Annotated in this window: 87 protein-coding genes (1 of these 87 only partly in view); 14 read left to right on the top strand and 73 right to left on the bottom strand. The window is 41.4% G+C overall.

Going from position 1 to position 115,343, the window contains the following annotated elements; translation table 11 throughout:
- Positions 1 to 250 precede the first annotated feature (250 nt).
- Together HX021_RS00590 and HX021_RS00585 are read left to right on the top strand one after the other, a co-directional pair.
- Positions 251 to 835 carry a DUF1572 family protein gene (locus HX021_RS00590; protein ID WP_286587493.1) on the top strand — a complete coding sequence of 195 codons (585 nt, stop codon included), beginning with the start codon at positions 251 to 253 and terminating at the stop codon, positions 833 to 835.
- Between the two features lie 196 nt (positions 836 to 1,031).
- Complete coding sequence (locus HX021_RS00585) at positions 1,032 to 1,919, top strand: helix-turn-helix domain-containing protein (RefSeq protein WP_286587492.1); 888 nt, start codon at positions 1,032 to 1,034, stop codon at positions 1,917 to 1,919.
- On the opposite strand, the gene HX021_RS00580 is transcribed toward HX021_RS00585, so the two are convergent.
- The 20 genes from HX021_RS00580 to katG form a co-directional block, all read right to left on the bottom strand.
- Complete coding sequence (locus tag HX021_RS00580; protein ID WP_286587490.1) at positions 1,916 to 2,728, bottom strand: porin family protein; 813 nt, start codon at positions 2,726 to 2,728, stop codon at positions 1,916 to 1,918. The genes HX021_RS00585 and HX021_RS00580 overlap by 4 nt on opposite strands.
- Before the next feature lie 23 nt (positions 2,729 to 2,751).
- Positions 2,752 to 3,642, bottom strand: a complete 891-nt coding sequence (locus HX021_RS00575) for an urea transporter (RefSeq protein ID WP_286587488.1) — start codon at positions 3,640 to 3,642, stop codon at positions 2,752 to 2,754.
- A 66-nt stretch (positions 3,643 to 3,708) separates the two neighbouring features.
- A complete protein-coding gene (locus HX021_RS00570) occupies positions 3,709 to 4,500 on the bottom strand; it encodes an urease accessory protein UreD (protein ID WP_286587487.1) in 792 nt (263 codons plus the stop codon).
- A 2-nt stretch (positions 4,501 to 4,502) separates the two neighbouring features.
- The gene (gene ureG, locus HX021_RS00565) at positions 4,503 to 5,141 is read right to left on the bottom strand and encodes an urease accessory protein UreG (protein ID WP_286587485.1); all 639 of its coding nucleotides are present in this window, start codon (positions 5,139 to 5,141) and stop codon (positions 4,503 to 4,505) included.
- An 11-nt stretch (positions 5,142 to 5,152) separates the two neighbouring features.
- Positions 5,153 to 5,842 carry an urease accessory protein UreF gene (locus HX021_RS00560; protein WP_286587484.1) on the bottom strand — a complete coding sequence of 230 codons (690 nt, stop codon included), beginning with the start codon at positions 5,840 to 5,842 and terminating at the stop codon, positions 5,153 to 5,155.
- Positions 5,843 to 5,987: 145 nt separating this feature from the next.
- Positions 5,988 to 6,488 (bottom strand): urease accessory protein UreE, encoded by a 501-nt coding sequence (locus HX021_RS00555; RefSeq protein WP_286587482.1) that lies wholly within the window; start codon positions 6,486 to 6,488, stop codon positions 5,988 to 5,990.
- Positions 6,489 to 6,497: 9 nt separating this feature from the next.
- Entirely contained in the window at positions 6,498 to 7,082 is a 585-nt protein-coding gene (locus HX021_RS00550) for a hypothetical protein (protein WP_286587481.1), read from the bottom strand.
- A gap of 357 nt (positions 7,083 to 7,439) precedes the next feature.
- Entirely contained in the window at positions 7,440 to 9,161 is a 1,722-nt protein-coding gene (gene ureC, locus HX021_RS00545; protein ID WP_286587479.1) for an urease subunit alpha, read from the bottom strand.
- Positions 9,158 to 9,532 carry an urease subunit beta gene (locus HX021_RS00540; protein WP_286587477.1) on the bottom strand — a complete coding sequence of 125 codons (375 nt, stop codon included), beginning with the start codon at positions 9,530 to 9,532 and terminating at the stop codon, positions 9,158 to 9,160. The genes ureC and HX021_RS00540 overlap by 4 nt, the downstream gene beginning before the upstream one ends.
- Before the next feature lie 18 nt (positions 9,533 to 9,550).
- Positions 9,551 to 9,853, bottom strand: coding sequence for an urease subunit gamma (gene ureA / locus HX021_RS00535; protein WP_286587475.1), 303 nt, complete (start codon positions 9,851 to 9,853; stop codon positions 9,551 to 9,553).
- Between the two features lie 700 nt (positions 9,854 to 10,553).
- Positions 10,554 to 12,992 carry a TonB-dependent receptor gene (locus tag HX021_RS00530; protein WP_286587474.1) on the bottom strand — a complete coding sequence of 813 codons (2,439 nt, stop codon included), beginning with the start codon at positions 12,990 to 12,992 and terminating at the stop codon, positions 10,554 to 10,556.
- Between the two features lie 211 nt (positions 12,993 to 13,203).
- Complete coding sequence (locus tag HX021_RS00525; RefSeq protein ID WP_286587473.1) at positions 13,204 to 13,764, bottom strand: GNAT family N-acetyltransferase; 561 nt, start codon at positions 13,762 to 13,764, stop codon at positions 13,204 to 13,206.
- 26 nt (positions 13,765 to 13,790) lie between these two features.
- Positions 13,791 to 14,645: an ABC transporter ATP-binding protein gene (locus HX021_RS00520; RefSeq protein WP_286587471.1), complete on the bottom strand. Its 855-nt coding sequence runs from the start codon at positions 14,643 to 14,645 to the stop codon at positions 13,791 to 13,793.
- Positions 14,642 to 15,658: a FecCD family ABC transporter permease gene (locus HX021_RS00515; RefSeq protein WP_286587461.1), complete on the bottom strand. Its 1,017-nt coding sequence runs from the start codon at positions 15,656 to 15,658 to the stop codon at positions 14,642 to 14,644. The genes HX021_RS00520 and HX021_RS00515 overlap by 4 nt, the downstream gene beginning before the upstream one ends.
- On the bottom strand, positions 15,655 to 16,656 hold the full coding sequence (locus HX021_RS00510; RefSeq protein WP_286587460.1) for an ABC transporter substrate-binding protein: 1,002 nt from the start codon (positions 16,654 to 16,656) through the stop codon (positions 15,655 to 15,657). The genes HX021_RS00515 and HX021_RS00510 overlap by 4 nt, the downstream gene beginning before the upstream one ends.
- Positions 16,657 to 16,727: 71 nt before the next feature.
- Complete coding sequence (locus HX021_RS00505) at positions 16,728 to 17,213, bottom strand: urease accessory protein UreE (RefSeq protein WP_286587458.1); 486 nt, start codon at positions 17,211 to 17,213, stop codon at positions 16,728 to 16,730.
- Positions 17,214 to 17,307: 94 nt separating this feature from the next.
- The gene (gene hypB / locus HX021_RS00500) at positions 17,308 to 18,036 is read right to left on the bottom strand and encodes a hydrogenase nickel incorporation protein HypB (protein ID WP_286587457.1); all 729 of its coding nucleotides are present in this window, start codon (positions 18,034 to 18,036) and stop codon (positions 17,308 to 17,310) included.
- 13 nt (positions 18,037 to 18,049) lie between these two features.
- Positions 18,050 to 18,394: a hydrogenase maturation nickel metallochaperone HypA/HybF gene (locus HX021_RS00495; RefSeq protein ID WP_286587455.1), complete on the bottom strand. Its 345-nt coding sequence runs from the start codon at positions 18,392 to 18,394 to the stop codon at positions 18,050 to 18,052.
- An 89-nt stretch (positions 18,395 to 18,483) separates the two neighbouring features.
- Positions 18,484 to 18,882, bottom strand: coding sequence for a hypothetical protein (locus tag HX021_RS00490; protein WP_286587453.1), 399 nt, complete (start codon positions 18,880 to 18,882; stop codon positions 18,484 to 18,486).
- 313 nt (positions 18,883 to 19,195) lie between these two features.
- On the bottom strand, positions 19,196 to 21,475 hold the full coding sequence (katG, locus tag HX021_RS00485; RefSeq protein WP_286587451.1) for a catalase/peroxidase HPI: 2,280 nt from the start codon (positions 21,473 to 21,475) through the stop codon (positions 19,196 to 19,198).
- Positions 21,476 to 21,744: 269 nt separating this feature from the next.
- Between katG and HX021_RS00480 the strand changes: the two genes are divergently transcribed.
- A complete protein-coding gene (locus tag HX021_RS00480; protein ID WP_286587450.1) occupies positions 21,745 to 22,353 on the top strand; it encodes a DUF4126 domain-containing protein in 609 nt (202 codons plus the stop codon).
- Positions 22,354 to 22,592: 239 nt separating this feature from the next.
- Here HX021_RS00480 and HX021_RS00475 read toward each other — a convergent pair whose 3' ends face one another.
- The 8 genes from HX021_RS00475 to HX021_RS00440 form a co-directional block, all read right to left on the bottom strand.
- Positions 22,593 to 23,048, bottom strand: a complete 456-nt coding sequence (locus HX021_RS00475; protein ID WP_286587449.1) for an Hsp20/alpha crystallin family protein — start codon at positions 23,046 to 23,048, stop codon at positions 22,593 to 22,595.
- A 70-nt stretch (positions 23,049 to 23,118) separates the two neighbouring features.
- On the bottom strand, positions 23,119 to 23,412 hold the full coding sequence (locus HX021_RS00470; RefSeq protein WP_286587447.1) for a hypothetical protein: 294 nt from the start codon (positions 23,410 to 23,412) through the stop codon (positions 23,119 to 23,121).
- A gap of 246 nt (positions 23,413 to 23,658) precedes the next feature.
- Complete coding sequence (locus HX021_RS00465) at positions 23,659 to 23,997, bottom strand: hypothetical protein (protein ID WP_286587443.1); 339 nt, start codon at positions 23,995 to 23,997, stop codon at positions 23,659 to 23,661.
- Positions 23,998 to 24,009: 12 nt separating this feature from the next.
- On the bottom strand, positions 24,010 to 24,567 hold the full coding sequence (locus HX021_RS00460) for an RNA polymerase sigma factor (RefSeq protein ID WP_286587442.1): 558 nt from the start codon (positions 24,565 to 24,567) through the stop codon (positions 24,010 to 24,012).
- A 144-nt stretch (positions 24,568 to 24,711) separates the two neighbouring features.
- Positions 24,712 to 25,692, bottom strand: a complete 981-nt coding sequence (locus HX021_RS00455; RefSeq protein WP_286587440.1) for an FAD:protein FMN transferase — start codon at positions 25,690 to 25,692, stop codon at positions 24,712 to 24,714.
- 80 nt (positions 25,693 to 25,772) lie between these two features.
- Entirely contained in the window at positions 25,773 to 27,971 is a 2,199-nt protein-coding gene (locus HX021_RS00450; protein WP_286587439.1) for a PepSY domain-containing protein, read from the bottom strand.
- Between the two features lie 6 nt (positions 27,972 to 27,977).
- Positions 27,978 to 28,466 (bottom strand): DUF2271 domain-containing protein, encoded by a 489-nt coding sequence (locus tag HX021_RS00445; protein ID WP_286587438.1) that lies wholly within the window; start codon positions 28,464 to 28,466, stop codon positions 27,978 to 27,980.
- Between the two features lies 1 nt (position 28,467).
- Positions 28,468 to 29,979, bottom strand: a complete 1,512-nt coding sequence (locus HX021_RS00440; protein ID WP_286587436.1) for an ankyrin repeat domain-containing protein — start codon at positions 29,977 to 29,979, stop codon at positions 28,468 to 28,470.
- 591 nt (positions 29,980 to 30,570) lie between these two features.
- On the opposite strand from HX021_RS00440, the gene HX021_RS00435 reads away from it, so the two are divergent.
- A complete protein-coding gene (locus HX021_RS00435) occupies positions 30,571 to 31,518 on the top strand; it encodes an alpha/beta hydrolase (RefSeq protein WP_286587434.1) in 948 nt (315 codons plus the stop codon).
- A gap of 113 nt (positions 31,519 to 31,631) precedes the next feature.
- Here the strand turns inward: HX021_RS00435 and HX021_RS00430 are convergent, their stop codons facing one another.
- The 7 genes from HX021_RS00430 to HX021_RS00400 all read right to left on the bottom strand — a co-directional run bounded on the left by HX021_RS00430 (position 31,632) and on the right by HX021_RS00400 (position 43,935).
- Positions 31,632 to 32,696 carry a family 43 glycosylhydrolase gene (locus HX021_RS00430; RefSeq protein ID WP_286587432.1) on the bottom strand — a complete coding sequence of 355 codons (1,065 nt, stop codon included), beginning with the start codon at positions 32,694 to 32,696 and terminating at the stop codon, positions 31,632 to 31,634.
- A gap of 244 nt (positions 32,697 to 32,940) precedes the next feature.
- On the bottom strand, positions 32,941 to 34,785 hold the full coding sequence (locus HX021_RS00425) for a glycoside hydrolase family 2 protein (RefSeq protein WP_286587430.1): 1,845 nt from the start codon (positions 34,783 to 34,785) through the stop codon (positions 32,941 to 32,943).
- Between the two features lie 36 nt (positions 34,786 to 34,821).
- Positions 34,822 to 36,870 (bottom strand): beta-L-arabinofuranosidase domain-containing protein, encoded by a 2,049-nt coding sequence (locus HX021_RS00420; protein WP_286587428.1) that lies wholly within the window; start codon positions 36,868 to 36,870, stop codon positions 34,822 to 34,824.
- 1 nt (position 36,871) lies between these two features.
- A complete protein-coding gene (locus HX021_RS00415) occupies positions 36,872 to 37,546 on the bottom strand; it encodes a DUF3823 domain-containing protein (RefSeq protein ID WP_286587426.1) in 675 nt (224 codons plus the stop codon).
- A 10-nt stretch (positions 37,547 to 37,556) separates the two neighbouring features.
- Positions 37,557 to 39,308 (bottom strand): RagB/SusD family nutrient uptake outer membrane protein, encoded by a 1,752-nt coding sequence (locus tag HX021_RS00410; protein ID WP_286587425.1) that lies wholly within the window; start codon positions 39,306 to 39,308, stop codon positions 37,557 to 37,559.
- A gap of 74 nt (positions 39,309 to 39,382) precedes the next feature.
- Positions 39,383 to 42,574 carry a SusC/RagA family TonB-linked outer membrane protein gene (locus HX021_RS00405; protein ID WP_286587423.1) on the bottom strand — a complete coding sequence of 1,064 codons (3,192 nt, stop codon included), beginning with the start codon at positions 42,572 to 42,574 and terminating at the stop codon, positions 39,383 to 39,385.
- A 200-nt stretch (positions 42,575 to 42,774) separates the two neighbouring features.
- Positions 42,775 to 43,935 (bottom strand): aldose epimerase family protein, encoded by a 1,161-nt coding sequence (locus HX021_RS00400; protein WP_286587422.1) that lies wholly within the window; start codon positions 43,933 to 43,935, stop codon positions 42,775 to 42,777.
- 173 nt (positions 43,936 to 44,108) lie between these two features.
- Here HX021_RS00400 and HX021_RS00395 point away from each other — a divergent pair, with 173 nt between their 5' ends.
- Positions 44,109 to 47,261, top strand: a complete 3,153-nt coding sequence (locus tag HX021_RS00395) for a ligand-binding sensor domain-containing protein (protein ID WP_286587420.1) — start codon at positions 44,109 to 44,111, stop codon at positions 47,259 to 47,261.
- A gap of 5 nt (positions 47,262 to 47,266) precedes the next feature.
- Positions 47,267 to 48,043, top strand: coding sequence for a response regulator transcription factor (locus HX021_RS00390; protein ID WP_286587418.1), 777 nt, complete (start codon positions 47,267 to 47,269; stop codon positions 48,041 to 48,043).
- 65 nt (positions 48,044 to 48,108) lie between these two features.
- Here HX021_RS00390 and HX021_RS00385 read toward each other — a convergent pair whose 3' ends face one another.
- From HX021_RS00385 to HX021_RS00345, 9 genes are all read right to left on the bottom strand, one after another.
- The gene (locus HX021_RS00385; protein ID WP_286587416.1) at positions 48,109 to 49,614 is read right to left on the bottom strand and encodes a glycoside hydrolase family 76 protein; all 1,506 of its coding nucleotides are present in this window, start codon (positions 49,612 to 49,614) and stop codon (positions 48,109 to 48,111) included.
- Positions 49,615 to 49,744: 130 nt separating this feature from the next.
- Positions 49,745 to 50,500 carry a YoaK family protein gene (locus tag HX021_RS00380; RefSeq protein ID WP_286587415.1) on the bottom strand — a complete coding sequence of 252 codons (756 nt, stop codon included), beginning with the start codon at positions 50,498 to 50,500 and terminating at the stop codon, positions 49,745 to 49,747.
- Positions 50,484 to 50,984: a hypothetical protein gene (locus HX021_RS00375; RefSeq protein WP_286587413.1), complete on the bottom strand. Its 501-nt coding sequence runs from the start codon at positions 50,982 to 50,984 to the stop codon at positions 50,484 to 50,486. Before HX021_RS00375 ends, HX021_RS00380 begins: the two co-directional genes overlap by 17 nt.
- Positions 50,971 to 51,489, bottom strand: a complete 519-nt coding sequence (locus HX021_RS00370; RefSeq protein ID WP_286587412.1) for a hypothetical protein — start codon at positions 51,487 to 51,489, stop codon at positions 50,971 to 50,973. The genes HX021_RS00375 and HX021_RS00370 overlap by 14 nt, the downstream gene beginning before the upstream one ends.
- Positions 51,490 to 51,618: 129 nt before the next feature.
- Positions 51,619 to 52,977: a HAMP domain-containing sensor histidine kinase gene (locus tag HX021_RS00365; protein ID WP_286587411.1), complete on the bottom strand. Its 1,359-nt coding sequence runs from the start codon at positions 52,975 to 52,977 to the stop codon at positions 51,619 to 51,621.
- Positions 52,978 to 52,987: 10 nt separating this feature from the next.
- On the bottom strand, positions 52,988 to 53,704 hold the full coding sequence (locus HX021_RS00360) for a response regulator transcription factor (RefSeq protein WP_286587409.1): 717 nt from the start codon (positions 53,702 to 53,704) through the stop codon (positions 52,988 to 52,990).
- A 267-nt stretch (positions 53,705 to 53,971) separates the two neighbouring features.
- Positions 53,972 to 55,150, bottom strand: a complete 1,179-nt coding sequence (locus HX021_RS00355) for a purple acid phosphatase family protein (protein WP_286587407.1) — start codon at positions 55,148 to 55,150, stop codon at positions 53,972 to 53,974.
- 75 nt (positions 55,151 to 55,225) lie between these two features.
- The gene (locus HX021_RS00350; RefSeq protein ID WP_286587405.1) at positions 55,226 to 56,971 is read right to left on the bottom strand and encodes a RagB/SusD family nutrient uptake outer membrane protein; all 1,746 of its coding nucleotides are present in this window, start codon (positions 56,969 to 56,971) and stop codon (positions 55,226 to 55,228) included.
- 4 nt (positions 56,972 to 56,975) lie between these two features.
- Positions 56,976 to 60,242: a SusC/RagA family TonB-linked outer membrane protein gene (locus tag HX021_RS00345; protein WP_286587403.1), complete on the bottom strand. Its 3,267-nt coding sequence runs from the start codon at positions 60,240 to 60,242 to the stop codon at positions 56,976 to 56,978.
- Positions 60,243 to 60,805: 563 nt separating this feature from the next.
- Between HX021_RS00345 and HX021_RS00340 the strand changes: the two genes are divergently transcribed.
- The gene (locus HX021_RS00340) at positions 60,806 to 61,642 is read left to right on the top strand and encodes a cold-shock protein (RefSeq protein WP_286587401.1); all 837 of its coding nucleotides are present in this window, start codon (positions 60,806 to 60,808) and stop codon (positions 61,640 to 61,642) included.
- 93 nt (positions 61,643 to 61,735) lie between these two features.
- On the opposite strand, the gene HX021_RS00335 is transcribed toward HX021_RS00340, so the two are convergent.
- Both HX021_RS00335 and HX021_RS00330 read right to left on the bottom strand, forming a co-directional pair.
- Positions 61,736 to 63,019, bottom strand: coding sequence for a Gfo/Idh/MocA family protein (locus HX021_RS00335; protein ID WP_286587400.1), 1,284 nt, complete (start codon positions 63,017 to 63,019; stop codon positions 61,736 to 61,738).
- Positions 63,020 to 63,279: 260 nt separating this feature from the next.
- A complete protein-coding gene (locus HX021_RS00330) occupies positions 63,280 to 64,944 on the bottom strand; it encodes an FAD-binding dehydrogenase (protein WP_286587397.1) in 1,665 nt (554 codons plus the stop codon).
- Positions 64,945 to 65,272: 328 nt separating this feature from the next.
- On the opposite strand from HX021_RS00330, the gene HX021_RS00325 reads away from it, so the two are divergent.
- Both HX021_RS00325 and HX021_RS00320 read left to right on the top strand, forming a co-directional pair.
- Positions 65,273 to 66,256 (top strand): aldo/keto reductase, encoded by a 984-nt coding sequence (locus HX021_RS00325; RefSeq protein ID WP_286587395.1) that lies wholly within the window; start codon positions 65,273 to 65,275, stop codon positions 66,254 to 66,256.
- A gap of 146 nt (positions 66,257 to 66,402) precedes the next feature.
- Positions 66,403 to 67,380, top strand: coding sequence for a cyclase family protein (locus HX021_RS00320; protein WP_286587394.1), 978 nt, complete (start codon positions 66,403 to 66,405; stop codon positions 67,378 to 67,380).
- A gap of 145 nt (positions 67,381 to 67,525) precedes the next feature.
- Here HX021_RS00320 and HX021_RS00315 read toward each other — a convergent pair whose 3' ends face one another.
- Genes HX021_RS00315 through HX021_RS00305 form a run of 3 tightly spaced genes read right to left on the bottom strand, consistent with a single transcriptional unit; the run spans position 67,526 to position 70,069 of the window.
- Complete coding sequence (locus HX021_RS00315) at positions 67,526 to 68,509, bottom strand: Gfo/Idh/MocA family protein (RefSeq protein WP_286587392.1); 984 nt, start codon at positions 68,507 to 68,509, stop codon at positions 67,526 to 67,528.
- A gap of 57 nt (positions 68,510 to 68,566) precedes the next feature.
- Positions 68,567 to 69,061 carry a YdeI/OmpD-associated family protein gene (locus tag HX021_RS00310; RefSeq protein WP_286587391.1) on the bottom strand — a complete coding sequence of 165 codons (495 nt, stop codon included), beginning with the start codon at positions 69,059 to 69,061 and terminating at the stop codon, positions 68,567 to 68,569.
- A 21-nt stretch (positions 69,062 to 69,082) separates the two neighbouring features.
- Entirely contained in the window at positions 69,083 to 70,069 is a 987-nt protein-coding gene (locus tag HX021_RS00305) for an aldo/keto reductase (protein WP_286587390.1), read from the bottom strand.
- A 132-nt stretch (positions 70,070 to 70,201) separates the two neighbouring features.
- On the opposite strand from HX021_RS00305, the gene HX021_RS00300 reads away from it, so the two are divergent.
- The 3 genes from HX021_RS00300 (at position 70,202) to HX021_RS00290 (ending at position 74,623) form a co-directional block, all read left to right on the top strand.
- Positions 70,202 to 71,242 (top strand): sensor histidine kinase, encoded by a 1,041-nt coding sequence (locus tag HX021_RS00300; RefSeq protein ID WP_286587389.1) that lies wholly within the window; start codon positions 70,202 to 70,204, stop codon positions 71,240 to 71,242.
- The gene (locus HX021_RS00295) at positions 71,232 to 71,942 is read left to right on the top strand and encodes a LytR/AlgR family response regulator transcription factor (RefSeq protein WP_286587387.1); all 711 of its coding nucleotides are present in this window, start codon (positions 71,232 to 71,234) and stop codon (positions 71,940 to 71,942) included. The genes HX021_RS00300 and HX021_RS00295 overlap by 11 nt, the downstream gene beginning before the upstream one ends.
- Positions 71,943 to 72,088: 146 nt before the next feature.
- A complete protein-coding gene (locus HX021_RS00290; protein WP_286587385.1) occupies positions 72,089 to 74,623 on the top strand; it encodes a TonB-dependent receptor in 2,535 nt (844 codons plus the stop codon).
- Positions 74,624 to 74,709: 86 nt separating this feature from the next.
- On the opposite strand, the gene HX021_RS00285 is transcribed toward HX021_RS00290, so the two are convergent.
- The 3 genes from HX021_RS00285 to HX021_RS00275 form a co-directional block, all read right to left on the bottom strand.
- Positions 74,710 to 75,420 carry an HAD family hydrolase gene (locus HX021_RS00285; protein WP_286587384.1) on the bottom strand — a complete coding sequence of 237 codons (711 nt, stop codon included), beginning with the start codon at positions 75,418 to 75,420 and terminating at the stop codon, positions 74,710 to 74,712.
- Between the two features lie 101 nt (positions 75,421 to 75,521).
- Positions 75,522 to 75,971: a DoxX family protein gene (locus tag HX021_RS00280; protein WP_286587383.1), complete on the bottom strand. Its 450-nt coding sequence runs from the start codon at positions 75,969 to 75,971 to the stop codon at positions 75,522 to 75,524.
- 52 nt (positions 75,972 to 76,023) lie between these two features.
- Positions 76,024 to 76,629: a Crp/Fnr family transcriptional regulator gene (locus HX021_RS00275; protein ID WP_286587382.1), complete on the bottom strand. Its 606-nt coding sequence runs from the start codon at positions 76,627 to 76,629 to the stop codon at positions 76,024 to 76,026.
- 106 nt (positions 76,630 to 76,735) lie between these two features.
- Here HX021_RS00275 and HX021_RS00270 point away from each other — a divergent pair, with 106 nt between their 5' ends.
- Positions 76,736 to 77,995 carry a hypothetical protein gene (locus HX021_RS00270; protein WP_286587380.1) on the top strand — a complete coding sequence of 420 codons (1,260 nt, stop codon included), beginning with the start codon at positions 76,736 to 76,738 and terminating at the stop codon, positions 77,993 to 77,995.
- A 146-nt stretch (positions 77,996 to 78,141) separates the two neighbouring features.
- On the opposite strand, the gene HX021_RS00265 is transcribed toward HX021_RS00270, so the two are convergent.
- The 3 genes from HX021_RS00265 to HX021_RS00255 form a co-directional block, all read right to left on the bottom strand.
- Positions 78,142 to 79,728 (bottom strand): glycoside hydrolase family 16 protein, encoded by a 1,587-nt coding sequence (locus HX021_RS00265; protein WP_286587379.1) that lies wholly within the window; start codon positions 79,726 to 79,728, stop codon positions 78,142 to 78,144.
- 77 nt (positions 79,729 to 79,805) lie between these two features.
- Positions 79,806 to 81,008 carry a transglutaminase-like domain-containing protein gene (locus HX021_RS00260; protein ID WP_286587377.1) on the bottom strand — a complete coding sequence of 401 codons (1,203 nt, stop codon included), beginning with the start codon at positions 81,006 to 81,008 and terminating at the stop codon, positions 79,806 to 79,808.
- A gap of 278 nt (positions 81,009 to 81,286) precedes the next feature.
- Positions 81,287 to 82,282: a hypothetical protein gene (locus HX021_RS00255; RefSeq protein ID WP_286587376.1), complete on the bottom strand. Its 996-nt coding sequence runs from the start codon at positions 82,280 to 82,282 to the stop codon at positions 81,287 to 81,289.
- Between the two features lie 496 nt (positions 82,283 to 82,778).
- Between HX021_RS00255 and HX021_RS00250 the strand changes: the two genes are divergently transcribed.
- Entirely contained in the window at positions 82,779 to 83,591 is an 813-nt protein-coding gene (locus tag HX021_RS00250) for a glycerophosphodiester phosphodiesterase (RefSeq protein WP_286587374.1), read from the top strand.
- 22 nt (positions 83,592 to 83,613) lie between these two features.
- Here the strand turns inward: HX021_RS00250 and HX021_RS00245 are convergent, their stop codons facing one another.
- The 18 genes from HX021_RS00245 to HX021_RS00160 all read right to left on the bottom strand — a co-directional run.
- Positions 83,614 to 84,084: a PA2169 family four-helix-bundle protein gene (locus tag HX021_RS00245; protein ID WP_286587373.1), complete on the bottom strand. Its 471-nt coding sequence runs from the start codon at positions 84,082 to 84,084 to the stop codon at positions 83,614 to 83,616.
- 267 nt (positions 84,085 to 84,351) lie between these two features.
- Entirely contained in the window at positions 84,352 to 85,608 is a 1,257-nt protein-coding gene (locus tag HX021_RS00240) for a DUF2264 domain-containing protein (protein ID WP_286587371.1), read from the bottom strand.
- Between the two features lie 609 nt (positions 85,609 to 86,217).
- Positions 86,218 to 88,956 carry a DNA ligase D gene (gene ligD, locus HX021_RS00235; RefSeq protein WP_286587369.1) on the bottom strand — a complete coding sequence of 913 codons (2,739 nt, stop codon included), beginning with the start codon at positions 88,954 to 88,956 and terminating at the stop codon, positions 86,218 to 86,220.
- A gap of 172 nt (positions 88,957 to 89,128) precedes the next feature.
- Positions 89,129 to 89,986 (bottom strand): helix-turn-helix domain-containing protein, encoded by an 858-nt coding sequence (locus HX021_RS00230; RefSeq protein WP_286587367.1) that lies wholly within the window; start codon positions 89,984 to 89,986, stop codon positions 89,129 to 89,131.
- A 590-nt stretch (positions 89,987 to 90,576) separates the two neighbouring features.
- On the bottom strand, positions 90,577 to 91,617 hold the full coding sequence (locus tag HX021_RS00225; RefSeq protein ID WP_286587365.1) for an alpha/beta hydrolase fold domain-containing protein: 1,041 nt from the start codon (positions 91,615 to 91,617) through the stop codon (positions 90,577 to 90,579).
- Entirely contained in the window at positions 91,601 to 92,635 is a 1,035-nt protein-coding gene (locus tag HX021_RS00220; RefSeq protein ID WP_286587363.1) for a pectinesterase family protein, read from the bottom strand. Before HX021_RS00220 ends, HX021_RS00225 begins: the two co-directional genes overlap by 17 nt.
- A 117-nt stretch (positions 92,636 to 92,752) precedes the next feature.
- On the bottom strand, positions 92,753 to 94,399 hold the full coding sequence (locus tag HX021_RS00215; RefSeq protein WP_286587362.1) for a glycoside hydrolase family 43 protein: 1,647 nt from the start codon (positions 94,397 to 94,399) through the stop codon (positions 92,753 to 92,755).
- A gap of 143 nt (positions 94,400 to 94,542) precedes the next feature.
- Positions 94,543 to 96,582, bottom strand: a complete 2,040-nt coding sequence (locus HX021_RS00210) for a RagB/SusD family nutrient uptake outer membrane protein (RefSeq protein ID WP_286587361.1) — start codon at positions 96,580 to 96,582, stop codon at positions 94,543 to 94,545.
- Positions 96,583 to 96,600: 18 nt separating this feature from the next.
- The gene (locus tag HX021_RS00205) at positions 96,601 to 99,939 is read right to left on the bottom strand and encodes a SusC/RagA family TonB-linked outer membrane protein (RefSeq protein WP_286587360.1); all 3,339 of its coding nucleotides are present in this window, start codon (positions 99,937 to 99,939) and stop codon (positions 96,601 to 96,603) included.
- 242 nt (positions 99,940 to 100,181) lie between these two features.
- The gene (locus tag HX021_RS00200; protein ID WP_286587359.1) at positions 100,182 to 100,919 is read right to left on the bottom strand and encodes a DKNYY domain-containing protein; all 738 of its coding nucleotides are present in this window, start codon (positions 100,917 to 100,919) and stop codon (positions 100,182 to 100,184) included.
- A 371-nt stretch (positions 100,920 to 101,290) separates the two neighbouring features.
- Positions 101,291 to 102,487: a GTP-binding protein gene (locus HX021_RS00195; RefSeq protein WP_286587357.1), complete on the bottom strand. Its 1,197-nt coding sequence runs from the start codon at positions 102,485 to 102,487 to the stop codon at positions 101,291 to 101,293.
- 217 nt (positions 102,488 to 102,704) lie between these two features.
- A complete protein-coding gene (locus HX021_RS00190; protein ID WP_286587355.1) occupies positions 102,705 to 105,167 on the bottom strand; it encodes a glycoside hydrolase family 95 protein in 2,463 nt (820 codons plus the stop codon).
- Between the two features lie 13 nt (positions 105,168 to 105,180).
- Entirely contained in the window at positions 105,181 to 106,086 is a 906-nt protein-coding gene (locus HX021_RS00185; protein ID WP_286587353.1) for an alpha/beta hydrolase, read from the bottom strand.
- Between the two features lie 77 nt (positions 106,087 to 106,163).
- A complete protein-coding gene (locus tag HX021_RS00180) occupies positions 106,164 to 107,825 on the bottom strand; it encodes a glycoside hydrolase family 28 protein (RefSeq protein ID WP_286587352.1) in 1,662 nt (553 codons plus the stop codon).
- A 47-nt stretch (positions 107,826 to 107,872) separates the two neighbouring features.
- The gene (locus tag HX021_RS00175) at positions 107,873 to 109,348 is read right to left on the bottom strand and encodes a pectate lyase family protein (protein ID WP_286587351.1); all 1,476 of its coding nucleotides are present in this window, start codon (positions 109,346 to 109,348) and stop codon (positions 107,873 to 107,875) included.
- Between the two features lie 84 nt (positions 109,349 to 109,432).
- Positions 109,433 to 111,052: a DUF5123 domain-containing protein gene (locus tag HX021_RS00170; RefSeq protein ID WP_286587350.1), complete on the bottom strand. Its 1,620-nt coding sequence runs from the start codon at positions 111,050 to 111,052 to the stop codon at positions 109,433 to 109,435.
- Positions 111,053 to 111,071: 19 nt separating this feature from the next.
- Positions 111,072 to 113,105 carry a RagB/SusD family nutrient uptake outer membrane protein gene (locus HX021_RS00165; RefSeq protein WP_286587348.1) on the bottom strand — a complete coding sequence of 678 codons (2,034 nt, stop codon included), beginning with the start codon at positions 113,103 to 113,105 and terminating at the stop codon, positions 111,072 to 111,074.
- Between the two features lie 10 nt (positions 113,106 to 113,115).
- On the bottom strand, positions 113,116 to 115,343 hold the 3' portion of the coding sequence (locus tag HX021_RS00160) for a SusC/RagA family TonB-linked outer membrane protein (RefSeq protein ID WP_286587346.1). The gene runs 1,186 nt beyond the window's last position; 2,228 of the gene's 3,414 nt are visible here — the last part of the coding sequence; its start codon lies beyond the right edge, outside the window — the gene reads right to left on this strand; the stop codon is at positions 113,116 to 113,118.

Genomic DNA, 115,343 nt, shown 5'->3' with positions numbered 1-115,343 from the left:
GTTTATTATTTATGTTTAATGTTAGTTCGCTCAGGATGGTATCCTCCCAGATACCATCTTGTTCGTTTTTATTTTGCTCATACCGTCCTTCACGAGATCAATCCTTTTTCTCCACTTATGCTAAATCATAATCAAGGAACCATCACGATGTGTAAGTGACTTCAAAGTAGAAAGCACAACAAGCTAAATGAGTGCATAACCTTAACTATTGACGGTTTCATTTGATTTTCGTATCTTGAAATCTACGTACATGAACTATAAAATACTTCCGGCAATGGATAATTTCTTAGCAAGCAGCATCAAACAATTTCATTACTACAAATCATTGGGCGATCAGACTTTCGATCAACTCCTTGATGAGCAGCTATTTTGGCAATTCAATGAATCCAGCAACAGTATCGCACTCATTGTCAAACATTTGAGCGGAAATATACTTTCCCGTTGGACTGATTTTCTAACGGCTGATGGGGAGAAAGCTGGAAGAAATCGGGATATGGAATTTGAAAATACATGGTCAACCCGGGCAGAACTGATAGCGCATTGGAATAAAGGCTGGAGCTGTCTTTTTGAAGCACTTGACTCCTTATCGGAAGAAGATCTACAACGTATCATTTATATCCGAAATCAGGGGCATACGGTTATGGAAGCAATTTTACGTCAACTAGCGCATTACCCCTATCACATTGGACAAATCGTTTATATCGGAAAAATGTGCATGGACCAAAAGTGGTCTTCGTTATCAATACCTAAAGGAAAGTCAGCAGTCTATAATCAAGCGAAATTTGATCAGACAAAGAAAAAGCAACATTTTACTGATGAATTCTTAAAAAAATGATAAACAGCCTATCTATCCTTTAGAGCGATAGTACCTGGCCAAAAGATTTGCTTTCAATCGATGTCCTAAATAGGAAAAAAATAGCCTGCAGAAGTCTGTATTTTCACTTATTTTCCGACAACTTTTAGTTATATTTGTCTAACCCTCCGCTACTATTTTTTCTAAGTTGCAGTAGGCGCTGGTTTGTTTTACGACTATGAAAAATTCGATCAAGATCATCAACAATTATGAATATAAAAAGCTATTCTTACCTGATGTTTCTGAACACAATTTATTCAATGAGAATAAGATCCAAGTCTACCGCATTGAAAACTATCTAAGAAGCATTGTCATGCCTGTCATCCCCTATAGGACGACATTCAATTTTCTTATTTTCGTTACTAAAGGTTCATTGACGCAGCACCTGGAAACTGCTTCCTACACCCTTAGTGAAAATCAGGTCATCAACATCAAACAGGGTAATATTACGGCTACCTTGGCAATTTCAGACGATGTAGAAGGCTTTTTTGTTGTTTATGAAAATGAAATCGTGACGGATATTGAATTAGGAATAAACGACATTAAATTTTTCAATTCCCATCCCTTCACTACCCTTAAACCGCATGTAGCCAACTGGATCCAGCAGATGCTTATCCTACTGGAAGAGGAACTTTTCACTGAAGGAAGGGTCATGGAGGTCTGTATCTCGATGATGCAGTGCATCTTATTGAAAGTTATTAAATCGGATATTGAGACCAAAGCTCCCATGAGCCGACAACTGGATATTGCTTTCCGTTTTCGGGAATATGTCCAAAAATTCCACATTGACCATAAAAATGTATTGTTTTATGCTAATCTATTGCATATTTCGGAGAATTACCTCAACAAATGTGTAAAGGAAGCAACCAATAAACCACCAAAACAATGGATCAGTGAAATTAGTATTTTACATAGCCAAATCTTATTGCAGGATGCTACCCGGGATATTGCCGGCATCGCATTTGAACTAAAATTCCAGTCACCCTCGTATTTCACAAGGCTATTTAAAAAAATCACCGGGTATTCACCCAGTGATTATCGAAAACATAAGTTTATGTCGGACTAATGTTTGGCTTTTTTATAGGGCAGATTCCAAATTAAATCTACCGCGAGATAATGCACGCCAAAATCCACTTTGTCATAACCTTTGATGAGGTCATTCATATACCCTAGATCTAGTCGCAAAGGAGTCTTTGGAATATCTGTCATATAATAAAATCCCAGACGTGTTTCTTTATACCCAAAGCTCGACCATGCACTATGTGGCTCATACATTTTACTAATTGCGAATAAACCTTCGGCACTCAACGCCAGTTCCTGTTTATTCTTATCCGAAATCTTAAAGTTTACCTGGGATTTTAGCCGTGTCCTGAGTTGAAAATTTTCTTCTGCTTTTTGAAAATCGGCGGTAAAAAACTTCCTGAACTCTTGTCGGAGTGTATTTTTCCATTTCCATCGGCTGCCAAAGGCAAATGTGTAGGCATAACGTCCATATAATCTGAATTCTTGCTCGACACCTTCATTATGATAGGGTGCAGCAGCATCGTATACATTCTGACGGCGATAGCTCAGGGCATAGCTATATTGTTGATTTTTGGCAAATTTGTGATAGATTTCATGGTTTACAACCCAAATTGCTTGTTTATGGAAAGGATTTGAGTCTTCAGGGGTACTTTTAGTTCCCAGGCCAATGTAGGTCAGTGCTTCTTTTGTACCGGCACTATCTAATTTGCGTCGAAGTCCCAAAACTGACCAAGAGGCTGTCTTTGCTTTACCCAAGCCTGGGGGACTCACTTGTCCATATACCATATTTATTTGAATTCCCAATAAGAGTATTATTGGGAATAGTTTTATTAGGCGAAATTTAAACATCATAAAATTTTAATTTAGCATAAGGACTACGGTGTTTCCGTTGTCCCGGAAAACTTGGTCACCAACCAGTTGTCCAGACGTTTGACAGGTTCCATAACCCACATGGCAACCACAAAAGGAAAAGTCAAAACAGTCCATCCATTATGGATCAAGAAGTGGTCTAGGTAGGTGGCAATGATGACAGCAATAAGTACATAAACGCCGTCCCGAACACGCTGACCACTCAATGCGATGCCACATAATACGGCATTGAAACTAAAGATCCCATTATTGGTCATATCATTGGATTCATGTCCGTGATGAGAAATGTAAACACTCACGATCACGGCAGCAAAAGCATAAAGTGCTCCTATCGGCTTGCTGATAAATACACCAATGAAAAAGACTAATCCCGCGATCAAACTTCCCTGAAATATAACCTGTCCGAATGCGTGACCTTCAATGAGGAAGTCATCCATTTCTTCGATATCGACGAAATGCTCAGGTACGGTGCGCAGGGCCAGTTCAGGAATGCTCAATACATATAAAGCGATCCACGTAATCATAATAAACGGGAAGGTAAATGCAGGAATATTTTTCTTTAGCGCCAATCCCATCAGTATTGTGGTCAAGGCAGATCCAATGACCAGTGCAACCCATACCCAAACATTGGTCTGAAAATAAAAGACCACAGCAATACCATATAATGCAGCATTAAACCCGAATAGTCCATCATTGATGTGATCTTCATCAAACTTCATCAATTTGGCCGTGATCATTCCAACAAGGTTGGCTAGTATCCCGGCAAATCCCATAAGTGTCGAATCGTAAATAATAGCACCTATAAATAAGATACCTGTCCATATGTTACCTTGTAACATGATCTGTCCAAATCCTTTAAAAAAAGCTTTGATAAAAGCCAAAATATTATTTTTCATCAGTATGTAATTACTTCATGAACTTATGCGCTTCAGGCGGCTTTTAAGTCCATGCGGTTTTATTAATTAATTCAAGAATAATTTGCTCCATAATGCTGCTTGCATCTCTTTAAACAGTAGATACAGCTGTTCAGCTCCGTTTCCCAATACACGGACCATAAAACCATCATGCTGCAGCGCGCTAATACCAAAAGCAATATCTTTTGTTTCACCATATTTTTCATAGAATGTTTCGATCCATTCATGGGGCTGCATACCTGCACTGTTCAGATAAATTAATGTACCCTGGTGGGTATACCCCTCCAGGATACCTAAATCCTGAATGGGCATCCGATCTGGTTGAAGCAGTACATTGTCTTTGACGACAAGTTTTTCATTGACATAGCATTCTGTCAGGTTTTGAAAATGATTATACCTGAATTCTTCACCAGACATTTTTCGGCCACAAGTAACAATTTCACTGAGCAGTAAATGGCAGTTTGACGCGAGACGGATGATATTGTGGCTCAGGAAATGGGAAGAATGTTGTGGTACAACTGGATGTGGAACATAAGAGAAAACGGCTCCTTCTCCCAACGTTACTTCCATCGTTTGGGAAGAACCTCCCTTCATGTGGAACAAGCGTTGATACGCCTGCGTCTGTAGCTGCAATTTTGCCCCGGGAGCGATGTTTACCTGAAGCCGATGATCATCTCCATCCAACAAACCCGGCGACGAGCTCATAATCATCAAATAGGCGGCATTGTCTTTTTGATATTGTCCGACAGGAACGATCCGAAATGGTTGTGTGACATAGGCATCTTTTAGAAATGATTTTCCTTCCCGATGTGCTATTTTAATATCTAAAGAACAAATCATAATTAACGCAATAAATTAGGTTCTTCAATATCTTGAAGCAGGGCATATTTTTTAATCCAGCTAACGATCTCTTCTAAACCATCACCTGTTTTTAAGTTGGAGAATAAAAAAGGTGCTCCTTTACGCATCTTACGGGCATCGTGCTCCATAACTTCCAAACTTGCTCCTACATAAGGTGCCAAATCTTTTTTATTGATCAACAAAAGGTCTGAGCGTGTGATTGCTGGCCCACCTTTACGCGGCATTTTTTCACCTTCAGCCACATCGATGACGAAGATGGTGATATCAGCAAGATCCGGACTATAGGTCGATGTTAAATTGTCGCCCCCGCTTTCTATCAAAATCAATTCTAAATCTGGAAAACGACTGGCCAATTCATCCACAGCTTCCAGATTCATACTTGCGTCTTCACGTATTGCTGTATGCGGACAGCCTCCGGTTTCGACACCAATAATCCGTTCGCGTGGCAGTAAGCTATTTTTCGCCATATACTCGGCATCTTCTTTGGTATAGATGTCATTGGTAATGACAGCCAGGTCCAGCTCATTCATCAGACGTTTACTCAATCGTTCAAGTAATGCAGTTTTACCGGACCCCACAGGGCCACCCACACCTATTTTAACATATTTTCTATTTTCCATTTTCATTTTTTTTAAGAGATATAAACCCTAGAATATAATCGTTCGTGTTGCATGCATCGGATATCGAATCCGATATTGCACAGGCCCACTAAATTCCTTTCAACGGATAAGGTCTCCTGACAAAGTTCAAGGATGTCATCATGTAAGCCAAAGAGTACGTCTTGACCATCCAATTGTCCCAATGGCACGAGTTTAACGGCATTTGTTACCATGGTAATGGCGGCATTGTAATAGAAGCCATGAAGTGCTTCTTCAAGTGGAATATCCAATAAAGCTGCCAGCATACCATACATCAGGCAGTAATGGCTATCCACTTTCTTCTGTTGAATCAAATCGCCCCAGGCAATGACAAAATCTTCTTGCTGGTACCGGCTAAATATTTTATAAATACGCAGCCCCAACTTTTTACTGGCCTCACGAATCTCCCTTGGGCTCTTTAATGCGGTACATTCCTGATCCAAAGCGATCAAAGTAGGCAGATCCTGTTTTGAGGTGGCTTCATAGGCCAGTTTCATCAGAACAGCATCATTATACTTCAGGTTGTACCATAGATTATGGCGCACATATTTATCCGTAGTCGCTTTATCATGGACTAATCCCTGTTGTACATAAGTTTCCAATCCATTCGAATGGGTAAATCCGCCGATTGGCAGCGTAGGATCTGCTAAATGGAGTAATTTGCCCAGAAAAGTATTTTTCATTGACATAAATTATTTGTTCATTTTTATTTACTCTTCAAAGTCTATGCTTTTCGACAATAAGAGTACTGACCTTCACCCGCAATTCTTCAGACATTAACATCAACCCTAATCAGCAATAACAGCCATAAGACATTTCATTGCTTCCTTAATTATCTTTGATGAACAAGGGAATATTTTTAGTTGAAAACTTCAGCTTTTGATGATGTTTTGGATCTACGTTTGCATTAAACTGCCGCAGTAACTGCCGCTCACAGCATATAGGGTCAAATCCATTTTTAGTCAGCCATGCATACATCGACCGTTCATAAGGCATCAGCAATTCATTTGCCTCTACAAAGAGAGGCAAATGCTTGTTTCCTATTTCACTGCTGACATAGGCGATTTGAAGAAAATCAGACGCTTTGATTTGTATGACTTCACAAGGTTTGATCGTTACCACAACAATTTTATCGTCATCTTCGAACAAGATATCACCATCTTGCAGACAGGAAGTGCTGCCCAATAATTTTACGGCAATGTCCATTCCTCTCTCCGTACGTAGGCGTTGAATACGTTTGGTAGATTCATACCATTCTATAGCAAGCAAATCGACCGGTTTGTCGACATGCTCACGATTGATATTCCTTGTGATTTCTGTAATAATCATTTTTTAATCTTAAAAGAACAGATTTTTGGACAGGCCCAAACCTACCGTTGCACCATTGATGCCGGTGATGATTTCATGATCGTTTGGAATTGCAGCATTTTTGCTGTGGGTCTTTTTGTAAGAAAGCTCAGCCACCTTTGCTTTTAGCGCCCAGCCTTTACCCAAGTTGATTCCCACCAACGGGTAAACTCGAAATAAGTATCCATTATAGCTGCCGTCAATCATGGCGCCGCCAGCATCCGCCACATGTTCATTTCCCCAAAGGTAATGTGCGTCCACTTGGCCTATTAACATGAAGTGTTCACTCAATGGCCAGGTATTACTATAGAAGGGACCGACTTCATGAAAATGATCTGTAAAGTCCAATGCCGTATTTTTAGACGTATTGAATCCGTAGTTTAACCCGACATTCATGTTGTTGTTGAAAAAATACCCCACTCCCAATGGGGCCGCACTGAATTGGTGGCCATCTGCAGTTTCATGATAATTCAATGAACCATATAGCATGATCCCTCCTTTTTGTGCATAGGCAGATTGTATTGTAAAGCAGACTATTGCTAGACAGCAGCTTAAAAATATCTTTAAATTTTTCATATATATGCTTTGCTTTTTAAAGACCATATGGAATATCTGGACCATGTCATTCGCCTATGATTACACATACGTGTTTGCTTTCATTGGTTTAATGAACACATTAGGTGCAGTTTGCTTTATTATAGCACACATACTACTCCATAGTTATCTGTGTTTGCACTTCTAAACCAACGTATTTCATCGGTATTTTCCTTCGTAAGCTCATAGACTAAAGTGTCCACTTAGGCTGACTGTGTTTATACATCTTTCGATCACGCAGCATTCAGCACTTTAATAAGTCTTATGCGGATGTTATGATTATGTTTTTCAGTATTTATGGCGTGAAATTACTTCACGCCATAAAAAGTAGTTATAGGGCTAAAACAAGAAGTAACGTTGTCCCAATGAAACCGTATCGATCGGTTTAGAACGCAGGATTTCTCCGTCTAAGCTCACTTCGTAGTTTTCAGGGTTCACGATAATTTCAGGTGTAGCATCATTGTGGATCATATCTTTTTTGGAGATATTTCTACAGTTTTCTACGGGAAGTAGCCCCTTTGCTAATCCATATTCTTCTTTAATGCCATTCTCGAATGAGATTTTGGACACAAAGTTGTAACATGTGTGATGAACCGCTTTACCCAGACCGCCAAACATTGTTCTCAGAATGATGGGTTGAGGTGTTGGAATTGAAGCATTTGCATCGCCCATTTTTGAGGCAATGATCATTCCTCCTTTGATAATGATTTCTGGTTTCACACCAAATAATGCTGGACGCCAAATCACCATATCGGCGATTTTTCCAGGTTCAATAGAACCTACATATTTGGAAATACCATGTGCAATTGCAGGGTTGATCGTATACTTGGCAACATAACGACGCGCACGGAAGTTGTCATTTCCGTTGGCTTCATCTTCTGTTAATGCACCGGTTTGCTTTTTCATTTTGTCAGCTGTTTGCCAGGTACGTGTGATGACTTCACCAACACGGCCCATCGCTTGGGAATCTGAACTCATGATACTAAACACGCCACGGTCCTGCAACACATCTTCAGCGGCAATCGTTTCAGGACGGATACGTGAATCAGCAAAAGCAACATCCTCAGGAATCTCTTTACTTAAATGGTGACAGACCATTAACATATCCAGGTGCTCGTCAATGGTATTTTTTGTAAATGGACGCGTTGGATTTGTCGAAGCCGGTAACACATTAGGATACATGGCAGATTTGATGATATCGGGAGCGTGGCCACCACCAGCACCTTCAGTATGGAACGTGTGAATCACGCGTCCATTGATCGCCTGAATGGTATCTTCCAAGAAACCAGCTTCATTTAAGGTATCGGTATGGATAGCTACTTGCACATCGTATTTGTCAGCAACAGTCAATGCTCTGTCAATAGTAGCCGGAGTTGCACCCCAATCTTCGTGAATTTTGACACCTAAGGCACCTGCTTCAATCTGTTCAACAATTGGTTGTTCGGTACCCACATTTCCCTTACCAAAGAAACCGAAATTCATTGGAAGATCTTCTACAGCTTGCATCATACGACGGATATTCCATTTTCCGGGTGTTACTGTCGTTGCATTGGTACCATCTGCAGGACCTGTCCCCCCTCCGATCATAGTCGTCACCCCACTATATAATGCAGTTTCAACCTGTGTTGGGCTGATATAGTGAATATGGGTATCAATTCCACCGGGGGTTAAAATATAGCCTGATCCGCCGTGTACTTCTGTAGAAGCACCAATAATCATGTTTGGTGTGATATTGTCCATGGTATCTGGATTTCCTGCACGGCCTACGCCTACAATTTTTCCATCTTTAATACCAATATCACCCTTTACAATACCCCAGTGATCAATGACAATGGCGTCAGTGATCACCATATCCAATGTCCCCTCATCACGTGTGTGCACGGAAGATTGGCACATACCATCACGTACAGTCTTACCACCTCCAAATTTTGCTTCATCGCCGTAGTAGGCGTAATCTTTCTCTACTTCGATAATAATATCTGTATCTCCTAAACGGATTTTGTCTCCGCTTGTTGGCCCAAAAATGGCACTATAATTAACTTTGCTAACTTTTAAACTCATGATATTATGTTTTTAAAGCCTTGTTCTTTCACTTTTTTTAATGCATTTGCTTTCGCAACTTCAGTTTCGGTATCTCCATTGACCAGATCATTGTGTCCATAAATTCTACGGGCACCTGCATATGGAACCAATTCCACTTCTTTAGATTCACCTGGTTCAAAGCGTACAGCAGTACTTGCGATAATATTTAATCGCTTTCCAAAAGCTTTTGCACGGTCAAACTCCATCATTTTGTTCACCTCAAAAAAGTGAAAATGTGAACCCACCTGAATCGGTCTATCACCAGTATTCGTTACGGTGATCGTAGTAACTTCTCTACCTTCGTTACAGATGACATAGCCATCTGCAATAAAAAATTCTCCTGGAATCATAAACTATATTTTTAACTATTATCGAATCGGGTTATGAACAGTGACCAGTTTTGTACCATCTGGGAAAGTGGCTTCAATTTGTACATCATGAATCATTTCGGGCACACCTTCCATGACATCCTCACGTGTCAGCAATGTAGCACCATACTGCATCAATTCTGCAACCGTACGGCCATCACGTGCAGCTTCCAAAAGCTCACTACTGATCAATGCAATAGACTCTGGATAATTTAATTTAAGTCCTCTAGCTTTACGTTTTTTCGCTAGCTCGCCAGCAAGATGAAGCAATAGCTTCTCTGTCTCTCTAGGTAATAAATGCATATTAAAATATTATTTAAATTGTTGTTATTTTCGATCAAAACACATCACTATAAACCCATACGATTTTTGAAAATCGTTCGGGAAGAGTGATAAACGAAGCCCATAGCAAATGCTTACGACATAGCGTTTCAATTCTTAATGTGGTAAGAAAAGGGAATTTTTATCCCTGAAACGGGATTTTTAGACTTTGGAAAAGAATATATTTTGGGGGTAGGATCAAGCGATCCATATACGGTCTTTTGTTATTCTGAATTTTGAGACATGCAGGATAACAAAATATAAAAAGGCAAATGGACAATACACCCCAGTAGAGTAATTTGCTCCATTCATCCTTCAAATCAATCTGCTCACTCATATCATAAAGATCGTGATTATGAACAGCAGCAACTAGACTCTCCTGGTCAGCTGAATGTTCACACTCTTTCACCTGTGTAGGTAAAGGGGGCAAACTGGGAATGAAAACTGATAGGTTGCCAACACTGTTATGTGTGGTAGTAGCAGCGGTCCCTCTCATGAACATGGCGCTCAAAAGACAAACAAAAAAAACTAAACTATACCTGATAATTGTATTCACAATCCTATTATTAATTGTTCAAATTTACGATCAAAGCGGGCTATTTTACTAGTACAAATCTTGAATTAAATAGTCCAAATTTGTGCAAAACTACCCGCAATGAATAGCATCATTATCTTTTCACTTTTAAAAAGAATAACCTATTGTAGCCATGATATTTCTAGGTGCCCCAGCAAAGGCTCGGGTGTAATCAAATCCGCCAAGGAAATAGTATTTATCAAATACATTGTTCAGATTTAAGGCCATTTTCATTGCTCCGATATGATAGTATGCCGCAGCATTGACGGTACTGTATGATGGCCACTGTCCCCATAGTGCATTTCCTTCACTGTCTTTTCCAATGCTATTGTCCATCCGCTTACTATCAACATAATAAATTCCGGCCCCGAATCCCAATCCCTTCAGTGCAGTGGATGAAAACACATACTTTAACCATGCACTGGCCATATTTTTGGGAGCTCCTGGTAGCATTTGCCCCACTTCAGATGGTACAGAAGATGATTTTATTTCTGTATTATTGAAGGTATAATTTGCCATTATCTGAAATTCTTTGGTCAACTGTCCACGAATATCCAGTTCGACTCCTTGGGATAATGCTTTGCCGGACTGCCTGTACTCCGGCAACCCCGAATCATTAATGGTGCCGGTCGCGATCAACATGTTCTGCCGTTCAATCCGAAATAAGGAAAGATCCAGCTGTAACTGATCGCCGAAAAAGCCAGTTTTCACACCTGTTTCAACTTGAAAACTCCTTTCTGCATCAAATGGCTTATCAGCACCATAATCCTTATAATTCTGAATAAAGTTAGCACCAACTGGAACAAAGCCCTGTGAATAGCTTGCAAAATAATTAATCTGTTTACTCACCGCATACGTCATACCTATACGAGGTAACAGTGCATTCTGTGTGGCATGAAAACGATCTGTCCCATCAATGGTTTCTGATGAATAATGTTCATGCCGTAAGCCCAGGATCAGTTTCAATCGATCAGCAATACTGATCTGATCCTGTATATATTTTCCTGTGGTTTTATACGGACTTAGGAAAGGATAAGCAACTTGAGTACGCCAGACATAATTGGTCAGATCGTGTGTTGTATACGTTGGATTATTTAGATCAAAAGTCAAGGGTACGACCTCCCCATCCACTGTTTGTTGCCTTGCTTCACGCAACTGATTTTCCTTATCACCACAATATTGGGCAAAGTCTACACCTGCGACAATATGGTGATCTATCTTATCTCCCAATATATCCCATTTGACATATCCAACAATGTTATCGGTATAGTCCCGACCGTGACGGTCAAAAAAACGCATGTTCATAATGGTATTATGGGGAGCATCGGCAAAGGTATTCAGGGTACGGTGCTCATTCACATCTTCCTGATAAATAGATTTCATGTAACTCAAATTCAGGCTTACGTGTTCAGCCAATTTTTGAGATAGACGTCCACTTAATGAAAAAGTCTTTGAGTTATAAAAATCCGAAGGTTGGCTTAAGGTAAATGATCTGGGTAAGGCATAAAAATTATTTTCCTTTATCCCCATCCCCCTATCCAGGTAACCATTAAACTGGTTGTATACCATATCGACGTCAACTGTGGTCCCATCAGCTGGTTTAAAGGTAAAAGATGGTGCCAGCATGATCCGCTTCTGACGGTTTACGTCTCGAAAGGTCTTCGTATCTTCATAGCCAGCATTGAATCGATAAAGTATACGTTTTGCACTGTCCAAAGGTCCGCCTAGATCCACCGTTGTACGCATTGTCTCAAAGCTTCCGGCAGAGAAATTCACCTGTCCCTTAAAGTCTTCCAGAGGCTTCTTGGTTGTCATATTAATGGTACCTCCAGGTACAACGTCTCCAAACAAAGAAGCTCCAGGACCTTTTAATACTTCTATATTTTCGAGATTGATCGTCAATGGCGAATTATAGTAACTATTTCCATAGCCATAACCTGAGCGTAGGCCATTCACCAGTCGAACTCCGGTTTCATAACCACTTTTAAAACCACGGATTACCACATCATCATAGGAAGAAGCTTCTGTCACACCGGCGAGGTCCTGTACCAACGCTCCAGTAGTAAAAGCCTGCTTATCTTCAATGAATTCTTTGCTCAATACGGCTACAGATTGTGGTAGGTCCTTTAATTTACCAGCAAACTTCCCGCCCAACTCCATATTATTGGTCAGATATGAATTGTTACGGCGCCCAGTCACGAGCACCTCATCAAGGGCGCTATCTCCAACCTCCAACTGCAGACGGAGACCTTTTTTCGGATTCCAGGTCTGTGTATCCAGATCAATGATAAGTGATTTATAACCAATCGCAAAAACCTTCAGCTGTACAGGAAATGCAGTGATCGCAGGAAAACTAAATTCACCGTTATCCATCGTACGTGTCTGCTGTTGCTGATTTCCGAGCGTCAAGGTAACACCAGAAATTGGATTTCCGTTTTCATCTTGTATTTTGCCAAAGATAGTGACGCCTTGTTGCGCATAGACTGCCACAGGTATGGCGATACTTGTCAATAATGCGAAAGCGAGTGCTTTCATTCTATTTTTCATATGTTAATTTATTCTCTTTATCTCAATCGGATTCACGAACGTATCGTAAGTATTATTACTCATGACCATCCTTATCGGTAAGGAGCTAGCCATATGTATGCCGCAAGTATCGTTGATATGGCCGCTATATTCTCATATCTACCTTGTCAATAGCCTGCTATACTGTTAGACCTTTACATCGTTATGTTGCATTGAACACTTACAAGACAATCTACTTTGTTAATTCCAACGCTCTTATCGATGAGCTCATCTGCATTTGATCGATCATTACTTCCATATGGATTGTTGGAAAATTCGACTCGTCACGAAAATCTTTCAAATGAAATCCTTGTTTTGACCAAAATTCATAGGCACCCTCCAAAAAAGGGTGTGTATGCAAATAAAGCCGTTCAACATTTTTTTCCCGCGCTACTTGTGTCAATTGATTGAATAGTGCTGTTCCAAGTCCAGAACGACGATAGTCCGGGTCAACAAACAGACGGGCAACTTCCACAGTCTTACGTTGATCTATATCTAAATGTGGGAATCGATAGTCATAGGGTAACATACCAATCACACCTACCAATTTTCCAGTACTATCCTTTGCCTGTAAAAAGGTTCCCGTTTGCTGATCGATATAAAGCTGTTTAAAATCTCGTAAATCCTTGGGAAGCTTATCTGCAACCAACATCGGAAATAATTGTTTCCGAAAAGCAATGACATAAGGTAATACCATAGGGATATCCCATTCATTGACCTTAGTGATTGAAATGCTGTTAATAGAATATTTCATTGATCTTCACAATTTTCTTATGAACTTTACAAGTTTGCCATAGTCTCTTTCACCTGGAAATTATTTTCCATTCCCGCCGATGTAAAGGGTACCGAATATATTGGCTTTTGCTGATTGATCATCGGGACGAACATCCATTTGCCCTGATTTTCTAAGCTAATCAATGGGAGCTGATAAGTTTGTTCCAATAGGCTCCGCACCTGATCTCTATCCATACCCTGCAAATCCACCAACGTATTATCTTTCATCAAATAAAAATTATCACCGAAGAGATAGGCCATATTGGGATCATGCATGACACATAATACGGTTGTTCCCTCTTGTACCAGTTCTTTGGCTGCCTGTAATACGGCAATCTGATATTTCAGATCAAGGTGGTTCGTAGGCTCGTCAAGCAGTAACAAATCCGGTTGCTGCACCAATACACGACAGAGCAGAACCAGTTGTCTTTCCCCTCCTGATAAGGAAGTATAGGGTTTATTGCTCAAATGTGCTAAATTGAATTTGTCCAACATCGCATCCACCATGTCAAAATCCTGTTTACCTGGTGAAAAACGCGAAAAGGAAGCCCGCCCCGTAAGAATCACATCTGCGACTTTAAACGGAAAAGTTGTCTGATGAAACTGATTCAAAAAACCTATTTTTAAGCTATTGGACCGACCGACTTTCCACTCCCTGCGCTCTGTATCACCGATATGGATCATCCCGGTATATTGTTTTTCCAAACCAGCAATAACATTGAACAATGTTGATTTTCCACTACCATTTCGTCCAAGAATGACAGATAGCTTCCCCTCAGGGAACGACACATCGACATCTCTTAGAATAGTTTCCTTGCCATAAGCGAATGATAGATTGTTGATATGAATGGTCTTACTCATGAGTTCCAGTTAATTTCATTACGGCGCATCAGATAGATAAATAAGGGGGCACCGATAATCATCGTAAATACACCTATCGGGATTTCAAATGGCATTACTGCGCGAGAAAAATCATCAATAAGCAGCAAAAATGACCCTCCAATACTGATATTTGCCCATACAACAATATTATTATTGGGACCGAATATCATTCGACTGATATGGGGTACGATCAAACCAAATAAACTAATTACCCCCACTGCTGCCACAGCAGATGCTGTAATCATTGTCGCCACAGCAATCAGCAGCAGTTTCAATATTTTGGGATTCACACCTACTGCGATTGCTTCTTGATCTCCCAAAGCCAATAAGTTCAGTTTCCATCGCAAGAGGATCAAGACGATCAAACCAATTGCTATAGGTAAAAATGCATTTTGTACTTTTAGCCATGAAGCGGTATGAAGGTTGCCCATAGTCCATTGCACAATCGCCTGCAGCTTATACGGATCGCTTATGTATTGCAACAAAGTGAGCATGGCTGTGAATACGCCAGAAATAACCATTCCTGCCAAAACCATCCCAATGATAGATGTCTTTAAGCCTGCGCTTGAGACAAAATACGTCAGTCCCACGGCACAGACTCCAAATAAAAATGCCGATACATTGACGGATAAAATAGGAAACAGCATGGCTAAAGCGGCGCCAAAGGCAGAACCCGAAGAAATTCCTAACGTAAAAGGGTCAACAATCGGATTTCTAAAAATTGCCTGGAGAATGCCTCCTGATGAAGCAAGAGCTGCTCCTACCATAAATGTCAATAAAATCCTAGGAAGACGAACCTGCCACAATATGGTATCCATATTATGCATCAAAAGAAACCCCTGATCACCTTTATAAAACCCCAATTCCAATCCTATCCGCTGACAAAGTTCTACAAATCCAATGTTTTGGCTCGAACCTATCAATAAGGAGAAGAACAAAAGAAACAAGGGTACTATAATGAGCAATAAGAGCTTTTTTAATTGATGTGTCATGGAAGAAGTCCTGTTTTACCATAAAGTTTCTCAAAAGCTACTGCCATATCTTGATCGAGTTGCTGTTTTGTATAACTTGGAAAGCACCAATGTCTGACCTGTTTGGCAAATAACATAAATTTCACTGTATGGGGATCAAAAGGAAAAGATGGTGACATCACAAATACCTGTTTATTTTTCACTGCTGGCAGCGCAGCGAGTTCTTTTAAACTGTACACATCAGTGAGTTTGGAATTCCAAAGAATAATCAGGTCAGGGTTCCATTTATAGATGGTTTCAGCCCCTACATTTGGTGCTTCCATCTCTAATGGACATGCGTTCATTGCCCCTGAAAGACGAATCGCCATATCGATTAAACTGCCTCGGCCGGAAGTTGACAGCACCCGTCCCTTCGACCAGGCATAGTATACCTTTTTTTGCAGTTGGTCTTCCGGGGCAGTCATTTTTTTCACTTCAGCATCAACAAAAGCTACAATTTCCTCTGCCCGATCCTTCTTACCTAACAAAGTCCCCATCCCAATCAGTTCATTAAAGATGCTTTTCTCATCTAAGGAGGAAAATGTGAACACTGGAATTCCTAAATTTTCCAACTGCGCAATATTTTCCTGGTCAGTATTGAAAGTAAGTACCAGATCAGGATTTAAGCTTACAATACTTTCCACATTCGTGGTCTGCCCGCCAAAAGTTGGTGTAGCAATACTCTTTTTCGCTATCCGTTGATCTAATTTTGATAAAAAGGAGTAGGTATCCTCCATTTGATAGACCTGTTCCGGAATCCCTACGATACGGTCACCTGCCTGCAACATATAGACTTCATCCACCAGGGAAGGGAACAATACCACTACCCGTTTTGCTTCCTGAGGAAGCATGATTTCTTTTCCTCTACTGTCCTTTGCCCTGACCTTATCTTCCCTGGTCGCAGATTGTTGGTTCTGACAGGCCTGTAGGCATAGCAACAGGGCTAAAAACAACAGTTTAATAGATCTATTAATTTTCATCAAAATATAACTTATTCTTTATTGGCAACAGCTTTCAAGCATTCATTTCCTTCAGTTCGTCAATAGCACATTTATCCTTGATGCTCTTTAGTCTTTCTATGATTGATCTGCTGACGCAGCAAATTTTGAGATAACAGCACTGCTTCTTCCAGCTGTACAGCTGGCCCATATTTCGCCAGTACCTGCTCGTAGAGCCTCCCATCGTAGGGCATACGGAGGGATTCTGCTTCTTCAACGCTAAATAGTGGTAAGTGTCTATTGCCGATAAAATAACCAAAATCAGCTAACTGAACCAGATCCAAAGGATTGAACCGTATTGTTAACGTTGGTTTTATAATGACGATTGCCTGCAATGTTCCATTGGAAAACAAGGCATCGCCATGATGCCATTCCATGCCTTGTTCAAGTTGCATCAGAATATTCGTTCCTGACAAGGTCTGTCGTGTCAACCGTTTCTTATGAATTTCAAACCATTCAATATAGACTTGATCTATATGATTGTCAACAAGTTCATAATTTGACACAACAGTATCTATGGGTACAGGCAATCTATTCATCTTCATAACCGTATTTTCCTACATAATCAAGGGCTATCTCCACTAAGCTATTTGTTCCACTAAACTCAACTCCAGGATCATGATAGGAGATTTACTATTTTACATCGAGCATGTTGTGCTGCTCTTTTTTTAATTGTACTTTTTCTTTCAACCAGTCACACCATGCGTCCAATCCATCTCCATTGAGCGTACTGATCGTCATAACCTCCAAATTTGGATTTACTTCCCGTGCATCTTTCGTTACCGCATCGATAGAAAAAGGTACATATGGCAATAAGTCACCTTTCGAGACCAGCATCAATTCACTTGTCAAAAACATACGGGGGTATTTTTTCGGTTTATCGTCTCCTTCTGTGGTAGCCAATAAGGTTACACGGTAATCCTCTCCCAAATCAAATGCTGAAGGGCATAATAGATTACCTACGTTTTCGATAAACAACAGATCAAGACCGTCCACATTGATATGATCCAAGGCCTGTAAAATCATTTGTGCTTCAATGTGGCACATACCACCAGTCACAATTTGTAGCGCATTAACCCCTACCTCACGCATCCGGATGGCGTCACGTTCTGTTTCTGGATCTCCAACCAAAACAGCAATATTTAAATCCTTTGACAACCGTTTTCCAGTCTCTTGCATCAATGTTGTTTTACCTGAACCAGGAGATGAACACACATTGATCACACACACATCTTTCAGTCTATCGCGGATACTTTTTGCAACGAAATCATTTGCTTTTAATAAATGTAAGGTTGTATTTTCACATTGAACCGAACCTACACGGTTACCTAAACTTTTAGGATTTGAAGTATTGTCTGACATGATAAATGATTTTTTAGTCTTGTTTAAAAATTACTTTTGAAATATAAAGTTCATTTCCTTGAACAATTGTACTTGAAGGCTGCCCGCAGTCACAGACAAATCGATGAAAATGAACAGGAAAGTTTTTTTGGCAATGATCGCAGTAAGCAATAATATCATTTACCATAACCTCCATTTCCATATCTTGATATTGGGTGTTTTCGGTGATAAATGCATCAAATGCATTTTGGATCAATACGGGTTGTACATTGGACAATAGCCCAGCAGTCACCTGGATTTTTTGAATATCATCTATTTTTTCCGCATAATGGGAGGTCAATGTATCGAAGATATCCTTTACTATACTTAGCTCGTGCATTGGTATATTTTAAGAAATCAATAAAATAAATTTAAATAGAAAAACAGACACACTGTATTTTCTGATGAGAAGCAGGAAAGCCTTTAAGGCTAAAATGGGATTTTTATTTGCTCAAAAAGCAAGAATCGGGCTATCGGAATAGGTTCTAAATCCAAGGTATGCTCATATCCGTAGTTATTCTTTAGCATGGACGCCAATAACTCATGCCAAAGTAAATCGACTGTAACAAGCCAACGGTCCATCAACCAATCTTGGTTCATTTCAGCATCTATTTCTGCAATAGATTGTAAGGATGGATACACGGCCTGGAGCTTGTTGTCTTTGATTTTTTGTTGGATGGATAACGGAAGATTGGATTTTTCTAGGCGAATTTTTGTTGAAGAGATTTTAGCTGAGAAACTATCACTTTTCAGTACAAGACTGTCAGCATTTAAATGCTTAAATGAAACTAACAGAATGGTAACTATAAAAATAAAGTGCCTCCACATAGCTGTAACCTAAAAAAGTAACGTGTTTCTCTTCGAGAACATTACAAAGTTACTACCGATCAAATAAGAAAAAGTAGCACAAATCTTGAATTTTATTTCACAAAATCGGAAAACTCCAAAGAAAATTCCATAATTATCCATATATTAAATTAAAATTTGGTTAAAGTGAGATTAAAATGATATTAGAGCAATAAATCTGGTTCTTTTTCTACTTTTTTAGCAGCTCTCTTGACCACAAAAATAAGGTAGAATAAGAAGCCCGAGGTCCTCATGTTGGTCCTCGGGCTTCTTAAATAAAAAGGCTATGTCCTGTTTATCTATGCAAATCAAAGCGGTCCAATTCCATTACTTTATGCCAAGCAGCAATAAAATCTTTGACAAATTTTTCTTTTGCATCGGTGCTGCCATAGATTTCAGCAACAGCCCTAAGCTCAGCATTAGAACCGAAGACTAGATCAGCACGTCCTGCCACCCATTTTTTTGCGCCTGATTTACGGTCCGAACCTTCGAAAAGTTCACGGTCTTGTGAAATGGCTTTCCAAGCTGTTCCCATATCCAAGAGATTGACAAAAAAGTCATTGGTCAACTGCCCAGGTCTATCGGTCAGAATACCTGTTTGAGAACCATCAAAGTTTGCCTGAAGGGCGCGCATGCCTCCTATTAAAACAGTTAGCTCTGGTACGGACAAAGTCAACAGCTGAGCTTTATCAATCAGTAGCGACTCGGTAGAAATACTATAAGAACCCTTTCGATAGTTTCTAAATCCATCTGCAATCGGCTCAAGATATCCCATGGACTCTATATCAGTCTGTTCTTGAGAAGCGTCCATACGTCCTGGATGAAAAGGAACTCTGACAACATGACCACCATCCTTCGCTGCTTTTTCAACCGCTGCCACTCCGGCCAGGACGATCAGATCCGCCAAAGAGATCTTCTTACCACCTTGTTGTTTACCATTAAAATCCTGTTGAATTTGCTCCAACACGGCCAGTACTTTTTGCAATTGTGTCGGATTATTCACTTGCCAATACCGTTGGGGAGCTAATCGTATCCTTGCCCCGTTTGCTCCCCCCCGCATATCTGATCCACGAAATGTGGATGCTGAAGCCCAAGCTGTTGTTACGAGTTCAGCAATACTTAGTCCAGAAGCTAAAATCACTGATTTTAGATCCTCTATATCATTTTCATCAATCAAAATATGATCCACAGCTGGGACCGGATCTTGCCACAACAATTCTTCTTTAGGTACTTCGGAGCCCAAATATCGCTCACGAGGTCCAAGATCACGGTGGGTTAATTTAAACCATGCCCGTGCGAAAGCATCTGCAAAAGCATCTTGATCTGTATAGAATTTACGGGAAATTTTTTCATAAATTGGATCAAAACGTAAAGACAAATCGGTCGTCAGCATGGTAGGTCTACGCTTCTTATTTGGATCAAAAGGATCTGGGATACTGGCATCGGCTCCTTTGGCTACCCATTGATGGGCGCCGGCGGGGCTTTTGGTCAGCTCCCATTCGTGTTCAAAAAGGTTCTTAAAGAAGAGATTTGTCCATTCTGTCGGCTTCTGTGTCCAGACAACTTCCAACCCACTGGTAATCGCATCCGTTCCAACACCTGTCCCATATGTACTTTTCCATCCAAGGCCTTGCTGTTCAATACCAGCTGCTTCAGGTTCTTTGCCTACGTTATCAGCAGGACCGGCACCATGTGTCTTTCCAAAAGTATGTCCTCCAGCGATCAAAGCAACAGTTTCTTCATCATTCATTGCCATCCGACCGAAAGTATCTCTGATATCTTTGGCTGCTGCAAGTGGGTCTGGATTTCCATCCGGTCCTTCCGGGTTCACATAGATCAACCCCATCTGTACTGCTGCCAAAGGTTTTTCAAGGTTACGTGAATGAATCTTTCCATCGGCATCATCATCTGCAGATAATACACCATGGGCTTCTTGTACACCTTCTGATCCCTGTGCATAACGCACATCACCACCGAGCCAGGTCCTTTCCGATCCCCAATACACATCTAATTCGGGTTCAAAAGCATCCACACGCCCACCTGAATAACCAAAGGTCTTAAATCCCATAGACTCCAATGCAACATTTCCTGTTAAAATCAATAAATCTGCCCAGGAAATATTTTTTCCATATTTTTGTTTAATCGGCCATAAAAGTCTACGTGCTTTGTCCAAGCTAACATTATCGGGCCAGCTATTTAATGGTGCAAAACGTTGCTGTCCAGTGCCGGCACCGCCACGTCCATCACTCACACGATATGTCCCCGCACTATGCCACGCCATACGGATAAATAATGGGCCATAATGTCCAAAATCTGCGGGCCACCAATCTTGTGAGTCTGTCATTAATGCATGTAGATCTTTTTTGACAGCATCCAAATCCAATTGCTTGAAGGCTTCTGCATAATCAAACCCTTCATCCATTGGATTTGACTTGGAAGCATGCTGCCTCAACAGGTCAACACGGAGCCGGTCAGGCCACCAATCTTGATTTTGTGTTCCCCCACCCGCAACAGCGTTGCGCATAGTCCCATTATGAAATGGGCATTTGCTAATGTCTTTTTCGTTATTGTCCATATTAAAAGAAAAGTTTATTGTATAATACTTTAAATAATCAAATTGTTTGATTTTTACTTCCATAAAAGTAATAAATCACGATCAATATTTTCATTGAATGATTTGATGTATTATAACTAAAATCTATAACTAACTTTAATCACAATAGAACCAACAATATAACTCATGATAACGCTGAGGAGGTATATTTTCCTTATCGAAACGATTTCAAAAAACAAAAGCTATGTTTTTGTTATTCTACTATTAGATTGGACTAAAGGACCTTTATCATGGGAGAATTATCAACCTATCTGGTGAGTGCATTCATTGGGATTAGCCTGGCAGCTGCAACTGGTTTCCGGGTTTTCATGCCTTTATTTTTGTTAAGCTTGGGATGTCGACTCGAATTATTTCAAGTTGACAATGAATGGGCATGGTCTGGCTCTGATCTTGTGTTAATCACCACGACCATTGCGATGCTCATAGAAATTACAGCTTATTATATCCCCCTCGTCGACAACATCCTTGATACGATATCCATTCCTTTAGCAACAATTGCGGGTACCTTATTGTTTGCTATGCAGTTTACCGATATCACACCATTCTTCCGTTGGGCTACCGCCATGATCGCCGGGGGTGGTACCGCAGCAACAATCAGTACAGTCCTTGCTGGCACCCGCGCAGCATCCTCAATCGGTACGGCAGGCCTGGGTAATTTTATTATCTCGACAATGGAAACCATAGGCTCAACTATTTTAACTGTATTGGCCATTTTCGTTCCATTTATGGCCATCATCGTCGTAATAGGTCTTTTTTATTTCTTTGGAAAATTTGGGAAGAAGCAACTGAAAAAGAAATTCAGAAAACAACACCCTGACTTTCATAACTCTTCCAGATGAAAAACATCCATAGCCGACGCCAATATAATCAGCGGAGACCATGAGCACCATGATAAGACCTGCTCTATGGAAAAAACTGAATGGTTTTTAAATCGAAGAAAGGACGCTCATTGATACCGAAAAAGACAGGGTAATAGTATATTTATTATTCTTAGAAAAAAAGGACAATACAGTTTTGTATTATCCTTTTTCTATGCCGTTTCCCACTATCTATTGACCTTGGGCCACTTAATTATTTATTAATCGATGACAACTTCCTGTGGTTTTTCCACTTTTTCAAGATCTTTGGGAAGAATCACCGTTAATACACCATCTTCAAAACTAGCGTGTACATTCGTTGTCAGTACCTGTTCATTCAATTGGAATTCACGTTCAAATGCCATCCCAAGATGTTCTTTATAGATATAGTCTATATCATCATTGGTTTTATTTTCAGTACAGGAGATCTTCAAGATTCCCTCATGTATACTGACCTGGAATTGTTCTTTCTTCCTGCCGGCAGCAAAAAGTTGTACTTCATAAAATTCTGAGTTTTCGGAAATATTTGCTGGGACAAATTGCTGTCCCTCTCCTCGTCCCGCTGCTTCTCCCTCAAAAAAATGCTGTTGAAATCTTTCAAAGCGGTCTTTAAAATGTTGGCCACAGAATCGATTATGATTTGAATATCCTCTTGCGTAATTATCTTTTTTAAACATGATATAAGTATTTAAATAATGCGTATTTTATTTTTCACCGAGCTTCCAAGAGCTCTCTTCAAACAGTTTATTAATATACTGGAACTATGGTGGCATTCTTTTGGGCCCGATGTTTCTGTAAAGGAACAATCGCACGATCCACTCTGGCCTCCGTATGTCTATTGGGATAAATAGGTGCCCTTCCCATTTTTAATCCACGGATTTCTCTATTGCGCATCTTAGCAACCATAAAGGCCCCGATCGCAAATAAAATTGTTGTAAATAATAGCAGCTTAAAGATTGTTCCTATAATCAAGCTAGCTAAACCTACTACTGCCGTAAGCGCTATCAGGCGGGGCAATATAAATCGAAGTTTATTTTTCATCTGAATACTTTTTTATTAATTGTTCATTCAACTTAAACCCCAAATACGTCGACTACATTCAGGATGATTTTCCAGTTACCATAATGACACGGCACATGCATCATTTATATGTTATCAATCATTAGCAGGTCGTCGCGTCCTGCTATTTCCTTTAAGGTATGTCTCGGGATTTGAGAATAAAAAAAGGCGCCTTTTATAGAAGAAGACGCCTGTAATAAAATTTTACTTTAAAAAATTCATTTTTTTTTAAAAGCCACACCGCCCACTAAAACGGCGCTTCCATTCTGCCCGTAAGCGTTCTCTTTCTTCTTCTGAAAGGTCTTCTTGCTTGTCGATGTACTGTGGAAAATCAGGACGGAATCCGCCTCTTTTAGGTTTACCAAAACCTCGACCAAATAGGATACGTGACAGCACAAAAAGACCAAATGCCTGCCAGTAGGTAATCGCCTTCAGGTTGAAAATATCGCACATCAGCGTATTCCATAAATATTGCAATAGTGCAACCAGTAAGAAAATTCCAACGATAATGGCAACAAACATGAAAGCAAATTTGCCTTTTCCTTGTTTTCTCATTCTTCTATTCATCGCTATATTTCTTTAAAATTTTAATTCTTCATATAAACTACGTAAACGCAATCGTAGATGCTTTACGGCATATCCCTTTCTGCTGATAATCGTTTTTAGATTTTCGTCTTCCATGTCAGCAATCTCCTGAAGTGTTTTTTCTTCAATCTCATTGAGCATAAAGACCCGACGCTGTTTTTCAGGTAGCTCGTCCAATGCCTTCATCAGTTCATCCCAAAAAATATCCTTAAATAATTTAAGCTCGGGATTGTTGGAGTCGTCGGCCAAAAGATATTGGCGGATTGGCAAACTTGCATCTTCATCTTCATTTCCCTCGATAAGGCCTTCAAGAGATTCATTTTTCTTTTTTCGATAGCTGTCCGTAATCTTATTTCGAGTCACAGCATATAACCATGCGCCGGCGTTTTCTAATTCGTCCATATTGGTCAAACGACTGAGTTGATACCAAACTTCCTGCAGAATATCTTCGGCATCTTCGTTTTTTTTCACCTTTCCCTTTACAAAGCGCAGCAGCTGACTTCCATAAGTCTTAACGATATTCGTAAATGATCTGGAGTTTTTCTCTGCCATATGATTGTGGTATGCAATGTCCATGACTATACGGACGAATCAGCCGGGCTTTTACTTTAAAATTATTGCTTTCTTTTATTTTTTTGTGCCAACCTTGGATTCTCCCCTATTCATCCTCATCTTTAAACAGATCCCGGAGGACTATTATTTTCTGTTATCACGAATAATCTTTCCTTTATCAGTTATAAAGATATAACGATAAGCCGGGAAATTACGGATTAATTTCCTTCCTTCCTTTACCCCCAATACCATAATTGAGGTACTCAATGCATTTGCGATTTCTGCAGATGGACCATAGATGGTGACCGAGGTCAGCCCAGTGGCCGGATATCCAGTAACAGGATTAATGATATGGGAGTAACGTTTTCCATGGATTTCAGCATATTTTTCGTAGCTACCAGATGTTGCAACAGCCATTTCATTCAGCTGAAGGATCTGGACCATCTGATGTGGCTTGAAGGGATTGTTTACCCCAATCTTCCAGGAATCACCATTGGGCTGGTTTCCCCAGGTAGATAAATCTCCAGATGCATTGACAATCCCAGCAGACACGCCACTGTTTTTCATGATCTCGCGACCACGGTCAGCAGCATAGCCTTTACCAATAGAGCCAAAACCAATCTTCATACCAGGCAGCTCCAAAAAGATAGTCGATGCTGCACTATCTATCTTGATATGCTGATAACCTACTTTAGTAACAGAATTTCTGATCAATTCTTCCGAAGGCATTACAGTCATACTCCCATCAAACTTCCATATTTTGTCCATTGCAACTATACTGATGTCAAAAGCTCCTTGCGAATTTTGCGCATATTGAATTGCTCTTTTAGTCAACTCCAATACTTCACGATCAACTTTCACTGGTTTGATCCCAGCATAGCGATTTACTTCGGATATCTGCGTATGTGGCCGCCATTCTGAGATCAGGTCCTCTATGCGAGAGACTTCCGCAACGACTTCATCCATATGTTTTTTAGCCTTTAAACTGTCTTGATCCACTAAACTAATTTCAAAAACGGATCCCATCAATGTCATCTGTTTTTTGAATAGTATCTGTGAGAAACTATTGGACATGAACATGAACCCCAATAGGGCCATGAATACAAAATGTTTATAATTTTTCATTGGAATTATCTAAAGGGCCTTAAGATCAATTTAAAGATTATCCAGGGCTAATTGAGAAGAACAATATATAATCGCTGAAATTAATAACAATCGGCCAATATTTGTCCATTTTCCTTATAGAGATCGATGGATTTTCCGCTATGTTCTAACAACATGTTATTTAAAGTACGCTCAACATCATGTTGCATGCGAAGTGCACCACATAGCATGATATACCCTCCCTGTTCAAGTAGTTCTACAAAATATAATGCATCTTTATGAATGAGTTCCATCACATATTGTTTATTATGCTCACGTGAAAAAGCTAGTTGAAATTGTTCCAGTTTCTTCAATTTTATCTGTTCCTCAGCAAAACTAATATAACTTGCAATGATCTCGTTGCTGTTCCGAAAACCAGCGTACAGTCTAACTGGAACTTTAGTTTGGTTTTCAGCAATCATGCCCAGGAATGGAGCTATTCCTGTCCCGTTTGCGATCAGTGCAATTCTTTTTCCTTCTTTTGGAAAGTGAAAACTTGGATTTGCCAGCACACGTGCTCGTACAATTTGGTCCTGCTCCAATCGATACAAAAAACCAGAGCCAAATCCATCAGGAAACAATTTCACAATCAATTGGATCAGACCATCCTTACAGCCAATGGAATAAAATCGTTCACGTTGATCATTATCTGGATAAATTGCCAACAGGTCTCCGGACTGTACTTTTTGCTTTCCCAAGGGTTTCAATAGAACCATAAATGTGGTATTACGTTCAGAAATGGCAGACTTAGATATTACTTTGAATTTTCTCAATCCAACTATCTTTGAGCTATAAACGGCAGGTGCGGAAGCTAAGGCAATCGAGGTCTGCTCACTCCAATGGTGGATCCATGAGATGAGTTGACCGACATTTTTATCGTTTACCGTATGCATCGCCAATAGCCTGCAAGCCCATGTCTGATTTTCCAACAAAGCATCAATATGATGCGCATATGCACAAAAATCCGGATAAGCTTTTGACCCAAAACCAAGTACAGAGAAATAGACATTCTGCTGCTGTGGGTATGACATCAACTTCTGTTCAAACTGAACAGCATTGGATGGTGCTGTTCCTAAGCCATAGGTCGAGGTGAATAATAATAAGTACGTAGCTTTTGGAAAAATTTGATATTGATCCATCCCTAGCAATACGGATTTCTTTCCATCAGCCAGTAACTGCCTGTGGATCTGATTGGCAAAAAACAGCGTACTTCCATTTTCAGTACCAAATAAGATAATAATTTCGGCTTCCTGGGGTTTGTATCTATTCTTTATCCTGGTGCGGGTGCGTTTGAGCGTAATGACAAAGCCCGTATAAATAAAGAATACGATATTCAGTGATGCCAAGCCTAACACAATCGCCCAAAATGCATTTGTTTTGCCTGTATGGAGATCCAATGAAAACTGTTCTGCAAGAGCTGCAATTGGATACTTTACCTCCTGATGAATAGTTCCATTTAATTGATTTATCGTCAGCTCCCGATCCTTGAATTTTAGTATATAATATTCTTCAGGATCGCCTTCCATAAAAGGGAATTCGAGCTTAACAATATCAGCGAGTTTAGTTTTCTGAAATAGGGTAAAATCGGCCATATTCAGCGGTTCTGCAGGCTGTATATCGGCAGGATATTCAACCTGCTGGTTTGTCTTTTTCAATAATTCAATTCGCACCAGGAATAAGTATGTTCCAGTAAGGGCCAAAATTAAAATTGGCAACAGAAAAAGACGTCCTGAGACCACATGGAAGTACTGCGAAAAGAAATCCCGGTTGATCTTGGCAAAGAAATGCCGAATCCCCTGCTGACGCTTGATGATCAATACCATTCCAGAAATCGTAATAAGAATTAAGAGAAACGACACGACACCAACGACTATGCGGCCCGTCTCTTTCAAGAAAAGGGAACGGTGTAGGGCTGTTGTCCATTGAACAAATTGGGTTTTACCTTTTTCGTTCCCAAGAAATGTCCCTGTTTTTGGGTTGATATACCCTTTTATGGTATTGCCTCCAGTATCAATGGCATCAATATGCACAAACTGATTATGATCAACGGCAATCTCAATAATTTCTGGATAAACTTTACGTAAACCGGAAATGGTCTGCGCAAGGTCCATAGATTCTATATCTTCTACACGATAGGAAGGTATTTTCTCATTGACGGCATCCACTGCCAAGATGACTCCCGTGATCGATAATAGCAGTAAGAAAACCGAAGAAACAAGTGCAAGTGCTAAATGTGCATACCTCCAAACAGATACAAGCATGTTTTTTTATTGTACTTTATTTAGTTTAACAAGCTTGATGTATCCTTTACCCGTTGCTTTTACAGTAATTGCTTCCTTCGTAAGCGGGATTTCTAGGTCGGCAACATGGTACTTCTGCTCTTCAACGGCAGATTCGAAACGAAGTTTATATCCTTTATTGAATTTGGACTCATCAATTTCAAGGGTACGCATCGCACGATCACCACCACTAACAGAAGCTCCGGTAACTGCATTCAACTTTTCCTTTGTTTTGCTCTGGAACTTATACCACTCCTTAAGCGTATTATACCATTGCTTATCAGGTCCCAATACAGCGAGTGTCTTTTCATAAGCTCCTTTTGGGTTAATCAAAGCAATCACCACATAGGCCCCCTCACCTTGATAGGCATTCATCTGGATCAGGCATTTATATTTACCCGTTTGAGCAAAAGAACTACCGGCAAGCACTGTCAGCAAAAGCGTGACCACTGCAATTTTAATTCTATTTTTCATCATGTTATTTTAAAAAGTCCAACTGTACATTTCCTTTAGACAAAAAGTCATTCTCCTTTGCCAGATCATAAGCTGTTTCTTCAAACTCGGTTTTTAGCTCTTTTTTTGCCCCCAAAGCAATCAATGCTTTTAATAGGGTGTCATCTTTTGCAATCAGTGCTGCCTTATGCAGTGCAGTAGTACCTGCTTCATCCTGAGCATTGATATCAACGCCCAGCTCACTTGCTTTCTGAATGAGTTTTATACTTTCCTTGGCAACCGCTAGATGATACAATGTACTACCATTCTTTTGTGGTGCTGCCATATCCAGTCCACCGGTTTTAAGTATTACTAGTTTTTCTTTAAAATCATCTACCTGTGGGCCATTTGCTGAATTTCTTTGCTGTGAACCAGCAGCGTGACCTCCTTCTTTGTAGGAATTGAACCAGTAATACGCTAAATTGTTACCATCTTTATCCGATATCTTAAGATCAGCTCCCTGTTTAATCAAAATTGCCGCAATTTCAGCAGATCCATTTCCTATAGCCTTAGTCAAGGCTGACTCACCCTTCTCATTGATGGCATTTACATTTTTTGCACTTGAAAGCAGCAGCTCAACCAGCTTCGCATCTTTACCATTAGCAGCCACCATCAGTGCAGTATTTCCTTCATGATCTGCCTTAGCAACGTCGACACCTTTCGCCAGGAAATAATCGATTACAGCCTGATTAGGCCGACGTACAAGCGCATGTAATACCGTTGCTCCATCTTTGTTTATAGCTTTAGGATCCAATTTAAGCTTCTCTACCAAGTAAGTATAAGTATCCAATCCATTTGAAACTTGCCGCGATCCCTGGGTTGCAAAAAACAAGGCCTGATCTGTTGGTGTTACACCACGGGCAATCAATTTTTCCATAATGGATGTATTGCCTAATTTTGCAGCATAATCCGTCAGGGTACGTCCGTACTCATCTTTATCTTGAATTGAAAGTCCTTTTTTGGTAAAATAATCTGTCAGCGCAAGATCTTTATCAGCCGATACCGCAAGCATCATCAAGGTGGCCCCTCCCTCGTATTTTTGCTTTGGATCTATCCCCGCTTTAAACAGGGCTTCATAAATGGCTGTATTGGTATTTCCAGTTGAAGCAGCATAAGCAATAACAGGATAGCCATGGCTATCTTGATAGTTGACGTCCGAGCCTTTGGCTATTAAATAGTCAACCAGTTCAGCATTGCCACTTGAAGCGGCCCAATGCAAATAACTACGGCTATGGTGTGTTTTCTTAGTCACGCTGTTCCCTTCCTGTTCAACCATAAACTTGATGACATCAGTTGGCGCACCATTTAATATCGCCATGGTAACCGGATCAAAAGATGCTGCATTGGGTTGAGAGGGGCTGTTTCCTTTGCTTATCTCATCCTTAACAGTAGCTATTGTTGGTTTCCCCTTCCAAAAATCACCGTTTATCAATGAGTTTGTCTGTGCCTGTGCATAAGATGCTGCAAAAAGTAGCGCCGCTAAAAGTGTCTTTTTCATTAGAAAAGTTATTTATTCATTATTTTAGTTATGGGGCATTCGTGCCGCCTTTACCCCATGGGAGCCTATTTCATCGGAATAAATGTTCCCTTTGCTGCCCATATATGTCTTATTATCTTGTATTACTACCCACTATATTTCACCGTTCCAGCTAGTCTTACATATGGTCGAGTCAACTATATATCCTAGCCTTTTATTTATGAGCTGTTGAATAACCTTCCTGATTGAGCGTGATATACTTGTTATTCATGGCAATAAAACAATATCCATTCTTATATACTGGAATAACAATCTACTGACACATCGTATTCAACGTTGATTTCAATAAAGGAAGATTATTGTTTTATTTAAATTAATTCTAAATTATTGCAAATCTAAACAATATTCCCATACCAAAAAATTAAAATCAGCTAAATTTTCTTGTTTTACATCTAATTTAAGGCCTTTTCTAACATAAGCATGCCGTATACATCCTCCCCATTATCCAACATGATACTATAGGGTCGTTCTGTCTAAACTATTTAATAATGATTGTTTAATCGTAGTAATTTTTTTAAGCATTATATTTACTTTTATATTAAAAGAAATGTCATGACTAGGGTATCCGCGAATATTTTTATTGCAAATTCTGTAAAAGGTGGGCATGGGCATCGGCTTTTCTACCGCATATATGAGCCTACGGACAAAAAGATATTGGCCACGATACTGATTATCCATGGCATGCAAGAACACAGTGGCCGTTATGAAGAATTAGCGGAGCATCTAACCACACGTGGATATGTGGTACTTACTTATGATCAATTGGGACATGGAAAGACGGCAAAAAATGACAAGGAACTAGGATACATTCCGTCATCGCATCCTACAGATCAACTGATCCAGGATGCCATAACTATAGGAGAGTCACTACGACAACGTTACCCCAATCTTCCGCATTTTATTTTGGGACATTCCATGGGTTCTTTCGTTGCCCGTTGTGTCCTACAAGAAGTTGGAGATACCTTTAAAGGTGCCATACTCGTAGGAACGGGTCAACGCCAGAAAGGAACATCAATTTTTCAGATCTTGCTGGCTTGCTTAAATACCATTGCCCCAGGAAAAAGAAGTAAGTTCATCAACCGGATATTTAACAGTCGTAATAATGCTCGATTTAAAAACGAACCCAATCAACAAAATACCAATTGGTTAAGTATAAACAAAGCAAATCGTCTTGCATTTATTGAAGACCCCCTCTGTGGGGGTCTGTTTACCAATAATGGCTTCTTTACTGCCCTGGGACTAAACCTTCGCGCGACAAATCCAAACCGTACTAAACGAATCCCCCAAACTTTACCCATCTTATTTATCAGTGGTCAGGATGATCCCATTGGAGATTTAGGAGCCGGAGTAAAACAGGCCTCTGAACAGCTGCGTCAACAAGGCCAGATCGACATCTCTATTAAACTATATGCCGGAATGCGCCATGAAATCCTCAACGAAGATTGTAAAAAGGAGGTTTTTGAATTTATAACTATCTGGCTTGATAAACATTTATCTTAGTTTTTGTCCCAAATATTTCCGGATTGGTTTATCCAGAAAATGAAAGACCAGATAAGAAAAAAATAATAACATCAACATGCCAACACTATATGACAGGTCCTATTATAATCTGCTTATCTAAAAACTGGAGCGGTTTTCTCCGTAACACTGCTTGTAGTATTCTCTATGATTGGCCAATCTTCCTTCCAGACAAGCTGATCCAAAAGTAGCATTCGGCGATTGCCACCGGTGGAAACCCGGGGTCGTTTTGGATCCATGGCATGATACAGAATCCAGTCATTTCCCTGATCATCGGTCATAATCCGTGAGGTATGGCCTGTACCGACAAACTTATCATTTCCTTTTAACAGTAAAGTTCCATTTCCCCGATGCGTGAGATCTCGGCCTTGTTTATCCAAATATGGTCCCTTCAGATCACGAGATCGGCCGACCAATACATGATAATTGCTTCTTTCCCCTTCACAACAAGAACCTTTTGATCCAATAAAGTAATAATATCCATTTCGTTTATGAATCACCACCGCTTCAAAATCTCCAGCGGCAACTTTAAATTTTTTACTTAAGTCAAGTACCTGTCTTCCGTTCTCATCTAGCTCAACGCCATATGTACCTTGAGTAGCGGCATCACTAAAACTACCCCAGAAAAGATAATTGTGACCGTTCTCTGCAAAAAAATAGGGATCGATGGAATTCGGTACCTGGATCGATTTACTATCAAAGAGCTTGCCTTGATCCATAAATGGTCCTTCAGCTTTGTCTGCAGTGGCAATCCCAATTCCAGGATTGGGGTCTCCCCACGTCGAGTAAGCATAGTACATGATATAGCTCCCATTCAGCAGCACCACATCCGGAGCCCATATTCCACCTGCTGACTTCCATTTGGGTTTTTCAGCAAATGCAGTACCGATCCAAGTCCAATGGGTTAGATCTTTAGATTCCAGGATCGAGACCAGGCGTTGTCCTTTCCCGTCACCCCAATTGTCGGCTGTTCCATAGGCATAAAACAACTTACTTTGAGGATCCCGCACGATGGTAGGATCTGCAAGTATGGGCTCAAATACAGGATTTATATAGGTTTTATTTTGCACCGATACATTTGTCTTTTGAACAGATGCACCACCTCCACAGTTCATTAAATTCAGCAGAGTAACTGCTACAATCCAATATTTTAGCAACATGGCATTCAACATTTTTTGATTTAGCTTAGATCAATCCTTCCGCTGGCCAAACCAGTGGCATCTCAAAAGGAAAAAAAATGCCTTCAATTTCACGGACTTCCAATACTATGGAAGATTTTCACCGCAAAAACAATTTCTTTAAGGATTAATCCTATTTATTGATAAAAAGAAACATGAATCCCTAAATAGGATCATGCCATAAATATGGCTATAGTTTATGCTATAGCCATATTTCAGCATATTTTTATTTGACAGGTGCAGTATATAACGCCTGATGTGCAGCTTTCAGCTCTGATTCGGGCATTTTTACGACCTTACGATCATATGTCATCAAGCCATTTGTTTCCACTTCCACATCTGTAGTCTGTGTATATACCGCTGCAGACAGCCCCATAGGAATCAATCTTGTCAAATCACGGATTAGATGCTTATAACGTTCCAGCAGCTCTGTTTTATTTTTAAAACTTTGGTATCCCCAGTTATCTTTTTGTTGCCAAGAATGCCCATCTATAGGAAGTCCAAGTCCTCCAAACTCACCCAGTGCCAAGACTTGATTGGATCCAAATAACTTTGGGTCCGGCATCGCTGCATCCGGATAGTTATGTATATCTAAAATATGCCCCGTTTCCATAAAGTTTCCGCCACTGGCGCTATTTACCAATCGAGATGGATCGTTGGCGATGGTCCATTCCGTGATTTCTTTCGTTTTGAACTGCCCCCAAGCTTCATTGAATGGCACCCAAATAACGATGCTAGGATAATTGTGCAGGACTTCCATAATAGCCTTCCATTCTTTTCTATAATATCCTTCTGATGCCGCTGAGCGTTCTTTATCCCGATTTCCACCAGAAATTTTTCCGGGTTGCATATCCCAATGATTTCCACCAAGATCACCACTCGGCATATCTTGCCATACCAACATGCCTATACTATCGCAGTAACGGTACCAACGTGCAGGTTCTACTTTGATATGTTTACGGATCATATTGAATCCCATCTCTTTTGTCTTGATGATATCAAATTTCAATGCTTCATCTGTTGGTGCTGTATGTAGTCCATCCGGCCACCAGCCTTGATCAAGCGGTCCATACTGAAATGTAAATTGATTATTCAACATCAAACGCTGTATGCCATTCTGATCTTTTTCCATTGCAATTTTGCGCATCGCAAAATAACTTTTGGCCTGATCAATAACTTTCCCCTTGCGGAGTAATTGAATCTCCAGATCATAAAGCTTTGGATGACTTGGTGACCATGCTTCCAAATTAGGCACTGAAAGATCAAATGATGTATTAGGTTGTCCGGTTTGCTCTTTGATGACCTTACCACCATCTAGTGCCCGTATCCTGATCTCATCCCCTGTCTGGCTTCCTTCCACAGTTGCTTGAAAAGCAAGAATACCATCATCCAACCGTGGGGTCTGTTTCGTTTTAACGATATAGGATTGTGGTACGCTCTCCAGCCATACGGTTTGCCATATTCCGGTCACCGGTGTATACCAAATGCCATTAGGTTTGTTGACCTGTTTACCCCGTGGTTGCGGGCCATCGTCCGTAGGATCCCACACACGTATGGCAATCTCCTGCTTAGCCCCTTTTTTTAGAAAACTTGTCACATCCATTGAAAAAGGATCAAAGCCGCCTTCATGCCTGCCAACCAATTGATTGTTTACATAGACATCACATTGCCAATCCACCGCGCCGAAGTGAAGCAGCACCTTGTTTCTATTCACCGACTTATCTAGTTTAATACTATTATTATACCATAAAGCTTTATCTTTTCCGACTTCCTTACCTACACCCGAAAGTGCAGATTCTATCGCAAATGGAACCAGGATATCTCCATCCCATTGCGTTGGAATTTCTTTTGCATCTACTGGTGTGACTTTATATTTCCATAAGCCATTCAAATTTTGCCAGTTATTGGCTCTTTGTAACTGAGGTCGTGGGTATTCAGGATGTGGTTTCTGTGCGGTCACTTTTTCGCCCCAGGGAGTCAATATATGGCTTCCTGCAGGTTTCCATTCCTGCGCAAAATTCAATTGGGCAGCCATCATCAAGCTAGCAAAAATTAAGGTTTTCTTCATCATAAAAAAAATCGTTAAGTCATTTATATCTTGTTAATATTAATTTACTGTAGGGAATGCGGTGATGCGCAAACGTGCAGCTCCCATTGGGATCAGTTCAACCTCCTCCACTGCTGCCTGACTATCCACTGGGCTAGGTGGTAATACGGCAGTCAATCCATTCTCATCAATCTTCCAACCATCGATCCGTTTCGCTTTGACCTTAATGGAAATAGGCACCGCATTTGCCTCAAAAGGGAAAGCATCTTTTGGCCAGGGTCTCTTGATGACCTGCAGTTGATCGATTGCATTCAGTTGATTTTGAACCAAACCATAGTTCCACTCACTTGCGGGGAGGATTTCATATGAAGGCCATTTAGACGGATCCGCCGTTTCCTGCCATTTTGAATCACCAATAGCAGAAGCCTTACTATCTTTTTTCACATAATTCTCTTTGATTTTTAGGGCATAGGTCAATGGTCCCCGCTGAATACTTACAGCATTCTTATTGGCAGACCATGTTTTGAGATCAATGGTCATTGGTAAAGAAAGCTCAACTTTATCACCGTCTTTCCATTGTCGGTCAATCTGGATATACTTTGCGTCAGACACGATCTCTTGCGCTTTACCATTCACCTTAACCTCCGCTTGTTTGACCCAAGCTGGGATTCGTAGGTAAAATGGGAAATTCACCGTTTTGTCTTTTGTTTTTATCTCAAATCGGACTGATTCCTCAAAAGGATAGTTGGATGATTGTTGAATCTGAACCTGTTGATTATTATCCCCAACCTTAATATTGGCTTTAGAAGCAGCATACAGTACCGCGGCAACGCCGTTGTCATTGGTCGCCATATAAAGATGCTCCGCATAATAGGGCCAGCCCTGACTATGATTGTGCTGGCAGCAACGGGAGCTGAAAGGGTTCATCATCAAGAAAGGGCCATTATTATCAATGCCAGGAGCATGATTATGGCTATCACTGATACTCATATTAGGGCTCGTAATATAACGTAATGCCTTAAAATCTGCAGTAACGGCTGCTGGATATGTATTAAAAGCAACTTCTTCGGCATGATCAGCCCAAAAAGGATCTCCAGTTATTCCTAGTAGGATTTCATTGGATGCCATTTGTTCGACCATACCACAGGTCTCCACCCCCTGTCGTGGATCAGTATAACCGGGACGCGCGTTTTCATCGGCTCCAAACATTCCTCCGGGTACTTGACCAAATTGCTGTCTCACAAAATGAAAATTGTCGTAGGTTGCCTTTAGATCAGCATCTGACTGACTTTTCAAATAGTAAGTTGCTGGCTCCCGAAAACATTGAGCCACGTTCACATTGTGCCAATTCGGCAAATCATCTTTTTGGTGCCAATTTGCAGTATTCCGATGAATTTTATCCGCCAGATCCATTAACCATTCATTCCCTTGTGTCCGGTTGTAGAGCCAATAAACAGACAATAAATTGTCTCCCCCACGGCTATTTTCCCAATAGTCTTTTAGGAAAAAACTATCCGGTAGACTCGCCTGCCATTTAAAATATTTGGTCATTAAAGTCAATACGCGCTGGTCACCACTATATTCGTAATAGGATTGCAAGCACCAGAGCATGATCATGTTGCCCCATAAATCAGGCTTATTGTTCCGAAGGATCAAAGGTCCAAAATAACCATCTGGACGCTGGCTCCGGATAGCAGCCTCCAACCATATTTTTGATTCAGCAATAATTTGGGGATCTTTTAAGATATAGCCTAGATTGGCATAGCCTTTCAGCCAATATGGAACTTCTTCCCAACCATAATCGCCTTTACCATCCGTGCTCAACCAAGCATTATTTTTCTTGGATAACCAAGCACTGATCTCACCGAGATGACCAGTGAGCCCATCTTTCTGCAGTTCCAAATATTTACCCAGCCAGCCTTCAGGAACGATGCTGCCCACGGGTAGCTTCAGTAGAACATTTTGTTTCAAAGGAAGTCTATTATTGATATAATGTATATTTTTCCCCTCTATTGGCAAATGATCCACAGGATTGATGGATGATGATTGTGCCGAAGCAAAGATACCCATGCTCATCAGCAAACTTAACAAGCTAATTCTTTTTATCATGTTATTTCAATTTCTGAGGTGAGCTATCATACAAAGCTTCGGTAATACCATTGATCTTTAATCCTACTCTTGCATATACGGCACTGCTTTTGGTCAATATATCTTTCATGTCCAACTCCAATTCGACATGGCTAGAAGTGACATCGCTCTTTTCAATTTTATAGGAATATTGTCCTAAATCCACGAATTTGGTATCGTTGACCATCAACATCGCAAAATCAATGGGCCTAGTTGCATCTATTGTTTGTACATCAAATGACGCTTTAAGCATATTTCCTTCTATACGATACACGATATTATCCAGCGTATAATAAGGTTTTACCTGAAAATCGACCCTTGTATTTCCTTTAACCTGGACCAATAGTGTATCTCCACTACTGATCCATGGACCGTTACCACTGGTCGTCACTAATTTATAAGTTCCATCAAATAATTTTGTCGAAAACGAGCCATCCTGTGTCAAATAAACATTGACGGGAGATCGTAGCTGATAACCATCCTGCCATAATTGAAGATAAACGGATTGGTTTGATCCCCGTACACCAATGGGTTTCCCCTGATAGGTCACCTGACCATTCAGCGCACTTTCGGGTGCATCGTAATTATCTTTGCCGCAAGCAAATAAATTGATCAACACACCAAAACTGACTATTAATTTACAAAAAAAAGTTCTCATAAGAATAATGCTATTGATAAGGATTACGGACCAGCTTAGGATTGTTATCTATCCATTTTTGATCGATGAAATTATAATAGTTCTGATATTTAAAATTTCTTGGATATAGCGTATGGCTAGATTTTTGTTTTTCAAAAATCCATTTGCCATTATGAGGATCGCCAGGAGCGTAAATCCGATACGGGAACAGTGCATAATGTACCGCATTATTGTTATCGGCACTTCCGTTCCAGATGGTATGCGCCATTCGCCAGCGCTTTAGATCCCAATAGCGATGGTCTTCAAAAGCAAATTCTACTCGCCGTTCCTGAATAATATCGTTCAAGGAAATAGTCGTCAGCTGTTGAATACCCGCCCGTTCTCTAATTTTATTGACATAACCCACCAATTCGGTCTGTGGCTTACCAAGTTCAAGCCCAGCCTCGGCTGCAATAAGCAAAAATTCTGCATAGCGGAACCTGACAAACCAAATATCTGATCCACGTCCACGGGTAGAAGCATCTCTATTTTCATCAATGAACTTGCGAATATTAAATCCGGTTTTGTTGACATACATATCGTTCGAAGTGGTAGGCCCATCTTCACTGGTAATAAGTCCACCAAATTTATCATTTGAAGTCCCGGGTGAGGCCGTAATGGTTTTCCATGAACCATTTTCTTTATATCTGACCCCCGCTTGATAGGTAATTTTGGTACCCGCAAAATCGGCTCCTGAATAAATCACTGTTCCGAACAATCGGGCATCTTTATTGGCAAACAAATCTTCAGGATTTGTATAATAAATATAATCTCCTGAGGCTGTTTTGGTTTTTAAGTCACCATTACGATCATCCACATACTCAAATGATTCAACCAGATTCAAAACAGGTGTTACAAAATTGGCATCAATATCGCCCCGCACAGACGACGCGATATTATTATTGGAAAAAAAATGTGTTTCTCCAGGATAAGCATAGTCTTTTACCCATATCACTTCATTGCTCGATTTGGAACTGACGGCAAGGTAGAAGTTCTTACCTTTATCCGGGTTTGCATTATACAATGCATATGGACTATTGTTAATGATTTCCAGTGCTGTTTCATAAGCAGTCTGGTAATACTTATTCGCCGCTGCTACAGGAATACCAACCTCATTTCCTGTCGTTTTCACATCTGGAGTTTTATAATTGTATTTGGCAATGGAAGCAGCATACAGACTTGCCCGTGCTTTTAAGGCTAATGCTGTCCATGTATTGGCTCTTGCCGAGTTGATGGTTTTTTCCGTGCCCAGCATCTTTGCTGCCTCCGTACACTCATTGATGACATAATCATAGCTTTCAGCTTCTGTGGCCCGAGACAGCTGTAACTCGGCAGGGTCCATTCCACTGGTATAATCATATACTTTGTCCCCGACCAATGGCACTCCGCCCAGCCGCTTGATCATATTAAAATAGGTCCAGGCACGAATGAACCTGGCCTCTCCCTCGATCCTTTTTTTATTGTTTTCATCCAATGTCGATTGACGAACTCCGACGATAAATTGATTGAGATTACGAATCAATTCATAATCGTACATGCGCCAAAAATCATTTGGAAACTCCTGCATATTATTTGGAGAACCACTGGAAACGCCAGCTTCATCCAACATTGCAAATGAGCCATTGTCACCAAATTGCTGTCCCCAGCTAACCCTCCCGTAGTAATTGGCCAATACAGATTTTACCATATTTTGGTCCGAGAATACCTGATCGTCGGTAAAGATAGCTTGAGATTCTCGTTCCAAAAATTTATTACAACTTGAAAATGTACATACTAAACATACACCCAGCAAAATAACCTTCCTATTTATCATTTCTATTAAAAAGTTAAGTTAACACCAACATTTATAACTCGGTTTGTCGGATATTGAACCCCTGAATCACTTGTGATTTCAGGATCGATTTTCATATCGCCCAAATTGTCGATACTAAACAGATTCTGCATCATGGTATATATCCGGAATTTTTGGATTCCCCGAGGCTTCATCCATTTGTCGGGCAGTGTATATCCAATTTGTAGATTTCTTAATTTAAGGTAATTGACGTTCGTAAGCCAGAAATCACTCTTCCAATAGTTACTATGATCGCGGTTACCTCGAATCAATGTGGGGTACTTCCCTGGGATCATGGAACTATTCGGGTCCGTAATATCACTCAGCATCCATTGATTTTCCATATAATATTGTGGATTATTCCCACCATCGTGAAATGGTAGCATCGCCTCATAATTAGGCGTATAAGATGCAAATGCGGCACCAGTGAGATCCATGGCAATATCAATTCCTTTAAATTGTGCACCAAGGTTGATACCATAATTAAAATAAGGCAGCCCCTCTTCTCGGTAGCCTATTGGTCGCTCATCTAATTCATTGATGACCTTATCTCCATTGATATCTTCATACTTAATATCTCCGGGTCTTAATGTTGAATTTCCCTGACGATCATTATCCACCTCATAATTTCCAATTTCTTCCCAGGACTGAAATTGGCCCAACGCATGCAGTCCCCAATTTAGGTATGCATAACGGTCATAAATCGAATTGCGATATTGATCCCAAGAATTTCCAAACCGGGGTTTATATTGCTCGCCATCGGTCTGACGCGCAAATGTAAAATTTCCACCCACAAAATAACTGAGTTCCCTGACGCTGCTTCGCCACATAATCGATCCATCCACGCCACGGTGTATATCTGAATCGAGGTTCTCGTAAGGCAGGCCAAATCCAACTTCGTTCGGTACTAATATATCATTCCGAGAAGCCGGCAAACCATACCTTTTCCGTTGGAAGAAATCTAGGCTACCTGTCAGTTTACCTTTCAATGTGCTAAAATCCAATCCGACATTTAGCATATGTGCCTGAATCCAGGAAAGCGTTTTAACTGGAAGCCCCCGCGGCTGTGTTCCAATAACGTACTTTCCATCAATTGTTGAACCTGTTATATTCTTTGGTCCATCCTTGTCTGGCTTTCTGAAATAGTTATAGCCACTCAAATAATCGAAAGCAAAATAATTCCACGCATCTAGGTTATCATCCCCCAATACACCATAAGACCCTCTGAGCTTCACATCATCCAAGATCTTTCTCAAACCATCGGACCAGAATTTTTCAGATGAAATTCGCCAGCCAGCAGATACTGAAGGGAAAAATCCCCACCGGCTTCCGGGCGCAAATTTCCAGGAACCGTCGTACCGTGAAGAAAGTTCCAAAAGATACTTTTGATCATAGTCATAATTGACACGGCCAGCAAACCCCGCTCTTGCTTGGGTATTGATCCCAGTATCATTATAGGTATCCATGGTTTGAAAATAAATCAAACTTAATGCATTAGATGCAGGCCGATCATGAACATAAATATCTGGATTATCCCGTTTTATGGATTCAGCTGCAAGCACGGCATTAAAACCATGTTTCCCGAATCGCTTATTATAATTAAGGGTAAATTGTGTGGAAATTTCTTCGACCTGTGCTATAGAGCGCTCCCGCCAAGGATTGTCCATGCTAAAAATTACGGGGTAAGTATCCGTCTTTTCATCATACCCGTATAATTTATAAGTAAACTCTTGGTTGTCCATCCATTTATTGGCAAGATAATATCCTACCGTTCCTTTGGCGACCAAATCATCAGTGATCTTATATTCTGCATTGAAATTCAATTGCATGACACGCCAAGTTTCCTTATAGGTACCTGAAAGGTCATAGTTCAGCATAGCAAAATTAGTCTCAGTATTGGCTGCAGTCTGTGTTGGATATAGTGGATTATCGTTAGCAAATGGTCTAGCTGTGGGTAAGTTACGATAAATCGCAAACAATGCTTGCCAGGTATCATCAGCACCGGGCACTCCAGGTTGTTTCCGTTGTTCTATACGTCCATTCAGATTGGCCCCTATTTTTAGTCTCTTCGAAACACTTGCATCGATGTTCATCTGAACATTTGTGCGCTTAAACCCACCATAATTACGGATAATAGACTGCTGATCCAAATGCCCTGCACTCAAATAATAATTGATCTTTTCGGATCCACCACTGACATTTCCTGAAATATAAGTCTGAGGGCTGGTTTTTAGGATATAATCATACCAGTCAAAAGGACGGTATCCTTTTTCAGTACCTTGCTGCCACTTTTCCAAGTCTGCCAGTGAATATTTAGGGTCTTTAACCCCCATAATAGCGTCCGATTGGATATAACTCCTGACATAAGTACTGACGTCCGCAGGTTTGGGAAAACGAAACATATTCTGCGCGCCGTAATAAGAATTGATATTAAAGGTGTTGCTTTCACCTCTTTTCCCCTTTTTTGTAGTTACCACCACCACACCATTCGCTGCCCGTACACCATAAATCGCAGCCGATGCATCTTTCAGCACCGAAACAGACTCAATATCATTAAAATCTAGGTTATTAAACTGTCCCTCATCTTTCTGAACACCGTCAATGACATATAACGGCGCCCCCATGTTGCGGATACTGATCCCCGTTGAGGCTCCAGGCCTACCATCATTCATACGGCTGTTGACCCCTGCAATCTTTCCGACCAGTGCCCCGGAAGTTGTAGTTGCGACAGACCTGGATATGTCTTTTGAAGAGACAGCGGTGATTGCTCCCGTCACTGATTCTTTCTTTTGTGTACCATACCCCACAACAACAACTTCTTCAATCCTCGAATCATCAGCCTCTAAAATAATGGTTAGCACTTTTGAGGCAGGAACTTCTTGACGCAGATAGCCAACGGATGTAATTAAGAGTATTTCACCCTCATTCACATTCGTCAGGTTAAACGTACCGTTTGCGTCCGTAGAAACGGCCACAGCGGGCTTTGACTTCAATGCAATGGTTGCACCAACCACTGGATTTCCATCCTTATCCTTGACTACACCCTTAATCGTTTTTTGCAAACCGACCCCATCAAAAGCATCAGGAAACAAGTTACCTCCCCTTGCTAAGGGAATAAAACCGCTCGTGCAACAGAGCAATGTAACAGATATTGGCAAACATTTAAGACCCTTAAACATACCGAAAATGATTAGTTTATATAATTGATTACCCAAAATTAGTGCTTATTCAGACAGACGGACTTTCGTTTTTTCTCAAAAAACTGCCTATTTGTATCAAATACCTGATGGCTTCCTAAAACGTTTTAAATCAAACAAAATAAAGAAAGCACATCACTTCACAGCAATGCACTTTCAAACCAATCATTATTAAATATGTATTATTTCACCGAAAAACGATAAAGGGATTTCGTCTGATAGACTTCACCTGGATTGACTACTGTTGTCGGAAAAGTTGGTTGATTTGGAGCATCCGGGAAATGTTGGGGTTCGAGACAAAAAGCAGTTCTAAATGAGTCTTTTGTCCCATTCTTTAGCTGCACTTGCTCATTCATAAAATTACCACTATAGAACTGGATACCTGGTTCAGTCGTAAGCAGGTCCAATACAATGCCGGACTTGTCACCGACGACATGTGCAGCTTTATACCAATCCCCTTCCTTCTCTTTATCCAAGACAAAATTATGGTCATACCCCTTCCCATAACTCAGCTGTTCATCATTCACATTGATGTCTTTTCCGATCGATTTCAATGTGGTAAAATCAAATGCTGTTCCTTTGACTGGTGCCAATTGTCCAGTTGGTATAAGTGTACTGTCAACAGGTGTATACTGGTTGGCAAATAATTGAAGCTGATGATCCAAGATGGTACCACTGCCTTCCCCATTCAAATTAAAATATGCATGATTTGTCAAATTAATTACCGTTTTTTTATCAGATTCCGCACGATAAGTAATCATCAGTTCATTATCGTCATTTAAAGAATAGGTAACTTCCATCTGTATATTACCCGGAAATCCTTCCTGGCCATCCGGCAATGTATAGGCAAAAGTAAGGGATGATGTGTCGGACGCCTTCAATGTCCAATGAGCAAAATGAACCCCCTTAAAACCTCCATGTAATGTATTGGGACCATTATTCACGGCCAGGTGATAAGATTTTCCATCTAGTTTGAACTTACCTTTAGCAATACGGTTGCCAAAGGGGCCGACAATAGTTCCAAAAAACGGTTCTTTTGGATTATTATAAGCTGAAGCATTAGAAAAGCCTAATACCACATCGCATAATTTTCCATTGCTATCCGGTACCCATAAACCGACCAAACGGGCACCATAATTAGTAAAATAAGCCTGTACACCATTCTTATTGCTCAATTCATATAAATAAACATTTTTTTGCTCAATGCTAGCTTTAAATGATGTACTGTCCATCAACGCGGATACTGTATCGGTTTGAGCGGTTTTAGAAGTTTTCGAGTGTTGGCAGGATATACAAAAAGTAAGCATAACAGACAGGCCTAGCAATGTCATTTTTCCTTTCATTCGTATTGATTTAAGTGGTTTATAATCTTTGTTTAGTCAGAACTTACGTCCTTTTCTAGATTTTTTATAATTTTAGCGGTCACAATGCTCTTGCTAAAGTCCTAAATATTTTATGTTTTTTAGGATTAAATTGTTTCAATCTTGAACTATTTTGTATCAATAACCGAATGATCATGACAACCCTAAAGCCGATAAGTCTATTATATATATTGGTGCTGCTTCCAACTTTCATCTTTGCCCAACCTTACTATTTCAATCATTATCAGATCAATGAAGGCCTGTCCAACAATGCAGTAATTTGCAGTATGCAGGATAGCTATGGTTTTCTTTGGTTTGGCACAAAAGACGGATTAAATCGATTTGATGGGAACAGCTTTAAGCATTTTGACAATTCAAAGTCACAAAAAAACAGCTTAGGAGGGAATAATATTATTTCCTTAAAGGAAGATTTCAGAAAACAGATCTGGATCGGTACTGATCAGGGTATCTACTGCTATGATCCCATAAAAGAACAGTTCAAATTGTTAAGCAAACAATTTGAGCAAGCTGAGGTACCTGTGATCATTACAGATCAAAAAAAGAGAATTTGGTTTATAGCAAATGGTATGCTGTACTACCATGATCTGACCACCAACAACATTAAACAGATTACAAAATCGGATCTCTACATTACTTCTGTCAGCTGCACAAAAAATGGCAGAATCTTTTTTGGCACACCAGAAGGAAAAGTTTTTCAGGTAAACAGCTTGGACAAACCTATCCTTATGCTCGATTTACAGTTAAAATATGGCACAAAGGATTGGTTTAGCATAGAAAAAATTGCGGAAAATCGCAGCGGACAATTACTAATCGGGACATCTAAATCCGGTGTCTATCTATACAATCTTCAGGAACAGACACTCCGATCAATCTTGGGCCGCGATCATCTGCATCAATTTCTATATGTCCGGGATATTTTACAGCCTAATGATGATGAATATTGGTTTGCGACAGAATCAGGGCTATTTATCTATCAGATTGCCACTCAACATTATATCAATATCCAAAAAGAGCAGGATGACCCATGGGGGATTTCTGATAATGCAATATACAATATCTTACAAGATAAGGATCAGGGAATCTGGTTGGGCACGTATTTCGGTGGGATAAATTACTACCACAAAAACAATAGTATTATTGAAAAATTCCTACCTAAAGACCGTGCTGGTAATTTAAAGGGCTCCGCTGTGCGTATCATCACAAAAGATTCCTCGAATAATGTATGGATCGGCACTGAAAATGGCGGTTTGTCCATGCTGGATCCCCAATCAGGAAAAATCCAAAATTTCTCCGATAAACATGGCCATCTGGCCAACAATAATATCCATGGAATTCTTCCGTTCCAGGACAAGCTATTGATCGGAACTTTTGTGAATGGATTAGATATCTTTGATCTAAAACAGCAACAAGTTGTCTATCATATCGACCGAAATAGCTATACAGAATCCGAGTTACAGAGCAACTTTATCTTTTACCTTTATAAAACCCGGCAGGGGGATATCCTTGCGACATCAACACGTGGATTATATCGTTTTGATTTTGCTGACAGAACTTTTCATTTAATCCCAAATGTTCCAAGTTATATGTTTTATACCACCGTATTAGAAGATAGGCGGGGAAATATATGGTTAGGAACATGGCGTGATGGCCTATTCTGTTATCACCCCACAAGCCACTACTTCAAGCATTACACACATCGTCAAGACGATCCAAACTCTCTTCCCAATAATCGGATCAACAGCATCTTTGAAGATTCAAGAGAACAGGTATGGATTGCCACGGAGGGTGGCATGGCCAAAAAGTATTCTCAACGTGAGGGTTTCGAGAAAATTGGCCTTGAGGAAGGTATGCCCAGCAATGTGATTTTGGCCTTTTTAGAAGACCGACAAAACAACCTGTGGGTAAGCACTTCTAAAGGTCTTGTACGCTATCATCTTTTGAATGGTCGAAAACGAATTTTCAACCTGGAATCTGGTCTTCCATCCATTCAGTTCAACTACAATTCATCTTTTGATGATGGAAATGGAAATTTCTATTTTGGAACAATTAATGGGCTAATCCGTTTCGATCCCAAAAGACTCAATCAAATCAATTATGACACAAACATTCCGCTCTATATTACTAACTTTTATATCAATAATAAGGCAATAACTCAGCACACTGATCCACGCATTCTTACCAAATCAATCCTATTTACCGATCAGATTAAACTGAAACATGATGAATCTTCCTTTAGTTTAGACTTTGCAGCTTTGCATTATCAAGCACCGCATTCCATTCATTATAGCTATAGGATGGAGGGGCTTGAAGACAGCTGGATTGACATTACCAGCAATCAACGGGCTTACTTTACAAAGCTTGCCCCAGGAAATTATATATTTACAGTAAAAGCTGAGGATCCCAATGGAAATACAATTCCTACTTTTGCACGTCTGAAAATAACTATTCTTCCCCCGATATGGGCTAGTCTTCCTGCATTTATCTGTTATGCATTGATTCTTGGATCGCTGATCTCCTTTATTATTCACCACTTCAACGAAAAGGTAAAACAACGGAACAGACAGCATCTTTTGACTATACAAAATCATCGCGAACAAGAACTATATCGATCTAAAATCAACTTTTATACAGATGTTGCTCATGAGATACGCACACCACTTACCCTGATCAAGGCTCCTTTGGAAAAGCTCATGGAAAAGATCGAGCATAATCCAGTCACTGACAAATTGCTGCTAACGATGCAGAACAATACCGAGAAGCTTATTTCCCTAAGCAACCAGCTCCTGGACTTCCGAAAAGTTGAAACCGAAGGATTCAAATTGCATTTTGAATTGGCGGATATCAGTAGCACAGTACAACAAATCATCAATAATTTTGGTATCACAGTTCAGGCCCAAGGGAAAAAAATGCAGACCAATATCGCTGCGGACATTATGGCATACGTCGATCTGGATGCCTTTGATAAAATCTGCTACAACCTATTAAATAATGCACTTAAATATTCTTCAGTGTATATCCAAGTGAATTTAAACGTGGATAAACAGAAAAATATTTTTATATTGACCGTGAAAAACGACGGGACTTTAATTCCTTCGGAAGAAAGGGAAAGAATTTTTGAACCATTCAATCGCTTAAAACAAAACAAGAACGTTCCGGGTAGTGGACTAGGCTTGGCACTGACAAGGACCTTGACATTAAAACATCAAGGCAGTCTGTTCTATGATGTCGACCGTCTCCAATTGAACGTATTCACCTTAACATTACCCTTGAACCGCAATAGAAACTGATGATTATGAATGCAAAAGCCAATTTATTACTCGTAGATGACCATACTGAACTGCTTGAATTTATTGCAGATGATCTCAATGAGGAATATCAAATAACAACAAGCTCAAACGGAAAAGAGGCTCTGGAGCTCCTTACATCTGAATATTTTGACTTGATCGTCAGTGACGTTATGATGCCCGAAATGGATGGCTATGAACTTTGTCAGAAAATTAAAGAAGATATTACCTTTGCCCATATCCCAGTGATCTTATTAACCGCAAAAAATAGCATCGAATCTAAGATCCAGGGATTGGAATTTGGTGCAGACGCTTATATAGAAAAGCCTTTTTCGCCTGCGTTTTTAAGAGCTCAGATTGCGAGTTTATTAAAAAACAGAATCAAGATAAAAGAATTTTTTATTAAGAATCCGATGTCGCAAATACAACATATCGGACAAAACCAAAGTGATCAGGATTTCTTGCTCAAAATCGAGGAAATTATTATGCAGCACCTGGATGATCCGCAGTTCAACGTGGATAGAATGGCCGATATCCTCTGTATGAGCCGTCCCACACTATATCGAAAAATAAACATTGTCTCGAGTTTATCCCCTAATGAATTAATAAATCTTACTCGACTTCGCAAAGCAGCAGAGCTGCTCAGTTTACGACAACATAAGGTCTACGAAATTTCCAATTTATTGGGATACAGCTCTGCCACACATTTTTCAAGAAATTTTCAGAAACAGTTTGGTCTCAGTCCTACTGAATTTCAGGACAGTCAAACAGCAGCGCACCGATAGTAAATCAGTTTCGAAAGCACATTAGCAATCAACGGCATAATATACAACCGCATTTCAGACTAAATTTACTGACCCGAGATAGATCGGTTAGAAGATGCAGCGATTTTTGGCCTGGTCATATCTGTCTGGGCTAATACAGCATACTGTGTTGCATAGGCAAACATAAACATCGCCTCCAGATTGCATTTATTTTTATCAGCAGGCCAACCTGCCAATAAGTCTGCTGGCAACAAGCCATCTACCAAAAAATTGGCATATCCATAATCCAGATTTTTCTGAAAAGAGTCCATAAATAATGTCGCTTTACCATATAGTGGATATATTGAAGAAAAACCTTTCAACAGTACACCGTTAAACCAGTTGTTAAAACCATCATTGGCATAACTATAGTAGCCCGGAATCTGCTGCCCTAATTTACCAAAATAATTGAAGCTGGCATCAGCTAAGGTTTTTCCTTCAACAAGATATTTTTCTGATTTTGTAACACGGTACAAATCCGCGGCTGCAGATAGCATGGTACCACAATTGTAAGAAAAAGCTGTTCCTACAGCTTTGTTCAGTACGGTATTTTTCCGATACTGTTTTCCTTGAACCATTTCATAAGCAATTGAACACGCTGGTGAACAATCCCCCATCATATCCGCATATACCCCATTATCATTCAGTAAATTATCTTTTTGCCATTCGTAGATACGCTGGGCATAGTGAAGATAGAAATCACTTTTCAGTTCTATTTTTGAAAGACGGGTCAGCTTATCCTTTGTGCTAATATAATGTTTGGTAATTTGATCGCTTTTGTTTTTATAAATCTCATGCAGCGTGACAAGAGGACTGATGATGGGAGCATTGCTACAGGCATGTTTAGTGACATATCCTGGTCCCCAAGGGATTCCACCATGCTCTTTACCCTGCTCATCTAATGTACAATCCCAACCATCTAAAATATATGCCGTTAGATACTCCGCTTCTTTCAGGTAATTCTCTTTACCCGTCAAGTGATAAGTCTCCAACAATTCCTTTACCAGCCACATCTGATCATCATAAACATTGAATATTCCCTCAACATTGGCTTTACCCTTTTCTTTTGAACGGTCTACCGCATATACTGTCCATTCTTTATGCTGGGTAAAAGAAGTTAATGTAAAAGTACCCAAATAATAAGCTGCATTCGTGTAAAGTTTGGCTATTAATTCTACATAACGCCCATAATAAGCATTATAAAGTCTCGTATCACCCCTTTTCTGCTGTGCTTGAAGTCCATTTAATACAGCATTTACCGCCTCGATCGCAGACGAATACATCCAAACACTGGCTGTTTCTTCTGATCTCGTCTGAGAAAAAGGATTATAAAATCTGTACATTTTCAGCTCCTCATCAGCAAAATAGGTCGCCATAGATCGATCAATCAATTGTATGGCGCGGAAGAGGTTTTCGTCACCCCGATCTTGGCTACATACTGCAAAAGATTTTTCTGTCGCCTTCAAGGAGACCCAGTTAATACATTGAAGCTGTAGCAAGACTACAAGGACAGACAATATTAGAAAACGTGGTAATTGACAGAATTTGATCATGGCGGTGGTTTTAAATTGATTATTACATGATGCCTCTACACATTTTGGCAATGTATCCCGAGGAGCTTCAAGATACATATTTTTTAAAGAAAAAAAAATCGCATTTATAAATGCGATTTTTATAGCTAAGCTAGGATGTCAATGATACAGACTGACGATGCCGTTTAACAAATTGTTTCTTTACGAGGTACAACTTATAATGATCGTATAAACCAATAATCAGTAGCACTGCACAAACCACATAAAATGTCTTATTAGATAAAATGGCAAAGGAAATACCGCTTAATAACCCTCCTAGCACATAAGCGATAACGATACTCAACAACAAATGAAATTTGTCCACTAGAAGCCGATTGGTCCTATTGGACTCTTTCGTAAACATTGATATCAAAATCGCCAGATCTGTAGTCAGCCCGGTCAAGTGTGTGGTCTTCACGACAGAATTGGAAATACTTGCGGTCAGGCCATTTTGCAAGCCCATAGCAAACAGCAATGCTCCCACCAATACCTCTGTCTCCTTTAAAGAATCTTCATAGAAAAAATCCAGATAAATACCGACAAATAGTATACTTATTATTTCCAATATCAAGGGAATTGAATGTGTCAAATAAGAACTAAGCCGTCCTTTACCATGGATAATGATTAGATTGGAGAGCATGCTTCCAATCAGAAATAACAGTATCCAAAATAAAACCACAGCGCCCTGATACCAATTGCCTTTCGCCATTTCCTGTGCAAAAACAGCATAATACCCGGTCACGTTAGAGGTAAAAGAAAAGAAAACAATGACAGATGCAACATTGACCATCCCGGCAGAAAATGCAGTTATTCCTCCAAGTTTAATATTATCCTGAATTGTTCGATGATTACTATATTTTCTCAGCATATTTCTCCTTTCCTCCTTTTTTCAATACAATACGTGCTATTCCTCTTGTTTGCATGTCCAGATTAAGATGCAAGATCAATTGATCCTTGCTCAGTTTCTGTATTATAAAGCTTTCGACAAGCTCGTTATCTTTCCGAAGTTCAAGAATATGTCCTCTTCCTTTTAAAAACCAATTGTATTGTTGACTCTGATGATGGGCTACAAAGTTTTTATCCCTCGTTCGCTCAAAATGCCACATTCCATCCTGTAAAGGTGGTAAATGGGCTATTGCTTCATCCTTAATTTGTTCATGAATAATCGTTTGTCTTTTGAATGTAGGAGACTTCTCTACCTTTTCAAAGTACCACCCCTGTTCTTCCCACTCTCCTTCCAAAAGCCGCTCAGGGTTTTCATAAAACATTACCATCGCAGTCGCGCCAAAAAGTAAAAAGGACAAAAGAACAAAGTTGAATCTTGCTAGTATCTTCCGTTTAATAGTTAACATCCCATTTCTTTTTAAAAAATAAATCTGCCAAGACATTGCCTCCAGTTTTGTTTGTCCCTGATTTTTCTACGATTGCAATACCATCTGGTTTACCTTCATTCAGACGCAAAAATGCTCGTCCTACATCAAAGAAATGCCGGGACCGTTTTTCAAATTGATAATCACTTGGAACCTTGACCTCATCAATCTTGGCTCCAATAAGATAATGTTGTAAATAAGTAGGATTATCTGTGCCGATAATATCCGTGTAGATATTCAGTTTTCGATTTTCATAACGATGACAGATCATTTGACATGCTTTCAAAAAATCATCAGATTGAAGATCATTGAGTTGATCTTCCAATGTAATGCCCAATAATTCACTGATTGAGGTACTACTCTTATTTCCATAGATCAAAATTATGTCCAATTGCTCAGCGCTCGACTGCTCAATGCTATGGATTACAAAAAACAATGAATCAATCGTAAAATCACTTGGAATCAGTATTCGTGTTACTTTTGCCATACCTACCTATTTTTACACAAAATTAATGGGTAGGAATGGCAATGGCATGAATCTAACATTAGCTTTCCATTAGAATGCTCATGTGATTATTAAAAAGAGATTAAAAATGAGATCAAAATTAAAATAAGATTAAAATCGAAGATAGGTCGGTAATTCTATTTCCACAGTTGTCCCTTCTCCAACTATAGAATTAACCTTTAGGATCCCACCATGAAGTTTTATAATATTCCGAGCCAAAGGCAAACCAATTCCATAACCGTCTATTCCACTCGTATTGGATGCCCTAAAATAGGGGTCATAAATATGCCCTAATTCTTTTGAAGGAATTCCTATTCCTTTATCCTTTATGAGGATAAATACCTTATTGTCCAATGCTCCCAATGCAATATAAGCAGTTCGGTCTGAAGAGTATTTACAGGCATTGCTGATAATATTGGACAAGGCAAGCTGAAGCAGAATTGCATTTCCATTTATTTTAAGCCGCATGCTATCATCAGGAAGCAAACTAAAATCAGTAACAATCTTAAATTTGTCATTAATAGCTTTCACGGTCAGCTCAGCATCCATGATAATCTGATCAATACGAACTGGATTGAGCATGGTCGAATTATTGACAAAGCCAGTACGTGCTAAAAGAAGGAGTGCCCGAGTTTTTTTCTCCAGATGTTCTGCCGATTCGATGATTTTCAACAGAGTCCGTTGATACTCCTCTTTGGTCCTCTCCTTTGAGAGCGCCAGATCAGCTTGTCCAATAATCGATGTTAAAGGTGTATTCAGCTCATGAGAGGCATTACTGATAAAATTTTTCTGTGTTTCAAACGAAGTTTCCAAACGCGTCAGCATTCCGTTGAAAGTGAGTGCCAGATCCTGAAGATCCCCTTTATATTTATCCTCATCCAAACGTTTGTCCAAATTTTCAGAGCCGATCTCCTGCACTTCCTTCATCATGGTAAGAATGGGTTTTAGAAAAGAACGTTTCATAAAAACTGAAACTACTAAAATGAAGAGGACCCCAAGAATAAAGCTAATAATCAATAGGTTGCGAAGATACCTCAAATGATGTGTATAGAAGTAGTTCTCGGCCGAGGCACCGACAATATAATGCTTGTTATCCTTGGTAAAGTACTTTGTCGAATAAAATTGATTTCCAGCTTTAAAATTTGAAGTCCCCGTTTTATTGATTCTATCCCATAATTCAGCATGAAGTCCTTGACTTCTCAAAATATTACCATGCTGGTCAAACTCTACCAAAAACTCATGTTGATTGTTCAGATTCTCTATAAAGTCCAAACTCCATTGATCTGTCTGATTGGCCAACTGGTTATTGAGAAATTTTTCAGCAGCGATATTTCTTCGCAGATCTAAGCGTTTGTAAAAATCTGTAAAGGCAAAATTCGTAATGGAGTAAAAAATAAAACCAACAAAACAACTGACATATACGATTAAAATCGCGATCAGATAAATAAGCTTTCTGTTATAATTGTGCATTTTAAAATATTCAATCTTCGATTTTAAGGACATATCCCATTCCGATAACAGTATGGATTACTTTTTTATTGGTTATCTTTTCCATTTTTTTCCTAAGATAGTTCACATAAACATCAACGACATTTGAACCAATATCAAAATTTATTCCCCATATTTTATCCAACAGTTCACTTCGCTCGAACACTTTTTTAGGGTTTTGTATAAACAATAAAAGCAAGCGATATTCTGTACTGGTTAAGTTAAGGTCCTGCCCTTCACAAAATGCAACCTTTTTATAATCGTCAATGGTTAAAAACCCATAGCTGAACACATCTTTTGAAATTTGCTTTTCACGTTGATTGGACTGGATGATGAACTGTTGCCGACGAATCAGTGAGCGTATACGGGCTTTAAGTTCGATTAATTTAAATGGTTTAGACAGGTAATCGTCAGCACCATTATCAAGCCCTAACACGACATTTTCAGGTGTTCCAAGTGCGGTAAGCATCATGATTGGCAAGTCAATATATCCCCATTGCCGAATCTGTTTACAGATATCCAATCCATTTGTCCCCGGTAGCAGGATATCCAAGAGCACCAGGGCGACATCCTGATTCGCAAGGAGTTGCTCCAACCCTTCGGCTCTACCAAGATGAATAACTTTATAACCATCTTCTCCTAGTCCCTGCATGATTAAATCAGCAACATCTTGCTCATCCTCTATTAGAATAATTTTTTGCAACTCCATATTCATCTTTATGTAACGACCCAATTAGCCTACTATCCACAGCATAAAAGTAAGGTTTTGATCCTATAGACACAAATTTGAAGGCTATGATCTAACCCTAATTATTTCCCTGTCCACCAACAGGTGAAGACCAAACAGCCGCCCCATTTTTTTGCGGCTATCTCTTTATAAAAGCTATCTGATTTTCAGCCAATTTAAAAGCCTATCAATCTTAAATGATAAAAATCGATAGGCTTTTTTAACCAATAGAATAATGTCAGCTGCTTTTTAATGCAACGGTTTTATCTTTACTTCATCAACTATTTTTCCTTGCTGATCAATCACCTTAAATGACCCTTGTTCACTGGTTAAGTTCACTTTGAGTAGGTTATTATTAGAATTTACAATAATGGGAAAATTCACTGCACCTGTCTTCTGCTTGATGATATGTTTATGCAAATGTCCGCTGAGCATGATCTGTGCCCCAGACCTGTTCAGTATGGGTACAAACTTATCGAGGATTTCCTGCTCTCCATGCCATCCACCAAAAGGAGGCATATGACAGATAATCACTTTATACTTGGCATTTTTATAGCTAGACTCCTCAACCGCAGCTTCCAGCCATTTGGCTTGTTGAGTTCTATAATTGTCCATTTCAACAATGCCACTGTATTCCATATCAGAGTCAGGCTTATCTTCTCCACAGTCCAATACGATAAAAGCTGTCTCACCATGTTGAAATTGATAATAAAGTTTTCCGGTAGGGGTTGGAAAATAGTGTGGGTACGCAATGGCAAATGGGCCTCTTGTTTCATGATTTCCCCGTGAATAAAACATGGGTTTATTGCTAGCAAATCGTTTTATTGCCGTATCCATAAAACCATCGAACATCTGCTGTTCACTTAAAAGGTTATCAACCATATCACCATTAAAAACAATAAAATCCTGGCTCGGAAGATCGGAAAGGTCCAATAATTTATTTAACACATCGCTACGGCCATGAATATCATTGACCACAGAAAACCGAGTTGCCTGGCTTGGTCCAAGCGTAACAAAAGACAACGGTTCTTGTCGGTACACCCCCGTTGCTACCACCTTACCATATTCAACATTCACGCCGACATGTTTGGTCACTTCCTGACTATACACACGATAGCGATATTTTGTTCCAGGTTTTAGTCCTGTTAAATCCACTTGATGAATGGTTCCCACTTTTTTGAACCCATAGGCTGCAGCAAAATATTTTGGCCGTTCGGTATGATAGAAATGACTTGAATCATCGGGAGCCAATTCGACCCATCCCGTTGCCGGGAGATTGGTTGTCCATAGAATAGAAACTGATTGCTCGGTAAGCCCCTGAATATAGGGCAAATGGGTCAGGCTTATTTTTTCGCTTTGCTGCGCATTACCATCAAAAATTAACAAATGCAATAGCGCTAAAGCGACATATCGGAGATATTTGTACATAAGGTTTAAATTAGCTTAGCATGTTGTGGCCGCATCAGCATCTTATGCAAAGGCGACCACAACAGATAATATGTATTAATTTCCCCAACCAGGATTCTGCTTTAAATTCGTATTTAATTGCAGTTCTTGGACAGGTATTGGATATAAATAATCTTTGTTTTCATCAAACGCCTTCTTGATATGCGAATTAACGATGACGTTTCCTTCGGTTCCGTTTTCCAGCACAATTTCTGAGCCAAGCTTCAGTAATTGAATGCCAGAAGCTGTAGGTTTGTCTCCCTCATAAATCCAGACGTCATCCTTACCATCATTATCCAAATCGAATTTGCCAATACTTGGAAAATACATTCCTTTAAATTGCCGAGTCACCAATTGACCACTTTTCCAACGTAGAATATCATCCCAACGGAAAGATTCCATGACCAATTCGATGCGGCGTTCTCTCCGTATTTCAAGGATCACGCCTTTCATATCTCCCTGTACGTTTTTATAATCTTTCTCCAAAAATGCATCCGGTTTTGAATTAGCTTGCTGCAAATTTAGATTCGGCATCCCTACCCGATCACGGATCAGCTTAATGGATTTATCCAAATCGGCCTGGTTCAAGGTACCTAATTCAGCTTTGGCTTCTGCATAGTTTAATAATACTTCTGCATATCGGAATATCGGCATATCATTTTCAGAACGATTATAGTTATCATATTTCATATCACCCACAAACTTAATCAATTGATAACCTGTCACCGAGTTACCAAAATTCGGAGCAACTGGTGCTGCACCTCCAATGCGTTGATATCCGGGTGTACGAATGGTCTGGCTCAAACGAGGGTCACGGTTTTGTATCTCTTCTTTAAATGTCAATGTTGTATAATTTGGCTTATCCGTAAATCTGCTTCCATCTTTCATCAAGTAAGAATCCACCAAATTTTTATCGAGTCCCGGTTTGCCATACGATGCTGTGATGGTATAATAATTGACATTATGCCATATCTGCAGTGCATCAGAAAATTTTCTTGCCAAAATAACTTCCTCGGGCAAACTGTTCACACTATAGAACAAGGCGCCATATGAATCTTTGCCTGCAGCATTATAGATCTTATATTGCCCTCCTTCCATGAGCTGGTTCGCCGCATCAGCGGCTTTCTCCAATAACTCGTTAGCACCTGCAAGATTAAATTCAGTATGGTACTTCCTAAAGGTTCCTTCAAAAAGAGCAATTCTGGATTTCAATGCCAAAGCTGTCCATTTCGTTACCTTTTCGTCACTTTTTGTATCTGAGAGATGCTCTATTGCGTAGTCCAGATCGGCAAGAATATTGTTTACAATCAGCGTCCGGGGATCACGAGGTTGCTTGAGTTGTTCCTCATCGCTTTGATCAATCACTTTATCGTACCAAGGCACATCCCCGAAACGTTTCAGTTTATCAAAGTAAAAATAGGCGCGAAAAAATCGAGCTTCGGCTATATATGGGGCTGCTACTTCTTCAGAAACAGTATTCGTACAATTTTCCAAAAAGTAGTTAATATTACGTAGATTCGACCAGGTCCAGCCCCCCCCACTAATAGGCACTTGTCGTTTCCCTGTCAATTCATCACTTAATGTCGTTTTAACAATATTATCAACAGATTCATTGTAGACACCTTCTGCTGAAGGTAATGCAGCATCGTAGAATGATTTGGTAAATAATGCAAGATCTTTTTCAGATTTAAATGAATCTTCAGGTCTAACAGCTGATTCAGGCAACCGTTGTAAATAATCCTTGTTACAAGCTGTCAACCCACAGCTCAACAATATATAATATATAAAGAATGTTTTTTTCATGATATTAAAAAGTTAAATCTAGACCAAATGAAAATGTTTTAGAGACAGGATATGATCTGCCATTTGCTTCTTGTGCAGATTGCTCTGGATCGATGTATTTGGAACGCAGCTTGGTCGCTGTCCAAATATTTTCTCCGGAGACATAAATACGAGCGTTACTCAATTTGACGCGCTTCAGCCAATTTTGAGGCACAGTATATCCAACCGTCAGGTTCTTCAGTCGTATATAGGCCAGATCCTGCAAATAGCGGTCTGATTTCACATTCAAAGAGCCCCTATCGTTCAGTGCAATATATCCACGTAACAAGGGATAGTATGCATCCGTATTTTCAGGCGTCCATATATCGTCCGCAAAATCTTTAGGAACAAAAGAATAATAAGGTCTTGAATAAGGTCCCCAAAATTTATCCGCATTGGCACCTGGCCACCAATGTTGCCGGCCAATTCCCTGGAAAAACGCCGACACATCAAATCCCTGCCAACTTGCACCAAGATTAAACCCAAAGTTGTAGCGTGCCCTACTATTACCAATAATCATTTGATCACCCGGATTCATCAGGGTATTATCCCCGGCATCAACAACCCCGTCCGGGTTTCCATCCTTCCCTCCAATATCAACAAACTTCAGATCACCAGGATGTAATTTTGACCAATCTCCTGGCGCCGCTAAACGTTGTTTATCCACATAGTCCTGATTAACCTTCCAATTGTCGATCTCCGTCTGTGACTGGAAAAAACCATCAGTCTTATATCCCCAGATTTCACCAAGTGTCTGGCCGACATAGTAGTTACTTAGCAACATTTCCTTATTATCAAAACGTGTGATTTTCGCCTTGGAATCAGATAAACCAAGACCAATATTGTAACCAAAGGGTTTGCCATCTAAATCAAATTGATCACGCCAGGCAACAGAAAGCTCCCAGCCTTTATTTTGCAAGTCTCCAGCATTGGTCTTTGGTGATGCAGAGCCATATACTGCTGGTAAGGTTTTGCCCGGGATCAACATATCCAAGGTGTTTCGGATAAAGTAATCCGCAGAAACACTCAATTTGCTCTTAAAAAACTCGAGATCAGTTCCGAAATTCAGTGTATTGGTTCTCTCCCAGGTCAGATCGGGTGAAATTGGAGTAGGCGAACTCAAATACTGTGTTTTTGTTCCATTAGTAATATAATTAGACAATCCAGCATTCAACAATTGAATGTAACCATAGGTAGCTGCTTCTTGTGCATTACCAAGAGCGCCATAAGAAACCCGAATCTTGGCTTCGTTCAAGACAGGTTTCAAACTTTCCATAAATGTCTCCTCAGAAAGACGCCATCCTCCTGAAAAAGAGGGAAAGAATCCATAACGCTGACTGGAAGGAAATTTGGAAGTTCCATCGTACCGACCATTAACTTCCAATAGATATTTACCTTTATAGTTATAATTCAATCTTCCAAAATATCCACGTAATGCCCATGTATTTGCATCCCCCAACAACTGCATCTGTCCAGTTCCCAATGCAAAATCATTTAGATCTTCTAACAGCAAGTTATTATGCGTCCCCCCAATACGTTTATATCCAGTGGTCTCCTGATTAAAACCTAATGTTGCTCCGATCTGATGATCTCCCAATTGTTTATTATAATTAGCAAAAAGATTCAGCGAATGTTTAGGCTTGTTGATAATAGTCTCTGTGTATGTATCATTTCCTAGATAATTGATGACTCCAGGAAACACAGACCAAGGAGCAACAGTCCTCCGATTCCAATTATGCACTGGATTATGTGTAAAAGTATAATTTCCAGTAACCGTCAAGTTTTTTGTCAGCTGAAAAACAGCTTCAAACATATTGATAAATTCATATTTATCTTCACCGCCTTTTGATTTTCCATGCAATAAATCCGCAAAGATACCATCACCGATATTATAATTATTTAATTCAGTCCTATAGGTTGCCGTACCATCGGGGTTCATCGGAACGTAAGAAGGTAAGGCATGCACGGTAGTAGAGATAAAATTATTATTGTTATCCGGGTTTGTTGCCCAACCCGGGTAGGTATAATTTTGATAATTGAGTTGCGTATTTGCGCTCACTTTTAGCCAAGGGGTGACTTGTGCATTTATCCTCGATCTAACATTATATGCGTCAAATTTATCCTGATTAATCTTCATCAGCCCTCCTTTCTCATACAGGCGGCCGGAGATATAGTAGTCTATCTTTTCACTTCCTCCCGAAAAGTTCAATGAGTGCTCCATAGAAGCCTGAGTTTTTCGGTATGTTTCATTCCACCAATCGGTATTGCCATAGTATACATACTGATCTTTACCATTTCTATTCTGAATCACGACAGAAGGTAAAGATGGGTCGGTTTTTCGTTTCAGCAATTCAGCATAATCCTCTTCAGTATAACCTGTATAACTATTCCCCGTTGCCCTGATAAATGCTTCATCATTTAACTTGGCAGCATCGTATCCACTGGTTATGAAATCAGTATTCACTGTAAGACCGGCCCAGCCAAAATTATTACTATAGTTAATATTCATTTTACCGGCCTTCCCTTTTTTGGTGGTTACGAGCATCACACCAAAAGCACCGCGAGCGCCATAAATAGCAGCTGCAGAAGCATCTTTCAGTACAGAAATTGACTCAATATCCCGCGGATTGATGGTATTAATACTGCCCGGTACGCCATCAATTAGGATCAGCGGTTGTGCATTTGCCGAATTGATCGAGGCAAACCCGCGGATATTGACATTCCCCTCACCTCCTGGTCTGCCATTGGTAAACGTGATGTTTAAATTCGGAATAGCACCTTGTAAAGCCTGCGTGGCATTGGCGACGGGTCTATTCTCCAGCACCTTAGAGTCAATTTGGGTTACAGCTCCCGTCAAATTAACCTTTTTCTGTTTACCATAACCGACCACAATCACCTCATCCAGTGATTGGTCAGTTGATACCATGTCAATCGTCAACGTCGTTGATGCAATGTTTATCTGCTGAGTTTCAAATCCGACTATGGATACTTTCAATAGCTGTCCGATCTTCCCATCAATAACAAAGGCACCATTAGCATCTGTTTGAGTCGATTTGCCGGTAGATGAGTTCGTAATTGATGCGCCGGCTATAGGCTCGCCAGCTGCGTTTTTCACAACCCCTTTAATGGGCATTTGAAGTGTGGTAGACATTTCGACATCAGGAATAGATGTCAGAAAGACAGGTTTACTCTTTGCCCATGTGTTGAGCGAGATCCCGATCATTACAGGAAGTAATACATGTTTCGTTTTCATGAATTTGGTTTTGTTTTTCTTCGGTTACAAAGAAAGGTTATTTAATATTTGTAAATTATTAACAAAGCATTACTAAACAATGAAGCCAAAATTGGTTTAAGTGAATATTAAGATAACACAATTTTAACACGAAAAGAGCGATATTTTTCAGCTCATTACAGGAACATAAAAAACAAAAACACGCAAAAACAAACTAAAAAACTGATATACAATCAATTAAACACCAATCCAAAAACTTAAAATTACCTACCCGATAACGAAACTAAATGTAACATTTTTAAAACAAAACAACTAAAAATACAACCAAAAACAAATCATTTCAAAACATTTCAAAGACCAACCGAAGCTAATAAGATGATTGTTTTCCTTCTTATCTATCCACATTTCAAGAACACATTTTTTAAAAGCAGAGACTAATATTTCATCTTTGACATTCAGAAGATGACTTCTTATCCTCAAATATTAAGTAGAATCACGAAAAAAATAACCTTATGCTTCCAATTAATCACAAATATTTAATTTTCAATGCATAATAAATATATTTATTCGTTACCTTTATAACATTGAAACAAAACTTAGCCCCAGCCATGTTTATCGGCGCAGTCAAATGGTTCGACAATAACAAAGGATTTGGTACTCTTGCGTTACCTTCCGGAGAAGAACTTTTTGTCCACATACGCAGGTTTAAAATACCTCCGGAACACATCATTCAACCCGGAGAGGTAATTATTGGAGACAAAAAACCAGACCCTAAACGGAATGGTTTTTTAGCCCAAAATTGCAAACTCCTCAAAAGACCTGAAGATTGGAAATTTGTGATTTCTCTCTTGGACAAAGAGCATATCGTATGGATCCCCGACAGTCACGGACGTGAACAAAAACATAATTTAACCTCATTAGCCGCCAGACAATTACTGCGAATACAACCCAAAGAAAACGTAGTCGCCATGCTAACCTCTCATTTTAATGTACATTTCGATTGCTCTCTTTTTATCTCCTATGCTGAATTGCTGGACAAAAGTATTGGTGGTATTTTTGAAAAAGAAATCGCTTCTGATCTCATTTCTCAGATTTTTGAATATTTTGGCAAACATATTTCGCATCAGATCTTATTCCGTGTATGGAAAGAAGAAAAGTTCAGGTATATTGGCTACCCTGGAGACGGTGATTATGAAATCCCAGAAGAAGTACTTAATCTCAATGCAACAGAACTTACTTATCACGACCTAACAAGAATTAGTGATTATAGCTTTGGTAAATCATTCTGTCGCGATTTCGTAGAAGCATTATTTGACGATCTGGACACAATGGACAAACAAGATATTGAACCTTTGATACCGTATATGGATTTCTTGGAGAATAAAGCCTCCATCGAAAAAATAAACTTGATGATGCAATAAGATCATGAGGACAGAGATTCGTCCAATGCCCTCCTGATCAACAACACTATCATCAACAAGATTATATTATCTACTACCTTGATCTAGATGATGTTAAATTTTAGGCAAATGGTATCCATTGTGGTATACTTTGGCTAAGTAATGGTCGGCATCTCCATCGTTAAAAACATGTTTTTTCTTGTCCCAAAATAGCTTCTTTTTGGTTCGAAAAGCTATATTTCCCATTTGTGAAAACATGGCAATATGTGCTCCTGCCTCAATAGGCGCATGTAATCCGGCAGCAGATTTCTTTCTAACCGCTTCAACAAAATTGATCATATGTTTGTCCAATCCATTATCCACAGCAGATTGAAAAGCCACAGCCTCCATACGTCCTTTTTCTGGAATCACTTCCCAACCCTCCCTATTGAGGACTAAAGTACCATTATTACCAATAAAAGCAACACCATGTGTTTTTTGGTAAGGCCCCAAATCTATACCTGTAGCCTGTTCCCATTGAATATTGAATCCCTCAAATTCGTATACAGTTGTGAGGCTATCTGGTGTTTCAGCCGCATCATCTGGATAAGCAAACTTTCCTCCTGCTGCCATAATGGATATTGGGTCCGAAGCATTCATCCCTAAGAGTGCATAATCTAGCATATGAACTCCCCAATCAGTCATTAACCCACCAGCGTAGTCCCAGTACCACCTAAAATTGAAATGAAAACGATTCGGATTAAAGGCTCGTTTCGGAGCCGGTCCCAACCATTTATCATAATGCACTCCTTTTGGCACACTCGTATCAGGCAATACAGGAATGCTTTTCATCCAACCTTGATAAGCCCAAGCCTTGACAAGACGCACCTTGCCCAATTTTCCTCCATGTACAAATGCCATTGCATCACTGAAATGCTGCTGACTACGCTGCCATTGACCGACCTGTACTATGCGATTATATTTTTTAGCTGCAGCAACCATAATTTCACATTCCTTAATAGAGTTACCAATAGGCTTCTCTACATAAACATCTTTACCTGCAGCAACTGCAGCCACCATTTGCAAACAATGCCAATGATCGGGTGTCGCCACGATCACAACATCTACATCATTTGCAGTGACCAGCTCTTGGTAATCAACATAGGTTTTGACATCAATATTCCTTTCTCTTAATTCTTTGGCACGGTTGTTCAATATTCCTTCATCCACATCACAGAGTGCTGTACATTGAACACCAGGCACCTTCAGGATAGCATTGAGATCGGACCATCCCATCCCATTTACCCCGATCAATCCTACGCGGATGATGTCATTTTGAAAAGCCAAAACTTTTGTGCGGGTCAAAAAAGCAGACGCCGCAAGTAGTCCAGTATTTTTGATAAATTCTTTTCTTTTCATTTCCTTCGTTTGGTTTATATTATTGATATTGGATTCCCCCACCAGCTAGAAAGACGATCGTCTTCTATTCAGCCCTAGTAAAACAACTAAGATAACATTTCATTCACTATTAAGCATATAGCAGTTTACAAAAAGACTATCTTTTTATTTTCAACGATTTTAATTTTCAAACTTTCCTATCCCAGGCAAGACAATTTTATGTATGAACAAATCATATTTAATTCTGCATATTGCTGTTTGATCTTGTAGAAGGGATATAATTAGTAACGGGCAATATACTTTCCAGCCTGCATCCCTGAGAAAATACAACCACCCAAAAAGGTACCTTCCAGTGCCCGGTATCCATGCATACCACCTCCACCAAATCCGGCAACCTCTCCAATAGCATACAACCCCGGCACAATTTTTCCTTCCGCAGTCAATACCTGAGTATGGAGATTAGTTTTTAAACCGCCCAATGTCTTTCGCGTCAGTATATGAAGACGTACAGCAATTAAAGGCCCATTCTCAGGGGCCAGTATTTTGTGCGGAGATGCTACCCGGCCAAGCCTGTCCCCAAAGTACTTTCGTGTGCTCCGGATGTAATTGATCTGCGTATCTTTTGAAAACTGATTGTCCAACTCCCGACCCCTAGCTTCAATCTGTGATTTAATATATTCATAAGTTAACAGATTATCTCCCGTCAGCCCATTCATACGATCCACAAGATCTTTCAGGCTATCCGAAACGATAAAGTCTAGCCCATTCTCTTTAAAAGCTTCAACTGGCCCGGGTGCTTTTTTCCCAAAAAGACGTTTGATAAATAGCTTATAATCTTTATTCGTGATATCTGGATTTTGTTCTGATCCCGAAAGTGCGAACTCTTTTTTAATGATTTTCTGTGTCAAAATAAACCAAGAATAAGAAAAACCGCTATCCTGTATACGCTTCAGCGTCCCCAAAGTATCGAACCCAGGCAAAAATGGCGCAGTAAGCCTATTTCCCCTGGCATCAAACCACAGCGATGAAGGGCCGGGCAAAATACGTATACCATGATTGGGCCAAATAGGGTTCCAGTTTCGGATGCCTTCCGTATAGTGCCACATTCGGTCTGGATTGATCAAATGCGCCCCCACTTCCCGAGCTATATCAATCATTTTTCCATCCACATAGGCTGGAACGCCCGAAATCATATGCTCCGGAGCTTTTCCCAGCCTTTCAGGCCAATTTTTCCGTACCAGCTCATGATCTGCCCCTATTCCTCCTGAAGCAATGATGATATGTGGAGCATCGTATTCGAATAAGGCACGTACATTTCTATTGGTGGGTACTCCTCGCTCCTGATCATCTTCTTCCAGAATATCTCCCGAAACACCACGAACAATATGGTCTTTAACAATCAATTTAGTAACCCTATGCCTAAATTGAAACTGCAATAACCCTTTTTGTTGAGCTTCATAAGCCTTTTGTACAAACGGTTCAACAACTCCAGTCCCAGTTCCCCAGCTCACATGAAATCTAGGCACAGAATTACCATGACCTGAAGCCATACCATCGCCACGTTCAGCCCAGCCCACCATAAACATCAGCTTAATACCCAGCTTAGAAATATATTCGTACTTTTCTTTGGCGGCAAATTTCAGATAGGCCTCTGCCCATTGACGGGGCCAATCGTCCTCTTCGCGGTCAAACCCAGCAGTACCAAACCAATCCTGACGTGCCAACTCAAGGGAATCCTTTATGCCCATACGTCGTTGCTGTGGCGAATTAATCAGAAAAAGGCCACCAAAGGACCAGTATGCTTGTCCGCCAAGGTTGGCCTCCGTTTCCTGGTCCAAAATCAATACTTTTTTCCCAGCATTGGTGATTTCCATTGCCGCGGTGAGTCCCGCTAGGCCGGCACCTATAATAATGGCATCAGGTTTGAATTGTACTGCGCTCCGCATAGTTCTTCGTGATCAATGTAATTATTTACTAGCATAAGTATCCCCATTCATCTCCAGTGTCTTCTATAAATTTACTAGTTTAATATTTGACAAACAAAAAAGAATAACTCCTCAAAACGCGCCTTTATTTCCAAGTACACCGCACCCGATCTATAACATAAGTTATAAAAAACCCTAATTTAAATTATTTTAATGGTAAAAAATACTGATATAACTTTGCAGTATCAATAATTCAAATAATAGAACACGGTTCAACGCATTTTATTTGCTGTTGACACGAACAAATAATAAGTAAGAATTTAACATTCAACATTAAAAGAGAAAGAAAATGGAATACAGAAAATTAGGAAAAACAGACTTAGAATTATCAGCGATCACTTACGGTGCTTTTGCGATCGGTGGCAACATGTGGGGTGGAAACGAGAAGAAAGATTCTATTGATTCTGTCAGAGCCTCGCTTGATCACGGCGTTACCACACTAGATACAGCTCCTTTTTATGGATTTGGATTAAGTGAGGAGATGATTGGTGAAGCTATAAAAGGATATGACAGAAGCAAGATTCAATTATTAACGAAATTCGGGTTAGTATGGGATGGAAGTAACCATGGTAAAGGTGAATTTTTCTTCGACGCTGAGGAAGCTGGAAAGGTAATTCCAGTCTATAAATATGCTTCCAAAGCCAGTGTCATCAAAGAGGTTGAAGACAGTTTAAAACGATTACAAACAGACTACATTGATCTATTACAAATTCACTGGCCAGATGGCACAACACTTATTTCAGAAACCATGGAAGCATTGGAACTCCTTATACAACAAGGAAAGATCCGAGCAGCAGGTGTCAGCAACTACAGTGTTGAGCAAGTTTCAGATGCTAAAGACACATTGAATATTGCCAGTAACCAAGTTGGTTATAGCATGCTGAATAGAGGTATAGAACAGGATCTTGTACCATACGCTTTGGCAAATGATCTGGGAATAATCGTCTATAGTCCTATGGAGCGTGGTTTGTTGACCGGTAAATATTTCAATGAAGGCAAATTGAAGGAAAATGACCATCGCAATGGCTATTTCCAACAATTTGATCTTACTAAAGTAAAAACCTTCTTAGATACCATCAGCCCTATTGCAGCAAGTAAAGGAGTCACACTTTCCCAATTGGTCCTGCGTTGGACAAGCTTACAACCTGCCATCACCATTGTATTGGCCGGAGCAAGAAATGCGACCCAGGCCGTTGCCAATGCACAAGCAATAGATATTGACCTCACCACAGATGAACTATCATTCATCAATGCTGAACTATCAAAAATATAATCATTTCACCTTCTGTTATGATTTATGAGCATACAGTGAGATGAATAAACAGTTTCAGATTTCTTGAATAGCTTTTAACATAACCACTGCTAGGCATTCCACCAAATCTGATATTTTATCATCAGTTAAATTTAAAACTCATAAAGATGAAAAAAATCAATCGCATGACAGCACTTCTTTTGGGGGCGCTGTCTTTAGGAGCATTACAGAGTAAAGCCCAAGATAGATCACTTCTGATCAATCCAAGTGATAGTACTTGGTACCATTCTTCATATGGTGAAAAAGATGAGATCGGTGCGGCTAATCTAATTACACCAGAGCTGGTTTTACAATCTTTGAAATTGGTCAAAAAAGGAAAAACCATACCACTTGCTGTACCAATAGATAAGCACTTACCAGCCTTTCGCCATCGCAGTTTCAATTTATATAATATACAACCCGGCGAACAGGCTGGTGCTACCCTTGGTCCCAACAAATTCAGCTTCAATGATGAATTGGTCAACGCTTGGACTGGTGTCGGAACGCAGCTCAATGGTATCGGTCATATTGGTATAAACAATGTATATTATAATGGGAACAAAGCCCGTGATTTTGTCACTGTAGAAGGCGTAAAGAAACTCGGTATTGAAAAAGTACCGCCCTTTGTAACACGAGCAATTGTACTGGATATGACAGCTCATTATGGTAAAAAAATTGTTCCTGGTGGTACTGAATTTACTGTGGCTGATATACAGTCTGTATTAAAGAAGGAGAATATCCGCATCAAAAAAGGAGATGTTGTTTTGTTCAACACCGGTTGGCTAGAATTGATAGGCAACAATAATCAACAATTTTTAGAAACCGAACCAGGTATAGGTATGGAAGCTGCTAAATGGCTAGCAGATCAAGGTATAATTGCCTTTGGCGGAGATACATGGGCATCAGAAGTATACCCTAATCCAAGCACTAACGAAGAGTTTCCGATCAATCAATTCCTATTGGCAAAACGTGGAATTTACAATCTTGAACTGATCGATACGAGACCATTAGTGGAAGAAAAAGTCTGGGAATTTCTATTCGTATTGGGCCAACCTCTTTATGTAGGCTCTACCCAAGTTAATGTTAACCCGGTCGCTATCTATTAATTGCATCGCAAGTGTTATTTTCATATGGTTACATGACATATCTGTGCTATAAATTTAGCTTATAGTATAGATATGTTTATTACCACAGACATCATTCTTATCCACGTGCTATTCCTATTTTAATTCCAAGAATAGGATCTCTTACTCACCTTTTCTTCGCGAAACAATCCATGATCTTCATTAAAGGAAATGCCTCTTCAATAGATGCTGGGTTAGGACCTTCATTCCTAAAAAATGCTACTGTGCTTGAAATCATAGGGTACTGAATATTTTCAGGATGGATAAACTGGAACTTTTTTTCATCCCCATTCATTTTCAGTATAACAGTATCACCAAACACAGAAAAAAATAGACTTCCCCGACTTCCTAAAATTTCACAGCGATCAACCTGATCTTCTCGTGAAACATTAAAACACCAGCTACCGTTAAAAACCACTTGGTTTTCAAACAGTATCGTACCTGTTGTTTGGTCTGCCACTTCGCTGTCCTTGTCCTGAACCTGGCTGAATCCTTCGTAGGAAAGTGGTTTACCAAAAAAGTACAGCATCAGATCTAACTGATGGGGAGCCAGATCAAAAAAGTACCCGCCACCGGATATTGTAGGATCAGTACGCCAGTTTGGAGCCTGTTTTGTTACGACTTCAGGACTTCGGCTCTGCCACAACCGCATTTGAACAGTCCGTACGTCCCCAATCTGTCCAGTATCGAGTATTTCTTTCACTTTGAGAAACATCGGTAACTGCCTGCGATAATGTGCCACAACCAGTTTCCCACCTGTTTGTTTAACGGTTTCCAATAATAAAGTAGCCTCATCGGTATTCAAGGCAACAGGTTTTTCAACATAAACTGCTTTTCCTTTCCGTAACGCAGACAGCGCATATTCAAGATGTGAAGATGGTGGTGTGGCAATATAGATTGCATTCAGAAGTGGATCATCCAATAGGTCAGCCGCATTCGAATACCATGTAGGAACTTGATGTCTACGTGCATAATCTGCGGCTTTGTTCGCATCCCTGCGCATGACGGCCACCAATTGACTATTGTCCACTTTGTTGAATGCGGGGCCACTTTTTTTCTCTGTCACATCGCCACAACCAATGATCCCCCATGTTATCTTTGTATTTTCCATTATTATATTTAATTCACATTTATAAATTCAACGCATATATTTTTAAAAGTCCTTCTTTTAAATTTTGTCACGCCCAATAAAGCGATTTTTACCTAATAGGAATCCGATTGCTTTTTCAATATTTCTTGTTCGGCTTTCAGCTGTTTTCAAAGAAGATATATAACGAATGATTTCTTTTCTTATTGATGGTGAAAGTGCTTCAAACACCTGTTTAGCGCCATCATCATTCAGCAATGCCTGTTCGAGCTCAGGATGAGGATGCAATGTTCGGTCTGCCGGATCAAATGCCACGGAAATCTCCAAGATCTCACCGATCCGTTTTGGTGAATTCGGCAAAATCGCCGTGTTTATGTACAGCCTCCACTCCCCTTTGTATTTCAGTAATGTTTGCTTATAATTATTTCCATTTACAGTTCCCTTAATAGGAATATGTCCCTTGCTTTTACCAGCCTCCTTAAATAAAGCATGCAAGGCATCAGCTGGGACAAACACAAACGGATTGATCCCAATAATTTCCAATTTGGCTTTAAAGACCAGCATATCACTCTTCATTACTAATGATCAAACAAAACATTAGACCGCAGCAAGAATAGCAGTTATATGATTCAATTCTTCCCGCGTAAAATGCAAATTTTCTAGCGCTTTCAATGAACTGAGCACCTGTTCCCGATTTCTTACCCCTACCAATACCGAAGTCAGCCCAGTATCTTTCAGTAACCATGCAATTGCCATCTGGGCAAGTGTTTGTCCCCGTTGTAATGCGAGTTCATTTAATTGGGTCAACAGCATGACCAACTCTGCTGTAATGGCTGTACTTTTTAAAAAATGTTCTCTTGAAGCCCGAGAACCTGCAGGAACACCGCTTAGATATTTATCAGTCAATAACCCCTGAGCCAAAGGCGAAAAGGCGATGGCACCAATCTCTTTTTCCCGCAACATTTCTAATAAGCCTTCCTCTGGTATCCTTACCAACATTGAATACTTATGCTGATGGATCAGGCAGGGAGTTCCCAATGCCTTTAATATATGTACAGCTCTCTTTGCTACATCAGGAGGATAATTGGAAAGTCCCACATACAACGCTTTCCCCTGCTGTACAATATCGTGCAAGGTTTTCATAGTTTCTTCAAGAGCGGTATTTGGATCCGGTCTATGATGATAAAAGATATCCACATAGTCAAGTTTCATTCGTTTTAAGCTCTGATGAATACTTGCCATCAGATATTTTCGGCTGCCCCAATCTCCATATGGCCCAGCCCACATGGTATAGCCGGCTTTGGTTGATATCAATAACTCGTCACGATATCCCCTGAAATCTGTTTGTAGAATATCCCCAAAATTTTGTTCTGCACTACCCTCAGATGGGCCATAGTTATTAGCCAGGTCAAAATGTGTGATACCATGATCGAAAGCTGTAAACAGGCTTTCTCTGAAAACATCTTTGATATCGATATCCCCAAAATTTTGCCAGAGCCCCAATGAAATCGCTGGTAGCTTTATACCACTCTTCCCACATCGTCTGTAGGGCATGGTACTGTATCGGTCCGGATTGAATGTCACGTTATGAAGTTTATATATTGCAAAATACAAAATAAACTGTAAGAAATTTGATCTTTTCACCCTTAGTGTAAACTAGCAGTATGTTAAATAATTTCATACTTTTGACTATAATCCTGAAATAAAGCATATCGTATGGTTGGTAGATTCTTCAGAAAATTCTATTTACATATTGTCATCTGGACCGTATTATTGTTTCTTCCATTCATTACCTACCTCTATCAGCCAGATAAGATTGCAGACTTCAAACCTTATGCGGCGTTATCTCACCTGGCCAACATCATTTTCTTGGCAAGCAGCTTTTATCTGCATTGCTACGTTGTTGCCCCCACCTACTTTTTTGGGAGACGAAAGATTTTTGTGCTGTTGATTGGATTGGGTTTTATCACCTATGTTGCTCTGAATTATGCGGTTGTTTATTTTAACCCCGATGGCGAACTAGCTCATCTGACCAAAGAGAACATCCTTTTTGTCCGTCTGGTGATTGGCCCTGGGATTATATATTCACTCTGCATGATCACTTCTTCCATGATCTTTCTATACGATGAACAGGCCAGGCAGAAGGAGCTCAATAAACAGATTGCCATCGAAAAAACGACCGCTGAACTAACCATACTGAAGCTTCAGATCAGCCCCCATTTTTTATTCAATACGCTCAACAACATTCGTTGGTTGATCCGCAAACGATCACCAGATTCTGAGGGAACCATCGTCAAGCTATCTGAAATACTTCGGTATATTCTATACGAAGTTGAGGGTCCCAAAGTTGAACTGTTCAAGGAAGTCGACCATATGCGCAATTTTATTGCCTTACAGACTTTGCGCCTTCCGGTGGAAGGAAGTGTCAACCTGAATATGGAGAGTACGGTCAAAAATAGAATGATCCCCCCTTTACTGTTTATCCATTTTGTAGAAAATGCATTTAAATATGGGGTCGACTCTCAACATGCACCCGATATACAATTTCAATTCAGGGAGGTGCCGAGCGGTATAGTTTTTATCTCGCGCAATAAAATTTTGCAGCACATCCAGCCACGTCCCAATGAAGGCATTGGTCTGACCAATGTGCGGCGACGATTACAACTGCTCTACCCCAATCGGCACGATCTTTCCATCAACAGAACAGAAGAAGGTTATTTTGAAGTATCACTCAAATTAATGACTGATGAAGATTAAATGCATACTTATCGATGATGAGCCATTTGCGCTCAATATCTTGGAAGACGACTTACTCAACTTTGCACAGATTGAGGTGCTGCATAAATTCAATGCCGTTACAGACCTTGAAGATTATCTACGGAAGCATGCCATAGATTTGATTTTCTTGGATATCCAAATGCCGGGCCAGCTCGGCACACAATTTATCCGCCAGCTTACAAATCCTCCTTTGATCATCTTCACAACGGCTTATCACCAATATGCAGTTGAAGGATTTGAGCTGAATGCCGTCGATTATCTTCTAAAACCGATTTCAAAAGAGCGCCTCACGGCAGCTATCCACAAAGTCGAAGATATCATGAGGCTGCGCGCAGGAAAACAGGCACCCGAAAAGGATCATATCATCGTCAATGTAGAGTATAAGAAAACCAAAATATTCCTTCACGAGATCAGCTATATTGAAGGACTGAAAGACTATGTAAAGATTTATTTGGTTGATCGGGAGGCTCCACTGCTTACTCGTAGTAACCTGCGTGGGATGGAGAGGATCCTACCAACAACCGGTTTTCTACGGATACACAATTCCTTCATTGTCAATAAAAGTAGAATTGAACAGACCTCGCAGACAAAGCTTACTTTACCTGAAATCCACCTTCCGATTGGCAAGAAGTATATCAATAACATCAAACAGCTCCATTCTAAGGGATCACTACATTGATCCAGCATCAGTCGATAAACTTTCATTCGTCTACACATTTGCCCCGTCGGTCTACAGATGATTGTATAGCTTAAAAAACATATTCAAATTTGCTTTCTATCGTATGTCCAAAATTTGGCAAACGATCATGATTGTAAAGAAAAAACATGAAACGATTCATCACGACAGCTTTTATGGCAATCACCATTGCCTCTTTGTATGCGCAGTCCCCTGCTGTTAAACCACCTAATGCTTATACAATTTCTTCAGGACAGATCTCAGGTCAGCTGGTAGATAATCAAGGAAAACCAATTCCACAAGCTTCAGTAAACTTGCTAAGGGTAACCACTGATCAGAATACAGGTAAAGGAAGAGAAATACTGGTCAAAAGCACTAGCTCCAAAGAAGATGGAAAATTCAGCTTTTCGGACATATCCACCAAAGACAAATGGAAGTTAAAGATAAGCTCCGTCGGTTATATTGCCGTAGATATTCCTATTGACAACAACGATGCCAAGTCCTTGGACAAAGATCTCGGAAGCATAACTTTAGCCAATGACAATCAAAAATTGGACGAGGTGACTGTCACAGGTCGCAAAGCCTTACTTGAATTGGATATTGATAAAAAAGTATTCAATGTTGAAAAAAATATCGTCGCAGCTGGAGGTACTGCTATTGACGTATTGCGCACAATGCCATCAGTACAAGTAGATATCGACGGAAATGTCAAACTCAGAAATGCTGCACCAACGATTTTTGTAGATGGTAAACCCACAACACTCACTCCTGACCAAATACCGGCAGACGTTATCGAAAAGGTTGAGATCATTACCAATCCATCCGCTAAATACGATGCTTCAGGTAGCATGGCTGGAATTTTGAACATTATTCTGAAAAAGAATAAAAAAACCGGGTACAATGGCATGGTAACGCTAGGGGGCGACCGTTTTGGAGGAACTAATTTTATGGGAAGTCTCAATGCTCGCCAAAACAAGCTTAATATCTCTTTGACGGGTATGAATATGCGTATGCGGACAAATACCCAGGGCGACAGTTATCGATCCAGTCTCATCAATGGTATCAATTCATCCGTCGGTCAAGATATAGAAGGCAAAACAAAAGGTATGATTACCTTCGGAAGATTAGGATTAGACTATGACTTTAGCCCAAAGACAACAGTTTCTATTGCTGGGGTACTGGTCGAAGGGAAATTTCGTCCCAATGAAAATACCATGATTTCTACAGAGTCCCAGGGTAACACTACTCTGAGCAACCGGATTTCCGAATCCGAAAGAAGCTTCAAACCACGTGGTCTACAAGCTGGCCTCGTCCAGAAATTCAAAGCTGAAGGTGAAGAATTGACTGTAGATTTTAATTATTTTGGTGGCACGAATAAGTCCGATGGCCTCTATACGACTAATTACCTCAATAGTGATAATCAAATTACCGGTACACAGATTCAAAAAAATATTGGTTCCGGGGACAATAAGTTTATGACTGTTCAGGCAGATTATGTAAAGCCTTTCAAAAATGGCATGAAACTAGAAACCGGTGTTCGTGCACAGATCAATAAGTTGAAAAATCTCAACAACAACTCACTAAAAGCCCTGGGGGAAGATGAATTTGAGAATATCACCTCAGCTTCAGCTAATTATGACAGTAAAAATAGCGTATATGCCGCCTATGCCTCACTTGGAGGGGAACTAAAAGATTGGGTTTCCTATAAGATCGGTTTACGGGCAGAGAGCTCAACTTACGACGGTGAATTATTAAATACTGCAGAAAAATTTCATAATCGTTATCCACTCAGCTTATTTCCTTCCCTGTTCTTAAGTAAGAAACTATCCGAGAAAGATCAATTGCAGATGAGTGTGACCCGTCGCGTCAATAGACCCAACTTCTTTCAGCTTATCCCATTCATCGATTATACGGATAGCTTGAACATCACACGGGGTAATGCTGACCTTGTTCCAGAGTTTACCACCTCGGGTGAACTTTCCTATAGCCATACTCATGGTAAGGGGACCTTCTTGGCTTCGATCTATTACAAATACACCAACAACCTGATCACACGTTATCTGACCCAAGAGGTCAACCCTATCACCGATAAACTCGATTTTATCAACACATACATCAATGCAAATTCTGCAAAAAATTATGGTGCAGAATTTACCTATACCAACAATCTGCAAAAATGGTGGGACCTGACCGCAGACCTCAATTTATACAATTCAAAAATTGACGTTGACGAGCATACGCCAGCAGAAGGCATGTGGACTGTATTCGGAAAACTGAACAACACCTTCAACTTGAAGAAAAACTGGAACCTCCAACTCGCTTTTGAATATCAAGGTAAAACAAATATGCCTGTTACCCAAAACCAGACCTTTGGGCCACCAATGAACCAGGCACAGAGCTCATCTCAAGGCTATATCAAACCTTTTTATGCGGTTGATTTTGCCATCAAAAAGAGCTTCTTAAAAAACCAGGCGGCCTCAGTTACCTTGGCGGTGAACGATATTTTCAGAAGCCGTGGAAATACCATTGTATCTTCGGGAGAAGGTTTTTCACAAACCTATTACCGACTATCCAACCCACAATTGGTCAAGCTGAACCTTTCCTATCGCTTCGGAAAAATGGATATGAATATGTTCAAGAAAAACAAAAACCAAAACTCAATGGAGGGTATACAAATGCAATAACATAGGCTTATCCGATTAAAATAAAGCGAGCGTACCTAAAAGAGGATACGCTCGCTTTATTTTATATGTTACAAAAAAAATAATCATCAGACCTTCTGGTCTACCCTATGATACCTTTCTATGATCGGTACCATTTCCAATAGATCATCTACGATATAATCAGGATTGGCCGATTTTAACTGTTCAGCCGTATGTGCACCAGTCGTAATCCCGATACTTAACGCACAGCCTGCTTGCTGTCCTTCTTGTACATCAATAATCGAGTCACCTATTTTTAGCACAGACATCGGGTCTTCAATAGCAAATAACTCCATCGCTCGGTAAATCATATCAGGATAAGGTCTATTCCTAGGCACATCTGATGCAGTCACCAATGCATCAATATTCTTACCAACAACCCAGTTGAGCTTTTTCAATAACGATTCAGCTGTTTTTCGATCATAACCCGTGTTCAGCACCCGCAAGATCCCTTTACTTTTCAGAATAGTAAATAAGTCATCGGCATGGGTATTGGGATAAATCTCTTCGACTTCATAGGCATTTTCAAGCTGCTTCAAAAATAGTTGAAACATCTCTTCCGCTAATTTATCATCCACTATATTCAGACCGTTCTGCAGTACTGTCTTGATCGCTTGCAACTTTTCCTTTCCTGCTCCATGCGCTAACACTTCTTCCAATGAAAGATCAAAGCCCCCCACCGTGTTTATCGCGTTTTGAAGAGTCTTGTAAACAATATTATTTTCATTTACAGTAGTACCAGCCATATCAAATACCACCATCTTGATTGCTTCATTCATGTTATCCTATTCAAAAGTTTAGCAAAATAAAAAATTGTTAAATAAAACTAAACAAAAATATGTTAATTTATTGCTATCCTTAGGTTAAGAAATCGAATAATCTACCGAATCACAAAATAATATGTCCAACAGATTAACAATAATTGAAAGGGGATTCGAAACCAGAGATAGGATGGTCCATGACCATCAAAAGCACCTGTTTCATAATTGAGATACCGCTGACATGCACGGATATTTGCAGGCAGTATCGACAGAAAAAAAATAATCAAAAGTACACCTATACCCTGGCTTAGCAGCGGTATAAAGATCCCTACAGCGGCTAATACTTCAAATAAACCTGTTATATATACTGTTTCCCTTTTAAAGGGAATAAAGTCCGGGAGCATCAACATCATCCCCTGGGTATACATACGATGTCCCAATGCTGTGAACACCAGCATCAGAGTCAATGCAATCTTCCCTGCTAGGGCATAGTCCATAGCTCCTTTGACCAACCATATCATGATGTTGGAGACTATACATCCAACAAGTAAAATAAAGAGAGGCTTCATGTTTTTTATTTCAAAAATAGCAGCCTTGTTATACACAATCAATGAACAATTGTTAATAAATCTCTTTTCTGATCCGGCTTAACGATTGTGGCCTGATTCCAATATAAGAAGCCAAATATTTTAAGGGAATATTCTTGATCAGTTCAGGCTGTTCACGCATCAAATTGAGGTACCTTGTTTTAGCAGAATCTTCCAAAAGAGTCATTTCACGCTTCATTTTCTTCAAAAAGATATCTTCAATTGCCTTTCGGCCAATAAAATTCCCAACCGATGTGGTTTCATATACGGTATGCAGATCCTCAAATGATATTCGCCACAATACACAGGGTGTAATTGCCTCGAGATTATAAGAAGATGGGAGCTGCGTAAGAAAGGAATCATAGCCACTTACAAATGAATTTTCAAATGCAAAACCAAAGGTAAAATCATAATCAAGCTTGGGGATATTAAATCGCACGATTCCCTGCTCTATAAACGACAGGTAGTGCTCAGTCTTTCCCATTTCCAATAGCAGCGATCTTTTGGGAAATTCCATTCTAATAAGTTTTGATGAGAAGATTTCCCAATCTTTCGCATTCATATCCACCAGCGAATTAAAATAGTTCTTAATTTTATCCAGTGCATCCATATTCAAAGCAAGATAAAGACTTTCAGTCAAATAGTGATGATTAAATACAACTATTTATTATTTACATAATTATTTATTTGCAATTATATCCATACAGTTCTGTAAATAAAGGTTAACTTAAGGACAATAAACAATTATGATGCATACTATTTCCGAAACAGCCACAGTAACCTGGTCAACATTCAAGAAATTTGCCTTTCGCTTTTCTTTCATTTTTATCTTTTCATTTATTCTTGTTTTTAACAATGGTACCTATCCGTTATACGACTATATAAGCAAACCATTGACAGATCTGATGCATTGGCTCACCCCCTGGTTTTCAAAAAATGTGCTCGGTTATACCTACGACTATAGTATTTTCGTCAATGGAAGTGGTGATACTTCATATGCATGGATATCCCTGCTTATACTGTTGCTATTAGCTTTCTTTGCTGCAGTTATCTGGTCCATACTGGATCTAAAACGAGAAAACTACAATACCCTATTTTATTGGTTAACGACAGCCATACGCTACTATATCGCTTTTATGCTCATCAATTATGGTACCATCAAGCTCCTTCATGCACAGATGCCGCCACCAAGTTTAAACCGTTTGATGCAACCTTTAGGTGAATATTCACCAATGGGTTTAGCCTGGACATTTATCGGCTTCTCTAAAGGCTATAATATTCTATTAGGTATCGTAGAAATATTATCTGGATTGCTTTTCTTCAGGAAGACCATAGTACTGGGCGCATTAATTACCATAATGACCAGTATAAACATCATGTCCATCAATTATTTTTACGATGTTCCTGTCAAGATACTATCAACCATGCTCTTTCTATTCTCGTTATTCCTGCTGCTCCCCTTCCTACAAACATTATACTCGTTATTCATAAAAGGTGATCCCGGGCAACTACCATTCCTTCAACAGCCTATCTACAACAAGAACTGGAAAAGAAAATCAATCTTAATGGCCAAAATACTTATACTGCTATTCTTTGCTGGACAACAGATAATCAGTGTTATTGATACAAAGAAAATGATGGCTCAATATTTAAAAAAACCACCTTTCTATGGAATATATCGCATTGAAAAAGCTGAAAAAGATCGAAAAACCATTCCCCACGGGTGGTCATTGATTATTTTTGAGTACGATAACAATAGTGTTATGGTCCGCGACAGCGCATATAAACCACATTGGGAATCTATCGTTATGAATAATCAGGCCAAGAAACTTACCTTAAATAGGTACCAGTTCGATTACACAATAAATCAGAATGGAGATATTTTACTAAGCAAAGTAGTTGAAGGCAACAGGGAAGAAGTCAAACTGATCAAGCAAGATACTCAGCAGTTCGAATTAACCAAACGCCGCTTCAATTGGATACAGGAATATCCCTACAACCGATAAACATTTCAATTAGCCTACGAATAACAACAGGCCTCTTTTATATTAAATAAAAAATGCGCTAAAGCGTTCTTCCTTATCATTTTAAAGGCTCTTTAGCACATTTTTCCTAAAAGGTACATTCCCCTTTGTGAACAAGGGTAGTCATCCTATTTTTTCTTTATTGTAATATTATCCAATCCTACGTTTTCTTTACCCGTGTTTGTAAAGGCTATTCGCATAATTTTCTTATTGGGTTTAATTTCTTTTCCTGTTTGAAAAGCGATGGTCTGCTTTTTACCTTTTGCTGTAAGAGATCTCTCCTCCTTCTTCAAACTTGACAATGCTCCAGTTACCACTGTTACATCATCTACCATCACTTGCAGGCTTGCACCCTTGCCCCAAAATTCAAGGTTATAGTTCTGCTCCGCGTCCAAATAAACATATTGGGTTATTGTCTTTCCTGGGGTTATGACAACAGCTTTGCTTCCTTTTTCTCCTGTACCATCCGCTATTGTCGCTTCTCCTTCCCAAGGAGCAAGGCCAGCTGGCCCTTCAAAATCAGGATTTGGCAGTTCATTGTTGTCCTCCAGAGGCCAGTTATACGCACGGATATAATCCACTTCCATATTGACCCCACCTTCAGATCCATACGCCCCTAAAAATACATTCATAAAGTGATTCGGAGAATAGATCTGGTTCTTGTTGGCATATTCCTTGATCAGGTCGCCATTGATATAATGTTTGATACTTGTCGGTGTCCATAACACCCCGTGGGTCACCCACTGTCCGACATGTTCATACCCTTCCGCAATGTGCGTAGCCAGGTTACGCTGAAAAATACCCTTCTTATCCACATGTCCGTGGATCACAAATTGGGCCGTGATATATTCAAACACATCAATTTCAAAAAGCTGTCCCTTCGGACGTATTCCCTTAATTCCATCCACTTCAGTTCCTTCCTGCAGATAATAGCGAATATCCGGTCCAGGAGAGTCAAACCAAAATGCTGTATTTGTCCCTTTGGGATCACCCTGACGGTTACGTCTTACCCTTACCTCAAAATAGCCACCTTTACTATTATCTAGTAAATTTTCATTCGATTTCCAGTCATACGTCTGAATAGAAGATATTTTTTGGTTTCCACCTTCGGTAAAGAGTCGCTTTGGAATGGTATCGTTCACATATAGATTGATCGCAGTGCCGTCCATTGTATAAGCCGGTTGAGGCAGTTGATCAGTCAGCATCTCCTGTTTTGATTTCGCATTTAAATAGTTTAGAGAGGAGAAGTAATTCGTAGTCCATTTATTCCGGTTCAGCAGTTTGTCATTAAATTCATCCTGCCAGAACACCTCCATACCTATCGGAACAGCCTTGGAACTTGGATTTTTTTGCAGTTCGTCCAATTCAGTACGGTCCAATACCCAGCTTTTTGAAGTAAAGGTTTTTCCTTTGGCTAAGGATTTACCAGTTGCCGATTCCACCCAGATGTAATAAGTTGTTTCAGGATCTACTTGTTGAATATAATAACGATGCGTTCCTGCTTCCAGCACACTGTTGGGGCTCTGCGGTTTTTTATTCGTTTTTGACCAAAAGACCTTGGCTCCTGTAAGATTGTGTTGGTTACCGTTCATATCGAGTCGGATCCAGCTTCTGGTTCCCAAAAGGCTTAAAGCCGAATCAGAACTCTCTGTTTGTGCCGATAAAGCAAAAGTTGATAAAAGCTGTGCGGCAGCGAAGATTATATGTTTTTTCATTGAATTAGATTTGAATTTTTATTTGTCCGTCCATCTGAATGATACTGTTCATTCAAGATAGCGCCAGCAACACAACATTATTTCAGGTAGACTACCACTGAAACAGCATCATTACCGACCTTCACTTGTTTTTCAGCTGGTCCTTGCTTTGTATTATATTTCAATGTATAGGTTTTATTTTTTTCCACAGCAAAAGCTAACCGATCGTTCGCATCCTGTCTGGCATCTCTGGTAGAACCACCACCCACTTGGTCTTTCTGATGGAAAATATCAATATTGCACTTCTCTCGGTCTTCAGGAGAGTTATGCTGTTCACTTTCATAAGCGACAACATAAATTGTAGTATGTTTATTGTCCGCTGCTATTGCCTCTTGTTGATCCTTATACAAGCTCGTATAGGTGGATGTTACATTTACACCATTGATATACTTTAAATCTGTATTCCAGGCTAATGGGAAATAAGTTTCGGTTGATTTAAATGAAGAAGCATAGATTGCATGCTCGCGACTGTTCACATCAGCTTTACCAGCATCAGCTAAAAACCAAGAACGGTTCAATTCTTTATCCGGATAATATTCCGTAAAATACCACTGACCATCGATCCATACTTCGCACCAATTGTGGTTACCTCGATTGTCGTACCAGTTTAAAGTGCCTGCCACTCGCGAAGGAATACCAACGGCACGAAATGCATCAGTCAATAAAATAGACAGCCCACTGCAAGAAGCCATTCCTTGACGCATAGATTCTGCTGGTGACTGGTCAGGTCGTTCTCTTTTCGTATTGTAATCGACCATGACCTCGTCCCGGATATGCTTATTTACCGCAGTGATTGCCTCCCGTAAAGTCTTACATGAATCAACATATTTAGAAAATCTGTTGAAAAGCTCCTCTCGCCATTCATCACGGTTCTCATTAAGCACCGCATAAGGCAATACCTCATTCAAAAAAATAGAGTCTGGAAGCTGTTTTGTCCAAGGGAACTTTGCTTTTGCCCGGTAGGCCAGCTCGATATTATTCAGCAGAAAATCGCTACTCAAAGATTCAAGGTCCCGCTGTGGCATATAAGCAATTAGAAAAGCAGCCCCATCTTTCATATCATTGGGCACTGTGTTGAGGACCTGTTGCAACGAAGCCTTATTATTGCCCGCCTTGGAAAGTGCCCGTTCCAAAGGTTGATGATATTGTTTGGAAATGTGGGCATATGGATTAGATTGTGCCCGACATAAATTAAACACAGAGACCCAGAGGGCGAAGAATAATAAGGATAGTTTCATCATGCATTTTTAGAAAAGTCTAAATCTACTAAATTTTCAGGGATCCTTGTGTGGAAGATATCAATTTAATGGTTATAGCCATTCCATACAGCAAACAGACTCTTCATGCTGCTTGGTTCCTATAAAAAGGTACCCAAAATGATGCTTTCCCATTATTTCTTCACCTGGACGAGCATGCCGATAAAGCATCTAAAGTTAGATGGTATCACCTATAATGAATAAAGACCACATATACATGTGTCTTTATTGTATCTTCTTTTAGATTAGGGATCGAATTGAGATTATTCCCGTTCTTCACGGACAAAGAAATCATAGGAATACCAAAATTTCAGGCTTCTGAATGTGGCCAGATCACTTAATGTATAACTGATCGGGTAATCGAAAGTATGCCGTTGCACCTCAAGCTCTTTCTTATAGGCCTTCACCAATTTGCGGATTCCTTCCAAACCATGTTCACGTTGGATGAAACTGGCTTTACGTCCGCCACGAAGATAGATCAGGACATCTGAATGCTGTAATATTTCTTCATCCATATTGGTTAAGGATTGTTTGTCAAGCAATTTCTCCAATACCCGTTTAAAATCACTGCCTGGATAATCACTTTCGCCCATGATAATTGAATTTGTTCCATAATTCACACTCGACACATAATAGGGTTTCAAACCTGTTTTCTCCAATGTCAAAAGCTCCTCTCCATGAAAGGTAGATGCAAAATCATCAAAATCAGCATATAAATTAAAAGCGACATGTTCACGATGGAGCAAAATACTGAAAACTCTTTTAACTGTTGTGGAATCGTTATGTACAACAAGTCGGAGGACACTATCAACATCAGCACTGTTATTAAGGTGATAGCGTATAGCTCTGTAATCAAAAAATGTTCCTGTGGAAAACTGGTCCAATACCGTTTGTTCACCCTTACTTTTCTTCGCAAAAGACCGCACAGCAGCAAAGCTAGGAATGATCTTGACGCTACGAAGTGTTGGGTGAGTGGATGAGATCGAACTTTTAAAAGGCTTAATATAATTGTGCAGTGGACTCAAAGCTACTGTAGGCATCGTATCCTTTAAGCCCCAGATACTCCCTAGATAAAACTGCTGATCAATGGTCTGGTCCGTATAGATTTGGTTGACCGAAAAACCAATAGAACGACCAATAAAATGATATTTCTGTGCTAATGCATCTTCTTCAAGTTCCTTCGATTCGAGATCAACATCTTCCTTGTCACAACTGGACAGTAAACATATACTCAGCAACAGTACGAAAAGATATTTCATAACTCAAAAATTAGGCATCATCTCAGTATTAGGCTGCTCTATTTCATCGACACAACAGATAATGGCTTTAGATTCATTCCAAAGATAATTAAAAATCTTGATCCGGCCTATATAAAAATCAGAAAAACAACAAGATACACTCTAATTAAAACCAATATGCCCTTCCCGACTGATTTCTGCTGCCATGTACAGCAAATATTTACAGAACGATAATCCCTACAACTGGTAATCAAATACATTTAATTTAACAATTCTTAAACATAAGTTACCATCACCTTTATAGAAACTGATTATTCTTGCACCAATGTTCTAGAATTACGTTTTACATAAGCCATTAATAGTGGACTATAGTATTAAAAATACTTTTCAGCCAAGCTTTTATAAACATAAAGTTCTGTAAATTTGGTATTGGCAGTCATGATAAAGAGACCAATATTGTTACCTGCAATGTTGAGCAGGTTCAAACAAGGAAATTAATACAAAACTCAAGTCACTCATGTATAAATATGCATTATTTTCCGTGCTGCTCCTTTTAGTAGCAGTCGTTCATTGCCGGGCACAATTCGGCGGCCTCAGATTAATTGCACATCGGGGTGGAATTGTTGATGCCCAAACCGATGAGAACAGTATAAGCTCGATTAAAAAGGCTGCCGACCGAGGTTATTGGATGGTCGAATTGGATGTCAGAATGACAAAAGATGCTGTTCTTGTCGTACAGCACGACAATGATCTAAAGCGTTTTTTTAATCTCGACAAAAAAGTGGATGCATGTTCCTGGAACGAATTAAAAAGCTTCAGATCTGCAAATGGCCATCAGGTCCAACAGCTGAAAACCATGTTGGCCCTATTGAAACAAGAAGGCCTACAGGTCATGATTGACCTCAAAATCCGTGGCCATCATCCCAAAGTTTTCCAAGAGCTCTATGGCATGGTAAAAAATGCAGGTCTTGCAGAGCAGGCACTCATTATCCCTACCGCCGAAGCAACGGATTATTTTCGTGGAAGGATAAAATTGAGCTGCTCCAGAGAACAGATTGAAGCCTATCAGAAAAGAAAAGATTATCACCCTGAGCATTATTACCTTTTTGCCAATCCTTCGGCTGATGATTTCAGCTGGGCAAAGGAAAACCAGATTCAAGTTGTTGGCGCGATCAATGACTTCCGTGCCGCACCGCAGGAACTTCAACTGACGGCAAAAAAACTAATAGAACTCGGGGTGAGCTATATCCAGCTGGATAGTAAATTCGATCATTTTTTCGGGCAACACCTTGTTCCTGCCAAGGATTCACTATCCTTTCAGAAAAAATAAATTACTCAGAATCAAACTTATTTTATAAAGTTTCACTTTGGTGCAGCACCTTAATATTTTGTTGAGCCTCCAACTGTGTGCTCAGCTGCATCTGGATAATATTTTTAACAGGAATAGAAAGTTCATCGCCATGTTCATTCAAAACCTTTTTATAAGTTTCCCTAAATGCCTTCTCCCCTTTTTCACAGCTTTCCAATAAACTTTTCTTACTGTCTCCAGCGGTATTTACTTTAACACCCATCCACCATCGAAAGATCTTCCCACTCATCTTCGTATTCTCTGTGGTTTCCTCTCCTTCATGTTCCACATAAGGAGCGAGCTCAGCAATAAAACTGGAGGACTGATCAATAAATTTTTTAAAAATACGGTCCAAGTTATCGTCTATTCCAAGGCTTTCACATAGCGATAGGGCCTTCGAATACCCTTCAATACGATCGTTATTAATCTTGATAAGATCATTCACGATCTCCGGATTATTTGATTTCATTTCCATGTTGACTCCTTTTCTTGTTGTAAAACTTATGCTATAAAAACAACAAGAACTGCTAATCAGTTCATTTTTTCAGAGAAATCAGGTATTAAAACCTCTTTTGAGTAGTTACCGCTGTCTTCCACCAACCTTCCTAGACATCATTTTTTCTTCAACTGGTTTTTCTTTTTTGTAGGGTCCTAAATACCTCTTCTCTTTTCAGCAGCCACATCCCGAGTTTTTCTTCGGCAACACCCTCTGAAAGTAAATAAGTAAAATCTATTCCCCTACTCAATATCCGACTTTATAATCCTTTTTGAACGCCTGCCCCTGCCAGGCCTTTTTACTCGTCCAATCCTCACTTTCACTCGTCCAGAACGGATCATCAGCGGGAAGTCCCAAGGGTAAGAAGCTCAGGGAGGTCATATATAGACTTCCTGTGGAAGTATAAGTGTCTGCGACTTCAGGTTGTGAGCCACAGAACCCCAATACCAACCAGCCTTTGTCATCAAAATTCGAACAAGCATTAAAAGTCCGTTTGTGCATGGCAGTCATGGCGCTTCGCAGCTGCCCAGGAGATATCCCCTCCGGGTATTTCCCCATTAGGGCTACTTGTGCCAGTGCTTGAAATGCGCCCGTTCGGTAGGTAATTGATCTTCCAAAAGGTGGAAAGCTACCATCGGTTCCGATCATGCGTTCCTGAAATGTAGCATAGCGCTGCATGCGTTTCACCGCCAGCTCGTAATCTTTACTGTTGATCCTCTTTGCCCCAGACAACACCCGATAAAGGTCGACCAGCATCGGTTGGATCACATAACTATTATAATAATCCATGGCAAAATGAGGTCCATCGCTATACCAACCATCCCCTAGGTACCATTCGTCCATTTTTTTTAGCGCAATTTCAATACGCATAGGATCAGCATCTTCACCTACATATAACAAAAATGCTTCTGTCAAAGCCGAAAAAAGCAACCAATTGTTGTAATAAGCACTCCTATTGCGGAGGCTTTTAAAATTGGCTACAATACGTGTTTTCGTCTCTTTGTCCAATGGTGCCCATAGGGCTTCCGGTGCCCGTAAGAATCCTTGGGCCATAAAGGCAGCATCCACAATCGGTTGCTGCTCCCTACTAAAATCAAGACAGTCCGGATTTTTGGGATCCACGGCGTTGGCAATTCCTTTGAGAAGTGCCCGGCGCAGTTCATCCCGCTGTTTCCCCTCCTCCGTATCGTCATCAGGCAGTGCCAGCCAGGGAGCCACTCCAGCCATCGTCCGCCCGACAGCCTCCAGGTAGCTTACTTGTTCTGCTTTCAGCATATAACCTGGTGCCTTCTCCAAGGGCATATTTTTTTTCAGGGTCCCGGCAGCAAGATTATGAATAACGGGCGATGTGATTTGATAGAGAAGGTCAGACCAGTATTTCCTGTCGCCAGTTGCCTGTTTCTGTATTGCCTCAACTGCGGTACGTTGCTGTGCCCATGCAGGTAGGGCTATTTCCCCACAAAAAAGTACTGCCACACAGGCCAGTAATCTGATATATTTCATCTGTAATTATTATTTTTTGAAGTGCTAAACACAAAACCCAACAGGTCTCTTCCCGGCCAGTATTTACTATACATTTTTGATGTATGCATCGGTTTATCTTTCATGACATTCTTAGATTTATATTGCCCTGCTGGTTACCTATAAAACTAAGTAAAATACAACAGTTTCCCTAGTCTCTTATCTAAAGATCACCAATTCGTTACTAAAAAAAACACCCGAAAGCATGGGGTACTCCGGGTGTTTTAGCCATATTATTAACCTATTTTATGAAAAGTGCCCTTGAATGGGCAGCACTAAGATAGAAAATACCTTTGTATAAACAAAATAAATTAAAAAAAATCTTATTCAATTTGTGGCTAAACCGATTGAACAACGATCGAAGTTAGTTATTAAATTGATCCTCTTCGGGTAGTCAGTCCCTTTGTATATACCTAGACTATGATCAACATGTGCTCCCACTTGTCAACTAGTGACTATTTGAGGAGTCCTCTGACATGATCGTTCTTGATCTACATATCACAATGCCTAGACACTTCCAGTAACTCAGGATAGCCTATTGATTTTAGGAAATGGCAATAGCCTTGGTAACAAAAATGGACCAACAACATATCATTTTGACACATCATTGATGACCTTTTTTAAATCAATGCCTTTACCCAGCACAGGTTTAAAGATATCTCCCACACTATTCATCCTTTCGATGGCATTGAAAATAGTAAAATCACTTATTTTTAATCCTTTCTTCACTTCATCCCAATGCAGTGGCATAGAGACTGTTGCTCCTGGTTTTGGCCGTACCGAATAGGCTGCTGCAATGGTAGCATGTGGTCTATTCTGCAGAAAATCCAAATACATTTTTCCTTTACGGTCCCGGACCGTCCGTTCGAGGCTGGTATAATCAGGAAGCTCCGTATGAACCATGGTGACGATCGCACGTGCAAATTCTTTGGATTGCTCATAGGTATATTTGTTCCCCAGCGGGATATATATATGCAGTCCCGTTGAACCACTGGTTTTACAATAGCAGGGGACCCCCATATCATCCAGCATCTGTTTTGTCACTTGTGCCGCTTCAACAACTTGATCAAAGGAATTCTTATCGGGGTCCAAATCGATGATACAAAATGTAGGGTTGTCGGGTTTTTTGACGGTACTGTTCCAGGGGTTCATTTCAATGCACCCTAGATTAGCCATGTACAACAGGGTCGCCTCATCTTTACCGACAAGGTAATGCCGGTCACGATTATCAGCTTCGCTCTGATAACGATACAGTTCGGCCCAGTCAGGCGCAGTATCCGTCACGTCCTTAAAATAAAAACTTTCTTCTTTGATACCATTTGGGAATCGATTCATGCTTTGCGGTCTATCTTTGAGGTATGGTAAAATAAAAGGGGCCGCCTGATAATAATAATTGATAAGGTCTCTTTTTGTAACCTTTTCTTTGGGCCAAAAGATCTTATCCAAGTTGGTGAATTTAAGTTCCTGTTTATTGACTTTCTTCACCTGTATTTTTTCTGTTGGATTCAGCAGGGTTTTACGTTCAGTCCCTTGCCGCCTCGACTTAACCAATTGGTTAGTTTTCTCCGCTACAATCCGTTGAACGGGTTCTTCTTGTTCAAAAATTACTTTTTTGGCACTCTTATCTTCCCGCAGCCCATCAAAGGAAGGATGGCGCATGATACCATCAGCAGTGATTTCTGTAAAGCTCACTTCACAGACCAAGGTTGGACGGAGCCAGGTCACCGATGCATGCGGTGGGTCTGGGCGGAACCTAGAGGGCTTATTCACATCAGGTTCATCTGCAAAAGGAGACTTATCGGTCACCAATGGTTTAAACATAGCGATCATCTCTTTTTGCAATTTTGCATTGAATCCTGTTCCTACCTTACCGGTATACACCAGTTTTTTATCTTCATATACCCCGACGAGTAGACTACTGAATAGCCTGGTTGAATCATCATTTCGTGTATATCCACCGATGACAACTTCCTGCCGCTTATTAGCCTTGATTTTGAGCCAGTCCCGCGAGCGGCTGTCCACATGATATACACTATCCTTACGTTTGGCCATGATGCCCTCTACCCCAAGCTTCCGCGCCTCATCCAAAAATTCAATACCTGATTTTTCAAAATGCTCGCTAAACAACAGCTGATTATGCTGTGGGAGAACAGCCTTTAAGATCGCCTTGCGGTCCATGAGTGGAAGGCTTTTTAAGTCTTTTCCCTCGTACCACAAAAGATCAAATATATAGTAAACTAAATCACCATCAGCTTCACTCCGCCAGTTTTGCAGCGCGCCAAAATTTGCTACCCCATTTTTTCCCAGTACCACGATTTCACCATCGATAACCGCATTGATCCCCATCGCTTTCAGTTCCGTGTAGATTGGGTAAAATTTTTCATTGAAGCTTTTATCATTTCTTGATTTAATTTCTACCACTCCTTTATTCATAAAGGCCACTGCCCGATAGCCGTCCCATTTGACTTCGTAGCACCAGTCTTCATTATTAAACGGCTGATCGACCAAGGTGGCCAGCATGGGTTGGATATGGGTATAAAAAGCTTGCTTAGGTGATTTTTTTAAAAGCTTTTCCAAACTTACCGAAAGGGCTGCTTTATGCCCCGGCATCGCTTCCAGTTGGTCGCTAATGATCGCCGCTGCTTCTTGTGCTGATCCACTGCTTTTATTGGAGGAAGTCCTACTTTTAACGTTCGATGCCTCTTTCGACCTGTCCTCTTTTTTTATGCTTGTTTTACGGTAGACTTTATCGGGAGCTTTTTCCATCTGCGCAATCGTTTTTCCCGACAGGACCGATTTGTCCTGATGGGTAATATCTTGCGCGCTCGCATATTTATCGTCCAATTTCATCAGTAACCAGCCGTTGTCGCCACGTCCGTAAGCTTTAACAAGCGCAAATTCCCCTTTTAATTTCTGTCCATACAACCTAAATTTCAACTTGCCTGAATAAAGTTGATGCCGTAGATTTCGGTCCATCTTAGCGATGTCACCACTTTTCATATCGACAGCCTCATAGCTTCCTTCGTCCCACACGATGACTGTCCCCCCACCATATTGATCTTTTGGGATAATACCTTCAAAATTTCGATAATCATAGGGATGATCTTCCACCATCATAGCCAGTCGTTTAATCGATGGATCCATAGATGGGCCCTTGGGTACAGCCCAACTTTTCAGTACTCCTCCCATCTCAAGTCGAAAATCATAATGTAGATGGGAAGCATCATGCTTCTGCACGACAAATCGCAGTTCCTTTCCACTCCCTTTTCCACCAAAAGGTTCAGGAGTCTTTGCCGCAACGCGTTTTTCACGATATTTAGATAAATCCATAGGTCCATTTTTTTAGTAAGATTCCATTATAATCCAATTATAACACAATGCTGGCACCAAAAAGGTTCTGATTATTTGAGAAGATCAATAAGAGAACAAAAAAGGGTAGTCCAGAAATATCTACATCATCAATCTATAATAGATTCGACGATTAGCTTGAATGGGAGCAATTTTAATGCTGTATTCCTTTTGATCTAAGCTGTATAAAATCTCTTGGATAGAGACCGGACTCTTTCTTGAAAAAATTAGAAAAATTAGCAGCATCACGAAAACCCAGATTCAAAGAAACCTCCTTAATGGGTAGATCTGTCCCCAATAATAGTCTTTTTGCCTCGGCCAATATTTTATTTTTTATACATTGTTTAGTAGAAACCTTAAATGTCTTTTTACATAGTTTATTGAGGTAACTAGGAGATATATTAATGGCATTTGCATAGAATACAACCAACTTCTCATCCTGATAAAAATCATCCAGGAGACTGACAAATTTCTTAATAAATGGATTTCTCCTTTCATTATTGTCACATGCGCGGAGATGCATACATTTTGCTTTTAAAATAAGATAAGTCGTCTTAAAACGATTCGTTATAATTTCCGCACTTCCTTTGTCATCCTTTTTTAATAGCTTATTGATCTCTAAAAATTCCTGCGACAACGCGTGAAAATTATCCTCATTTAATTTAAATATTGAAATAAGCTTGGATTTATCTATAGGCATATTATTAATAGAAGTTATTATCTCGTAGAGATCACGTGCCGCAATGAGATATTGTCCAATTGTTCCTGATTCAAAATGACAGGAGACAATCTGTCCGGGAAATAACACAATTGCCATTTCACTCATTACTTGATATTGATCACCGTCTATATTTATATACCCTCTTGCTTTCTCAAATAGCAAAATACTTAACGATTCAACCTTCTTTGGTTTTATAATTTCAAGCGGTCCGTTAAAGGTTCGATAAGAGATTTCACCAGATTTCTCATGTTTTATCACTTCATTCCGCAGAAATAGATTATTTTTTTTCACTCCCTGGGCAATTTGATCGTATTTTTGCATGCGCTTTAACTTTAAGATTATCAGATTTTACACATTCCAAATTCTTCTACCACAAATAGTATCCCCAAAAGCAGAGAGAACACAATTGCGATAAACGTCCAAATAATAGTAGATCAACAAGTATGTAGATCATGAGATAATCAGCTAAAAATTCTCTTGCTAAAAATAGGTTTCATTTTAAATCGGTAATTACAAAATTCACCATAATTACTATTAAAATCGTGACAATATACAAATTATCATCAAAAGAAACAATAAATAAACATATTCACCTTTTCTCACTATTCTTCCTTTAAAAGCAATCCGATAATGAGATCAATTTAATCAAGATAGTGGGCTACCTACCATCGTCTAATAACCTTAAATATAAATGAGTCCTATTAAATCCGGGTGATGTTCTTCCTTAAGACAGTAAAATTCATAGCTGAGGAGCTATTTTACGGCCTGAGCTAGGGCGTATAGCACTCCCTTTGAAAAATGGGACCGATCCATCATATGATTCAGGGGGCTATTGTACCGCTACCCGGATCACAGTCATACCACGCTAACACAGGCTAGTCCTATAACATGTCCAGTTTTGAGGATAAGCCAGCCTGGACCTTCAATTGAACACGCTCCAAAAACTGGTCGATCATGTCGACACTGTGGTCTACCCAAGGATGAAAAAGCCAAAAAGGATGTACATCCACATCAATGTGATGCACTTCGTGGGCCGTCCCCCAGCGCTTCAGCATGCCGACCAGTTCATCCTGTCCTGCATGAAAGCGCGGCAATCCACTGTTGATAAAAAGCATGGGGACTGGCTTGTCCTCCCTGGCCCAGAATATGGGTGAAGCCTCCTTCCAAACAAGGGGCTTTTCAGCGAAGGTTCCACCCAACCAAAAGGCATCCGGGGAGTCGGCTTTTCGCTCCAGATTGAGCGACAGGGGTGCCATGAAGTCTACCACACCATCCAGATCCACGATAGCTTGCACATGCGTGCTCAGCTTAGATTCGACCTGAGGCTCAAAACGGTCCACTCCTCCTGTCAATCCTACCAGACTTGCCAATTGCCCTCCTGCGGAGCTCCCTGCCACAATCATTCGGCTGCTGTCTATGCCATATAGCTCCGCATGCTCCTTGAGCCATACAATCGCCGATTTGATGTTGAGCACAGCTTGTGGATACTTCGCTTCCAACGACAACTGATGCTCCACTGGAATACAGACATAGCCCTTTCTGGCCAACAGTTGAGCAATGGGTATATCCATCTCCTTATGACCCGAACGCCAGCCTCCACCATGGATCCATAGCACTGCCGCACGTGTTAACCCATCATTGGGCCGAATAATATCTAGGTGCAGGTCACGTGGACCAAAATCTGTGTTGGGTAAATGCGCGTATACCAGATTTCGGGTCATCCTGAGATCTGACCCCAGACTGTCTACCGCAGGCCTTGCTTCAGGATGTTTTTTCTTTATCTGCCGCCATACACGCATGGTATTATAGCTTGTGTCGCGTGGAATGGCTTTATGCTGTGCCCGCAGCATACCACTGTAAAGAAGAAGCGCAAAGATGTAGCAAAACAGCGGGTACTGAGCCCCTTTATTTTTCCATTTCATTGAGCATCAATTTAACGTTCCAATCACCCATAACTTTATCAAGCTTATACTTACCGCGTTTGCTAGCTGGCAGCTGATGGGACCAGCTCACCCGTCTGGAAAGATCCGCCGCTCCTGCTCCCTGCGATCCCAGTTCGGCATAGAATACGGTCTTAGCCTTATCCGGGAATAGCTTGTCACCCTTCCATTCATTCCAAGCCTCAGGTACAATATGCGCTCCCAGCTGGCAATCCACAAGGACTGTGCTGGCATAAGGTCGCCATGGTCGACCGAGAAATACCTTATTGACAGATTCATCCGCCGCCACAAAATCACAGTGATCAAATACATAACCATAGCGTTGCCCCTGCGCTGTGGAAGCTGCAGTGACATACGAATTCCGCAATGAGATCAGCCTGCATGCTGAAAAAAAAGCGGTCCCGGGACCAAAAATAAAATCTGTTGTCCCGCTGATGCTACAATTGGTAAAATAACTCCTACCACTGCTTTTTCCAAGGTACAAGGTATCCTGAAAGCCCATAAGACGACAGTTCACCAAGGCAATCTGGTCTCCTTCCAGGTGCAGTGCCACAGCCTGACCTACCGGCCCGGCAGCATTTTCGATGGTGATGTCCTTAATGAGCACCCTGCTGGCACGTACCAAAAGGGTATAGCTGCTAAATGTACCAAGCTTGGTCTGCCCTGTTTCATCAGGACAGCTGGTGACCTTGCCAGCATAATCATCAAAGACAATCTTTGTACTGGCGGCATCCTCACCCACCAGCTGAATATTTTCCAGGTAAGTTGGAATGACCACCTTTTCACGGTATGTGCCTTTCCGGACCCAGATCCGGACAGCATGTTCCCCTCGAAAAGCTCGCACAGCATTAACTGCGGCCTGTATACTCGTAAAGTCACCCTTCCCTTGTTGGTCTACAGTGATCACTTCCAAGCTAGCACCCCGCACTCCTGAGCTCAATAACGATAGGCTGAAGATCAGGTAAGCTGTTAAAAATTTAATAAACCTTATTTCTTTCATAATCAGTAAAATAAACACATTATTTAACTAATAAATTCACATAAAACATTATTCAACGCATGAAGTATTCCATCATTTCAGGGCTACCAGGCCGCCAAAGCATGGGGCCAAACTGTGCTATTGATCTACTCGAAACCAGTCCACTTCTGCATAGCCACTATCATTGATCTGCTTTTCGCGGCTGGCATACAGCCCTAATGTAGCGCCTATCCATTTGCCGGGTTTCGCCTGAAAGCCATTTTCCACAGCTGTATACTTGTTACCATCCAAGCTATACGACCAGCTGCAGGTGTTTCCATTTTTGACTTGTACACGGAGATAGACAAAGTCTTCCGGCAGAATAGCTATCGGCTTGACCTGTTCTTCAGTCCCGGCATAAGCGCTGGCACAGCTGCCATAATAAAGTTGGAAGCTGCCCTTGTCCTTCCGGATAAATAATTGACTATAATCCTCACCCACCACTACAAAACCAGCTTGTTCACCAAGGTCCTTTTCACTTGGGCGCAATCGTATTTTTGCAGTGGCACTGAAATCATCGGCGGGGAATTTTTGTGTCAAGATATTGGGGGCTGCCATCAAGTTTTTGCTTCCTGCCGGGGGCTGTTGGCTATAGAGCCGCAGCTTACCATCTTGAGATGGCATAAGCCAGGTACCGTCTGGGTTGGCCTGCCATTGCCACTGTAATCCCAGCTGTGGCGTATCAAACTCATCCGATTCCTGCGGGTTGGCCTGGGGAAATACGGAGGTTCCCACATTTGGTTTTTTATAGCTCATCACCGGCGTCCCTACTCCATCGCCATCCTTATCCTCACCGATGACAGGCCAATCAGCTTTCCAAACCATAGGTTGTAGATGAACAACACGTCCCATGGTTTCCTTATCCTGAAAGTGGAAGAACCAATCTTCGCCTGTAGGTGTATCCACCCAGGCCCCCTGATGAGGTCCGTTGACGGTTGACTTATTCTGGGCCATGGCTACTTTGCGCTCATATGGGCCATAAATATTTTTGGAGCGTAGGATTAATTGCCAGCCTGTCGCGACACCACCTGCCGGGGCAAACAAATAATAATACCCATTCCGTTTATATACTTTGGGGCCTTCAATCGTAGGATCCAACTCATGGCCGTCATAGACTATGGTACCCCGGTCCAGTACTTGGGTGCCCTCGCCATTCATGCGGGCAATGCCGATCACGCTCTTTAGCCCTGCACGGCTGCCAGCGTAGGCATATGCCAGATAAGCACGTCCATCCTCATCCCAGAAAGGACAGGGATCGATCAAACCTTTTCCTTCAAATACCAATTTAGGGTCGGACCATGGTCCCCCAATGTTCTTCGTTTTGATCTGATAGATCCCAAAATCCGGATCTGGATAATAGATGTAGAACTCATCGTTATGATACCGTATTGAAGGTGCCCATACCCCACCACCGTGCTGTACTTTGCTGAACACAGCTTCTGGTACCTGCCGGGGCAGGGCATGCCCAATAATCGTCCAGTTGATCATATCTTTCGAATGCAAAATCGGTAATCCCGGACTGTGGTTAAAGCTCGAGGCAGTCATATAATAATCTTCACCAACACGGATGGCATCCGGATCAGAGTAATCAGCATTGATAATCGGGTTTTTGAATTTTCCATTTCCCAGGTCCGGATTCCAGACCTGAGAATGATAATTTTGTCCAAATGTCGATGATGATTCGCCACAAGCCAGGTAAGTCACCAAAGCAGCATATTTCAAGACATTTTTCCATGTATTTGACATAAAATTTGTAGTTATAAGGTTTATTTCAATTCTTTTTCATTCAATTCACATTGATTACAATCCCACCGAGCTGCTTTATCGCAGCACTGTAAAGATAACCATTCCCCATTCTGAAGCAGGTGGGCCTGCAATTTTTAGTGCAGTTACTGCTGTGGCAGACCATAGCCATTGGTTATTTTTCCTTTTGATTTGCTGACCGTTTCAAAGGGAATCGGGAAGAAATAACGCGGCGGGTCCTGTGCGGTTTTGATGCCTGATAAGATATTCCGATCAAAGCTACTTTCATTGTTGACAATATCAATGGCCCATTTTGTTTTCTTGTAACCTTGCGATTCCAACGATTTTGCCTGTTCACTATTCGGATCAATATAGTCAAACAATCCCTTGATAGCCGTATTATGTGTTGTCCCTGTCACTTTGAGAGCCGTTTTTGACCAATCGTACTGGCCTCGCCAGCCGGGGTACAAGACCGGGTCTGTAACATCTTTTGCTTCGAAGGTCAACGGGCTGGCCAGCGCTACGTTTTTCGTATAGATATAATTCGCAATGATATTCCCATTTGGGAATTGATAATACCCTTTTGTTTTCAGCGCTGCAACCATGGTTTTCATCGCCGTACGCACCTCCAGGGCATATTCTGAAAATTTACCCGACCGGATCATATCCCAACGGCGTATTCCCTCACCGACAAATTCCAACTTCCGTTCATGCCAGATGGCCTCCTTCAGCGTCTCGCCAGTCAATCCAGCCAAGTTATGTGCACTATTGCCAAAAGCCCTTTGCCGCACTTTATTGACCAATTCGAGTGCAGCAGCTGCATCCCCCAGTTCTGCTTTGACCTCGGCCAACATGAGTATCACATCCGCCATTCGCAATACTGGATGGTTGATCCCAGATTGGCGTTGTGCCGCCGAGTAAGGGGGGCTCATACGATTCTCATCCCATTTATTTAAGGCGATACCGCCATCCAATTTTGACCCCGGAACAAAGCTCAACATCGCTTCATTGCCATCACCTGTACTGCCTGTCACGGTTGCCGACACATCCCGTCGCCGATCACCATCCTGATAATCATTGTAGTACACAGTCGGGATGATGCGCGCCCCCGCAAAAGTTTTCGTGGGTGCCGCGTTATTGCTTCCACCGTTGGAAGGTCGTCCAAAATTATACGGGTATTCACTATTGGTCGTCTGTCCGGCCTGACCGCCCTGGATATTTCCAACCTCAAATAAAGACTCGGGGCTCACCTGCAGATCCTGCATATACTGAAAATGCCGTTGAAAAGGGTTCGAAGTATGGCTACGTTCGTCGACTTCTATCAGTTTTGCCGTTCCACTGTTGTCCAGGGCTTTTTGTAGGTATTCGTCAGCAATTTTATAATACTGCTGGTAATCCGTTCGGCGGGCATACACACTGTTGGCGACTTCGGCACCTTTCCGGGAAAATTGTACCTCAGCATATAGATTAGCGTCGTCAGTACGAATAGTTTGATATCCGCCGGCAAATAGCGCCATCTGACCGACCAGCGCATCCGCAAAGGTTCTTGAAAAGCGCTCTGCAGTAATTCCCCCTTCTCCGATCTTGTACATAAAAGATTCAACAGCTTTTACCTCTGCAATCAGCGCGTCATAAATATCAAATCGGGAAGTCAGGCCATAATCCGTCACGTACGTATTTTCGAAACCATAAGGTACATCGCCAAAATGTTTGACAAGATTAAAATAACAAAAGGCCCTCATGGTAATGGCTTCACCATAGAGTTGGGTCCAGTCGTTGGTCTGTCCATTGGCAATGGCGATTTTATAAGCTTCTTTTTCTTTAATCAGGCCCGCCACCTTGACCGCCCGGGCTAATGTCGTATACAAATTATTGAATGCATCCTTCATTGCGTCCACCGTCAATAATTCGGGCTGCATAATCGCATTGATATTATTGGTCGAACTCCCTTCGGGATACATTTCAGCATCCGAACCGATCGGGTCATTCCAATTATATAGGGGGACAGATGAATTTTGCCGGTAATTGGCATAACACCAGGAAAGGATCTTAAACGCCTCTGAAGGTGTAGTGGTCACAAATTGGTCATCTGTATTTGATGGCGATGAGGTGTCCAGATAATCTTTACATTGGACAAAGGATATACTCAAAGCGAGCAATGTCAATACAATATTTCTTCTTTTCATGATCATGGTAAAATTAAATTAGAAACTACAGTTAAGCCCCAGTACAAATGAACGTGCCCGTGGATAAGTCCCCCAATCCAGCCCTGGAGTCGGGTAAATAGCATGATTAGCAGCGGCATTGGCATTGACTTCTGGGTCCAGTCCCGAATAACCCGTAATGGTCCATACATTGTATATACTGCCATAAATCCGCAGGCGGTTGATGCTTTTGGTCCTAAGTAGCGATTTGGGCAGCGTATAACCTAGGGTCACGGTATTGAGGCGCAGGTATGATCCATCCTCGATCCCCAGGGAAGAAGTCACCCCATTTTCGTTATAAGCCAGAGGCAGCGCTGCGTTTCTATTGACCGCATCAAGCTGTTCGGGGCTCTGCAATCTGTTCAAATTACCATCGGCCACTTCATATAAGCTATAGGCATTTTTTAGGATCGCAAGTTTATTTTCATACACCCCTGATTCCTTATAGCCATACAAGGAAGCCAATTTATTGGCGTTGTACACCTGATTACCGTAGCTCCAGTTGAAGAAAGTAGCCAGGTCTAGCCCTTTATAAGATACGTTCAAGTTGAATCCCCCTGTATGTTTGGCATTCATGTCTCCGATCACCGTCAGATCCTTATCGTCAATATATCCACTATTGTCCAGGTCCTTATATTTGACCACACCAGGATAGGCCGTCTGTCCTGCTGGGCGGTCGTTCGAGCCAAGCCCATGTACAGCTCCAATAAAATTCCCCACATCAGCTACCCCCTCCTTGAGGGTATAGGTGCCATTGGCGTATTCAAAATCACTGGTGGTATAAAAGCCATCATATACCAGTCCACGTACCAGCCCTACCGGACGGCCTACTTTTAAGATATAATCGCTATTGGGGTAAGTGCTTGTGCTTGCCCAGGAAGTGCCATAAAGCCCAGTGATATTTTCGGCCAGTGCATCGACATTACCTCTGTTAAAGCTGATATTGGCCCCTGCCGTAATATTCCAGTCAGCATTTTTCAGCAGCTGTCCCGACAACGAAATTTCGAGACCTTTGTTGCTGGTTTGCCCAATATTCTGGAAAATGGACGTAAATCCCGTAATTCCCGGTAGTGTTGTCTGCATCAGCAGATCTTTGGTTGTATTTTTATAGAGGTCTACCGTTCCCCAAAGTTTCCGGTTAAAGAGTGAAAAGTCCAGTCCGATGTTACGGGTAATGGTTGTTTCCCATTTCAGATCCTGGTTGGCCATTTGGTCCGAAGATAGGTCATAGGACTTTTGATATTGGTTGTTGATCACATACTGCAACCTGCGGTCGGTCTCCGACGACCAGGTTTGTGACCATAGGTTGGAGCTGATGCCATCATTGCCTACTTCACCATACGATAGGCGCAGTTTAAGGTCATCCAGCCAATTTATTTCTTTGGCGAAAGACTCTTCCGAAATGCGCCAGGCCAATGCCGCTGCAGGGAAATATCCCCAGCGTTGGGTAGGTGCAAATTTGGATGAACCATCCGCACGGAAGGTGAAAGTAAACAAGTACCGGTCAGCAAAATTGTAGTTTGCCCTTCCAAAATAAGACATGATCCGTACCGGTGAATCCACGAGTGTCGAAAATGAACTCGTGCCATGATCAGCATCATACTGGTCGATCATAGCAAAAGCATTGTCTTTGGTGAAGCTTGCCGGAAAGTGGTTGGCACTGATACGGACAGAATTGCCTGCCGAATTTGATGTTTCCTGTCCGACCATCACATTTAATTTATGTTGTTCATCTATGTTCAGGTCATAGTTTAAGGTATTGGTCCAGCGTAGGTTCCAACCATCCGATTTACTTAACTCAGCGGATCCCGCATACAGCTTTTCACCAGTGGCATCATCCAAGTAATTGTTATAGGTTGCCCCACCCCATATCTTAGATTGTCCCCAAGGCCTGCTGATGTTAAAATTGCTTTGGAAACTTAAGTTTTTGCGTATACGCCAGTTCAGCGCAGCAGTACCCCGCAAATTCTGTGTACGCTCCAAAGCTTCATAATCTTTGATCCGATGATAAGCGCTATAGCTATCCCAGGTCGAAAATTTCCCATATTGCTCGATATTTCCTTCCCGCAAGGCTGCCAGATCCCCTTTAATGTCCTGGGTACTGATCGGACGAAAACGGTAGGCCGAAGATAAGAGCGAACCGCTTCCATTAGTCGTACCTTCATTCCCCATATTACTTAAGTCCGAAAAGCGGGTATCCAAATTAAAATCCAGGTTATCAAAGATCTTTTGTGTTACTTTCAAAGAAAGATTGGCCCGTTTGGCATACGAGTTGAGTTTCATCCCCTGGTCATCCATATAGTTAGCCGCAAAGAGGACCTTCGTTTTGGCACTTCCACCCGAAATGGTCAGATCATGGTTGTGTGAAAAAGAACTTTTATACACCTGCCGCTGCAGATCAGTGGTAGCGACATCCCGATAAGCTTCAATACCCAAAGTATTGTTCCCCTTATATTCACCCAGCCCATACAGTTTTTCAAAGGAGGTACGATAAGCACTGCCATTGGCATCGGCATTTGCCCATACATAGTTCAGGTATTCATACGGATTTAGGATATCCAGGTATTTGGCCGGCGTATTAAATTTAGCATAACTGTTATACGTGAGATTGATCTTCCCCTCCTTGGCTTGCTTGGTGGTCACAATGATTACACCGTTGGCACCACGGGCTCCATAAATTGCCGTAGAGGAAGCATCCTTGAGCACATCGATACTTTCAACAAGGTCACTGGGTACATCATTCATGGAGTTGACGATAATACCATCGACCAGGATCAAGGGTTGGTTGCTTTGCGAGATTGAACCGCCACCACGCACCCGTATGGCGATATCAGCATTTGGCCGACCGTCCTGCGATACCACATTTACTCCTGGCAATTTTCCCTGAATGGCCTGGGCAATATTGGCAACCGGGGTGGCCGCTATATCTTTACCTGTCACCGATGCCACCGCGCCCGTCAGGTCCTTACGTTTTACGGTCTGATACCCCACTACCACCACTTCATCCAAGGCCTGGTCATCTCGCTGCAGCACAATCTGTAAAGGTTGTCCAGCGATTAGATCAACCGTCTGCAGAGCAGACCCCACATAGCTTACACTCAGCTGTTTTGCCGTAGCGGGAACCTGAAGATTAAAATTACCGTTGTTGTCTGTTGAAGTCGAAAGCTGATCATTGCCCACCACTTTGATGGTCGCACTCGCAATTGGGCGTCCATCAGGATCCTTTACGGTTCCTTTTACCGCTTTTTCTTGCCCCAGTGCATGGCCTGCGCTGAGCAGAAAGAAAACGAAAGGAGTCGCCTTGATGAGACCATTTGTCCATTCTATTTTAGGTTTCATAACGATTAAATGATTATTGCATACAATGGGGACTATCTGTTTCCCTTAATAATTTATAATTTGGTTATATCATGCAACGGTAATAAGCAACCGGTTGCATAAGTGAATTGAAATTAGCACTTTTTATCCTCAGTGTAAGCTAATTTTTACGCAATCGTTCCCGAAAAAAAACACTAGCATTCTCCATTTCAGAACTTAAGCATTGTTTCTTATATGATCAAAAAAATAGCCCAGCCAGGCTATTAAGCTAATTTCTCCCGCTTTCCAAATCGGTAACGATATTTTTCATCATAGGCATACCCCACTTCATCAATGACCTTAAATTGGAACTGGTCCACAGCTTTCGTTTTGATAATTTTGAAGGCAGCTGCCAGGGTATCGATATAATAGGCATAATTTTTATCTTTCGCATAATAGGTATGGTCACATTCCCTGTAATATTCCCCTGAAAAACAGGCGTCCAAAAAAGAAAAACTTGCTGCATCGGCTTCTTCCACGATCTTGTCCCGAAAATATACCTGATGTTGGTCCTTGGCCACGTTGCCCACTTGACCAGCATAGAGCAGCTCGAAGGTAGCCAGATCCGCCCCTTTCACTTGATGCAGGTAATTGAAATAAACCGCCTGATCTGCCAGCTGATAAAAATCCGACAGAATCCGGTAATCACCAAAGCGATGCGGCAATTTTTGGTCAAAGAGATAATCATTGCTGCCAGTAGATGACTTTCCGCTCTTAAAATCCAAGATATGAAAATCTGATGGACGGGCATCCGGCAGAATCGCAAAGCGATTCATATAGCTGTCCACATAGACATGCTTACTGTCCTTAAAATAATGAAACGTTGATCCATTGCTTTCCACGACTTCAAAGCTTTCAAAATCGATCACCGGATAGAATTTCCGGTATACTTCACTGTTAAAATGCAGAATAAACTTGTTATCTATGATATAAAAACCATGTCCCAATGCTTTTCTTCCCATCTATTTTTTAGTTAAGTGAATCATTCCGGCACCGCCTTTCGATACAGCCCAAAATCCGCTTTATCTTTGGCTACATCAATACATTGATTGGTATCCCCATGGGCTCATTTGAAATAGCAGTCTCATCCATACCGCTCTCCACGGCTTTCCATCCTAAAGATTCAATACCGCCTGTCATCAGCAAAATTCAGAATAAATGAGCAAATATTGTTTCATTTATAGGCAACAAATTATCTACCGCGCCCAAACAACCGTCTACATGCCATCTACAAAAAACAAAAAAGGCTGGGAAATAAGTCCCAACCTCTGAAAAATACAATAATCCAACCTGTATTACTTAGGGAAAAGACCAAGGTGGAAACCAGATTGTTTTAAATATTTTTAGGAAATTCATCTTTCCACCAGGTCAAGCGCCAGTCCTCCTCTTCTTCTGCTGTGAGCAGGCAAGATTCCAGTTCGGCCAGATATTGCTCTTTCTCCAGATGCTGTCCGATGAAGACCAGTTCATTTTTTCGATCCTCCCATTCAGGATGCCAACGTTTTAACAGCTCAGACCTAACCTCGGCATAGGCCGGATATTGCGCACGCTGCTGCTCGGGCATGCTGCTCCACCAGGATCCGGCACTTTCCAGACGCACACTTCCACCCGCCTGGCTAAAGCTGATGGCCAGATCAGGCCGCGAAGCCAACCAAAAGAGCCCTTTTGCCCGGATGATATTGTGCGGGTAGCGATCGTTCAGATAGCTATACAGCCGCTGGGGGTGAAATGGACGCTGCGAGTGAAAGACAAAGGAAGAAATTCCATATTCCTCTGTTTCGGGTGTATGTACCGCCTCGAGCTCCCTGACCCAACCGGCCGAGGCTGATGCCTGCTCGAAATCAAAGGATCCGGTGCCCATGATCTGATTGGGATCCACCTGTCCAAACTGTGCGCGGATCAGCTTCGCTCCGGGATTGAGCTTATGAATAGCCGCTTCCAGCGTCCCCATTGTCTCTTCCGACACCAGGTCGGCTTTGTTCAATACAATCACATTGGCAAATTCGATCTGGTCGGTCAACAGATTGACGATCGTTCGGTTGTCCCAATCGTCATCGGTCAATTCCCGATCCAACAGCGTATCGGCACTGCCATAATCACGGGCAAAATTAAAACAGTCCACTACGGTCACCATGGTATCAATATAGCTATATGCCGTCAGGTCGATCGCATTGTTCGGATCTACATAGCTGAATGTCTGGGCGACAGGAACAGGTTCCGAAATCCCTGTGCTTTCGATCAACAGGTAATCGAAACGATCCGCCTTGGCCAACCGCTCCACCTCCACCATCAGATCTTCCCGTAGCGTACAGCAAATGCAGCCATTACTCATCTCCACCAATTTTTCCTCTGTACGGGAGAGTACATTCTCCCGTTCCACAGCCTGTGCATCAATATTCACCTCGCTCATATCGTTAACGATGACAGCCACTTTTTTGCCTGCCTTATTATGCAGTACATGATTCAGCAACGATGTTTTTCCAGCCCCCAGAAATCCGCTCAAAACAGTAACAGGTAGTTTTTTGTTCATGATGATTGTATTAAAGATTTTGTTTTACGTTATGCCTCTCCCTACCTCAGCACCTGATCAAGCATTTGAGCCATCCCGGCCAATGATCCTTGATCAATCCCTGCATTTCGGCAAAAGAATGGTTAAAAATAAAAACAAAAAACTACAAATGCAACATGGTTGCTTTATTACTATTCATCTCTTTCTATTCCCTACAGAAACCAGGCCGTCACATCCTTCACTGCACAGCAAATTCATAGACTTCACCCTTCCTTGTAGGGACGTCATAAAGTACGGTTTCAGGACGTTTAAACAATCCTTTTTTTGTTTTTATCAACGGATTTTTGATTTCATCGACCGCAAAAAATGTATTCGTATTTTTTCCATTGGCTTTATGCAGCGGTTTTCCTTGTAAAGAAAGTACGGATTTGTCACTTACGCGGATCCGGCAATTCCCACCTAAGGTAGACAGCACCTTTAGGGCGGTCAACTGTCCCTCCTTCCAGCGCATGTCAATGATAAATCCACCCCGGGCCACCAAGCCTTTTACCTCGCCATTGGGCAATTCCTCAGGCCATGCGGGCAGTAGAAATATACTTCCATCATACGATTGCAGCAACATTTCGGCAATACCCGATGTACAGCCAAAATTTCCATCAATCTGAAAAGGAGGATGAGCGTCCAACAGATTAGGGTATGTCCCCCCGTTTTGTCCCTGCTGTTCTTCAGGGGCTGGGCTCAGTTGATCCTTGATCAGTTTATACGATTGATTTCCGTCCAATAAGCGGGCCCACCAATTCACTTTCCAACCCATAGACCAACCTGTTGACTTGTCGCCACGATAGATCAAAGAGTTTTTAGCTGCCTGGGCGAGCTCAGGATTACGAAAAGGTGATATTTGCCCTGACGGAAACAGTCCATACAAATGAGATATATGGCGGTGATGGTCATTTGTTCTGTCCAGATCGCTGAGCCACTCCTGTAGCTGGCCGTGCTGTCCGATTTGCATCGGCGGCAATTGCTGCAGGCTTTGTCTCACTGAGTCACGCAACGCTGCATCGGCATGCAGAACGGTAGATGCATGAATAAAATTGTTAAAGACATCAAACAGCAGCTGGTTATCCATTGTCGTACCTGCCGAAACCCCCACACTTCCTGTTTCATAACTATTTTCCGGACTGATCGAAGGGCTTACGACCAACCATTTTCCAGTAGGATCCTTCGTTAAAACATCCAGATAAAACAGGGCAGCTCCCTTCAGCACATCGTAGTAATCTCTCAAAAATTGCGTATCGCCACGATATAGATAATGTTGCCAGATGTGCTGACTCAGCCAGGCTCCTCCCATCGGCCACATCCCATAAAATCCGCCATCTACGACACCCGATATACGCCACAGGTCGGTATTGTGGTGAACATTCCATCCTCTGGCATGGTACATTTCCCGGGCACTTTCCTGTCCGGTGACAGCCAGATCCTTGATCATACTAAACAAGGGTTGGTGCATTTCACTCAAGTTCCCCACCTCCGCAGGCCAATAATTCATTTCCGTATTGATATTGATGGTGTACTTACTATCCCAGGGTGGAGCAAGCTTATCGTTCCAAATCCCTTGTAAGTTAGCCGGTTGACCTCCAGGCTGTGATGAAGAAATCAGCAGGTAACGGCCAAACTGAAAATAAAGTGCCACCAATTGCGGGTCAAAGCTCGTTGCAAACTCGCGGATACGGACATCTGTTGTTTTTCTTACCTGTGCACTGCTACCAAGGTCCAATTGTACACGGTTGAAATAACGCTGGTATTGTTTCACATGGTTTTCCAAGGCTCTGGCATAACTGACCCGTCTGGCTTTTTCAAAAATCCGTGTGGCTTTTTGTTCAGGGTCGACAGAAAGATCCTGGTAATTTTTAAAGTTTGTTCCAATAGATACATACAGGATCACCTCATCGGCATCTTTAATCATAATCTGCCCCTCGGTAGGGTTTACCTGCCCGCCTTTAACCTGTGGATATACAAATCCATAGAAGTCCACCTGCCCTTCCTTGGCATCGACCTGTCCTCCTTTTCCACGGAGGAAAAGTGCTCCATTCTTTTGGCCAATGCGGGCATCCCGATGGGGGCTCTTCCAGCTTAAATCCATTGAAATGCACTTTCCTTTATCGGCAGTGATGCGGATCACGAGCACACTATCGACCAATGAAGTAAACATCTCCCGTCGGTAGTTGACCCCATTGGCTTCGTAAGTAATCGTTGTTATGGCTTTATTCAGATCCAGCTCACGCTGATATTGGTTGGGTTTGTCGTGCGTCGGAAATCCCAACAGCAGGCTCCCGAAAGTCTGATAGGGCATCCCATAATCAAGTCCTTCCGGAGCTGCCCGGGGAAATGCCTGATTTGACAACGCTTGTGCCTCTTTGTTCTTACCTGCTGTGAGGAGCTGCCGGATCTTCACAATGTCATTGTATTTGCCTTTAGGCACATTATTTCCGGGTCTCCCGGCCCAGATCGTCTCCTCATTCAGCTGAATCTCCTCTTTGTCAACCCCACCATATACCATGGCGCCGATACGGCCATTTCCCAAAGGTAATGCTTCATTCCAGTTTGCAGCTGCTTTATCGTAAGTCAATTTCAATTCTTGTGATGCCCCAAGCTGCCAGGACAAGAATAGGACAATAGAAAAAATAAGGTAATTTATCTTCATATCAATATATAGATTATGGTTTGATCATTTGAATTTCCTGTAGCCAAACCTCACATATCCTGGGCCAAATAGCAGTAGATCCGGGGTTGTTGACCACTGCGATCGCATGTCCTCCTTGTGGGAAAATATGCAACGAAGCTGGGATATGATGCGCTTGTAAAGCCTCATAATAGAGTAAGCTGTTTTGTACCGGCACGGTCTTATCATTTTGGGCATGCACCAAAAATGTAGGTGCTGTCTTTTCGGTCACCTGCTTCTGTAGGCTGAACAGTTCTTTTTTAAAGGGCTCCTCATCTCCCAAGAGGTTCTCCACGCTTCCCCGATGTGCAAATTCGCCCTCCATCGTAATCACTGGCGACACCAAAATACTGAAATTAGGTTTACTGCTGAACTGATCTATGCCATCACCCAGCGCCTGGATAGGCTGTTCGATACTGGCCAAGGATGCTGCCAGATGGCCGCCCGCTGAACTACCCATTACGCCAACACGACTGGGGTCCAAATGCCAGTCAGCCGCTTTAGCACGGATTAACCGGATAGCCCGTTGTGCATCCTGCAAGGGAGCCAGTGACCGATTGATCACATCAGGTGAGTGCGGCAAGCGATGGATCAGTACAAAGGCATTTATGCCCATGGTATTGAACCATTTGGCAAGCTGTGTTCCGCTGACGATATAAGCCAGCCGGGAATAACCACCACCGGGAATAATCAATACGGAACTTCCCGAATTTTCTTCCTTGGAAACAAGAAAAGGAATAATGCGTGGCTCACCGACCTGATACACACGTTCATTGGCTATACTATCCGACAGCTTTTGCCCCTTGCTGTTCGGCTTTACTGACCCATACAATGGGATCGGTTCTTGAGCAGATGCCTGGAAAAATACGAAAGACAATAACATCGTCAGCAACTTTTTCATATGTGTTCAGGTTTAAATCGATAGCCCAAAGATAAGTGCTCCCATCCACTGTACCAACTGTTTGACATTTTCATGCGTTAATTGATTTTGACAGCATTCGTTTTTGCGCCATGGTTAAAGTTCAATTTTCTATTATCGATGTTCGAATCACTAAAAACAATATTGGCAGCATGCGGTCCATTCACATCCACTTGGGGCGACTGGTTTCCGTCAAAATGCATGCCCTCAAATTGTAGGTCAGCGGCATTTTCAATATAGATAGTTGCCTTTTCTCCTTTTTTTGAATGTAAGAACGCATTTTTTAGCACAATACCGGAGGCATCTTTCAACTCAACTGCTTTGTTGGCCAGTATATTTAAATTTGTCATGCTGATCTGCCGTACGGGCATTTCTGGCAAACCTCGAACAAAGATTCCTATATGAGCTCCCCTACAGGTAATCCCCGCTATAGTGATATTCCGAAATTGGGGTGTTTCGATACTTACCGGTGGGACTTGCTGTACTTCATTTGCCTGAGGTGGCTTCGTCCAATAATACATATCAAAATATATTGCTTCCTGTACAATATTATTCATGTTGATATTGCGGATATGGATATTCTCCACAACCCCGCCACGGCCACGTGTGGTCTTGAAACGCAGTCCTTTGTCCGTCCCCATAAAGGTGCAGTTTTCCACAAAAATATCCCGGGCACCACCAGACATCTCACTGCCCACCACAAAACCACCATGCCCCTTATATACTTTATTATGCCGGATAATAACCCGCTCGGTTGCTATGCCTCGTTGGCGACCTTCTTCATCTTTACCTGATTTTATACAGATGGCATCATCACCCACATCTAAAATACAATGCTCAATCAGCACATTGGCACAGGATTCAATATCAATACCATCACCGTTCTGGGCGTAATCCGGATTTTTGATTTTCACGCCCCTTATCGTGAGATGCTGTGTCATGAGCGGATGTAAATTCCACGCCGGCGAATTCTGAAAGGTAACCCCCTCCAGCAGTACTTTTTTACAATTGGTCAGCACGAGCAAGTTAGGTCTCAAATAGTCCTTGATTGTCTCAAAGTCGGCCAAGGTCTTACCTTCTGTCAATACGAAAGAACGTTTTTCTTCATGAGCAAGTTTTGTCTTCGCACTCGGGAACCAAGTTTTGCCATCGGCACTGACGAGTCCCCCAGACGCGACTTTGGCCTTCCATTCATTTGCCGTCAGCGCAGCTTTCCCAACCATTCGCCAAGCATCTCCATTACCGTCTATTATACCTTTTCCCGTGATGCCGATATTTTCGAGCTCCGTACCACTAATGGGAGATTGATTCCGGGCCGAAGCTTTCCCTTCATAATTTCCTGCCACAATCTTGTACTGATCAAAATCAGCAGTAAATTGCAAGAAAGCATTTTCATCCAGGTGCAGATTGACATTGTTCTGCAATATTAGGGGGCCCGATAGCCAATAGCCTTTGGGAACCAGCACTACTCCACCGCCACGTTTACTGCACACTTCCATAGCTTCATTGATACTACTGGTATTCAAGGTGTAGCCATCTCCCTTTGCACCAAACTGTTCGATATTGACTGTATCTTTTCGAAATTGAGGCTGCATCACTTCAGGAAGGTTATTCCAATGATAGGGGCTTTCTACCGACTGGCCCTCTACCTGTTGCAACAGTCCGAGCATCATGCATATCCCCGCTGTCACCAGTCCTTTTTTCTTGATTTTCTTAACCATCTATTTTTATTTTATTGATTCTATTACACGATTGCCCATAACACATTTTAGCGTTGTCCTGCCGTAATGGGAGCCACCAGTTCATTGAGATATTCTTCTAGATAAGTATAGCCGGCCTCATTCAGCTCGTTGGCCCTTTTTCCGGGATAACACTTCTCCAGCCAACCATCAGGTATACCATCCCGGTCACTATCCCGACCAGCTATTCCAGCTGCCAGCACTGGCCAGGCACCATGTGGATGAGCAGGGTCTGGATTGGTATCCTGCTGTGAGTCCACTATGCCCTTCCGGGGATATTGGATGCTTTTCCATTTTCCCCCTTCACCATTATGTGGATTCTTTCCCTGGTAGGAAGCTGTCCCCGTATTTGTCTCAGCGATGATACGCTCATCTATGGCATCACGCACATAGGAGCTTCCCGCATAGGCCAATACTTTAGCGTAGGCAGTCTGTGCATCGTGCGTACGAATAGTCCCCTGTACTGGTATTTCTCTATTCAACCGGATCCGCGATTCGGTTTGTTCACCGACAATCCGGACCCCCAGCCAGTTATCTGCCGAGATCCGGCGATGATGAGGCAGTAGATTTCCAGTCACAAAGTACTTGCCCCATACATTTTTGATCGTTGGAAAAGGGCGCTCTTCAGTTTTGGCATTGAGGGCCACGATTCTGTTCCGAATAGTTTTGCCAGTTGCCGGACCCGGTTTATAAAAATTATTGACGATGTTGACGCACATGGCCTCACCACCGTAAGCTCCATTACCATTCCAGTTGTAGATCACATTATTGCGTATATCGGTCGTATCATGCCCTGCATAGCGAGCTCCGGGCCCAAGCCGTGGGGTCCTACTATCATGGTGCGCCAGCAGGTTATGGTGAAAGGAAGCCTGTACACCACCCCAAATTGCACCATAGCCATGGGGCCCCTTGGAATGCCCAGAAAGACGCAGGCTCTCCGAAACAATACACCACTGCATGGTAAAATTTTTATTATCATAAAAAGAAGCACATTCATCCGTACTCCAGCTGATCGAGCAATGGTCGATCACGATATGCTGTCTTTGACGCCCTCCAAAGGCATCAGCGCCATCTGCCTCTTGGGCAGAAAGCTGAAGATCCCCCATTCGGAAGCGGAGAAAACGAATAATGACATTATCTGCATCTACTGAAACCGGACTGCCGGCCAATGTGATCCCCCCACCTGGCGCCGTTTGCCCGGCGATGGTCAAGTCACCTTTGTTGATTGACAATCGCTGCTGCAGCCATATTGTCCCACCTACTTTAAACAAAATAGTTTTCGCTCCATCTTGTTGCAAGCACCAACGTAACGATCCTTCCTGTAAGTTGGGGTCTCCACGTTCATTATCTGCCAATGTATTGACATAATAAACCTGGCCGCCACGACCACCTTTTGTGTACATCCCCCCACCTTCAGCCCCGGGAAAGGCCGCGGTCTCCTGCGCATTGAGCCTCGCGCCGCAAGCCATGAAATACAGTATTCCGAACAGTACTAATTTCTTCATTTTCTTTTCTTATGTCTATTTGCCCAGCCCCATAACCAGGTATTTCATCGAAACACAGGGCTATGGGGATCAGGCTATTAATAACTATTCAAACCAGCGTGGATCGCCGGCTGTACCGCGGCCTCCAAAACCATTTCCCGCTTTGATCCGGAAGTCTTTGTTCATGGGGTCCACAAATAGATCCGCCGCGGTGCCGCCAAAAATCGTGATCTCCGCAAAATCCCTGGAGGCTCTTTCTATCTGCAGTTCATTGGTCCGGTAGCTTCCCGCAAACGATACGTTGAGCCCAAAATTAGCATGGTCGTAGCTCGTCGCATTTATACGTCCACCACTGTTCGTTCCAGCAATGATATTGTTGCTCCCCATAAAAGTTAAGGGCAACCGGGCCGTATCAAAGCGGAGCAATTGAGCCATTGCTGCATTTTGATTGTAAAAAGTACAGTTGCCGACCACGATCTTACCAACAGCCACACGAACATCCATGAGCTGTGTCGTCAGATCTGTAAAGGTGCTGTTTGTAATAGCGATCGAATCGACACGAGCCGTGCTCCCGCCGATATTGACCACGCCATAACCACCGATTTTATCGACCACACAATGATCAAAATTTATTCCTTTGACAGTGACCGCGTTATTGAGGCGGATTACCCCACTTCCAAGCCTTTCGATATAACAATTTTTAAACGTATAGGCCGCTATGCTCGCACCATTCTTATCTTGGGAGATTAAGAAAGAACTGCCGTTGGCATAAATCCCCAGGTTTTCTAGCATGACCTCCCCCACCATAAGATCGGCCAGTTGTAATCCCATAAGATTTAATTTGGGCTTATTGCCGTTGGCATCAGGAATCCCGGTCAGATTCAGGTTGCTGATACCTGCGGGAATCACGACCGTGCCCAGATCGTAGTTTTTACCTCCGGCAAAGACCAGCACGATATTGTCTTTTCCATTAGCAATAGCCTTACCGACCAATAGTGGGATATCGTCGCCAGGGTTTACCGTTATCATTTCACCTCCGGCTAGCCCCAGGGTCCTCAATAGCTGTGTTCCCCGCTCAGTCTGCTCATTGAAAATCGCGATACGGTAATTGGTACCGGCCTCTAGCCCCTCAATTTTGACATGTCCTTCGGTTTTATTAGCTGCAGACAATGGTATTTTCTGCAATTCAGTATGCTTCAAGGGGTCAAAAACACCAACATGAGTGACCCGGTCGGTCGCCGGCCAATACAGTTCCATCTGATTCACGCCAACGGTCCATTTATTGAATAACTGTTCCGCGGCCGTCCGAAAATACAGTTGTGAATAATTGGATTCCTCACCCGTTTCTGTATTTACGCCCTTCATTCTGACGGAGTAACCTGTCAGCCCATCCAGCTCTTCAAATACAGTACGGTATTCGACCCGGGCTGGGATAGTGGATGGCGCAAAGGGAGTCAGGGTATCGGCCAATATTTCTACTGTCTTCACAATTTCGGTAAACTGCAGACTGTCTTTACTAAACTCAAAAATATATTTCTGTGCGGCAACCGTCTTTGTATAGGCAATTTCTACCGATGTTGCCCCCACTAACCCCGTGGTAAACTTCAAGGATTTAAAGAGCCGCTGATGACTGGCATCCACATCCCAATCGTTGGCCTTCTGGCAGCTGAGCAGGCTTAAAACCACGGTCAGCAGCATTATCATGTTAAAAATTATCTTTTTCATAAAATCATGCACTTCAATATTAATAACCAAAAGCATTACTCAGGTAGCCCCGTGCTTCCCGGATATCATCGACATAAATCGGATAAACGTAACGGTAATTACAGACGCCATTCCCCATTTTGTACTGATTGAGCCGGGCCTGAATTTCGGCACCATGCGTCAGTGTGGACAAAAAGGCAGAATAGTTGTAAGTGGCCATCAATCCGGTCCCTGCCAATAAAGTTCTGATGGGCCAGATTGTATAATTGTACACCTTACCCGGTTCAATCTTGTCTGGTGCCGGCTTGGCAGCATCCAGTGGAAACCAGTTGACAGATACATAGTCGCCTCCCGGAGCAGCAGGAAGATCCCCGTAATAATTCAGCGAAGCCTTGTCAATATACTCGCTGTCTTTATAGCGGAAATACACCTTTGTCGGAAATTGAGCCGGCTGATAGGTTTTATCGAATATTTTTACCGGTTTACTGTGGTCGTACATGAGACACAGTGCCATCTTCATATCCTCTATCTTTTGGTACAGCAATCCCCAGCGGATCAGATCCTGCTTGCGGACAGACTCTCCTCCAAACTCCCAGGCACGCTCATGAATCACCGCATCCAAAAAATTAGCGTCATAAGCCTGTATTTTTGCGGATCCGGCCCCGAATGCCCTTTCCCGCACTTTTTCCAGCGCCTGCCTTGGCGATATTCCGGCTGCTTCATGTACTGCATCTGGATTTTCAAGCTGGCTCTGCGCCTCAGCATACATGAGGTAGACATCCGAGTACCGCATCAAGATCCAGTTGACACCCGTGGCGATACGTCCTGTTGCAGTCTTATGCATGGCCAGATATGCATTGGACATCCAGTAGATCCTCCATTTGCCAAATTTGACATCGTTTGGATTGCTGTTCACTTTTTCCTTATTGTCAGCTCCGTAGCCGATCCAGGTCAGCGTCACATCACGTCGTTTATCTTCCTGATCGAAGGAATAAAAATAATAGGCCGTTGAGGTCACATAACTTCCCCCAAATCCCCGGGAGCCATACTTGGAATTTCCATCCACCCCATAGCCCATCAATGAGCCAATATCACCATTGTTGCCCATGCCAAAGGCCACTTCAAATAAGTTCTCATTGGCCACATTCGGACGGTTGCCACATACCGAAGACCATATGTTCTCAAAATCCGGATCCAAGCGGTGCGGGTTATCTGCCGCACCGATCAACTCAGCTGTCTGTTGTGCTGCGATCCGGTAATATTCCTTCCAGTTCTGTGGGCGTCCCACATAGTAACCATTGATCGCTGGTATTGTCGGGTGTTTCTCTGCGGTAGCATTGGGGAATGCTTTACTGTCCCGGAGAGACCAGCCACCAGCAAATAACGCCACGCGTGCCAGAAGACCTTTTGCAAACCCCTTGGTCACACGTTCCACAGTACCATAATCGCTATTTCCACCTTTATAGGGCAGATAAGATTGTGCTTCTTCCAGGTCCTTCACCAGATAATGGTATACCGTATCCTTGTCTGATTTTGGCATATACACATTAGACAGATCCGATTTGGAAGCCTCGTTTTTGTAGGGTACATCACCCCAATAGCGGGCAAGTTCAAAAAAAGCCAGTGATTTCAGTGTCAACGCTTCGCCCAATAAAGGTTTCATTGATGCAGGTTCACTTGCTAAAATCGGAGAATTGCGAATGCCATCCACAACAGCTGTTGCCATTTCAGCAAATTCAAACAAACGCTGCCAGCGTATGGTAGAATTATTGGCATGGCCAAAATAATTACCGGCACCAAAATCATCTGTCTGCGAAATATATCCCGTTTCACTAAATTGACCATTGGATTCCGTATCCGATACACCCTGCCAATTGACGGAAAGCTTTTGCCCATAGATGTAGGTATCGGTCATTTTCCCGTACAGGCCCATCACAGCAGCCTTGGTCATCGAACTTGTCTTAAAGACGGTTTCACTACTTAATGATGAGGGGGAGTTGGTCTCCAGGTATTTTTTGCACGAAGTCGTACCGGCCAGCACGCCAACAGCAATGATCATAATTATCTTCTTCATTCTCTTGCGTTTAAAATGTAACATTCAATCCAAACAGGATCTTTCTCGCTTTGGGATAAGCCGAATAGCCTACCCCCGGTGTCAATGGATTACGTTGCGTATCGACCTCGGGATCCTGCCCGCTGTATTTTGTCCAGACATGCAGGTTATAGCCCGCGAGGTAAATGCGAAGGTTCTGCATCAACAAACGTTTTGCGATATGTCCAGGCAACGTATAGCCCAGTGTCAGATTACTCAACCTCAGAAACGAACCATCTTCGATGGCCCAATCGGTCAGAATGCGACCATTTGCCGCCATGGGGTTCCACATGGTCTTTCCTTCATTGAGTGCACGAAAAAGTTCAGGATTTGCATCATTTCCAAACATGATATTTGCACCCGTGGTCGGATCTATTGTGGTAAAACGTTGCGATAGCCGCATTTCATTGCTGATATTTTGGTAGCGTTTGGATCCCTCATATGCCATAAAGTCGACCTTATCTGCGTTGTAGATGTCATTGCCATAGGACCAATTGAACATACTTGTCAGGTCAAAACTTTTGTACTGCATGTTCAGCACCAGCCCTCCCGTGTGTTTTGGCTGTGCATGGCCGATGACCACCCGGTCATCATCCAGTGAGATTATCTGGCCTTCTCCCCCCATCTTTTTCAACTTAATATGTCCGGGACCAAAATAATTTCCACCGCGCGACATCACATGTGAAGCATCCACCACCCCTTCATTCAATAGCCATCGATTTTGCTTATCATCAAATGTAAAATCATCAAAAGAATAAAATCCGTCCTGTCGGAATCCGTACATGAGCCCCAGGGGCTGCCCTACCATGGCGCGGAAGTCATCGCGCCCAAAATCCAACCAGGGTGAAGCTGGTGTAGTCATTTCATCCAGTCCATCGATCAGCTTACGGATCTTATTTCGATTGAAGGCAATATTAAAATCCGCTGTTAAGCGAAAATCTTTTTTCTCCACCAGTACTGCCGAGGCCGCAAATTCAATACCCCGGTTGGAGGTACTGCCCACATTCTGGTATTGGTTGGCATAGCCCGAACTCGATGGCAATGGTACCTGTAGGATCAGGTCATTGGTAATATTATTATAGGCGTCTACAGTTAGATTCAGTCGGTTCTGAAATAGCGCGAGATCCAATCCTATATTACTCGAAACCGTGCTTTCCCAGGTCAGGTTTTCATTTTTTAAAGTCGTTTTCGTCCGCAAGGCACTCTGCGGGGTCTCATCGATATAATACAATTGATTTGCAGCAGTAATAAAATCGTAGTCTTGCCGCCAGTACGACCCTACCCGTGCATTACCCACCGAACCATGGCTCAGGCGCAATTTAGCATCCGTAAGCCAACCTTTGGCTCCCTCCATAAATGACTCATCCGAAAATCGCCAGGCAAAGGCAGCCCCTGGAAAAAATCCCCATTGGTTGCCCGGGGCAAAGACATTTTTACCGTCGGCCCGACCTGTCAGTGTCAAGATATAGCGATCGTTGAACGTATAGTTAATCCGGGAAAAGAAAGAGGTTGTCCGAGCGGGTTCCCGTATCGTCGTATAAGTTGGTGACGGAGTACCATAATTCCACATGGCCAGCACATCGTCGGTGGAGAAGTCCTGGGGGTAAAATTTGGATTCCAGCAGCAGGTCATTTTGTTGGTTGTTGGTCATCTCCTGCCCACCGACTAGGGTAAACCGGTGTTTATTTTCCTGCAATTTGAAATCATAGGTCAATACATTTTGGAAGGACCACAAACTCCCTTTCTGATCCTCTCGACGGGCCACAGGCTGACCACCGTTGGCGCTGGACTGTCCTGTACCCTTTATCCAGATATTATCCGTAAAATTTTTGTTGAAACCATAAGAACCTTTGGCATTAAAGCGCAATCCTTTGGCGATCGTCCAATTCAGTCCAGCGTTGAATAGGAGGTTGAAGCGATTTTGATCTTTGTACTCATTCACCACATTGACGATAGGATCATTGAGCGAGCTCAGGGCCTCGGCCGAGGTAATATCTTCAGCGCCCCCCAGGGCCCCTTCGGTCAGAGAGGCCAGACTACGTACGGGTGCATATTTTATAGCTTCCCGCAATTTGCGTCCATCAGATATACTGGGACCGGTGATCTTTGTATTTGACATCCGCGAATTAAAGTCAAAAGAAAGCTTCGAGCTGATCTTTTTATTGAGTTTGGCACTTACATAGTCACGCTTGTAGGCCGAATTGAGCATGATATAATCCT

This window comes from Sphingobacterium sp. N143 (assembly GCF_030325625.1).
GTDB lineage: Bacteria > Bacteroidota > Bacteroidia > Sphingobacteriales > Sphingobacteriaceae > Sphingobacterium.
Note: the sequence above shows the minus strand (reverse complement) of the source record. Positions and strands in the feature narration are given on the sequence as shown.

Coding starts and splice junctions, on each gene's coding strand:
- HX021_RS00525 (WP_286587473.1), bottom strand. CDS start 13,764: ATGAAATATTCTATTAACAGCATTTCAATCACTAAGGTCAATGAATGG.
- HX021_RS00385 (WP_286587416.1), bottom strand. CDS start 49,614: ATGATCAAATTCTGTCAATTACCACGTTTTCTAATATTGTCTGTCCTT.
- HX021_RS00205 (WP_286587360.1), bottom strand. CDS start 99,939: ATGAAACCTAAAATAGAATGGACAAATGGTCTCATCAAGGCGACTCCT.
- HX021_RS00555 (WP_286587482.1), bottom strand. CDS start 6,488: ATGATTATTACAGAAATCACAAGGAATATCAATCGTGAGCATGTCGAC.
- HX021_RS00390 (WP_286587418.1), top strand. CDS start 47,267: ATGAATGCAAAAGCCAATTTATTACTCGTAGATGACCATACTGAACTG.
- HX021_RS00210 (WP_286587361.1), bottom strand. CDS start 96,582: ATGAAAAGAAGAAATATTGTATTGACATTGCTCGCTTTGAGTATATCC.
- HX021_RS00270 (WP_286587380.1), top strand. CDS start 76,736: ATGATGCATACTATTTCCGAAACAGCCACAGTAACCTGGTCAACATTC.
- HX021_RS00300 (WP_286587389.1), top strand. CDS start 70,202: ATGGTTGGTAGATTCTTCAGAAAATTCTATTTACATATTGTCATCTGG.
- HX021_RS00475 (WP_286587449.1), bottom strand. CDS start 23,048: ATGTTTAAAAAAGATAATTACGCAAGAGGATATTCAAATCATAATCGA.
- HX021_RS00335 (WP_286587400.1), bottom strand. CDS start 63,019: ATGAAAAGAAAAGAATTTATCAAAAATACTGGACTACTTGCGGCGTCT.
- HX021_RS00465 (WP_286587443.1), bottom strand. CDS start 23,997: ATGAATAGAAGAATGAGAAAACAAGGAAAAGGCAAATTTGCTTTCATG.
- HX021_RS00190 (WP_286587355.1), bottom strand. CDS start 105,167: ATGAAGATAAATTACCTTATTTTTTCTATTGTCCTATTCTTGTCCTGG.
- HX021_RS00460 (WP_286587442.1), bottom strand. CDS start 24,567: ATGGCAGAGAAAAACTCCAGATCATTTACGAATATCGTTAAGACTTAT.
- HX021_RS00470 (WP_286587447.1), bottom strand. CDS start 23,412: ATGAAAAATAAACTTCGATTTATATTGCCCCGCCTGATAGCGCTTACG.
- HX021_RS00490 (WP_286587453.1), bottom strand. CDS start 18,882: ATGTGGAGGCACTTTATTTTTATAGTTACCATTCTGTTAGTTTCATTT.
- HX021_RS00280 (WP_286587383.1), bottom strand. CDS start 75,971: ATGAAGCCTCTCTTTATTTTACTTGTTGGATGTATAGTCTCCAACATC.
- HX021_RS00240 (WP_286587371.1), bottom strand. CDS start 85,608: ATGAAATATATCAGATTACTGGCCTGTGTGGCAGTACTTTTTTGTGGG.
- ureA (WP_286587475.1), bottom strand. CDS start 9,853: ATGCATTTATTACCTAGAGAGACAGAGAAGCTATTGCTTCATCTTGCT.
- HX021_RS00325 (WP_286587395.1), top strand. CDS start 65,273: ATGGAATACAGAAAATTAGGAAAAACAGACTTAGAATTATCAGCGATC.
- HX021_RS00495 (WP_286587455.1), bottom strand. CDS start 18,394: ATGCACGAGCTAAGTATAGTAAAGGATATCTTCGATACATTGACCTCC.
- HX021_RS00365 (WP_286587411.1), bottom strand. CDS start 52,977: ATGCACAATTATAACAGAAAGCTTATTTATCTGATCGCGATTTTAATC.
- HX021_RS00175 (WP_286587351.1), bottom strand. CDS start 109,348: ATGAAGAAATTAGTACTGTTCGGAATACTGTATTTCATGGCTTGCGGC.
- HX021_RS00510 (WP_286587460.1), bottom strand. CDS start 16,656: ATGAAAATTAATAGATCTATTAAACTGTTGTTTTTAGCCCTGTTGCTA.
- HX021_RS00400 (WP_286587422.1), bottom strand. CDS start 43,935: ATGAAAGGAAAAATGACATTGCTAGGCCTGTCTGTTATGCTTACTTTT.
- HX021_RS00445 (WP_286587438.1), bottom strand. CDS start 28,466: ATGATGAAAAATAGAATTAAAATTGCAGTGGTCACGCTTTTGCTGACA.
- HX021_RS00360 (WP_286587409.1), bottom strand. CDS start 53,704: ATGGAGTTGCAAAAAATTATTCTAATAGAGGATGAGCAAGATGTTGCT.
- HX021_RS00295 (WP_286587387.1), top strand. CDS start 71,232: ATGAAGATTAAATGCATACTTATCGATGATGAGCCATTTGCGCTCAAT.
- HX021_RS00170 (WP_286587350.1), bottom strand. CDS start 111,052: ATGAAAAAGATAATTTTTAACATGATAATGCTGCTGACCGTGGTTTTA.
- HX021_RS00375 (WP_286587413.1), bottom strand. CDS start 50,984: ATGTTAACTATTAAACGGAAGATACTAGCAAGATTCAACTTTGTTCTT.
- HX021_RS00440 (WP_286587436.1), bottom strand. CDS start 29,979: ATGAAAAAGACACTTTTAGCGGCGCTACTTTTTGCAGCATCTTATGCA.
- HX021_RS00350 (WP_286587405.1), bottom strand. CDS start 56,971: ATGAAAAAAACATTCTTTATATATTATATATTGTTGAGCTGTGGGTTG.
- HX021_RS00265 (WP_286587379.1), bottom strand. CDS start 79,728: ATGAAAAAACATATAATCTTCGCTGCCGCACAGCTTTTATCAACTTTT.
- HX021_RS00200 (WP_286587359.1), bottom strand. CDS start 100,919: ATGGGAAGAAAAGCATTGGGACATGGTTTTTATATCATAGATAACAAG.
- HX021_RS00415 (WP_286587426.1), bottom strand. CDS start 37,546: ATGAGAACTTTTTTTTGTAAATTAATAGTCAGTTTTGGTGTGTTGATC.
- HX021_RS00540 (WP_286587477.1), bottom strand. CDS start 9,532: ATGATTCCAGGAGAATTTTTTATTGCAGATGGCTATGTCATCTGTAAC.
- HX021_RS00245 (WP_286587373.1), bottom strand. CDS start 84,084: ATGGAAATGAAATCAAATAATCCGGAGATCGTGAATGATCTTATCAAG.
- hypB (WP_286587457.1), bottom strand. CDS start 18,036: ATGTCAGACAATACTTCAAATCCTAAAAGTTTAGGTAACCGTGTAGGT.
- HX021_RS00590 (WP_286587493.1), top strand. CDS start 251: ATGAACTATAAAATACTTCCGGCAATGGATAATTTCTTAGCAAGCAGC.
- HX021_RS00320 (WP_286587394.1), top strand. CDS start 66,403: ATGAAAAAAATCAATCGCATGACAGCACTTCTTTTGGGGGCGCTGTCT.
- HX021_RS00250 (WP_286587374.1), top strand. CDS start 82,779: ATGTATAAATATGCATTATTTTCCGTGCTGCTCCTTTTAGTAGCAGTC.
- katG (WP_286587451.1), bottom strand. CDS start 21,475: ATGGACAATAACGAAAAAGACATTAGCAAATGCCCATTTCATAATGGG.
- HX021_RS00505 (WP_286587458.1), bottom strand. CDS start 17,213: ATGAATAGATTGCCTGTACCCATAGATACTGTTGTGTCAAATTATGAA.
- HX021_RS00180 (WP_286587352.1), bottom strand. CDS start 107,825: ATGGTTAAGAAAATCAAGAAAAAAGGACTGGTGACAGCGGGGATATGC.
- HX021_RS00480 (WP_286587450.1), top strand. CDS start 21,745: ATGGGAGAATTATCAACCTATCTGGTGAGTGCATTCATTGGGATTAGC.
- HX021_RS00355 (WP_286587407.1), bottom strand. CDS start 55,150: ATGTACAAATATCTCCGATATGTCGCTTTAGCGCTATTGCATTTGTTA.
- HX021_RS00430 (WP_286587432.1), bottom strand. CDS start 32,696: ATGTTGCTAAAATATTGGATTGTAGCAGTTACTCTGCTGAATTTAATG.
- HX021_RS00330 (WP_286587397.1), bottom strand. CDS start 64,944: ATGCGGAGCGCAGTACAATTCAAACCTGATGCCATTATTATAGGTGCC.
- HX021_RS00260 (WP_286587377.1), bottom strand. CDS start 81,008: ATGATGAAACTATCCTTATTATTCTTCGCCCTCTGGGTCTCTGTGTTT.
- HX021_RS00435 (WP_286587434.1), top strand. CDS start 30,571: ATGACTAGGGTATCCGCGAATATTTTTATTGCAAATTCTGTAAAAGGT.
- HX021_RS00530 (WP_286587474.1), bottom strand. CDS start 12,992: ATGAAAAATAGAATGAAAGCACTCGCTTTCGCATTATTGACAAGTATC.
- HX021_RS00195 (WP_286587357.1), bottom strand. CDS start 102,487: ATGAACAAAAAACTACCTGTTACTGTTTTGAGCGGATTTCTGGGGGCT.
- HX021_RS00225 (WP_286587365.1), bottom strand. CDS start 91,617: ATGAAATGGAAAAATAAAGGGGCTCAGTACCCGCTGTTTTGCTACATC.
- HX021_RS00315 (WP_286587392.1), bottom strand. CDS start 68,509: ATGGAAAATACAAAGATAACATGGGGGATCATTGGTTGTGGCGATGTG.
- HX021_RS00285 (WP_286587384.1), bottom strand. CDS start 75,420: ATGAATGAAGCAATCAAGATGGTGGTATTTGATATGGCTGGTACTACT.
- HX021_RS00580 (WP_286587490.1), bottom strand. CDS start 2,728: ATGATGTTTAAATTTCGCCTAATAAAACTATTCCCAATAATACTCTTA.
- HX021_RS00550 (WP_286587481.1), bottom strand. CDS start 7,082: ATGAAAAATTTAAAGATATTTTTAAGCTGCTGTCTAGCAATAGTCTGC.
- HX021_RS00215 (WP_286587362.1), bottom strand. CDS start 94,399: ATGTCAAATACATGGAAAAATGTCTTGAAATATGCTGCTTTGGTGACT.
- HX021_RS00345 (WP_286587403.1), bottom strand. CDS start 60,242: ATGAAAACGAAACATGTATTACTTCCTGTAATGATCGGGATCTCGCTC.
- HX021_RS00420 (WP_286587428.1), bottom strand. CDS start 36,870: ATGATAAAAAGAATTAGCTTGTTAAGTTTGCTGATGAGCATGGGTATC.
- HX021_RS00370 (WP_286587412.1), bottom strand. CDS start 51,489: ATGGCAAAAGTAACACGAATACTGATTCCAAGTGATTTTACGATTGAT.
- ureC (WP_286587479.1), bottom strand. CDS start 9,161: ATGAGTTTAAAAGTTAGCAAAGTTAATTATAGTGCCATTTTTGGGCCA.
- HX021_RS00515 (WP_286587461.1), bottom strand. CDS start 15,658: ATGACACATCAATTAAAAAAGCTCTTATTGCTCATTATAGTACCCTTG.
- HX021_RS00255 (WP_286587376.1), bottom strand. CDS start 82,282: ATGAAATATCTTTTCGTACTGTTGCTGAGTATATGTTTACTGTCCAGT.
- HX021_RS00560 (WP_286587484.1), bottom strand. CDS start 5,842: ATGAAAAATACTTTTCTGGGCAAATTACTCCATTTAGCAGATCCTACG.
- HX021_RS00425 (WP_286587430.1), bottom strand. CDS start 34,785: ATGATGAAGAAAACCTTAATTTTTGCTAGCTTGATGATGGCTGCCCAA.
- HX021_RS00405 (WP_286587423.1), bottom strand. CDS start 42,574: ATGTTTAAGGGTCTTAAATGTTTGCCAATATCTGTTACATTGCTCTGT.
- HX021_RS00380 (WP_286587415.1), bottom strand. CDS start 50,500: ATGCTGAGAAAATATAGTAATCATCGAACAATTCAGGATAATATTAAA.
- HX021_RS00165 (WP_286587348.1), bottom strand. CDS start 113,105: ATGAAGAAGATAATTATGATCATTGCTGTTGGCGTGCTGGCCGGTACG.
- HX021_RS00585 (WP_286587492.1), top strand. CDS start 1,032: ATGAAAAATTCGATCAAGATCATCAACAATTATGAATATAAAAAGCTA.
- HX021_RS00395 (WP_286587420.1), top strand. CDS start 44,109: ATGACAACCCTAAAGCCGATAAGTCTATTATATATATTGGTGCTGCTT.
- HX021_RS00290 (WP_286587385.1), top strand. CDS start 72,089: ATGAAACGATTCATCACGACAGCTTTTATGGCAATCACCATTGCCTCT.
- ureG (WP_286587485.1), bottom strand. CDS start 5,141: ATGGAAAATAGAAAATATGTTAAAATAGGTGTGGGTGGCCCTGTGGGG.
- HX021_RS00220 (WP_286587363.1), bottom strand. CDS start 92,635: ATGAAAGAAATAAGGTTTATTAAATTTTTAACAGCTTACCTGATCTTC.
- HX021_RS00185 (WP_286587353.1), bottom strand. CDS start 106,086: ATGAAAAAGTTGCTGACGATGTTATTGTCTTTCGTATTTTTCCAGGCA.
- HX021_RS00455 (WP_286587440.1), bottom strand. CDS start 25,692: ATGAAAAATTATAAACATTTTGTATTCATGGCCCTATTGGGGTTCATG.
- HX021_RS00450 (WP_286587439.1), bottom strand. CDS start 27,971: ATGCTTGTATCTGTTTGGAGGTATGCACATTTAGCACTTGCACTTGTT.
- HX021_RS00520 (WP_286587471.1), bottom strand. CDS start 14,645: ATGAGTAAGACCATTCATATCAACAATCTATCATTCGCTTATGGCAAG.
- ligD (WP_286587369.1), bottom strand. CDS start 88,956: ATGGATTTATCTAAATATCGTGAAAAACGCGTTGCGGCAAAGACTCCT.
- HX021_RS00575 (WP_286587488.1), bottom strand. CDS start 3,642: ATGAAAAATAATATTTTGGCTTTTATCAAAGCTTTTTTTAAAGGATTT.
- HX021_RS00310 (WP_286587391.1), bottom strand. CDS start 69,061: ATGAAGAGTGATATGCTGGTCTTTAAAGCCAAATTGGAAATTATTGGG.
- HX021_RS00570 (WP_286587487.1), bottom strand. CDS start 4,500: ATGATTTGTTCTTTAGATATTAAAATAGCACATCGGGAAGGAAAATCA.